At 40.6% G+C, this 115,343-nt stretch carries 110 protein-coding genes, 1 tRNA gene, 1 other RNA gene, 6 pseudogenes and 1 other annotated feature (1 of these 119 running past the window's edge); of the genes and pseudogenes, 37 read left to right on the plus strand and 81 right to left on the minus strand.

Going from position 1 to position 115,343, the window contains the following annotated elements; translation table 11 throughout:
- The first annotated feature begins 575 nt into the window (after positions 1-575).
- The 33 genes and pseudogenes from yqfD (at position 576) to DXA07_RS06885 (ending at position 34,047) form a co-directional block, all read left to right on the plus strand.
- Positions 576-1,793, plus strand: coding sequence for a sporulation protein YqfD (yqfD, locus tag DXA07_RS06720; RefSeq protein ID WP_182427474.1), 1,218 nt, complete (start codon positions 576-578; stop codon positions 1,791-1,793).
- 22 nt (positions 1,794-1,815) lie between these two features.
- Complete coding sequence (locus DXA07_RS06725) at positions 1,816-2,847, plus strand: PhoH family protein (protein WP_118484126.1); 1,032 nt, start codon at positions 1,816-1,818, stop codon at positions 2,845-2,847.
- Positions 2,848-2,855: 8 nt separating this feature from the next.
- On the plus strand, positions 2,856-3,368 hold the full coding sequence (gene ybeY, locus DXA07_RS06730; protein ID WP_021943846.1) for an rRNA maturation RNase YbeY: 513 nt from the start codon (positions 2,856-2,858) through the stop codon (positions 3,366-3,368).
- Positions 3,355-4,440: a DUF3048 domain-containing protein gene (locus tag DXA07_RS06735; RefSeq protein WP_117784858.1), complete on the plus strand. Its 1,086-nt coding sequence runs from the start codon at positions 3,355-3,357 to the stop codon at positions 4,438-4,440. The genes ybeY and DXA07_RS06735 overlap by 14 nt, the downstream gene beginning before the upstream one ends.
- Before the next feature lie 160 nt (positions 4,441-4,600).
- Entirely contained in the window at positions 4,601-5,020 is a 420-nt protein-coding gene (locus tag DXA07_RS06740) for a hypothetical protein (RefSeq protein ID WP_147352413.1), read from the plus strand.
- 37 nt (positions 5,021-5,057) lie between these two features.
- Positions 5,058-6,326, plus strand: a complete 1,269-nt coding sequence (locus tag DXA07_RS06745) for an aminoacetone oxidase family FAD-binding enzyme (RefSeq protein WP_118483976.1) — start codon at positions 5,058-5,060, stop codon at positions 6,324-6,326.
- Positions 6,313-7,950 (plus strand): FAD-dependent protein, encoded by a 1,638-nt coding sequence (locus DXA07_RS06750; protein WP_118483978.1) that lies wholly within the window; start codon positions 6,313-6,315, stop codon positions 7,948-7,950. The genes DXA07_RS06745 and DXA07_RS06750 overlap by 14 nt, the downstream gene beginning before the upstream one ends.
- A 15-nt stretch (positions 7,951-7,965) precedes the next feature.
- Positions 7,966-8,823 carry a glutamate 5-kinase gene (gene proB, locus DXA07_RS06755; protein WP_008400827.1) on the plus strand — a complete coding sequence of 286 codons (858 nt, stop codon included), beginning with the start codon at positions 7,966-7,968 and terminating at the stop codon, positions 8,821-8,823.
- A gap of 102 nt (positions 8,824-8,925) precedes the next feature.
- The gene (locus DXA07_RS06760; protein ID WP_021943851.1) at positions 8,926-9,147 is read left to right on the plus strand and encodes a DUF896 domain-containing protein; all 222 of its coding nucleotides are present in this window, start codon (positions 8,926-8,928) and stop codon (positions 9,145-9,147) included.
- On the plus strand, positions 9,144-9,722 hold the full coding sequence (locus DXA07_RS06765) for a 5-formyltetrahydrofolate cyclo-ligase (protein WP_118483980.1): 579 nt from the start codon (positions 9,144-9,146) through the stop codon (positions 9,720-9,722). Before DXA07_RS06760 ends, DXA07_RS06765 begins: the two co-directional genes overlap by 4 nt.
- Entirely contained in the window at positions 9,715-11,166 is a 1,452-nt protein-coding gene (gene miaB / locus DXA07_RS06770) for a tRNA (N6-isopentenyl adenosine(37)-C2)-methylthiotransferase MiaB (protein WP_182427475.1), read from the plus strand. The genes DXA07_RS06765 and miaB overlap by 8 nt, the downstream gene beginning before the upstream one ends.
- 48 nt (positions 11,167-11,214) lie before the next feature.
- The gene (mutS, locus tag DXA07_RS06775; RefSeq protein ID WP_182429576.1) at positions 11,215-13,812 is read left to right on the plus strand and encodes a DNA mismatch repair protein MutS; all 2,598 of its coding nucleotides are present in this window, start codon (positions 11,215-11,217) and stop codon (positions 13,810-13,812) included.
- Positions 13,813-13,821: 9 nt separating this feature from the next.
- Positions 13,822-15,866 (plus strand): annotated as a pseudogene (gene mutL / locus DXA07_RS06780) (DNA mismatch repair endonuclease MutL).
- A gap of 31 nt (positions 15,867-15,897) precedes the next feature.
- Positions 15,898-16,839: a tRNA (adenosine(37)-N6)-dimethylallyltransferase MiaA gene (gene miaA / locus DXA07_RS06785; RefSeq protein ID WP_118483984.1), complete on the plus strand. Its 942-nt coding sequence runs from the start codon at positions 15,898-15,900 to the stop codon at positions 16,837-16,839.
- Positions 16,840-16,859: 20 nt separating this feature from the next.
- On the plus strand, positions 16,860-18,146 hold the full coding sequence (locus DXA07_RS06790; protein WP_118483986.1) for a methionine gamma-lyase family protein: 1,287 nt from the start codon (positions 16,860-16,862) through the stop codon (positions 18,144-18,146).
- Between the two features lie 61 nt (positions 18,147-18,207).
- Positions 18,208-18,915: a DNA repair protein RadC gene (gene radC, locus DXA07_RS06795; RefSeq protein ID WP_021943858.1), complete on the plus strand. Its 708-nt coding sequence runs from the start codon at positions 18,208-18,210 to the stop codon at positions 18,913-18,915.
- The gene (gene mreC, locus DXA07_RS06800; RefSeq protein ID WP_117807561.1) at positions 18,902-19,759 is read left to right on the plus strand and encodes a rod shape-determining protein MreC; all 858 of its coding nucleotides are present in this window, start codon (positions 18,902-18,904) and stop codon (positions 19,757-19,759) included. Before radC ends, mreC begins: the two co-directional genes overlap by 14 nt.
- 44 nt (positions 19,760-19,803) lie before the next feature.
- Positions 19,804-20,310, plus strand: coding sequence for a rod shape-determining protein MreD (gene mreD / locus DXA07_RS06805; RefSeq protein WP_117807560.1), 507 nt, complete (start codon positions 19,804-19,806; stop codon positions 20,308-20,310).
- Between the two features lie 19 nt (positions 20,311-20,329).
- Positions 20,330-23,167: a penicillin-binding transpeptidase domain-containing protein gene (locus DXA07_RS06810; protein WP_118483988.1), complete on the plus strand. Its 2,838-nt coding sequence runs from the start codon at positions 20,330-20,332 to the stop codon at positions 23,165-23,167.
- A 65-nt stretch (positions 23,168-23,232) separates the two neighbouring features.
- The gene (locus DXA07_RS06815) at positions 23,233-23,952 is read left to right on the plus strand and encodes a septum site-determining protein MinC (protein WP_118483990.1); all 720 of its coding nucleotides are present in this window, start codon (positions 23,233-23,235) and stop codon (positions 23,950-23,952) included.
- Between the two features lie 127 nt (positions 23,953-24,079).
- Complete coding sequence (minD, locus tag DXA07_RS06820) at positions 24,080-24,874, plus strand: septum site-determining protein MinD (RefSeq protein WP_117784848.1); 795 nt, start codon at positions 24,080-24,082, stop codon at positions 24,872-24,874.
- An 18-nt stretch (positions 24,875-24,892) separates the two neighbouring features.
- Positions 24,893-25,216, plus strand: a complete 324-nt coding sequence (locus tag DXA07_RS06825; protein WP_021943864.1) for a cell division topological specificity factor MinE — start codon at positions 24,893-24,895, stop codon at positions 25,214-25,216.
- Positions 25,155-26,300, plus strand: coding sequence for an FtsW/RodA/SpoVE family cell cycle protein (locus DXA07_RS06830; protein ID WP_182427476.1), 1,146 nt, complete (start codon positions 25,155-25,157; stop codon positions 26,298-26,300). Before DXA07_RS06825 ends, DXA07_RS06830 begins: the two co-directional genes overlap by 62 nt.
- A 10-nt stretch (positions 26,301-26,310) precedes the next feature.
- On the plus strand, positions 26,311-26,706 hold the full coding sequence (locus DXA07_RS06835; protein ID WP_021943866.1) for a methylglyoxal synthase: 396 nt from the start codon (positions 26,311-26,313) through the stop codon (positions 26,704-26,706).
- A gap of 17 nt (positions 26,707-26,723) precedes the next feature.
- Positions 26,724-27,695, plus strand: coding sequence for a serine hydrolase (locus DXA07_RS06840; protein WP_117784847.1), 972 nt, complete (start codon positions 26,724-26,726; stop codon positions 27,693-27,695).
- A gap of 54 nt (positions 27,696-27,749) precedes the next feature.
- Positions 27,750-28,169 (plus strand): twitching motility protein PilT, encoded by a 420-nt coding sequence (locus DXA07_RS06845; RefSeq protein WP_117807557.1) that lies wholly within the window; start codon positions 27,750-27,752, stop codon positions 28,167-28,169.
- 54 nt (positions 28,170-28,223) lie between these two features.
- Positions 28,224-29,615 carry an HlyD family efflux transporter periplasmic adaptor subunit gene (locus tag DXA07_RS13045; protein WP_173783615.1) on the plus strand — a complete coding sequence of 464 codons (1,392 nt, stop codon included), beginning with the start codon at positions 28,224-28,226 and terminating at the stop codon, positions 29,613-29,615.
- A 12-nt stretch (positions 29,616-29,627) separates the two neighbouring features.
- Positions 29,628-30,323 (plus strand): YggS family pyridoxal phosphate-dependent enzyme, encoded by a 696-nt coding sequence (locus DXA07_RS06860; protein ID WP_117784845.1) that lies wholly within the window; start codon positions 29,628-29,630, stop codon positions 30,321-30,323.
- Positions 30,324-30,335: 12 nt separating this feature from the next.
- Entirely contained in the window at positions 30,336-30,929 is a 594-nt protein-coding gene (locus DXA07_RS06865; RefSeq protein ID WP_021943871.1) for a cell division protein SepF, read from the plus strand.
- Between the two features lie 60 nt (positions 30,930-30,989).
- A complete protein-coding gene (locus DXA07_RS06870; protein WP_117822630.1) occupies positions 30,990-31,736 on the plus strand; it encodes a DivIVA domain-containing protein in 747 nt (248 codons plus the stop codon).
- 89 nt (positions 31,737-31,825) lie between these two features.
- On the plus strand, positions 31,826-32,341 hold the full coding sequence (gene lspA / locus DXA07_RS06875) for a signal peptidase II (protein WP_118483992.1): 516 nt from the start codon (positions 31,826-31,828) through the stop codon (positions 32,339-32,341).
- Positions 32,342-32,344: 3 nt separating this feature from the next.
- A pseudogene (locus tag DXA07_RS06880) lies at positions 32,345-33,260 on the plus strand (RluA family pseudouridine synthase).
- Between the two features lie 172 nt (positions 33,261-33,432).
- Complete coding sequence (locus DXA07_RS06885) at positions 33,433-34,047, plus strand: cytidylate kinase-like family protein (RefSeq protein WP_021943875.1); 615 nt, start codon at positions 33,433-33,435, stop codon at positions 34,045-34,047.
- A gap of 127 nt (positions 34,048-34,174) precedes the next feature.
- Here DXA07_RS06885 and DXA07_RS06890 read toward each other — a convergent pair whose 3' ends face one another.
- Positions 34,175-35,230 carry a tyrosine-type recombinase/integrase gene (locus tag DXA07_RS06890; RefSeq protein WP_021943876.1) on the minus strand — a complete coding sequence of 352 codons (1,056 nt, stop codon included), beginning with the start codon at positions 35,228-35,230 and terminating at the stop codon, positions 34,175-34,177.
- Between the two features lie 278 nt (positions 35,231-35,508).
- Between DXA07_RS06890 and DXA07_RS06895 the strand changes: the two genes are divergently transcribed.
- Entirely contained in the window at positions 35,509-36,264 is a 756-nt protein-coding gene (locus DXA07_RS06895) for an ATP-binding protein (RefSeq protein WP_118483994.1), read from the plus strand.
- 163 nt (positions 36,265-36,427) lie between these two features.
- Here the strand turns inward: DXA07_RS06895 and DXA07_RS06900 are convergent, their stop codons facing one another.
- Positions 36,428-36,754 carry a LysM peptidoglycan-binding domain-containing protein gene (locus DXA07_RS06900; RefSeq protein WP_117822627.1) on the minus strand — a complete coding sequence of 109 codons (327 nt, stop codon included), beginning with the start codon at positions 36,752-36,754 and terminating at the stop codon, positions 36,428-36,430.
- Between the two features lie 281 nt (positions 36,755-37,035).
- Here DXA07_RS06900 and lexA point away from each other — a divergent pair, with 281 nt between their 5' ends.
- Positions 37,036-37,659 carry a transcriptional repressor LexA gene (gene lexA, locus DXA07_RS06905; RefSeq protein WP_008400862.1) on the plus strand — a complete coding sequence of 208 codons (624 nt, stop codon included), beginning with the start codon at positions 37,036-37,038 and terminating at the stop codon, positions 37,657-37,659.
- Positions 37,660-37,804: 145 nt separating this feature from the next.
- On the opposite strand, the gene DXA07_RS06910 is transcribed toward lexA, so the two are convergent.
- The 41 genes from DXA07_RS06910 to DXA07_RS13450 form a co-directional block, all read right to left on the minus strand.
- Positions 37,805-38,869 (minus strand): HD-GYP domain-containing protein, encoded by a 1,065-nt coding sequence (locus DXA07_RS06910; RefSeq protein WP_243013797.1) that lies wholly within the window; start codon positions 38,867-38,869, stop codon positions 37,805-37,807.
- A 142-nt stretch (positions 38,870-39,011) separates the two neighbouring features.
- The gene (gene rsfS / locus DXA07_RS06915; protein WP_348980791.1) at positions 39,012-39,299 is read right to left on the minus strand and encodes a ribosome silencing factor; all 288 of its coding nucleotides are present in this window, start codon (positions 39,297-39,299) and stop codon (positions 39,012-39,014) included.
- A gap of 136 nt (positions 39,300-39,435) precedes the next feature.
- The gene (yqeK, locus tag DXA07_RS06920; RefSeq protein ID WP_021943890.1) at positions 39,436-40,035 is read right to left on the minus strand and encodes a bis(5'-nucleosyl)-tetraphosphatase (symmetrical) YqeK; all 600 of its coding nucleotides are present in this window, start codon (positions 40,033-40,035) and stop codon (positions 39,436-39,438) included.
- A 62-nt stretch (positions 40,036-40,097) separates the two neighbouring features.
- A complete protein-coding gene (gene nadD / locus DXA07_RS06925) occupies positions 40,098-40,745 on the minus strand; it encodes a nicotinate-nucleotide adenylyltransferase (RefSeq protein ID WP_182427477.1) in 648 nt (215 codons plus the stop codon).
- A 16-nt stretch (positions 40,746-40,761) separates the two neighbouring features.
- The gene (gene yhbY, locus DXA07_RS06930; protein WP_008400872.1) at positions 40,762-41,052 is read right to left on the minus strand and encodes a ribosome assembly RNA-binding protein YhbY; all 291 of its coding nucleotides are present in this window, start codon (positions 41,050-41,052) and stop codon (positions 40,762-40,764) included.
- A gap of 66 nt (positions 41,053-41,118) precedes the next feature.
- Complete coding sequence (gene obgE / locus DXA07_RS06935; protein ID WP_117784837.1) at positions 41,119-42,408, minus strand: GTPase ObgE; 1,290 nt, start codon at positions 42,406-42,408, stop codon at positions 41,119-41,121.
- A 94-nt stretch (positions 42,409-42,502) separates the two neighbouring features.
- Entirely contained in the window at positions 42,503-42,790 is a 288-nt protein-coding gene (gene rpmA, locus DXA07_RS06940) for a 50S ribosomal protein L27 (protein WP_004850948.1), read from the minus strand.
- A 5-nt stretch (positions 42,791-42,795) separates the two neighbouring features.
- Positions 42,796-43,122 carry a ribosomal-processing cysteine protease Prp gene (locus DXA07_RS06945; protein ID WP_117807548.1) on the minus strand — a complete coding sequence of 109 codons (327 nt, stop codon included), beginning with the start codon at positions 43,120-43,122 and terminating at the stop codon, positions 42,796-42,798.
- A 6-nt stretch (positions 43,123-43,128) separates the two neighbouring features.
- Positions 43,129-43,437 carry a 50S ribosomal protein L21 gene (rplU, locus tag DXA07_RS06950; RefSeq protein WP_008400876.1) on the minus strand — a complete coding sequence of 103 codons (309 nt, stop codon included), beginning with the start codon at positions 43,435-43,437 and terminating at the stop codon, positions 43,129-43,131.
- A gap of 104 nt (positions 43,438-43,541) precedes the next feature.
- The gene (locus DXA07_RS13435) at positions 43,542-44,177 is read right to left on the minus strand and encodes a ribonuclease E/G (protein WP_348980792.1); all 636 of its coding nucleotides are present in this window, start codon (positions 44,175-44,177) and stop codon (positions 43,542-43,544) included.
- Positions 44,087-44,707, minus strand: coding sequence for a ribonuclease E/G (locus tag DXA07_RS13440; protein WP_243013799.1), 621 nt, complete (start codon positions 44,705-44,707; stop codon positions 44,087-44,089). Before DXA07_RS13440 ends, DXA07_RS13435 begins: the two co-directional genes overlap by 91 nt.
- Entirely contained in the window at positions 44,707-45,405 is a 699-nt protein-coding gene (locus DXA07_RS06960; protein WP_118484000.1) for a TIGR03936 family radical SAM-associated protein, read from the minus strand. Before DXA07_RS06960 ends, DXA07_RS13440 begins: the two co-directional genes overlap by 1 nt.
- The gene (locus DXA07_RS06965) at positions 45,380-47,248 is read right to left on the minus strand and encodes a TIGR03960 family B12-binding radical SAM protein (protein ID WP_118484002.1); all 1,869 of its coding nucleotides are present in this window, start codon (positions 47,246-47,248) and stop codon (positions 45,380-45,382) included. The genes DXA07_RS06960 and DXA07_RS06965 overlap by 26 nt, the downstream gene beginning before the upstream one ends.
- A gap of 20 nt (positions 47,249-47,268) precedes the next feature.
- The gene (locus DXA07_RS06970) at positions 47,269-48,633 is read right to left on the minus strand and encodes a PFL family protein (protein ID WP_008400880.1); all 1,365 of its coding nucleotides are present in this window, start codon (positions 48,631-48,633) and stop codon (positions 47,269-47,271) included.
- 36 nt (positions 48,634-48,669) lie between these two features.
- The gene (locus tag DXA07_RS06975) at positions 48,670-48,942 is read right to left on the minus strand and encodes an ACT domain-containing protein (protein ID WP_008400881.1); all 273 of its coding nucleotides are present in this window, start codon (positions 48,940-48,942) and stop codon (positions 48,670-48,672) included.
- Positions 48,943-49,058: 116 nt separating this feature from the next.
- Positions 49,059-49,862 (minus strand): MBL fold metallo-hydrolase, encoded by an 804-nt coding sequence (locus DXA07_RS06980; RefSeq protein ID WP_118484004.1) that lies wholly within the window; start codon positions 49,860-49,862, stop codon positions 49,059-49,061.
- A gap of 86 nt (positions 49,863-49,948) precedes the next feature.
- Positions 49,949-51,349: an ASKHA domain-containing protein gene (locus tag DXA07_RS06985; RefSeq protein WP_118484006.1), complete on the minus strand. Its 1,401-nt coding sequence runs from the start codon at positions 51,347-51,349 to the stop codon at positions 49,949-49,951.
- A complete protein-coding gene (gene ilvA, locus DXA07_RS06990) occupies positions 51,349-52,578 on the minus strand; it encodes a threonine ammonia-lyase (protein WP_021943901.1) in 1,230 nt (409 codons plus the stop codon). Before ilvA ends, DXA07_RS06985 begins: the two co-directional genes overlap by 1 nt.
- A 108-nt stretch (positions 52,579-52,686) precedes the next feature.
- A complete protein-coding gene (ftsY, locus tag DXA07_RS06995; RefSeq protein ID WP_021943902.1) occupies positions 52,687-53,661 on the minus strand; it encodes a signal recognition particle-docking protein FtsY in 975 nt (324 codons plus the stop codon).
- Between the two features lie 13 nt (positions 53,662-53,674).
- The gene (smc, locus tag DXA07_RS07000; RefSeq protein WP_117822622.1) at positions 53,675-57,232 is read right to left on the minus strand and encodes a chromosome segregation protein SMC; all 3,558 of its coding nucleotides are present in this window, start codon (positions 57,230-57,232) and stop codon (positions 53,675-53,677) included.
- Between the two features lie 3 nt (positions 57,233-57,235).
- Complete coding sequence (locus tag DXA07_RS14040; protein WP_348980784.1) at positions 57,236-57,667, minus strand: putative dsRNA-binding protein; 432 nt, start codon at positions 57,665-57,667, stop codon at positions 57,236-57,238.
- A 35-nt stretch (positions 57,668-57,702) separates the two neighbouring features.
- On the minus strand, positions 57,703-57,816 hold the full coding sequence (locus DXA07_RS14045; protein WP_348980793.1) for a ribonuclease III domain-containing protein: 114 nt from the start codon (positions 57,814-57,816) through the stop codon (positions 57,703-57,705).
- On the minus strand, positions 57,804-57,926 hold the full coding sequence (locus DXA07_RS14050; protein WP_347475326.1) for a hypothetical protein: 123 nt from the start codon (positions 57,924-57,926) through the stop codon (positions 57,804-57,806). Before DXA07_RS14050 ends, DXA07_RS14045 begins: the two co-directional genes overlap by 13 nt.
- 2 nt (positions 57,927-57,928) lie before the next feature.
- Entirely contained in the window at positions 57,929-58,945 is a 1,017-nt protein-coding gene (gene plsX, locus DXA07_RS07010; RefSeq protein ID WP_118484008.1) for a phosphate acyltransferase PlsX, read from the minus strand.
- 235 nt (positions 58,946-59,180) lie between these two features.
- On the minus strand, positions 59,181-59,363 hold the full coding sequence (gene rpmF / locus DXA07_RS07015) for a 50S ribosomal protein L32 (protein WP_008400890.1): 183 nt from the start codon (positions 59,361-59,363) through the stop codon (positions 59,181-59,183).
- A gap of 13 nt (positions 59,364-59,376) precedes the next feature.
- The gene (locus DXA07_RS07020; RefSeq protein ID WP_021943906.1) at positions 59,377-59,892 is read right to left on the minus strand and encodes a DUF177 domain-containing protein; all 516 of its coding nucleotides are present in this window, start codon (positions 59,890-59,892) and stop codon (positions 59,377-59,379) included.
- A 96-nt stretch (positions 59,893-59,988) separates the two neighbouring features.
- Entirely contained in the window at positions 59,989-61,176 is a 1,188-nt protein-coding gene (locus tag DXA07_RS07025) for an acetate kinase (protein WP_117807541.1), read from the minus strand.
- A 112-nt stretch (positions 61,177-61,288) separates the two neighbouring features.
- Positions 61,289-61,972, minus strand: coding sequence for a dephospho-CoA kinase (gene coaE, locus DXA07_RS07030; protein ID WP_118484010.1), 684 nt, complete (start codon positions 61,970-61,972; stop codon positions 61,289-61,291).
- Complete coding sequence (gene polA, locus DXA07_RS07035) at positions 61,959-64,595, minus strand: DNA polymerase I (RefSeq protein ID WP_118484012.1); 2,637 nt, start codon at positions 64,593-64,595, stop codon at positions 61,959-61,961. The genes coaE and polA overlap by 14 nt, the downstream gene beginning before the upstream one ends.
- Positions 64,573-65,181 carry a zf-HC2 domain-containing protein gene (locus DXA07_RS07040; RefSeq protein WP_117784828.1) on the minus strand — a complete coding sequence of 203 codons (609 nt, stop codon included), beginning with the start codon at positions 65,179-65,181 and terminating at the stop codon, positions 64,573-64,575. Before DXA07_RS07040 ends, polA begins: the two co-directional genes overlap by 23 nt.
- Before the next feature lie 42 nt (positions 65,182-65,223).
- The gene (gene greA, locus DXA07_RS07045) at positions 65,224-65,721 is read right to left on the minus strand and encodes a transcription elongation factor GreA (RefSeq protein WP_117807758.1); all 498 of its coding nucleotides are present in this window, start codon (positions 65,719-65,721) and stop codon (positions 65,224-65,226) included.
- Between the two features lie 137 nt (positions 65,722-65,858).
- Complete coding sequence (ilvC, locus tag DXA07_RS07050; RefSeq protein ID WP_008400897.1) at positions 65,859-66,881, minus strand: ketol-acid reductoisomerase; 1,023 nt, start codon at positions 66,879-66,881, stop codon at positions 65,859-65,861.
- 91 nt (positions 66,882-66,972) lie between these two features.
- Positions 66,973-67,461, minus strand: a complete 489-nt coding sequence (gene ilvN / locus DXA07_RS07055; RefSeq protein ID WP_008400899.1) for an acetolactate synthase small subunit — start codon at positions 67,459-67,461, stop codon at positions 66,973-66,975.
- Positions 67,462-67,563: 102 nt separating this feature from the next.
- Complete coding sequence (locus tag DXA07_RS07060) at positions 67,564-69,987, minus strand: homocysteine S-methyltransferase family protein (protein WP_118484014.1); 2,424 nt, start codon at positions 69,985-69,987, stop codon at positions 67,564-67,566.
- The gene (gene rnhA / locus DXA07_RS07065; protein ID WP_118484016.1) at positions 69,980-70,465 is read right to left on the minus strand and encodes a ribonuclease HI; all 486 of its coding nucleotides are present in this window, start codon (positions 70,463-70,465) and stop codon (positions 69,980-69,982) included. The genes DXA07_RS07060 and rnhA overlap by 8 nt, the downstream gene beginning before the upstream one ends.
- Before the next feature lie 87 nt (positions 70,466-70,552).
- Positions 70,553-71,473 (minus strand): purine-nucleoside phosphorylase, encoded by a 921-nt coding sequence (locus DXA07_RS07070; protein WP_243015423.1) that lies wholly within the window; start codon positions 71,471-71,473, stop codon positions 70,553-70,555.
- Between the two features lie 26 nt (positions 71,474-71,499).
- Positions 71,500-71,586, minus strand: a tRNA-Ser gene (locus DXA07_RS07075).
- Positions 71,587-71,723: 137 nt separating this feature from the next.
- Positions 71,724-73,361 carry a peptidoglycan binding domain-containing protein gene (locus DXA07_RS07080; RefSeq protein ID WP_118484018.1) on the minus strand — a complete coding sequence of 546 codons (1,638 nt, stop codon included), beginning with the start codon at positions 73,359-73,361 and terminating at the stop codon, positions 71,724-71,726.
- A 12-nt stretch (positions 73,362-73,373) separates the two neighbouring features.
- Positions 73,374-74,237, minus strand: coding sequence for a metallophosphoesterase (locus tag DXA07_RS07085; protein WP_118484020.1), 864 nt, complete (start codon positions 74,235-74,237; stop codon positions 73,374-73,376).
- Positions 74,238-74,248: 11 nt separating this feature from the next.
- A complete protein-coding gene (locus tag DXA07_RS13445) occupies positions 74,249-74,692 on the minus strand; it encodes a hypothetical protein (protein WP_243015424.1) in 444 nt (147 codons plus the stop codon).
- The gene (locus tag DXA07_RS13450; RefSeq protein WP_243015425.1) at positions 74,656-75,486 is read right to left on the minus strand and encodes a D-alanyl-D-alanine carboxypeptidase family protein; all 831 of its coding nucleotides are present in this window, start codon (positions 75,484-75,486) and stop codon (positions 74,656-74,658) included. Before DXA07_RS13450 ends, DXA07_RS13445 begins: the two co-directional genes overlap by 37 nt.
- Before the next feature lie 200 nt (positions 75,487-75,686).
- Between DXA07_RS13450 and DXA07_RS07095 the strand changes: the two genes are divergently transcribed.
- Complete coding sequence (locus tag DXA07_RS07095; RefSeq protein ID WP_021943918.1) at positions 75,687-76,715, plus strand: 3-deoxy-7-phosphoheptulonate synthase; 1,029 nt, start codon at positions 75,687-75,689, stop codon at positions 76,713-76,715.
- Positions 76,716-76,877: 162 nt separating this feature from the next.
- On the opposite strand, the gene DXA07_RS07100 is transcribed toward DXA07_RS07095, so the two are convergent.
- The 12 genes and pseudogenes from DXA07_RS07100 to DXA07_RS07160 all read right to left on the minus strand — a co-directional run bounded on the left by DXA07_RS07100 (position 76,878) and on the right by DXA07_RS07160 (position 92,943).
- Positions 76,878-77,204 (minus strand): SCP2 sterol-binding domain-containing protein, encoded by a 327-nt coding sequence (locus DXA07_RS07100; protein ID WP_118484022.1) that lies wholly within the window; start codon positions 77,202-77,204, stop codon positions 76,878-76,880.
- 15 nt (positions 77,205-77,219) lie between these two features.
- Positions 77,220-77,891, minus strand: a complete 672-nt coding sequence (locus tag DXA07_RS07105; protein WP_021943920.1) for a DivIVA domain-containing protein — start codon at positions 77,889-77,891, stop codon at positions 77,220-77,222.
- Positions 77,892-78,046: 155 nt separating this feature from the next.
- Positions 78,047-78,493, minus strand: a complete 447-nt coding sequence (gene dtd / locus DXA07_RS07110) for a D-aminoacyl-tRNA deacylase (protein WP_117807531.1) — start codon at positions 78,491-78,493, stop codon at positions 78,047-78,049.
- 14 nt (positions 78,494-78,507) lie between these two features.
- Positions 78,508-79,013 (minus strand): annotated as a pseudogene (gene ilvN, locus DXA07_RS07115) (acetolactate synthase small subunit).
- Positions 79,014-79,026: 13 nt separating this feature from the next.
- Positions 79,027-80,751: a biosynthetic-type acetolactate synthase large subunit gene (gene ilvB, locus DXA07_RS07120; RefSeq protein ID WP_021943923.1), complete on the minus strand. Its 1,725-nt coding sequence runs from the start codon at positions 80,749-80,751 to the stop codon at positions 79,027-79,029.
- Positions 80,752-80,838: 87 nt separating this feature from the next.
- Positions 80,839-81,102: a binding site (T-box leader), on the minus strand.
- A gap of 80 nt (positions 81,103-81,182) precedes the next feature.
- Complete coding sequence (locus DXA07_RS07130) at positions 81,183-82,232, minus strand: DUF58 domain-containing protein (protein WP_118484025.1); 1,050 nt, start codon at positions 82,230-82,232, stop codon at positions 81,183-81,185.
- Between the two features lie 16 nt (positions 82,233-82,248).
- Entirely contained in the window at positions 82,249-84,567 is a 2,319-nt protein-coding gene (locus DXA07_RS07135) for a transglutaminase domain-containing protein (RefSeq protein ID WP_118484027.1), read from the minus strand.
- Positions 84,568-84,569: 2 nt separating this feature from the next.
- The gene (locus DXA07_RS13050) at positions 84,570-85,217 is read right to left on the minus strand and encodes a hypothetical protein (RefSeq protein ID WP_118484029.1); all 648 of its coding nucleotides are present in this window, start codon (positions 85,215-85,217) and stop codon (positions 84,570-84,572) included.
- Between the two features lie 48 nt (positions 85,218-85,265).
- Positions 85,266-86,213: a MoxR family ATPase gene (locus DXA07_RS07145; protein ID WP_117784818.1), complete on the minus strand. Its 948-nt coding sequence runs from the start codon at positions 86,211-86,213 to the stop codon at positions 85,266-85,268.
- A gap of 18 nt (positions 86,214-86,231) precedes the next feature.
- Positions 86,232-87,209 (minus strand): InlB B-repeat-containing protein, encoded by a 978-nt coding sequence (locus DXA07_RS07150; RefSeq protein WP_243015428.1) that lies wholly within the window; start codon positions 87,207-87,209, stop codon positions 86,232-86,234.
- On the minus strand, positions 87,200-89,407 hold the full coding sequence (locus tag DXA07_RS07155) for an InlB B-repeat-containing protein (protein WP_118484033.1): 2,208 nt from the start codon (positions 89,405-89,407) through the stop codon (positions 87,200-87,202). The genes DXA07_RS07150 and DXA07_RS07155 overlap by 10 nt, the downstream gene beginning before the upstream one ends.
- Positions 89,408-89,421: 14 nt before the next feature.
- Positions 89,422-92,943 carry an InlB B-repeat-containing protein gene (locus tag DXA07_RS07160; protein ID WP_118484035.1) on the minus strand — a complete coding sequence of 1,174 codons (3,522 nt, stop codon included), beginning with the start codon at positions 92,941-92,943 and terminating at the stop codon, positions 89,422-89,424.
- Positions 92,944-93,387: 444 nt separating this feature from the next.
- On the opposite strand from DXA07_RS07160, the gene asnB reads away from it, so the two are divergent.
- Positions 93,388-95,244 carry an asparagine synthase (glutamine-hydrolyzing) gene (gene asnB, locus DXA07_RS07165; protein ID WP_118484037.1) on the plus strand — a complete coding sequence of 619 codons (1,857 nt, stop codon included), beginning with the start codon at positions 93,388-93,390 and terminating at the stop codon, positions 95,242-95,244.
- A 271-nt stretch (positions 95,245-95,515) separates the two neighbouring features.
- Here the strand turns inward: asnB and DXA07_RS07170 are convergent, their stop codons facing one another.
- The 26 genes and pseudogenes from DXA07_RS07170 to DXA07_RS14065 all read right to left on the minus strand — a co-directional run.
- Positions 95,516-96,100 (minus strand): dipicolinate synthase subunit B, encoded by a 585-nt coding sequence (locus tag DXA07_RS07170; RefSeq protein ID WP_117822617.1) that lies wholly within the window; start codon positions 96,098-96,100, stop codon positions 95,516-95,518.
- 181 nt (positions 96,101-96,281) lie between these two features.
- A complete protein-coding gene (locus DXA07_RS07175; RefSeq protein ID WP_173788682.1) occupies positions 96,282-97,139 on the minus strand; it encodes a dipicolinate synthase subunit DpsA in 858 nt (285 codons plus the stop codon).
- Positions 97,140-97,235: 96 nt separating this feature from the next.
- Positions 97,236-98,597 carry a D-alanyl-D-alanine carboxypeptidase family protein gene (locus tag DXA07_RS07180; RefSeq protein WP_118484039.1) on the minus strand — a complete coding sequence of 454 codons (1,362 nt, stop codon included), beginning with the start codon at positions 98,595-98,597 and terminating at the stop codon, positions 97,236-97,238.
- A 54-nt stretch (positions 98,598-98,651) separates the two neighbouring features.
- Positions 98,652-99,347 (minus strand): SMC-Scp complex subunit ScpB, encoded by a 696-nt coding sequence (scpB, locus tag DXA07_RS07185; RefSeq protein ID WP_243175740.1) that lies wholly within the window; start codon positions 99,345-99,347, stop codon positions 98,652-98,654.
- Positions 99,328-100,215, minus strand: a complete 888-nt coding sequence (locus tag DXA07_RS07190) for a segregation/condensation protein A (protein WP_243013806.1) — start codon at positions 100,213-100,215, stop codon at positions 99,328-99,330. The genes scpB and DXA07_RS07190 overlap by 20 nt, the downstream gene beginning before the upstream one ends.
- Positions 100,216-100,277: 62 nt before the next feature.
- Entirely contained in the window at positions 100,278-101,750 is a 1,473-nt protein-coding gene (gene spoIVA / locus DXA07_RS07195; RefSeq protein ID WP_117822614.1) for a stage IV sporulation protein A, read from the minus strand.
- 143 nt (positions 101,751-101,893) lie between these two features.
- Entirely contained in the window at positions 101,894-102,895 is a 1,002-nt protein-coding gene (locus tag DXA07_RS07200) for an NAD(P)H-dependent glycerol-3-phosphate dehydrogenase (protein WP_021943932.1), read from the minus strand.
- A gap of 51 nt (positions 102,896-102,946) precedes the next feature.
- Positions 102,947-103,624, minus strand: coding sequence for a glycerol-3-phosphate 1-O-acyltransferase PlsY (plsY, locus tag DXA07_RS07205; RefSeq protein ID WP_021943933.1), 678 nt, complete (start codon positions 103,622-103,624; stop codon positions 102,947-102,949).
- Positions 103,625-103,655: 31 nt separating this feature from the next.
- A pseudogene (gene der, locus DXA07_RS13705) lies at positions 103,656-104,408 on the minus strand (ribosome biogenesis GTPase Der).
- Positions 104,381-104,890 carry a GTPase gene (locus DXA07_RS13710; RefSeq protein WP_348980794.1) on the minus strand — a complete coding sequence of 170 codons (510 nt, stop codon included), beginning with the start codon at positions 104,888-104,890 and terminating at the stop codon, positions 104,381-104,383. The pseudogene der and the gene DXA07_RS13710 overlap by 28 nt, the downstream one beginning before the upstream one ends.
- Positions 104,851-104,943: a GTPase gene (locus tag DXA07_RS13715; protein ID WP_284467258.1), complete on the minus strand. Its 93-nt coding sequence runs from the start codon at positions 104,941-104,943 to the stop codon at positions 104,851-104,853. The genes DXA07_RS13710 and DXA07_RS13715 overlap by 40 nt, the downstream gene beginning before the upstream one ends.
- A complete protein-coding gene (pgeF, locus tag DXA07_RS07215) occupies positions 104,936-105,811 on the minus strand; it encodes a peptidoglycan editing factor PgeF (RefSeq protein ID WP_348980785.1) in 876 nt (291 codons plus the stop codon). Before pgeF ends, DXA07_RS13715 begins: the two co-directional genes overlap by 8 nt.
- A 17-nt stretch (positions 105,812-105,828) precedes the next feature.
- The gene (locus DXA07_RS07220) at positions 105,829-106,227 is read right to left on the minus strand and encodes a YraN family protein (protein WP_348980795.1); all 399 of its coding nucleotides are present in this window, start codon (positions 106,225-106,227) and stop codon (positions 105,829-105,831) included.
- A 3-nt stretch (positions 106,228-106,230) separates the two neighbouring features.
- A complete protein-coding gene (locus DXA07_RS07225; RefSeq protein ID WP_021943937.1) occupies positions 106,231-107,004 on the minus strand; it encodes a ribonuclease HII in 774 nt (257 codons plus the stop codon).
- A gap of 62 nt (positions 107,005-107,066) precedes the next feature.
- Positions 107,067-107,975 carry a signal peptidase I gene (lepB, locus tag DXA07_RS14055; protein ID WP_348980786.1) on the minus strand — a complete coding sequence of 303 codons (909 nt, stop codon included), beginning with the start codon at positions 107,973-107,975 and terminating at the stop codon, positions 107,067-107,069.
- Between the two features lie 5 nt (positions 107,976-107,980).
- Positions 107,981-108,838: a ribosome biogenesis GTPase YlqF gene (ylqF, locus tag DXA07_RS07235; RefSeq protein ID WP_021943939.1), complete on the minus strand. Its 858-nt coding sequence runs from the start codon at positions 108,836-108,838 to the stop codon at positions 107,981-107,983.
- Positions 108,835-109,407 carry a signal peptidase I gene (lepB, locus tag DXA07_RS07240; RefSeq protein WP_118484045.1) on the minus strand — a complete coding sequence of 191 codons (573 nt, stop codon included), beginning with the start codon at positions 109,405-109,407 and terminating at the stop codon, positions 108,835-108,837. The genes ylqF and lepB (DXA07_RS07240) overlap by 4 nt, the downstream gene beginning before the upstream one ends.
- Before the next feature lie 80 nt (positions 109,408-109,487).
- Positions 109,488-109,838, minus strand: coding sequence for a 50S ribosomal protein L19 (gene rplS, locus DXA07_RS07245; protein WP_021943941.1), 351 nt, complete (start codon positions 109,836-109,838; stop codon positions 109,488-109,490).
- A gap of 166 nt (positions 109,839-110,004) precedes the next feature.
- Positions 110,005-110,351, minus strand: a transfer-messenger RNA (tmRNA) gene (gene ssrA / locus DXA07_RS07250).
- A 44-nt stretch (positions 110,352-110,395) separates the two neighbouring features.
- Entirely contained in the window at positions 110,396-110,773 is a 378-nt protein-coding gene (locus DXA07_RS07255; protein WP_118484047.1) for a hypothetical protein, read from the minus strand.
- Between the two features lie 151 nt (positions 110,774-110,924).
- Positions 110,925-111,391 (minus strand): annotated as a pseudogene (smpB, locus tag DXA07_RS07260) (SsrA-binding protein SmpB).
- Entirely contained in the window at positions 111,354-113,540 is a 2,187-nt protein-coding gene (gene rnr, locus DXA07_RS07265; RefSeq protein WP_118484049.1) for a ribonuclease R, read from the minus strand. Before rnr ends, smpB begins: the two are co-directional and overlap by 38 nt.
- Before the next feature lie 74 nt (positions 113,541-113,614).
- Positions 113,615-113,857, minus strand: coding sequence for a preprotein translocase subunit SecG (secG, locus tag DXA07_RS07270; RefSeq protein WP_117807518.1), 243 nt, complete (start codon positions 113,855-113,857; stop codon positions 113,615-113,617).
- 97 nt (positions 113,858-113,954) lie between these two features.
- Positions 113,955-114,754: pseudogene (gene thiD / locus DXA07_RS07275) on the minus strand (bifunctional hydroxymethylpyrimidine kinase/phosphomethylpyrimidine kinase).
- Positions 114,755-114,848: 94 nt separating this feature from the next.
- Entirely contained in the window at positions 114,849-115,130 is a 282-nt protein-coding gene (locus tag DXA07_RS14060) for an HAD family hydrolase (RefSeq protein WP_118484051.1), read from the minus strand.
- Between the two features lie 11 nt (positions 115,131-115,141).
- A protein-coding gene (locus DXA07_RS14065; protein WP_118484053.1) for an HAD family phosphatase crosses the window boundary here: on the minus strand, positions 115,142-115,343 show its 3' portion. The gene runs 155 nt beyond the window's last position; only the last 202 of its 357 coding nucleotides appear in the window; the start codon falls outside the window, past its right edge — the gene reads right to left on this strand; its stop codon occupies positions 115,142-115,144.

The following is a 115,343-nucleotide window of genomic DNA, read 5'->3' on the forward strand; positions in this document are numbered from 1 at the left end:
TGGTTGCGGAAGTATCTATCTGTGCTTAGCTCACTTACGCAAAAAAAAGCGGAAGTATCTATCTGTGCTTAGCTCACTTACGCAAAAAAAGAATATATAAAACGTATGCGAAACAATTAGGTATGATGGTGCGGCGTAAGAACATGAAAAACGCAATAAACATTCTTGCAATGATCTTTGCCTGGGGAGCTTTAACTTTAAGCATTTTTGCATTTGGAGGTATATCTGATCTGATTCACACATAGTATAGATATAAAGTCAGTTGGGTATCAGATCATGCAGCTTCCATTTAATCATAACAGTCTATATGATGTGCCGGATGTCACACCGGACATAAAAAAAAAGTTCATCCAAAATCACAATTCATGATAATCACATTATCTATATTGAAAACTATAAATGTATTATATCCTGTTCGGATACCCGGATCCTTGTAAAAACAAAAAAGAATACCATATCGATAAATGGAATTTGCCTGAAAATTGAATATTATTGTCCGGAAGAACTGAAGATATCAGGCAACATTCTATATATCAATTATGAATAATATTGTGTACATAGAAGGGGGAAACCGGATGTTTGATATTATATTAAAGTATCTGTATGGATTTGCAAACATTCATCTTCGCGGCATTCATATCAACCGTTTTGTAAATCTGTGCAAAGCCAGAGATATTAAACTTTGGAATCTGGAGCAGAAAGAAGATGAAATATTCTTTTTTACTGCTTCAAAGGATATAGCACGATTGGAAGAACCTGCACGGAAAACAGGAAGTGATGTAGAGGTTCTAAGAGTATATGGTATTCGCGAGTTTATTCGAAAAAATAAAAAAAGAATTCCGTTTGTGGCTGGGTTTATCTTGTTTGCTGTTCTGATCTATATTCAATCGTTATTTATATGGGAAATTTCCGTTTCCGGTGAATCAGATTATACATCGGATGAGATACTACAACATATCAATGAATATTATGTGCAGACCGGAACTCCAAAGTCAAAAGTAGACTGCGCAGAGCTGGAGAAAAATCTCCGGAAAGACTTTGAAGATATCGCCTGGATATCATGTGCGCTTACGGGAACAAAGCTGTCGGTGGAGATCACGGAAACATTGAATGTATTTACGGATACCTCCATGAAAGAACCATGCAACATCATTGCTTCACAGGACTGTACGATCACGGAGATCGTAACAGCATCCGGAACACCGGTAGTAAAGGCTGGAGATGATGTGAAGAAAGGCGATATCCTGATCTCTGGTGCAGTTTATCTGTATGATGATAATAATGAAGTTCTGGATACAAATTATGTATCTGCAGAAGGAACTGTATATGGAATCTGTGTATATCATTACAAAAATACAGTTCCGTTATCCTGCTATTCCAAAGAATATACAGGAAATGAAAAGAGCTATTATTCCTTTGGTGCATTTCAGTACAGCCTTACCCCTTATGTACCAAAATGCTCTTTCGAAGCATATGATTTGTTCAGTGATACGAGCCGGCTTCATATAGGTAAGAATTTTTACCTGCCATTTCAGATAGAAGCATACACAATAAAGGAGTACCGGTTAAAAAAAGAAACAGTATCCATGGAAGCGGCGGCTGCGTCAGTAAAAGAAAAATTAAGTCGTTATATTGGCAATTTGCAAGAAAAAGGGGTGCAAATAATAGAAAATAATGTTAAAATAACGAATAGCGGAGATGAATGTCTTGCGGAAGGAGATATAACCGTAAGACAGTTGATCGGGATTCCGCATGAATTACAGATTATAAGTGAGGAACAGACGCTTGAGTGAATTCAGCAAATCAATTACAGTTATGTCCGAATACGTTCAGAATGTATTTGGACAATTTGATGTACATGCAAAAAAAATAGAAAAAGCATTTCATGTTTCTATGATTCTACGCGATGATAAGCTGAAGGTTTCAGGAGAAGAAAAAGACGTGGAGCAGGCGGTTCATGTACTGATCCAGTTATTTGCAGTTGCAGCCAGAGGTACTGCGATCGATGAACAGAAGGTTGATTATACGATCGCCATGTCTAAGGATCATCCTCAGGAAACACAGGAAAATATTGCTGATCTGGATCGGGATATCATATGTCACACGATCAATGGCAAACCGATCAAACCAAAAACACATGGACAGAAGGCATATGTAAATGCAATCGATAAATCCATGATCGTATTCGGTGTAGGTCCTGCTGGAACCGGTAAAACATATCTCGCAATGGCAAAAGCGATCACTGCTTTTAAGAATGGTGAAGTAAACCGGATCATTTTGACACGTCCGGCAATTGAAGCTGGCGAAAAGCTTGGATTTCTTCCGGGAGATTTGCAGAGCAAGGTCGATCCTTATTTAAGACCGCTTTATGATGCATTATATGAGATCATGGGACCGGAGTCCTTTGCCAAGAATATGGAAAAAGGTCTGATTGAAGTAGCACCACTTGCATATATGCGGGGACGTACACTGGACAATGCTTATATTGTACTGGACGAGGCACAGAATACAACACCGGCACAGATGAAGATGTTCTTAACCCGTATTGGTTTTGGATCGAAAGCAATCATTACCGGTGACCTTTCCCAGAAGGACCTTCCGTTTGAGACAAGATCGGGACTGGAAGTAGCTTTGACCGTTATCAAAAATATCGAAGAAATCAGTGTCTGCCATCTGACAAGTCTTGATGTTGTAAGACATCCGCTGGTACAGAAGATCGTAAATGCATATGAGGTTTACGAGGAGAAGCAGAACAGGCAGAAAAAACAGCGTTCGGAGCAGGAAAATCGTAACCAAAACGATGGCAGACGATACGGAGAGAACCGAAATAATAAAAGAAAAAGGTAAGAAATACAATGTCATTAAATGTAGAAAATGAATATGGAGAAATCCAGATCCCTGATTATGAACATGTGATCGAAACAGTGATCGGACAGGCTCTGGATTTTATAAAGTGTCCTTATGAATGTGAGATTTATGTATTGCTCACAGATAATTCAGGCATACAGACTATCAATAATTGTCAGAGAAATATCGATGCACCGACAGATGTATTGTCATTTCCTCTGATTGATTATAAAGAACCGGGAGATTTTAGTGTTGTAGACGGGGATACCTGTGATTATTTCAATCCGGAAAGCGGAGAACTGATGCTTGGAGATATCATTATTTCCATGGATCGCGTATATGAACAGGCAGAAAGCTACAATCACTCGAACACCAGAGAACTGGCATTTCTGGTAGCGCACAGTATGCTTCATTTGTTTGGTTATGATCATATAGATGAAGAAGAGCGCAAACAGATGGAAGATCTTCAGGAACAAATACTTAATGAGAAAGGATACACAAGGGATTATGAAGAAAACTAAATATGCAATTGCTTTAGCAGCATTAGGAGTTTTATCACTTGGTGTTATGGGATGTGGTAAGAAAGAGACATCAACAGAAGCAACCACAGAAACCACAACGACAGAAGCAACAACAGAAGCTACCACAGAGGCAACAACAGAAGTACAGCATGAGGGCGTATATAACGACCTGACTGGCGAATGGGTTACAGACCGGACGGAAGAGTACGGTCGTCCGATCGCAGTTATGTTAAATAATATTTCTGACGCTATGCCACAGTGCGATATAGGTAAAGCAGATATCGTTTATGAGATGAAGGTAGAAGGTGGAATCACCAGACTGCTTGGTATTTTTAACGATTATTCCAATCTTGAAAAACTTGGATCAATCAGAAGCTGCCGTCCATATTATGTAACCGTTGCTATGGAATATGATGCAATCTATATGCATTACGGTCAGTCCCCACAGGGTGAGGAAAAACTTTCAAGCTCAGGAATCAATAATCTGAGTGGTTTAAGTTCAGAAGGTGGAGTAACATACTACAGAGCATCTGACAGGGTATCACCACATAATGTATTTACAGATACAGAAAAGATCAAAGCCGGCATCGAACAAAAAGGATATGAAACAAAGCATAGCGATAGTTTCAAGAGTGTGTTCTCATTTAATGAGGAGATTACAGCTCCTGCTGGCGGTGAAAAGGCAGAAAAGATTACAACTCCGATCAGCAATTACACAACACCTTGGTTTGAATACCATGCAGATGATGGCCTCTACTACAGATTCCAGTATGGCGGAGAACAGACAGATGGAAATACAGGTGATCAGCTTAAGTATGAAAATGTCCTGATCCAGTTTGCTCATTATACAAGCATTGATGATCATGACAGACAGCAGCTTGATCTGGTTGGTGAAGGAACCGGACTTTATGCTTCCAATGGAGTGATCGTTCCTGTAACATGGAAAAAATCATCTGAAAATGCGATCACAAAGTATTATACAGAGGACGGCAATGAATTAAAGCTGAATCCTGGAAAAACATGGGTGACAGTATTTGAAAAAGACAAAGCTGACAGCGTAACATGGGAATAAGCAAATAAATATATAAGAAAAAAGGAAAACAGGCAGGTAAAAGCTAATAATTACCAGCCTGTTTTTTGCATAGATCTGATGGATGTGCAGATAATCATGATAAGAGGTGATTATCTGTGAAAAAATTTTATTGATTCTTGGTGGGATGCTCATTCTGTTTTTGCTTGCTTTTTGCTGTTCCTATACGATATACCAGAAAACTGACAGCTTTTCGGATGATTCATATGCCGTAGAAACAATAACAGGCAAAGGACGATCCGGCAAACGACAAGAGATTCAATACGATCCAATTTCAGAAGAAAAAACATCAGAAGAAAAAACACCAACATATGGAACGACAACCGGAGAACGATCGTTGTCCGAAGATGCTTCCACACAGGTGGCGGCGGAGTCGTATCGTTTTCTGGTAAATGAATTAAATGGATATGTAGCGGTCTTTACAGCAAATGGCAGTTTGTATGAATTTACCGATATCCGGATCAAGAATCTGGACAACATTCTAAAAAACAGGATCATAAATGGTATTAAATTTCAAAAAGAGAAAGAATTGTTTACTTTTCTTGAATCATGTTCCAGTTAATGCTAGAATATGGATGGTTTAAAAGGAGTAAATAAAAATGATATATGACTTGATCGTAGCAGGTGCAGGTGCTTCTGGTATGACTGCAGCTATCTGCGCAACGGATGCAGATATTTACAAACAGTTTCAGCATAAAGCAGATCAGACCCGGAAGCGTTCTGTACTGATCATTGAGAAAAATAAAAAGATCGGAAAAAAACTATATGCAACCGGAAATGGCAGATGTAATCTGTCAAACAGCAGTTTTCGTCTGGAATGTTATAACAGTAAAAATGAATTTTTCCCATATAAGGTGATCGGAGCAAAGGATTATCAGATTGTAAATCAATTTGCGGAACAGCTTGGTGTAGCTGTCAGCGATGAACACGGATATTATTATCCAATGTCCAGACAGGCATCTACGATCGTCTGGGCGTTCAACGACCGTCTGAAGAAAAATCAGATCCAGGTTCATACCGGAGAAATCGTTATAGGTCTGGAAGAACAATCCGATCATACATATTGTATTCAGACGGATCAGGGACAATATTATGCAAGAAATATAGTTCTTGCATGTGGTGGAGCTGCAGCACCTGCCCTTGGTGGTACAAATGCAGGCTGTAGTCTGTTAGATCAACTGGGTATTCCGTATTATCCATTTCAACCAGCACTCTGTAAGCTTCAGGTAAATGAAAAGATGTCTGGGTTGGCAGGTGTTCGTTCAAAGGCACTGGTAACAGTAATGGATGCATCTTCCGAAATCCACGCACAGGAATTTGGCGAGGTCCAGTTTACCGGTCAGTCATTATCAGGAATTGTTATATTTAATCTCAGCCATACAGCCGGGGAGATGCTGCAGAATGGTGAGAGCGTTAGCCTTTGTTTGGATCTTGTACCGGATATAAATGAAGCTGATCTGTATATGCATTTCAGGAAATTCCGGACAAATAATCCGGAAAGGTCGCTTCAGGCGTGTCTGAATGGCTTTGTACATGAAAAACTTGCGACTTATATACTAGAACAATGCAGATGGAAACAGGAAAGAATATCGGAACTAAATGATGTTGAACTGCAGAAGCTGGCAGATCAAATAAAGAAACTGACCTTTCATGTCACAGCAACAGCCGGAGCAGAAGATGCACAGGTATCAAGAGGCGGCGCAGACACTCGTTTTATAGATCCGGAAACTATGAAGCTTACTGTACAGGAGCATGTATATGTGATAGGGGAGCTTTTGGATACCGACGGAATCTGCGGCGGCTATAATCTGATGTGGGCGGTCATAACTGGGATGAAAGCGGGATTTAGTATTTATGATTCGAATTAATAATATTAAGTTAAAAATTGGATACAAAAACGAAGATATTGAACAGGCAATCCGGAAAAGTTTAAGGATAAATAGCTTTCTATCCTATAAAATGGCTAAATTATCGATTGACAGCCGGAAGAAGGATCAAATCCATTATGTTGCCTCTGTAGATGTGTCCTGTGATCAGGAAGAGAAAATCCTAAAAAAAGTTCACAATAACAATATTATGTTAATTAAAGGGACGGATTTTAAAATCCCGGAGCATGGATCGATGCCGATGCAGTATCGACCGGTTATTATCGGAAGCGGTCCGGCAGGTTTGTTTGCAGGTCTTTTTCTTGCAAGAGAGGGCTATCGACCGATCATTCTGGAACGTGGTATGGCAGTTGATGAACGAACAGCCTGTGTAAATGGATACTGGAAAAAGGAACATCCGTTAAATCCAAACTGTAATGTTCAGTTTGGTGAAGGAGGGGCCGGAACATTTTCTGACGGTAAATTGAATACCGTAATTAAGGATAAATCAGGAAGAAGGACTGCGGTTCTTAAGACATTTGTCGAATTTGGTGCAGATCCGTCAATCCTATATGTGAATAAGCCTCATATCGGTACAGATGTGTTATTGACTGTAGTCAAGAATATTAGAAATGAGATTATAAGGCTGGGTGGAGAGGTGCGATTTGAGCAGCTTGTAACAGATATAGAAGTGATAAATCCTGAGACAACGCTCTTACATATAAAGAAGCTTTTGAAACCGGAAGAAACATATGAATTAAAAAGCAATGCGGTGATACTTGCGATCGGTCACAGTGCAAGAGATACCTTTGAAATGCTCTATAAGCGTGGAATTCCGATGGAACAGAAGCCGTTTGCAATGGGACTACGAATCGAACATCCAAGAACCTTTATCAATGAAGCACAATATGGATATCATCCCGAGTATGAAGATTTACTGCCGACAGCAGATTATAAGCTGGTGCATCAGGCAGCAAACGGACGGGCGGTCTACTCCTTCTGTATGTGCCCCGGTGGTTACGTTGTAAATGCATCCTCAGAATCCGGAAGGATATGTGTCAATGGTATGAGCTACAGTGACCGGAAAGCGGATAATTCAAACAGTGCGATCGTTGTGAATGTTACGCCGGAAGATTATCCGGGAGATCATCCGCTTGCCGGTATGTATTTTCAGAGAGAGCTTGAAGAAAAGGCGTATCAGGCAGGAAAAGGAGCAGTTCCGGTACAACGTTTCGGTGATTTTAGAATGAACAGACTGTCTGAAATAGCCGGCAAGATCAAGCCTTGCATAAAAGGGGCTTATACGTTTTCCAACCTGAATTGTTGTTTGCCAGAGTATATCAGAGATGCTATAATAGATGGTGTTTTGTCATTTGACCGGGTGATATCCGGTTTTGCAGATGATGATGCAATATTAAGCGGCGTGGAAGCAAGAACATCTTCGCCGATAAAGATACTACGCGATGCAGATCTGACATCTGCACATACTTGTATTTATCCATGTGGCGAAGGTGCAGGTTACGCGGGAGGTATAACATCCGCAGCCGTTGACGGAATAAAAGTTTTTGAGGCAGTTATGTCGAAATTTATGATACCGGAAGCATCAACCGGAAATCAGAGAATGTGAGGTTTCAGATTTAAAATGGAAGATCGTTTATACTTAAAAAATAAAAAAAGAATCGTGATCAAGATCGGTTCATCTTCATTGATCCATGAGGAGACGGGTGGGCTTGATTACATAAAACTTGAAAAACTGGTACGGATCATCAGCGATCTGAAAAATCAGGATAAGGATGTTGTATTGGTATCCTCCGGTGCAATCGGTGTTGGTTCGAAGTCGTTAGGGCTTCAGAAAAAGCCAAAGACAACATCACTCAGACAGGCATGTGCAGCAGTTGGACAGGGACAGCTCATGATGGTATACCAGCGTCTGTTCTATGAATATCACCAGATCGCAGCTCAGGTTCTTCTGACGTTTGATGTAATCACATCTCAGGAAAGAAGACATAACGCTGTAAATACTTTTAATGAATTATTACAAATGGATGTTATTCCTGTAGTTAATGAGAATGATACAGTTGCAATTGAAGAAGTGGATATAAACTTTGGAGATAATGATACCCTTTCCGCTATCGTAGCCAACATGATCAATGCTGATCTTTTATTATTATTAACAGATATTGATGGCTTGTACACGGACGATCCAAGAAATAATCCGGATGCAACATTGATCCCTGTCGTAGAACGCATCGACGATAAGATCAAAGCAATGGCAAAGGGCGCCGGCTCCGGATATGGAACCGGTGGTATGACGACAAAGATTTCTGCGGCGAAGATTGCTGCAAATTCAGGAGCAGATATGCTTATTTTATCAGGAGATGATATAGGAAATCTCGGTCGGGCATTAAATGGTGAATCTGTCGGAACCTTATTTAAAGCATATAAAGAGCCGAATTTTGATGTCGTAAGATACATTACACATAAGGAATATCTGCAGTAGCAATGGATATAGTATGTACCATCGTATCATATATAAGATGGGTCTGATCAAACAGAAGCAGTATCCGATTCCGAAATAACAGAAATGAACAGGTGAATAAGAATGGACGAAAAAAAGATTGCAAGAATCAATGAATTATATAAGAAATCCAAGACTCCGGCAGGACTTACGTCGGCTGAAAAGGAAGAACAGAAAAATCTCAGACAGGAATACATTTTTGCCATGAAACAGAATCTGAGAAGTGTATTAAATAACATTGATATCAAAGAACCGGATGGTAGTATTACCAGGCTGGAAGATATCGATCCAACAAAAAAAGTATGATGGAACAGACAAAAGCAGAACTAAGAAAACAATATAAACAAAAGCGGCGTGCCTTAACACCGGAGCAGGTGACCGTTGCTTCAGCGCAGATCAGGAAGCAATTTCTGAATTCAGATGAATATAAAGATTGCAATCATCTGCTGATCTATGTCAGTCAGGATAATGAAGTGGATACGGTCGAGATTATAAAGCAGGCACTTACAGATGACAAAGTCGTTGCTGTGCCAAAGGTATACGGAGATCATATGCATTTTCATCGGATCCATGGAATGAGCGATCTAAAGGTAGGTACGTATGGCATCTTAGAGCCTGCCGGCTGTGAGATGCTTCATCCGACGGAAGGAATTCTGATCGTCCCGGGAATTGTATTTGATATAAACGGACATCGGATCGGATATGGCGGTGGATATTATGACCGTTATATGAAGCTTCATCCGGAACTTACTGCGGTTGCATTTGCCTATGATTATCAGGTGTTGCCGGAGATTTCATGCGAATCATTTGACGAAAGACCGGATCAGCTTCTGACTCCGTCAGAGATATACAGCTTTATGGAGAACAATAAATATGATTAATGAAATAAATAAAAAAATAGATAAAATCGATATAACAGAACCTTGTCCTGCCGAAGAACCATTTCGGCAATATTATTTTATAAAAAAAGCAAGGGGTTATTACCGGGAGCTTGCGAAAAAAGCAGGAAGAAACCTGACCTGTTCGATCCAGACCTATGGATGTCAGATGAATGTAAGAGACTCCGAGAAGCTGACCGGTATTCTGGAAGAAATCGGATATACAAGCAGTGATTCTGAGGATGCAGACCTTGTTATATATAATACCTGCACAGTCCGTGAGAATGCGAATCGAAAAGTCTACGGACATCTTGGAATCATGAAACATGACAAAGAGACACATCCAGATAAGATGATCGGGCTTTGCGGATGTATGATGCAGGAACCGGATGTTGTAGCTACAATTCAAAAGAAATATCGATTTGTAGATATGGTATTTGGCACGCATAATGTATTTAAACTGGCTGAAATCTACTGCAACCGTATCGAAGCCGGCGGACAGGTAGTGGATATCTGGAAGGATACCAATCTTGTTGTGGAAGATCTTCCGGTTAAGAAAGAATTCCCATTTAAGTCCGGTGTCAATATTATGTTCGGATGTAATAATTTCTGTACATATTGTATCGTGCCATATGTTAGAGGCAGAGAACGCAGCAGACAACCGGAGGACATCATAAGAGAGGTTAAGCGGCTTTCAGAGGAGGGTGTAAAAGAGATCATGCTCCTTGGTCAGAATGTGAATTCTTATGGAAAGACGTTAGAAGAACCGATGACATTTGCCGAATTATTGCAGAAGGTGACAGAAGTTGATGGAATTGAACGTGTTCGTTTTATGACCTCCCATCCAAAGGATCTGTCCGATGAATTGATCGATGTGATCGCGGCAAATGAAAAGATCTGCCGTCACATCCATCTTCCGATGCAATCCGGCTCATCCAGGATATTAAATCAGATGAATCGTCGCTATACAAAGGAATCCTATCTGGAATTAGTAGACAAGATCCGCAGACAGATTCCTGAAATATCACTTACAACCGATATTATTGTCGGTTTTCCCGGAGAAACAGAAGAAGATTTCTTAGAGACAATGGATGTAGTGAATCGGGTAAGGTTTGATACAGCATTTACATTTATATACTCCAAGCGTACCGGAACACCGGCAGCAACATTTGAGGATCATGCAACAAAGGAAGAGATCCAGAACCGGTTTGATCGCCTGATCAAGCGAGTATCAGAGATCAGCGGTGAGGAGATCTGCCGTTATAAAGGGCAGGTCATGCCTGTACTGATTGAAAGCGTCAGCGAACAGAATCAGGAACTCTTAACCGGTCGTCTGTCAAATAATATTCTGGTACATTTTAAAGGTGATCCATCTATGATCGGCGAGATCCGGGATGTTTCGCTGGATGAATGTAAAGGCTTTTATTATATGGGAAATCTTGTATAAACCGAATTTATAGAATAGGGGTAAAAAACAGTGGCAGCTTTAACACCAATGATGCAGCAGTATATGGAAGTGAAGAATCAGTACAAGGACTGTATATTATTTTACAGACTTGGTGATTTCTATGAAATGTTTTTTGATGATGCCCTGACCGCATCCAAGGTTCTTGAGATCACTTTGACCGGAAGGGACTGTGGACAGCCGGAACGTGCACCGATGTGCGGCGTTCCATATCATGCCTGTGATGTCTACCTGAATAAGCTGATCGAGAATGGTTTTAAGGTAGCGATCTGTGAACAGGTTGAAGATCCAAAGCTTGCAAAAGGCATAGTTAAACGTGAGGTTATCCGGGTGGTAACACCGGGTACCAATATGTCAAATGCAATTCTTGATGAAACAAGAAATAATTATCTGATGAGTATTGTTGAAAACGATGGTGCATTCGGAATTTCACTGGTAGATATCACGACCGGTGAGTTTAAGACAGCGAGAGTTCCATCCTTATCAAAGCTTACGGATGAGATCAACAAATATTCTCCTGCCGAGATCATCGGCAATCATTCTTTCATGAATTGTGATCTGGATTTCATTTATCTTAGGGAGAAAATGAAAATTTCCATTTCTGAAGCGCCGGAGCATTATTTCAATCAAATGCTCTGTGAAGATGCAATTATGAGGCAGTTCGGAGTTAATAATATGGACGGACTTGGACTGAAGGATTTCCCTGACTGTATTTTATCCTCCGGAGTTCTGCTTCAGTATCTGCATGAGACACAGAAGAATTCCCTTGCACATATCAATCATATCGTGCTGTATTCTATCGACGATTTCATGATTCTTGATTCCGCAACCAGAAGAAATCTGGAGCTTTGTGAGACACTTCGTGACAAACAGAAACGAGGTTCTTTGTTATGGGTATTGGATAAAACCAAGACAGCAATGGGTGCGAGAATGCTTCGAAGCATGATCGAGCAGCCTTTAATATATAAAAAGGATATCGAAGCAAGACTTGATGCAGTAGATCAGTTAAATAATGATATGATCAATCGTGATGAGATGCGGGAATATCTGAACCCGATCTATGATCTGGAACGACTGATGACAAGGATTTCCCTACGATCCGCAAATCCACGCGATATGATCGCATTTAAGACATCCCTTTCATATCTGCCGTATATCAGACAGCTTTTACAGATCTATCCGGATGGGCTTCTTGCAGATATTTATGAGAAAATGGATGAATTACAGGATATTTATGACCTGTTAGAGCGTTCAATCAACGACGATCCTCCGATACTGATTCGAGAAGGCGGTATTTTCAAGGATGGTTATCTGGAAGAAATCGATACTTTAAAATCGGCAAAGACAGATGGCAAGACATGGCTTGCAGAATTGGAGGAACGGGAAAAGCAGAAGACAGGAATAAAGAATCTTCGCATCAAGTTCAATAAAGTATTTGGCTATTATTTTGAGGTGACTAATTCCTATAAGGATCTGGTACCTGAATATTTTATAAGAAAACAGACACTTGCAAATTCAGAACGATACACAACAGAAGAATTGGACAATCTTGCAGGTTCGATTCTTGGTTCTGAAGATAAATTATATGCACTGGAATATGAAACCTATGTTGCGCTCAGAGATAAGATTGCGGGTGAGATCCTGCGTGTGCAGAATACAGCAAGACAGATCGCTTTATTAGACTGTCTCTGTTCGCTGTCATATGTGGCATCTGCCAATCAGTTTGTTCGTCCGGAGATTAACGAAGATGGTGTAATTGATATCAAAGAAGGTCGCCATCCTGTCGTTGAGAAGATGATGAACAACGGTATGTTCATATCAAATGACACCTATCTGAATAATTTTGAGAGCCGAATATCGATCATAACCGGACCGAATATGGCTGGTAAATCCACCTATATGCGTCAGACGGCACTGATCGTTTTAATGGCGCAGATCGGAAGCTTTGTTCCTGCTGCTTCAGCAAATATCGGTATCTGTGACCGTATCTTCACCAGAGTAGGGGCATCCGATGATCTTGCAAGCGGTCAAAGCACTTTCATGGTAGAGATGAGTGAGGTCGCAAATATTCTTCGAAATGCCACGAAGAACAGTCTGCTGATCTTAGATGAGATCGGACGAGGAACCAGTACATATGACGGACTTAGTATTGCATGGGCAGTTGTGGAATATATTAGTAACAGTGAACTGCTTGGAGCAAAAACGTTATTTGCCACCCACTATCATGAACTGACAGAATTAGAGGGTAAGTTATCCTCTGTAAACAACTACTGTATAGCAGTAAAAGAAGACGGTGATGATATCGTATTCTTACGAAAGATCGTAAAAGGCGGAGCGGATCGAAGCTATGGTATTCAGGTAGCCAAGCTTGCCGGAGTACCGGATATCGTGATCAATCGTGCAAATGAGATCTGCAACCAGCTTATCGATACGGATATAACGACGAAATTAAAAGATATCAAGATAACAAATGATTTTCATAAAAGTGCTTCCGATACCCAGATGTCATTTCTGGCAAATCCGGAAGAGAGTGCCATTCTGGAGGAGATCAAGAATGCAGATCTGTCCAACATGACACCGATGAAAGCATTGTTATATCTGAATGAATTACAGGAGCGAATCCGTTAAGGAGAACCTATGATAAAATTACTGGATCAATATACAATTGATAAGATCGCAGCCGGTGAAGTGATCGAACGTCCCGGCTCGGTTATAAAAGAATTAGTGGAGAATTCCATCGATGCGGGTGCAACTGCGATCACCATCGAGATCAAAGAAGGTGGTATGAGCTTTATCCGTATCACAGACAATGGATGTGGTATCTCAAAGGAGGAAGTTCCGGTTGCCTTCCTTCGTCATGCAACCAGTAAGCTTCAGACGGCGGATGATCTGTTAAAGATCGCATCCTTAGGCTTCCGTGGCGAGGCGTTATCTAGTATAGCCGCAGTTGCCAGGTAGAGCTGATCACCAAGCAGGAAGATGCGCTTACCGGAACCAGATACCAGATCCACGGCGGAAAAGAGATCTCAAATGAGGAAATCGGCGCACCGCTTGGTACAACGATTGTTGTAAGAAATCTGTTTTATAATACACCTGCCAGAAAGAAATTCATGAAGACGCCTGCAACAGAGGGCTCGTATATCTACGATCTTGTCTGTCGTATGGCAATGTCACATCCGGATGTTTCATTTAAGTTTATTATGAATGGAACAGATAAGCTATTTACATCCGGCAACGGCAGACTAAAAGAGATCATCTATCATATATATGGTAGAGATATTACGAATAACCTTCTGGAAATCCATGCAGCAAATGATCAGGTAAAGATCACAGGATATCTTGCAAAACCGAGTATATCCAGAGGTAACCGTTCATTTGAAGATTATTATGTAAACCAAAGGTATATAAAGAGCAATATATTAACAAAGGCAATCGAAGATGCATATCGTACCTTTGTTATGGTTCATAAATTTCCATTTACAGTTATCAATTTTGAGATTGATCCATCTCTGATCGATGTAAATATCCATCCTGCAAAACGGGAATTGAAGTTCATAAATGAACCGGATATGTATGATTTTACTTATATCAGTGTCAGAAAGGCGCTGTTATTTAAAGAACTTATCCCGACTGTTACACCGGGAAAGGATAAGCGGCCGGAGACACTGGCAGAACGCAAGGTGGAGAAGCGCCCGGAGCCATTCGAAGCTAACAGGAGAGCCGCAGAGCTTCCTCCGCAGCCGGCAAGGCCAGCGCAGCAGGAAAAGCCAGGCATGCCAATGCAACCGGCAAATTCAGGTATATCTGCTCAACCAACACCGACACCATCTGTTACGATGGAAAACAGAAGCAGCTCGCCGGTTGAAATCCAATATTTGAAAGAAGATAATCAGTCTGGTAAAAATATCACAAATAATATGGTTGCTGAAAATATTGTTCCGTATTTGACACAACCGGCAAAGACAGCATTAAATTCTGCTGAAGCGAGTGTACAGACTAACGAAACATCAGAACAGAAGAAACAGGAACCGATCACATCGGAAGCTAAGATTAAATACGAGCAGATGGATATGTTTGAAGATAAATTTCTGACACCGGAAGCTAAGAAAAAGCACCGGATCATCGGGCAGTTATTTAAGACATACTGGCTGATCGAGTACGAAGATAAGTTCTTTATCATGGATCAGCATGCCGCACATGAAAAGGTAAAATTTGAGGAATTAATGGCAAACTATAAGAATAAGACTGCCATTCCTCAGTATCTGATGCCACCTGCGATCGTATCCTTGAGCGGAACAGAATCAGAGTTCTTACGGGAAAATCTGGAATTTTTCCAGAATCTGGGATTTCAGATTGAAGGCTTCGGTGGAAAAGAATACAAGCTGTCAGCCGTTCCGGCAAATCTGTTCGGATTAGACGGCAGAGAATTATTTCTGGAATTTATCGGAGAGTTATCCGAAAACGGACAGAAGCAGACGATTGATACATTTATCAGTAAACTTTCCACAATGGCATGTAAAGCTGCGATAAAGGGGAATACTTCCATTAGCTTTAAGGAAGCAGACATCCTGATCGATCAGTTGATGAAGCTTGAAAATCCATATACCTGTCCGCATGGCAGACCAACCCTGATCTCCATGACAGAGACAGAACTGGAAAAGAAATTCAAACGAATTGTTTAGTAATTAAACTTATATAGAAATGGAGCAGCAAATGAAGCCTCTTGTTATATTAACCGGACCGACAGCCGTAGGTAAAACAAATCTGTCGATCGGTCTTGCAAAAAGAATAAATGGTGAGATCATTTCTGCAGATTCCATGCAGGTCTATCGAAAGATGGATATCGGAACTGCCAAGATCATGCCGGAGGAAATGGATGGCATTCCCCATCATCTGATCGATGTATTAGATCCGAAGGAGCCGTTTAATGTTGTATTATTTAAAGAACTTGCAACAAAGGCGATGGATGATATCTATGCCAGAGGACGGATACCTGTCATTGTCGGCGGAACCGGCTTTTATATTCAGGCAGTTTTATACGATATTCATTTCGATGAAAATGACGATGATAAAAGCTATCGTACTTATCTGGAACAGCTTGCGGAAAAACATGGAAATCTCTACCTTCATCAGATGCTTGAAAAAGTGGATCCGGCGTCAGCCGCAGCCATTCATTATAACAATCGCAAACGTGTGATCCGGGCGTTGGAATTCTATAAAGAGACAGGAAACCCGATCTCCGAACATAACGAGAAAGAATCCAAACGGATTTCTCCATATAATTTTGAATATTTTGTGTTAAATGATGCAAGATCAAAATTATATGATAGAATAGACAGGCGAATTGACATCATGGTAGAACAGGGATTGATCGAAGAGGTAAAGGCATTAAAGGATCAGGGATATACAAAAGATCTGATATCCATGCAGGGGCTTGGATATAAAGAGATCCTCGATTATCTGGATGGTGTAACATCTCTGGATGAAGCCCTATATATCTTAAAACGTGATACCAGACATTTCGCCAAGCGTCAGATCACATGGTTTAAGAGGGAAAAAGAAGTCACCTGGGTGGATAAGAGTGAATTCACATCAGAAGATACCATTATGGATTTCATGCTTGAACAGTTGCGGTCAAAGGGAATTATTTCATAAAATAAAATGGAGCAGATAAAATGAACACATTATTAAAAGATTATTATACATCCTTACACATTGATGAACGGGTATTTGATTACTGTCAGAAGATTGAAGACAGCTTAAAGGACCGTTTTGCAGCGATCGATGCCATCTGTGAGATCAACCAGATGAAGGTCATCAAAGCCATGCAGGATAATCGTCTGGCGGAAGCACATTTTGCAGGTTCCTCCGGATATGGTTATACCGATGACGGACGAGATGCACTCGAACGGATCTATGCAGATGTATTCCATACGGAAGATGCGCTGGTCCGTTCTCAGATCACCTGTGGAACACATGCGATCTGTACGGCGTTATTTGGTAACTTAAGACCGGGAGATGAACTGCTTGCAATCTCAGGAAAACCATATGATACGATGGATGAGATCATCGGACTTCGCCCTTCACCGGGTTCTTTGGCAGAATATGGTGTTACATACGCCCAGGTAGATCTGACACCGGAAGGAGAGTTTGATTTTGAAGGGATCCGAAATGCGATCAATGAACACACAAAGCTTGTGGAGATCCAGCGTTCCAAGGGTTATGCCGTACGTCCGACTTTATCCTGTGAGAAGATCGGAGAAGTGATCACATTTGTAAAGAGTATCCGTCCGGACATCATCTGTATGGTAGATAACTGTTATGGTGAATTTGTTCAGGATCAAGAACCAACAGACTATGGCGCAGATCTGATCGCAGGTTCCCTGATCAAGAATCCGGGTGGCGGACTGGCTCCGATCGGTGGTTATATCTGTGGTAAGAAGGAATATGTGGAAAATGCCGCATACCGTCTTACAACTCCGGGACTTGGCAAAGAGGTTGGTGCATCTTTAAATAATACAAAGGCTTTTGCGCAGGGCTTATTCATGGCTCCATCGGTTACGGCAAGTGCTTTAAAGGGTGCGATTTTTGCTGCAAATGTATATGAAAATCTTGGTTTTAAGACAGTCCCGAATAAGACAGAGGATCGTTTTGATATCATACAGGCAGTTGAACTTCAGACACCGGAACGTGTGGTTGCTTTCTGTGAAGGGATTCAGGCGGCTGCACCTGTTGACAGTTATGTAAAGCCTGTACCATGGGATATGCCTGGATATGATTCTCCTGTCATCATGGCGGCCGGTGCATTTGTATCCGGTTCTTCAATTGAACTTAGTGCGGATGCCCCTATGAGAGAACCGTATGCTGTATATTTTCAGGGAGGACTTACCTATCAGCATGCAAAATTTGGAATTGTAATGACATTGCAAAAAATGGTAGAAAATAACCTTATAGTGTGGTAGATTTAGTTCGAATGTCACCTTTCTTTCAGACATTGGAGAGGCGGAGAGAAAAGGAGGACATATGAATTCTAATTTTACAATGCGGGATATGGCTGTTACAGAGCGGCCATATGAAAAATGTCAGCAGAGTGGTCCATCCGCTTTGAATGATGCTGAACTGCTTGCAGTTATACTTCGAAGCGGAAGCCGAAAAGAAAATGCACTGGTTACAGCCCAGCGTATTCTGAACCGTCATTCGGTTCATAAAGGCTTAGTCGGGCTGAAGCATCTGACATTGGAAGAACTGATGTCGATTGATGGGATCGGATATGTAAAAGCGATCCAGATGCAATGTATCGGTGAATTATCAAGACGGATAGCGGAAGCGGAATATAAGCCATTTCTGACATTTGGCAATCCGCAGAGTATAGCAGATTATTTTATGGAACGTACCAAATATCTGGATAAAGAGCGGGTTTACAGCCTGTTGTTTGATTCCAGACATTGTTTGTTGGGAGAAAACTGTATATCAGAGGGAACGATCGATCATGCAGTTATATCTCCAAGGGATATCTTTATAGATGCCTTAAGCTATCACGCAGCATATGTTGTTTTGCTGCATAATCATCCATCCGGGAATCCGGAACCAAGCAGACAGGATATCTGCTTGACAAAGAGAGTAGCAGAAGCAGGCAGAATGCTTGGAATCCTGTTATCTGATCATATTATTATAGGGAATAATTGTTTTGTCAGTCTGGCAGAAAGAGGAATGTTGAATGAGACGTCGTAACAGAAAAAGAATAGAAATAACTCCAAAATATTTTTTGCTTGCATTAACGATAGTATGTGTAGTTTTAATGATCGCATCACTGTTTTTTGACAGTATAATGCCGTCAGTCCGTAATGCAACAAACACGTTTATTCTTCCAATGCAAAAAGGAGTAAATACAGTAGGAAGCTGGGTAGAATCCAAGGCAGAAGCACTGAAAAATTACGAAGATATCGTGGCGGAAAACGATCAGTTAAAGGAACAACTGGATACCTATAGATCCACACTTGCCCAATATGAACAGAACTCTTATGAGCTGGACCGGCTGCAGAAGCTGTATGAGCTGGATGCACAGTATACTGATTATGATAAGACAGGAGCAAGAGTTATATCTAAGGATACCGGAAACTGGTTTGATGTCTTTTATATTGACAAAGGAACCGATGATGGACTGTCTATTGGTTGTAATGTATTATATGGAAATGGTCTGTGCGGAATTATCACAGAGATTGGAGCGGATTATGCAAAGGTCCGTTCGATCATCGATGATACAACAAATGTAAATGCAACAATCCTGCCGGCTCAGGCAATCTGTAATGTATCCGGAAGCCTAACGAATTATGCAGACGGCTACCTGCTTGCGGAAAATATAGATAAAGATGCAGATATATCAGAAGGAGATCAGGTTGTGACCTCACATGTTTCGAGCAAATATCTTTCTGGAATCAATATAGGCTATATTGCAAAGATAGAAAATGATTCCAACAATCTGACCAAGACAGCGTATATTACGCCGGCTGCTGATTTTTCTAATATTGAAGAGGTTCTGGTGATCCGCCAGACAAAGAAAAATGTTACAGATTAAAAACAATTGACAGAACTAAATGGTAGAAGAAGGTTGAAACAGAATTGAAACGAGTATTTACATTAGGAATTTTGATCATTATATGTTTTGTATTACAGACTGCATTATTTCCCTATATAGAAATTGCCGGAACAGCACCGGATCTGATGCTGATACTGACAGTTTCTTTTGGTCTTATGCGCGGTAGAAAAGAAGGAATGCTGGTTGGTTTTTTCTGCGGTTTTCTGTATGATCTGTATTTTGGATATGCGATTGGACCGTTTATGATACTTTATATGATTCTTGGATATTGCAATGGATTTTTCCACCGTTTATATCTGGTGGAAGATGTTCTTTTACCAATGCTGATCATTCTGATCGACGATCTGTTTTTTAATTTTGCAACATATATTATCTTTTTCTTGTTGCGGAACAGGCTGGAATTTTCAACCTATCTGAAGGATATCATTCTTCCGGAAATGATCTATACAGCATTGATCACACTCTTTATATTCAAGTTTTTTGTATTTGTGAACAAGACACTGAAGCGTCTGGAAAAAGCAAACGAATAAGAACTGGAAGGAAAATACAATGATAAAAGAATTTTTGAATCTGATAAAAGAAAATATTGTAGAACATGTAAAACACCGGTTGTTTGTTGTGACATTGATCGTTCTGGTTCTCTTTGGTGTACTGGTTTACCGTCTGTTTGATCTACAGATCGTAAACGGAGAAAAGTATCAGGAAAGCTTTACCTATAAATCAGTGAAAACAGTCTCGGTGAAAGCAACCCGTGGAAATATATACGATTGTAACGGAAAACTGATTGCTTATAATGAAGCTTCCTATACATTGTCATATAACAGTGCTACCGATCTGTCAGAGATTGCTGCTGCACAGGGAACAACATCCAACGAACTGCGAAATGATATAGTATATAAAACAATCCTGATTCTGGAGCAGAATGGAGATAAAATATCAGTCAGTCTGCCGATCAAGCTGACAGGAAAAGGATTTGAGTTTACAGTATCAGGAACATCATTGAATACTTTTCTTATGAATGTATACAGTGCCAGCTCTGTCGATAAACTGACAGATCAGCAGGCATCCTCAACAGCAGAAGATGTATTCCGTTATATGAGAGGAAAGGATCTCTTCAATATTTCAGATACTTATTCGGATGAAGCAGCATTAAAGATTCTTGCCGTCCGGTATGAGATCTGGCTGAACCGTTACCAGCAATACATGTCTGTCCAGCTTGCGGATGGTATCAGCGAGGAAAGCTATGCAACGATCAAAGAAAATTCAAATGAACTACCAGGCATGGAAGTAAACGTAGAATCCCACCGTGTCTATAATGATGCTATTTATTACGCACATATTATCGGATATATCGGAAATATCTCAAATGAAGAGATGGACAAATATAACGAGAATCTGGATGATTCCGAAAAATATACGGCTGATGACATGATCGGAAAGGCCGGGTTGGAAAGTGAATTTGAATCTTATCTGCGTGGTAAAGACGGATATCAGAAAATGTATGTAGATAATCTGGGGAAGGTGATCGAGGTTATTGATTCGCAGGATTCTGTAGCAGGAAATGACATTTATCTGACGATTGACTCGGATCTTCAAAAATACTGTTATAATGCTCTGGAAAAGGAAATTACTTCCATCCTGCTTGCACATATTAAAAATGTAACAACATCAAATGACAAAGATGATATCCCGATCACTGACGTTTATTTTGCATTATTTGATAATAACATTATCAGCATTGACGATCTGGCAGCAAAGGATGCCACAGATCTTGAGCGTTCAGTAAATGATACATTTCAGAGTTCCAAAAGCTATACACTTGGAAGACTGGATGATATCCTGAATTCAAGTCATATACCATTATATAATCTGACAGAACAGTATCAGGATTATATGGAATTTATCTGCGAACAATTAAGTGATGCAGGCATTTACAGTTCAAGCAAGATATCAAAAACAGATGATACCTATGTATCTTATATCAATAATAATATTTCGCTGTGTGAGTATCTGAAATATGCGATCAGCCAGGGCGCAATCGACATTTCCTGTATTTCAACGAAAAGTGACTATTATGATACAGATGAAATCTACAATGTGCTGACGGAATATATTTTAAAAGAATTTGAAAATAATACCAGTTTCGACAAACTTGTTTTCAAATATATGATAATATCAGGAGAACTTACAGGAAGTCAGGTTATTAATCTGTTATATGACCAGGGTATCTTAAATATGGCAACAGATGAGGACTATTCCGATTATAAGGCAGGATCCATCAGCAGCTTTGACTTTATGTGTAAAAAAATAGAACAATATGAGATAACTCCTGCCATGCTGGCACTGGATCCATGTTCCGGCTCGATCGTTGTGACTGATCCAAATTCCGGAGCTGTAAAAGCAATGACAAGTTATCCAAGTTATGATAATAATCAGCTCACAAATTCCATTGATGCAGATTATTATGCAAAAATTACGTCGGACAAGACAACACCAATGTACAGCAGAGCAACGATGCAGCAGACAGCTCCCGGATCCACCTTCAAGATGATAACTGCATTTGCAGCAATGAATGAAGGCGCAATCGGTATTAATGACGTGATCCAGACCAAAGGATATTTTGATAAAACAGAAACACCTGCGAAATGCTGGATTTATCCATCAGCACATGGGACAATCGGTATATCCAAGGCAATCGAAGAATCCTGTAACTATTTCTTCTATGAACTGGGTTACCGTATGGCAACACAAGATACCGGAACCTATAGCGATATCACTGGTGTAGAACGGCTTCAGAAATATGCAGGTATGTTTGGATTTGACAGCACCTCCGGCATTGAACTGCCGGAAAGTAAACCGCAGATATCAGATGCGGATGCGATCCGTACTGCGATTGGACAAGGTACAAATAACTTTACAGCAACACAGCTTGCCCGATATGTTACAACACTAGCAAACAGTGGTACATGCTATGACCTGAGTCTTGTTTCAGATATCAAGGATATTAACGGTAATGTTGTATATAAAAATGAGCACAAGGTTCACAACCAGCTCGATTTTCCTGCCGAGCAATGGAATGTTGTCAGACAGGGCATGCGTCAGGTTGTTTCCGTCCATACGAGCAGCAGTGCTTTGATTAATCAGATCAATGTTGCAGTAGCCGGCAAAACAGGTACGGCCCAGCAGAGTGATGCCAGACCGAACCATGCGTTATTTGTATCATTTGCACCATATAAAAATCCTGAAGTTACGGTTACAAGTGTAATCCCGTTTGGATATTCTTCCGGTAATGCAGTCGAATTGACCGGACTTGTATATGCCTATTTATACGATCCGGATGTACTTGAAAATACAACGATCACCGGTAACAATGCACTTTCAGATTAAAAGATAAGATACGTCGGATAAATTCATTTTTGAACAGTTATATTTATGAAAACGAGGTAAGAAACATGAATACCGACGTTATTATTAAGGCGAACAGCCACGGGATCAGAATTATATTTCATAATGATGATCCATTGGAGCAGCTCCTGATGGATATAAAAGAAAAATTACAGCATCAAAATGCATTTTTAAAAAAAGAAGGAAAAATTTCTGTTTCTTTTGAAGGACGGGAGTTGAGCCGAGAGGAGATTGCGCAGATTCTGTTTGCATTAAATCATCTGCCGGAGACTGAGGTGGAATTTATTTGCGATATTCCTGATAAAGGGAGAACAGAGGATCTCTGCAATCAGATTGATATTCCTCCGCACAGGTCAAAACACCGGCAGCCCGCCGCTGTCGGACATACAGCACATGTGGATCATGTTATTAGACATGAAGCTCCTGCTACAGATACGGCCGCTTCAAATAAAAAAGTATCACCAGATGATACCGCAGGTCAGAATGTTTCATCTTCAGAAGATAACAACCTGTTTTTTTACGGAAACATTCGGAGTGGTCAAACACTTGAAGTAAAAAAAAGTATTATAATAATTGGTAATGTTGAAAAAAGAGCAAAAGTTATTTCCGGTGGAAATATCATTATCCTCGGCAACTTGCATGGAAGTGCAGTCGCCGGAAAAGATTTGCAGAAAAAACGCTTTGTACTGGCTCTTACCATGGAACCGGTTCATATAAAGATCGGAACTGTCAGCTATGCAGCAAAACGACAGTTCATGATAAATTAAATACAAAGGATGCAGTGATAGCATACTGTGAAAATGACCAACTGATCTTTCAGCCGCTGTCGCAAGCTTCACTATAAGATAAAAATTCTAAAAATCAGTATGAAAAGATAATTTACGGAGGTGTTTTATGAGTGAAGTAATTGTTGTTACATCAGGAAAGGGAGGCGTTGGTAAAACCACAACTTCAGCCAATATCGGCACAGGTCTTGCAGGTCTGAAAAAAAGAGTGGTCATGATCGATACGGATATCGGACTGCGAAATCTGGATATCGTCCTCGGACTGGAAAACCGTATTGTTTATAATCTGGTTGATGTAGTAGAAGGAAACTGCCGCTATAAGCAGGCATTGATAAAAGACAGGAACAATCCGGAGCTTTTTCTAATGCCATGTGCACAGACCAGGGACAAAACCGCTGTTTCTCCGGAACAGATCATAAAATTGATCGATGAAATGCGTTCGGATTTTGATTATATAATCATTGATTGTCCTGCCGGAATCGAACAGGGATTTAAAAATGCTATTGCAGCCGCAGACAGAGCAATTGTTGTTACAACACCAGAGGTATCTGCGATCCGGGATGCAGACCGTGTTATCGGGCTGTTAGAAGCAAATGAGATTACGTCGATTGACCTTATCATCAACCGGGTACGATATGATATGGTAAAAAAAGGTGACATGATGTCTGTCGATGATGTTGTTGATATTCTAGCCGTCAACCTTCTGGGTGTAATACCGGATGATGAACAGATCGTTATATCAACAAATAAAGGAGAACCACTTGCTGGAAGCAATACAACATCCGGCAATGCCTATATCGATATCTGTAAACGGATTCTTGGCGACAGTATTCCCTTGACTGATTACAATACATCGATCCGGCGAAACCCTTTCAAACGGTTATTTCGAAAAAAACATGCATAAAAGGGGTGAGTGGTAGGAATGAAAGATATCAAGGTAATCAACAATGTTGTAAGTTATAATTCTGGTCATTATGCCAGAGAACGTTTAAAATATATCCTGATGGCCGACCGGATCGGATGTACGCCAGATGTCATCACAAGGATCCGGGATGATCTGTGTAAATGCGTTTCTAATTATGTTAATATTGATTCGCCAAATACAACCGTACAGCTTTCAGAATCCTTCCTGATCGCCAAGATCCCGGTTAAAGGAATACATATGAAAAAGGAAAAAGAAAAAGATGAAACACTTCAAACAGATGGACATATCAACGGAGAAAAAGTACAGACTGATCAATTATAATTTTAAGCTGATCCTGTTCGTGATCGCAGCCATGATCATGGGAAGCATTACGATCTGCAGCGTTCGTCCGGACTTCCTGACGAAACAATTGATCGGTGTCAGTGCATGTATCATCGGTATGATCGTTGTATCACTGATCGATTATAATTTTATTTGCAAATATTATATGGTACTCTATGTCATCAATATCGGTCTGTTGTTTCTGGTTCTTGTCGCAGGTTCCGGTGGCGGAGATACAGGAGTTCATCGATGGTTTTATATATCAGATTCGTTCACCATTCAGCCATCAGAATTTGCAAAAATCATTCTGATCCTGTGTACGGCTGCATTTCTGGAAAAAAATTATGAAAATCTTAACACGCCAAAAGTACTTGCAAAGCTTGCAGTATTTTTGGCTGTTCCTGTTGGACTGATTGTGGCCGAACCAGACCTTTCAACCTCAATCTGTGTTATGGCAACGCTTTTTATCATTATATTTGTCGGAGGGCTGAGTCTGAAGCTGATCGGTATCATGATTCTGGTCCTGGTTCCCGCATTTGGAGGATTTATCTGGTATATTCAGCAGGATAATCTGCCTCAGTTTTTGAAAACTTATCAGATTAATCGTATTCTGGGACATATATACGGAAGTGAATATGGTGCTTCGTCTGACCAGCAGGATAATTCAGTTATGGCAATCGGTTCCGGTCAGCTATCCGGAAAAGGGATCAACAATTCAACGGTAGCTACCGTAAAAGATACCAATCTGATTTCTGAGCAGCAGACAGATTTCATTTTTTCGGCGGTCGGAGAAGAATTAGGATTCATTGGAAGTGTTATTATTATTGCAATTTTATGCCTGATAGTGTTACAATGTATTCGGGTTGCCAGGCATGCAAAAGATAAAAAAGGAATGTATATTGCGACAGGTATTGGGGCGCTTGTTGCATTCCAGACATTTATCAACATCGGAGTTGCAACAGCACTTTTGCCGAATACAGGACTGCCGCTCCCGTTCATCAGTTACGGACTAAGTTCGCTTGTCAGTATGAGTGCCGGAATCGGACTCGTTTTGAACATAAACCTGCAAAAGAAAAAGTATTAGGAGGAGAGCTATGAATATAGGGTTAATAGCACATGACGCAAAGAAAAAACTGATGCAGAATTTTTGCATTGCATACAGAGGAATCTTAAGCAAAAATGAATTATATGCAACAGGAACGACAGGACGTTTGATCGAAGAGGTCACAAACCTTAATGTTCATAAATATATCGCTGGACATCTCGGAGGGGAACAGCAGTTAGGTTCCCAGATTGAAAATAATGATATTGATATGGTTATTTTTCTGAGAGATCCATTACATCCAAAGGCTCATGAGCCGGATATCAATAATATATTTTTACTTTGTGATATGCACAATATTCCATTAGCAACCAATCTTGCGACTGCAGAGCTTCTGATCAAGGCGCTTGATCGGGGCGATTTGGACTGGAGAGAATTTTACAAATAAACAATGGAGAGTTTGATATGAAATATCAGATAAAACTGCTGATTTCCATCCTGACAATCGGCATCCTGTTTACCGGATGTGCCAGACGAAGCTATGATACCAGTGATCAGCTTGTGCTTGGAATATCAGAAAATCTGCCGCTGTACAGTACAGACAGTTTCGGAGAAAAACATACGGTCATTCCGGATGGTGAAAGCCTGGCGGATGATAATTATAAAGATACAAAAGCTGCGGTACTGTTGAACGATACAACACAGGAAGCGTTGGTCGTCCATAATGCACATGATAAAATATATCCTGCCAGTATGACAAAATTAATGACAGGACTTCTTGTGATTGAAGCGATTGAAGATGGTTCCTTATCGCTTGATGAAACCATTACTTTAAGTCATACCGTTACCTTTCAGGAAAATAACGTCGGAGCTAGTGACCTGACAAAAGGATGTAAAGTTACAGTTAAGAACCTGTTATACGGATTGCTGATCCGTTCCTATAATGATTGTGGTGTTCTTCTGGCAGAACGGATTGCCGGCAGCGAAGATGCATTTGTTGAAAAAATGAATGAACGGGCATATGAGCTTGGAGCTACGAATACGCATTTTGTGAACTGCCACGGCCTGCATTCGGATGACCATTATACAACTGCATATGATCTTTATCTGATCTTTTCAGAATTTATCAAACATGATCTGGCATATCTGATTGATTCCCTGACATCTTATGATTTTACATATACAGATGCAAATGGTGAAACAAGAAGCGTTACATTAGAAGCGACGAATGGATATATTTCAGGTGAATTTCAGTTCCCGGAAGGATATTCTTTGGGATCCTGGAAATCGGGAACGACGACGGCTGCGGGTAATTGTCTGATCCTTGAATTTGTAAAGGATGATACCGGCGACAAATATATCGCTGTTATCGCAGGTGCAGAAGACCGTAGTACGTTATATAATGATATGACAATGTTGATCAATACTGCAAAATAAACAGTTAATCAAATAACTGTTTTAATATATTTTAAATCATTCAGGAGGTTTATTATGATTCAGATTATTACAGGTGATAAAGGAAAAGGAAAAACAAAGGTTTTAATTGACAAGGTCAATAATGAAGTAAAGGTTGTAGCAGGTTCTGTTGTATTTATCGACAATAATAACAAGCACTTATATGAGCTGAGTAATCGTGTCCGTATGATCAACTGCACTAATTATGAAGTTAATAATCTGGAGATGTTTGCAGGGTTTGTTCTCGGAATAATTTCCCAGACAAAAGATATAGAGAAGATTTACATTGATAATTTTACATCTGTTGCTTATGTCAATAAAGAGCAGGTAAAAGTAGCACTGGATATCATTAATAATATCAGTGAGAAATTTAATATCAGTATTATAATATGTTTTGCAACGGACAGTTCCGATGTTCCGGACGAATATAAAGATAATATCATTGCTGCTTTATAGTTCCATATCAACTGTCTTATACGCACATATTATATGGAGTAAAAGGAGATATATATGGCTTCCATAAGAAGAAAGAAGAGAAAATGGCAGCCGGTGAAGATCAGTTTTGGATTTATCATATTTGCAATTATGTTTGTATACATGTTGATTCGTATCATTATGTCGCTTGGTGACCATGATCTGAGTGTATTTCAGGTGGAAGAGAGCAATTATGATACGAATTTTACTGCCACCGGACTTGCTGTGAGAAAAGAAACTTTGAATTACAGCTCTACCTCCGGATATGTCTGCTATTATATCCGGGATGGCGAAAAAGTTGCAAAGGGTGCCAGTGTATATTCTGTTGATGAAACCGGTTCCATGCAGGATGCATTGTTTGATGTTCAAAATAGCGGAAGCAGTGTGTTATCCGATAATGATTATAAAGATCTAAGCAAACAGATTCAGATTTTTAAAGCAGGATTTTCACCGTCAGATTTTTCAGAAGTATATGAATTTAAAAATTCCATGGACAATAAGGTTCTGGAAATGTATGAAGATATGGCGCTTGAGCAGTTATCTTCAAACCAGTCATTTGATTCAACTTTTTCAGCTTCGAAATCAAATGTCAGCGGTATTGTAACCTATTACATGGATGGCTTTGAAGGTTATGATATCAACAATCTTTCAGCAGATGATTTTGATAAAACAAAATATACCAAAGAAATGCTGAAAAAAAGCGATGTGGTTGAGTCCGGGAAACCTATATATAAGATCATAGATGATGAAAACTGGAAGATTGCAGTCATGCTTACGAAAGAAGAATATGAAAAAATCAAAAAGAACGAAACAATCCGGTTTACAATCAATGATTCATCCAGACGGTTATCTGCAAAGTATGAAACAGTTGAACAGGATGGAAATTATTTCATTATTATAAATATGCACCGTTATCTGGCAGAATATGTCGCTGATCGTTATTTGAATATCACATTTGTATTCTCAGAAACAAAAGGACTAAAGATTCCGAATTCAGCGATTACCGAAAAGGATGTTCTGATGATCCCAGTCAGCTATCTGACTGGAGGAAGCGGAACAACCGAGAAAAAATATTTTAATAAGATCGTATTAACAGCGGATGGAACAACTTCGGTTGAACAGATATCCCCTACTATATATTTTACAGATGATCATTTCTGTTATGTGGACCCGGCAGATATAGATGATAATACCGTTCTTGCAGCAAACGAATCAGATATTACATTTAACACATCTACCGCCGGCACATACAAATTAAAAGGTGTTTTCTGCGTTACACAAGGTACTGCAGTATTTAAGCAGATTGATGTTATTGTAGATGGTGATGATTATTCGATCATTGATCCAAATACCGCATATGGTATCTCTGCTTACGACAGGATCGCATTGGATGCCACCTCCGTAAAGGAAAACCAGATCATATATTAGGAGTGATGAATGATGTTACAGGAAAATTACGAAAGCATAGATAAAAAGATCACAGAAGCATGCAAACGGGCTGGTCGGAACAGGGATGCGGTTACTCTGATCGCTGTCAGCAAGACCAAACCGTTAAGTGATATTGAAGAATTATTACAGAATACAGATGCTGAAAATTTTGGAGAGAACAAGGTTCAGGAACTGGTCGATAAATATGAACATATATCCAGACCGGTCAAATGGCATATGATCGGGCATCTGCAGACGAACAAAGTCAAATATATCGTTGATAAGGTCTGCCTGATACATTCTGTTGATTCCGTGAATCTTGCAAAAACGATTGAAAAAGAAGCAGCAAAGCATAATGTTGTTGTTCCTGTTTTAATAGAAGTAAATGTTGCAGGGGAAGAAAGCAAGTTTGGTGTATCCGTTGAGGAAACGGAAGACCTGATCCGGCAGATCAAAGACTTTCCTCATATACATATTGATGGACTGATGACGATTGCACCATTTGTAGCCAATCCGGAAGAGAATCGCGTGCACTTCCGTCGCCTTAAGGAATTATTACTTGACATCAATTCTAAAAACATTGATAATGTTCATATGAATGTCTTATCAATGGGTATGACAAATGACTATGAAGTAGCTGTCGAGGAGGGTGCTACCATGGTCCGAGTTGGAACCGGTATCTTCGGTGAAAGAAATTATAATATTTAAAGGAGAACCATTATGGCAAAGAATGGAAAAAAAAGCTTTCTGGATTTTTTCAAAGTAGATGAGTCCAGTGATGAATATGAAGATGATTTATTTGAAGATGATGAATATGATGACGATGACGAAGAGGATTTCGAAGAGGATTATGTTCCAAAGACCAAAGCTGTAAACGGACGTGCATCTTCCTTTACCGCTGCATCACAGACAGCAGCCCAGCCTGCAAAAAAGCAGAAATTTACAAAAGCTGCCAGAACATCAGCTCCAGCATCATCAGGCAATTCAAAACTTGTATCTTTTAACAACAGAAGCCAGGGAGGTTCCCAGCAGGTATTTGTTATTAAACCAGATGAATTTGATGATGCCCAGATGATCATTGACCATTTAAAGGGTGGTCAGGCGATTGTGATCAATATGGAAGGTATGGAGTTATCAACAGCCCAGCGTATCATTGATTTCATTGCCGGCGCATGTTATTCCTTAGATGGTTCATTACAGGCGATATCCGGTAATATATTTATTGCAGCACCTGCTGACATCTATGTATCAGGCGATCTCAGAGAAGAGTTATTAAATGATGCTTTTCTTTCTCCTGAATTAGGAAAATATTAAGTCAATTTTGATATCAGTCTGTATCAACATATTCTGAAGGTATGATAGGGAGGATTACAAATGCTTACACCTGTTGATTTACAACAAAAGAAATTTCAGCATGGCATGGGGTATACAAAAAAAGATGTTGACTCATTTTTTGACATTGTTGTCATGAGTTATACGGAATTATATAAGTCTAATGCTGAATTAACAAATCAGGTAAAAACACTTACCGATAGTCTGGTTCATTACAGAACAACAGAATCGAAGCTTCAGAAATCACTTATGCTTGCAGAGAAGAATGCAGAAGAAGCTACGAAGAATGCAAATGACAAGGCTAAGATCATTGAAAATGATGCCAAAATCAAGGCAAATAACATAGTTCATCAGGCACGGGAAGAGCTGGATCGGATTGAAGACAGCATTGAAGGAATCAAACAGCAGTATCGTGATTATACAATGGCATTTAAAAATCTGATGGATTCTCATCTTCAGTTTCTTGCTACCAATCCAATTAATGAAGAATTGGGAGTAGACTTTGATGAGATCATGAAGGATGCCAAGTATTTCAACGGAAATGCTGCCGTCTATACACCAGGTTCATCTGGCAGTGAAAACGCCGGATCAGGTTCCTTTGCATCCTTTGGAGGAGATCCTCAGGGCAGAGAAGAATCTACACTCGGCGGTGGCGGAGGCTCAGGAATGGGCGATTCCACACTTGGTGGAAGTGCAGACAGCAGCAATGTTGCCAGTGATTCTTCTGTTTACACAAAAAATTTAGGTGGTGGATCATTTGTTGATCCATTCAAATTCAGAAACGAATAATATAATAGAATTTTTCTTTAATTCCCTGTCTGAATGAATGTCGGACAGGGAATTGCTAATAAAAGATATACTCCAGAAAGGTAACGATAATGAAAAAAAACAGTATTCTTGCATGTATAAGTATACTTCTTTTGATCGGACTGGATCAGATTGTGAAATTTCTGATCACAAGTCATATGGCTTTATATGACACAATACCTGTTATCAAACAGGTTTTTCATATTACATATATTCAAAATAAAGGAGCTGCATGGGGCAGCTTGCAGGGAAAGCGTTATTTTCTACTGGCAATAACCATTCTTGTTCTGGCATTTCTTGTATATTTTTATGTTCGGATGTTAAAGATGAATAGGTACAAAGATCTTCGGATTTTATTTATTTTTGTTTTTTCCGGAGCTGTCGGAAATATGATCGATCGTATCCGTCTTGGTTATGTAATAGATATGTTTGATTTCCGTCTGATCAATTTTCCGGTCTTTAATGTTGCAGATATCTATGTAACCTGTAGTATGATCATCCTGTTGGTTTTTATCCTGTTCAAATACAAGGATAATGAACTGGACGATCTATTTGGAAAGTCAAAGAAAGATTCAGAGCAGGAATAATATATGGAAACTTATAATATTGAAGCAGATGAAAACTGGAAAGGCAAACGGTTGATAAAAGTTTAGCCGATTACTTTGACGATTATTCGCGCTCATTTCTGAAAAAACTGTTAGATGATGGAAATGTACTGGTAAATGATAAAAAGGCAAAACCAAGCTTGAAAATCGCGTCTGGTGACAAAATAGATATTACGATCCCGGATATTTTACCTGTAGAAATTGAACCGGAAGATATTCCGCTTGATATCGTATATGAAGATGATGATATCATCATTGTAAACAAACCAAAGGGCATGGTCGTTCACCCGGCTCCCGGACATTATTCCGGAACACTGGTAAATGGTCTGATGTATCATTTCAAGGATTCTTTATCTGGCATTAACGGAGAACTTCGTCCCGGTATCGTGCATCGGATTGATATGGACACAACCGGGCTTCTTGTTGTCTGCAAAAATGATGCTGCACATAATTTTCTGTCGGAGCAGCTTGCCGTTCATTCGATTACAAGAAAATACTATGCGATCTGCTATAATTATTTTACAGAAGATGAAGGTATGGTAGATCTTCCGATTGGAAGACATCCAACCGACCGTAAAAAAATGGCGGTTAATTATAAGAATGGCAGACATGCAGTCACCCATTATAAAGTTCTGAAAAAACTGAAAAACAATTTCTGTCTGATCGAATGTCAGTTGGAAACCGGACGGACACATCAGATCCGTGTCCATATGGCACATATCAAGCATCCGCTTTTAGGAGATGCCGTATATGGACCTAAAATCAGCCATATCACCTGCAGGGGCAGACACTTCATGCCGGTGTACTTGGTTTTATTCATCCGTCTACAAAAGAATATGTGGAATTTTCAAGTGAACTCCCTGAGTATTTCCAGAAACTGTTAAAACAACTGGAGCTTTAAAATTCGTTTTATATTAAAATTAATATAAAACGAATTTTTTGATTTACATTTTTTTGTGGAAATGTTATAATTTTTACTATAAAAAGTAAACAAATTTATAGTTTTTATACAGAAAACAGTTGTTTATTCTTTATAGCAAATTAAAATCATACTTGCAAAGGGGGCTTTTATTATGGCTTGCAACAAAATCATTACAATAGGACGACAGTTCGGAAGTGGCGGAAGAGAAGTCGGACAGAAACTTGCTGAAAAGCTTGGTATTCCATTTTATGATAAGGAACTTTTAAAGATCGCGGCAAGAGATAGTGGCATCTGCGAAGAATTATTTGAGAATTTTGACGAGAAACCAACAAACAGTTTTCTCTATACATTGGTAATGGATCCGTATTCATTGGGATTCGGAACATCCGGCGAGCTACCACTGAATCATAAGGTATTCCTGGCTGCATTTGACACGATCAAATCTATTGCGGAAAAAGATGGTTCCTGCGTATTTGTAGGTCGTTGTGCCGATTATGCTTTAAGAGATTATTCCAATATTGTAAATGCATTTATATATGCAGATATCGATGATCGTATAAAACGTATTGCGCAGAAATATGAACTGACTGATGCGAAAGCTAAGGATCTGATCCGTAAAGAAGATAAGTCGCGTGCATCTTACTACAACTATTACACATCCAAGCGTTGGGGCGAGATGAAAGGCTACGATATCTGCCTGAATTCCAGCCAGTTTGGAATTGATAATTGTGTAGATATGTTATACGATGCCGTTACCAAATATTAATGCAATATATAATACATATAATTAATAACCATTCATACAGGTATTCTTGATAATACTTTATGACTCGGATAAATGACAAATGATTTTACATAATGAAAAATGTGCTGAGAAAAACTCAGCGCATTTTTTAATTGTCGCGTTTTTCCCGCAACTGAACACGATTTCTTGCACTTCGTCGTCTGTCCTCATCCATATCTGCATAATGTTTTCTTGTCGTATTTACATCACTGTGTCCAAGGACATCAGCAACCAGATAGATATCACCGGTTTCCCTGTATAATTCTGTACCATAGGTACTTCTTAATTTATGTGGAGTGATATGCTTCATAGGGATAACACCTTCAGAATATTTCTTCACCAACATTTCAACAGAACGAACAGACATTCGTTTTCTCTGACTGGATAAGAATAGAGCATTTTCATGTCCGGATACAGGCTCTATATGTTTGCGTTCCTCAAAATAATCCGTTAAAGCATCTGTAACTTCATCACCGAAATAGACATAAGATTCATAACCGCCTTTTCTGGTTACCTTCACTCGACCATTATTAAAATCCACATCATTCAGATCGATGCCGACGCATTCCGATACCCTTATGCCGGTTCCCAGCATAAGGGTTAGAATTGCAAGATCACGAACCTTTGTTTTTGCATGATATGCCTGTTGGTGCTCGGTTAAATGATCACCATATTCAACAGCATCTAAAAAATCCGCAATCTCATTTATGTCTAATCTGGTTATTGTTTTTCCATGAATCTTTGGCATATCTACTTTTTCAGCCGGATTTGAACTTATACGGTTATTTTTATAGAGATATGCATAGAATACACGTAAAGCCGATAATTTACGTTTAATTGCCTGTTCACCGTTCGTATAGATCTTTCCGTTTTTTTCATAATATTTCAAATATTCCAGATATTCCTCGATGTCTTCAGCCTCAAGCCTTGAAATATCATCCAAGGTGATATCGATCGGCTTACGTCCACGAAACTGTGGACATTCGCTGCATAAAAAGTTATAAAATGTCTTTATGTCGATGGCATAACCAAGTCGCGTTCTGGATGAAGCCTTATTTTCAATTCCTCGAAAGACAACCTTGACATATGAAGGAAGCTCTGCAAGAATATCTCTTAGTGAAATTGTATTTTTTATATTGATGTCATTTGTATATTCATTTGCCATAATAGATTTACCTTCCTATTATTCCGACACAACTTTTCGTAAAACCTGAGTTTAGCGAATAGTTATGCCTGTTAAATTAGTTATATCACACTCTGACTCCAAATGCAATTCTTTATTTCATGTCAAACAAAAATCCGTTTTATTCTTGTAGAATTTCCTTCATATGTTGTTAAGATTGTCTTTCGAAGAATTGTATAGATATCTCCTTGAAACAAATTTCATTTATAAGTATAATATACACGGTTATGAAACAAATCTTATCATTTTGAGGTAATTATATGAATTTACAAAAGTTATTAAGTTATACTAGACGTGCCATCGATTCATATGAAATGATCGATAATGGTGATAAAATTGCAGTTGGAATTTCTGGTGGTAAGGACAGCCTGACTTTACTCTATGCTCTGGCTGAATTACGACGATTCTATCCAAAAAAATTTGATCTGATCGCTATTACAGTTAATCTCGGTTTTGATAATTTTGATACTACAAAGATCGAACAATTATGCAAAGAACTTTATGTTCCTTATTATATTGTAGATACAGAAATATATGATATAGTATTTAATATCCGTAAAGAGAAAAATCCATGTTCTCTATGCGCGAAAATGCGAAAAGGTGCATTAAATCAGAAACTAAATGATCTCAGATGTAATAAGATCGCTTATGCGCATCATAAGGATGATTTTATTGAAACCTTTTTAATGTCCTTATTATTCGAAGGCAGAATCCATACTTTCTCACCAAAAACATATCTGGATAAAAGCAAATTGATGGTTATTCGCCCTCTTATGTATATAAACGAAGGTGAAATTATCTCTTTTAAAAATGATATGCAGCTTCCTGTGATTAAAAGTCCATGTCCTGCCGATGGATATACGAAACGTGAATATGCAAAACAGGCACTGGCGGAGCTGGAAAAGGAAACTCCCGGTTGCAAACAACGGATTTTTTCCGCTATTGAACGAGGAACTCTGGATGGCTGGCCTGTAAAGATTGACAATCCAAGACTTTACAATAAAGATGCCAGATAATCGGATTTAAGTATAGAATTTATTCTGTATTCTATACTTGTTTTATGATTATATATATACTCCTGTTTTTAAAAATAAAAAGTATCTGTTTTTATGTTATATGGTAAATCTTAATTCAAACAGACAGTCAATATAACATTGCATAACAGATACTTTTTATTATTTATTCGTAATCATTTACTTTATAATATGGAATCAGTAAATTAGTTCCATCTACGATGACATCTGTATTCAGATTATTCATCGCAAGCACTTCATCGATATAATCCTGTGTGGAAGCATACTCTTCCGTCTTGTATTCATTTGCGATGTCCCAAAGGGTATCTCCTTCTTCTATGGTGATACATTTATAATATTTCTTACTTGCGTTCGATGCGCTGGTTGCCGGTGAATCCTTATGTGATATAAGGATATACAATACTGTAACCAGAATAATACCTGCTATAATGAAAATCTTCTTTGTACTGATAAATCTTACTACGTTCTTCATGTTCTTTTCCTCCTTAAAACTCAATTCTATATATAATATAATCTTCTGAACAAATGTTTGAATAAATTATATCGAACAGTTGTTCATTTGTCAATATATTTTCGAACATTTGTATGGATTACTCGAAAATACATTCGTCATATCCCGATCACTCCTTTATAATACCAATATGGATGGGGAAAAAAACACACACAAGAAAAAGAACATTTGTTTGCAAAACAAACAATTGTGTGCTACTATTATTTATATAAGTTTTTAAATACATTTAGGAGGATTTACATATGGGTAAAGAAAAGCTCACGGATAAGCAAACGCAGATCCTTGAATATATACGTCATGAGATTCTTGCAAAGGGGTATCCGCCATCAATCAGAGAAATCTGTCAGGCTGTTGATCTGAAGTCTACTTCTTCTGTACATGCTCAGTTATCATCATTAGAGGCAAAGGGCTATATCAGAAGGGATCTGACAAAGTCCCGCTCAATTGAGATCATAGACGATGATTTTTCACTTACCAAACGGGAACTGGTAAACATCCCTATCGTTGGAACGGTTTCTTGTGGTCAGCCTATCCTTGCTGAACAGAACATCGAAGACTATTTCCCTGTTCCACCGGAATATATTCATAATACGAATAACCAGACCTTTATGCTTCGTGTAAAGGGTGACAGTATGATCAATGTAGGTATTTATGAAAAGGATCTTGTAATTGTTGAGCAGTGCTCTTCTGCCAGAAATGGCGAAATCGTCGTTGCATTGATCGAGGATTCTGCAACAGTTAAGACATTTTATAAAGAAAATGGTTATATCCGGTTACAGCCGGAAAATGATTATATGGATCCGATCCTTGTCGAACATTGCGAGATCCTAGGCCGTGTGATAGGTCTGTTCCGCAATTTTATCTAATCATACTTAATTTGTTCAAATTTTTTATAAAAATGCACCTCAAACGATATCAGGCATAACAAATACCTGACAAACTGATATTCCACCTGTCTACTCGACAAGAGGAATATCAATTAAGAGGTGCATTTTATTATATCATCTTTAATTAATATACCTGTTTATCCGGCTGTCTCTCTGCGATCTCCTTGAATGCGTCAAAGTTCTGCTTGAACAGCTCTACAACCTGTGGATCAAAATGCTTTCCGGACAGGCTTACGATCTCATTATACGTCTCTTCTACGGACCATCCGCGCTTGTAGTACCGTTCAGAGGTAAGTGCATCGAAAACGTCACATACCGCCATTAAACGGCTGATATAGGCAATCTCCTCACCCTTCATACCTAGATATCCTGTTCCGTCCCAGCGTTCATGATGCTCCTTTGCAATCGTTCTTGCAATCTGCATGATCTCACCCGGACAATGCTCCAGAAGTGCATCACCATAGAGAACATGACTTTTCATGATCGCAAATTCTTCATCTGTCAGTTTACCGGGCTTATCCAGGATCTCCTCACTGATCATAAGCTTTCCGATGTCATGCATCATGGCAGCCGTTGACAGCTTATCAACGTAATCATCATCAAAACCGGATGCCTTTCCGAGCACCCGCATGTAATCTGCTACACGTTTGATGTGTTCTCCTGTATATTTGGATTTACTCTCGGATAATTCAGCAAATGCAAATATCAGCTCTTTCTGATTGCTCTTTACTTCTTCTGCGTTATCAATTACGGAATTCAGCATCGTAGAGTTCCTGGATACAATGAAATATGCAACGAGTGACAGGATCAGAATCGTGATCACACATGGAAATACCGATAAGACCATGCTGTCTGTATAGTCCAGATAAATCGGCGCAACCATGAAATCACAGTATGTAAGATTGATAAAATCTGCAAGGATAACACCGACAGTAGACATCAGCGCAGTAAATACGACCAGCGTCTTATTATAATATAACGATGTCAGCAGGATCGGGAAGATCCAGACAACCAGTGCCATATGGGAAAATACAGAGCTCAATATCATACAGTTAAAAACTGCGATACATATGACTACATATTTGATTGCCTCATTCCTGTCATGCTTGAAAAAGTCAATAACAAGTGTTGGAATAAGCGAAAAAATACAGCAGAGAACCATACATATCGTAACCACTACAAGGTACATTCTCTGCTGAAAAATGCAAATGCCCATAACGCAACTATCAGTGCAACAAAAAAAACGCATACACTTCGCTGCTATATGATTGATCTTTATATAATTGTCTTTTAATAATCTGTTATCGTTCATACCTACCCCAAAAACATATCTATGAAAGTAAATCCTTTGTTACATCGGCTGCATCATTCCAGATGCGTTCGATATCATAGAATCTGCGTGCCTCATCCGAAAAGATATGAACAATTATATCATAATAATCTAACAAAATCCATCCTCCCTGTGAATATCCTTCCACACTTTTTAAAGAATATCCGGCTTTGTGCATTTCTTCTTCCACACTGTCGCACATCGCCTGTACCTGATTCTTGTTTGTTCCGTCTGCAATAACAAAATAATCAGCTACAGCAGAGATCTTTTTAATATCAAGTATCTTAATATCAAAGGCTTTTTTATCATCCAGGCTTTATAAACAATTGCTGCCATTTCCTGTGCTGTATTCATATATGACGCTCCTCCTGCTCTGTATATTGATTTTAATATTGTACCCCATCCGTTTATTTATTGTTGCCTGTTTAAATATCGTCTTCTTTCAGCTTATCCGCTACCGATTGATGAGCAACATAATAATTATAAGTATCGATTGACATCGGATCAGTATCATCCGTTGTGGTCTCAAGATACGATAAAGTATTTTTCAGTATATGAACGATGCATTTGTCAATATCGGTAAATGCTTCCTTCCGGATCTCCTCGATCTCCTTTAATGGTTTCCGGTTCGGCTCGATATAGTCTGCAACAAACAGGATCTTCTCAAGCATATTCATTGCCGGTTTTCCGGTGGTATGACATGCGATTGCAGACAGGATATCCGGATCCTTTACATCGTACTTTTCTCTTGCGTAGAATGCCCCAAGCTTGGCATGTAAGAGTTCCGGATTATTATATTCACATTCGCTGATCGGAAGATTATTCTTCGTACAACGCTCGATCTTTTCTTCCGGTGAAAGGCACTTTGCACAATCATGTAATAGTCCTGCAGTCAGTGCTTTTTCTACATTTACACCATGTACCATAGCCAGACAGCCTGATACATATTCTACCCCTAACGAATGCTCAAATCTTCGATCTGTCAGTTTCTTCTGAAGTTTCTCTCTCATTTCCTGTCTGTTCATTGTTCTGCCCCTTCTCCTGTAAATTGTTTCTGAGCTATATTATACTGTTTTACCAATCTGCGTCAATTATTTGTCTGTTGATCAAGGTTTTGATCAAGGTTTTCATCCGTCTGATATAGCCCATATTCCTTAATATAGCGGTATACTGCCATTGGTACGGCTCCTGATATATCCTGTCCGTTTTTAATGGCTTCCCGGATGCCGGACGATGACACATCAACCGGATGGATCTGCATCTGTCTGATATCCGCATCTGCATATAGTTTCTTTAAATGCCGGATCTTAGCCTCGATATCTTCCGCCTGGATCTGATCTCTCGTTGTAACGATCAATTTAGAGAGAGAAAGAATCCTGTCCGGTTCTCTCCAGCTGTCAAATGCAAGGATCGAATCCCCACCCATGATGAAATACCATTCCGTATCCGGATACTGTTCATGTAGCTGTGCCAGTGTATCAACGGTATAGGTAACTCCGCCACGCTGTAATTCCAGATCCGAACAACGAAGTCTGTCATGATCCTTTACTGCAAGCTCTACCATATGGAGTCTGTCTTCATTTGTAACCGATCTGTCCCACTTCTTGTATGCCGGGATATGATTCGGCATCAGCCAGATCTGATCCAGTGCAAACTGCGCCAGAGCCTGTTTTGCAAGCTCCAGATGGCCGTTATGAACCGGATTAAAGCTGCCGCCTAAAATACCAATCTTCATGTTCTGATCTTTCATATTATTTTGGAAGCTCGATTTTCTTATGCTCTTTGGATGGACGATAGAATACGATCTTACGGCCGATGACCTGAACGACTTCTGATTTGGTACGTTCTGCGATCATGGCAGCCATTTCTCTCGGATCATCCAGACAATTCTTTAATACTGAGATCTTAACCAGCTCTCTGGCCTCTAACGCTTCATTTACAGACTGTGTAAATTCCGGTGTCAGGGAACTCTTGCCGATGTTTAAGATCGGATCGATATTCATTGCCAGTCCTTTTAAATATGCTCTCTGCTTACTTGTCATAGTATACTCCTAACTTATATCCTGTAACCGGCAGAATCACCTGCCGGTTTGTTATCACATTTATCTTTATTTATAATAATCAAATTCCAGTCCATACATACGAACGGTATCGCCTTCGCCGATTCCAAGCGCTTCCAGCTGGTCTAAGATACCGTTTGTCTTTAAGAATTTCTGGAAGAACTCAAATCCTTTTTCTGATTCCAGATTCGTATATCCAAGCATACGTTCAATACGAGGTCCCTCGATCACATATACGTCATCTTCTTCATTGTAGCTGACCTCAAAAGGAAGATCCGGATTATCATGGAAATCGAGATCAACCTCCGGTTCGAATTCGACTACATCATCCGGTGCATTCTTTACAAGGTCGTTGACATACCATAAAAGCTCGGAAATACCCTTACCGGATACTGCTGAGATTGGGAATATCTTCACACCGTCTTTTTCGAATTCTTCCTTTAACATCTCGATCACAGTCTCGTAACCGATCTCATCTAAGGCATCGATCTTATTTGCCGCTATAACCGTTGGACGGCTTTCGATATCCTTGTTGTATTTTTTCAATTCTTCATTAATGATCTTTACATCATTGACCGGATCTCTGCCATCGATCGAAGCTGCGTCAACAATGTGGATGATCACCTTTGTACGTTCGATATGACGCAGGAATTCCAGACCAAGTCCGACACCCTCTGCTGCGCCTTCGATGATTCCCGGAATATCCGCGATAACAAATCCATTATGCTCTCCGAGATCTACAACACCAAGATTTGGTGTCAGTGTCGTAAAATGATATTCTGCAATCTTTGGTCTTGCATTTGTAACTCTTGCAAGGAAGGTTGATTTACCTACGCTTGGGAAACCAACAAGACCGACATCTGCGATACACTTAAGTTCCAGATCGACGATCAATTCTTTTGCCGGCTGTCCCGGCTGTGCGTACTTTGGAGCCTGCATGGTTGACGTAACATAATTACGGTTACCTCGTCCACCTCGTCCACCCTTTAACAGTACGACCGGTTCTTTCTTATCTGCCATATCAAGGATCACTTTTCCTGTCTCAGAATCCTTAATGACAGTTCCTGGCGGAACTTTTAATACAACATCTGCACCATTTGCGCCATGACAGTTTCTCTTACCGCCCGGTTCGCCATCCTGTGCTCTGTACTTTGTTATATGTCTGAAATCAGTCAGGGTGTTCAAACCTTCATCTACTACAAAGATCACGTCTCCACCTTTGCCGCCATCTCCGCCATCCGGACCTCCGTCCGGCACGTATTTCTCACGACGGAAGGATACATGTCCGTCTCCGCCTTTTCCTGCTCTGATAAATATTCTGGCTCTGTCTGCAAACATTGCTTTCCTCCTTTATACATACATCCGTATGTAAAGAAAAAGCCGGAATAAACTATATTTACTCCGGCTAATAACATGCATAAACTAAGTAATATTACTCATTTACTACAGGGTAAATAGAAACCTGCTTCTTATCTCTACCCTTTCTCTCAAATCTAACGATACCATCAGCAGTAGCGAATAATGTATCATCTCCGCCGATACCAACGTTAAGACCTGGATGAATCTTTGTTCCACGCTGTCTGTAAAGGATGTTTCCAGCCTTAACGAACTGACCGTCAGCGCGCTTAGCTCCTAATCTCTTAGACTCGGAATCTCTGCCGTTCTTAGTAGAACCCACACCTTTTTTATGAGCAAAAAACTGAAGTTCCATCTTCATCATTTCAATTACACCTCCTTAAAGGTTATACAAACAAAATCACTATAGGATTCACTGATATCCGTAATACCTGTCTCAAACACTCCCATGATCAGTAAGGCATCATGTCCCGGCTGTTCATCAAACAGAAACTTCATATCTCCGTTTTTCTGATCGCTGTCTACATGAAATGCTTCCTCACAAAAGCGTTCAACAGAATTCACAACCGTGATCGCAAGTGCCGATACAGCACTGCATACGATATCAGATCCTGAATCTGCATATCCTGCATGACCGGATACATAAAATCCCATTGTGTCTGAATTAGCGTTTTTATAAATGGTTACCTTTATCATAACAGATTATGCGTTGATTGACTTGATCTCAACCTGTGTATAAGCCTGTCTGTGACCATTCTTCTTATGATAGCCAGTCTTTCTCTTGTACTTGTAAACAACTACCTTCTTAGCCTTGCCATCACCAATTACAGATGCTGTAACGGTTGCGTTTGCAACTGCATCACCACATTTAACGTCTGAATCAGTACTTACTAAAATAACGTCGTCAAATGTTACTTCGCTGCCAGCTTCTGCTCCAAGCTTCTCAACTCTGATTACGTCTCCTTCAGCTACCTTGTACTGCTTACCGCCTGTTGCTATAATTGCGTACATAGGGTTTACCTCCTTAATCAAACTCGCCAGTTGTGGTGTCGCATAAAAATATGCGAACTTATACCTCACTGTGCGGCACACTAGTACACTCTACCATTTTGGTTTTATTTTGTCAACTGTTCTTTCAACGATTTGCGAATTTTTTTTCGGGTCAATTCTACCAGAGAAAGCTTAGTAACATCCACAAATGCTGCCGGAACAGAATCCTTTGCCAGCTCCTGTTCAAGGATATCTTTTATAATATCCATTGAGCCCGATTGCTTCATATTTATAAAATCAACTACGATGATCCCCGACAGATTCCGCAGTCTTAACTGTCTGCATACCTCGACTGCCGCTTCAGAATTGATACGGAGCAGATGTTCCTCAAAAGAATGTTTATCGACCGATTTACCGGTATTTACATCGATCACGACCATCGCTTCTGTCTGTTCAATCACCAGATATGCGCCCGACTTCATCCAGACCCGTTCCTTTTTCAGATTTTCCAGATCTCTTGGCAGATTATATAAAGTCAGCAGATTACAGTTCTTATCATTATACATGGTAAGCTTCACATCCGTAATCTGTTTCTCTGACAGATAGGTCTCGAATTCATCAAATACCGCCTTCTGATCCGTTACGATCTCTTGAAGCCCTGCATTATGCTTTAATATAAAATAATCGAGATATTCCGCATCATTCTTATACAGACAGGATAACAGGTTCTGGTCTTTGCTGTCTGTATGATCTGTTCTAATTTTTCAGATAGTTCGTTTAAATTCGACAATATAACTTTATCCGGCAGCTCCTGACAGACAGTTCGTAAGATACAGCCAAATCCATCCGGCAATACTCTCTTCGCCAGTTGGTGCAGATGATCTCTTGTCTCTTTCTTTCGGATCTTCCCGGATATACCAATCCTGCCTGATGTATTCACAAGAAGATTTTCTGTCTTCAATTCAATTTCCGACGTAGCGACCGGATTCTTTGTCTTGATTGCATCCTTGCTTACCTGTATGAGAATCTCGTCTCCGGCTTTTAACACAGAATCTTTTTTTGCATTTAAAAATATATGTTTATTATCAGTGATACTATAATAGCACGGAAGCCCTGTACCGATATCGACAAAGGCTGCGTCTATATTGGACACGATATTTTCCACCTTGCCGACATAGATATTCGATAAGATGGATTGTCGATCAAATAACATCAGATCTGACAGCTTTCCATCCGAATAAAGAGCTTCCAGTATATGATCTTCATAATTTGTTATTACAAGCTTATTCATCAGAATTCTTCACCTGCCATATAAAGCGGCTGTAACGAGCCGTCTTTGTCATAATACGTTTCCAGTCGGTGAATATAGATCCGGAAGAAATCATAGGTCTCACCGCAAAGGTCATATAATGCCTTTACCACTAATTCCGGTTTCAGATTATAGACACTTCCGGTCTGTAACAGCATGTAGATACTGTCACCTCTCCGTTCCAGCTTTAAAATACCCGGACGGATATTTTCTTCTTTTTCACTCTTTTTTGTTTTCTTTAATACAATGATCTCGTCCTGTTTATTCAACTCTTCAACGGAAGCAAGCAGTTTTTCACTGAGATCATTCTGCTCCCGGAATGTGATCTCATAATCCGATGCAGCAACGATCGACATAGCATTCTTTGCATTCTCCGGGATCTGCACACATTTCGTAACATGTATCTCATCAACGGATACCGCATTTAAAGCTTCGATCATCTCAGCCGAAGTTGTCACAGAATTAAATTCTGCATCAAAATATTCACCATCCGATGTAATCCCAAGTGCAAGCGGTGCTGCAAATGAAATGATCTGGTGTGGAGAATAACCTTTGGAATAACTGATATCCAGCTTTGCCCGGCGGATCTCCTTCTGGAAATAACGCATGACATCCAGATGACCGATAAATTTCAGATTTCCAAGTTTGGAGTATTTAATTCTTATTTTCAAAACAAACACCTCCTCCAAACTTCGCTGCGCCGCAGCCGGAACACTTCATCCGGCAGTTTGGTGTAACGACCTCTGCCTGTGCGCGCTCCCATTCCTTTTCCATAAACTTTCTTGTCACTCCGATATCTATGAAATCCCACGGGAGGATCTCATCTACACATCTGTCACGATAGGTATAGAAGCCGATATCAATATGATTCTTTTCAAGCGCATTGTCCCAGTTTGATTTATCAAAATATTCCGTCCACGCATCAAAAATCTGTCCGGACTGATAGACATCATAGATTACCTGACAGAGCTTACGGTCACCTCTGGCAAGCAAACCTTCTAAGATGGTGATATCCGCTTCATGGTATGCGAATTTCAGACTCTTGTGGTTCTTTGCTTCACGGAATTTATCTTTAACAAAATACGCACGCTTCTGGAATTCCTCCGGTGTTATCATCGGCGCCCACTGGAATGGTGTAAATGGCTTTGGTACGAAATAAGATGCGGAAGCCGATACCATGACACGACCATCCCGTTTCTCTTTTGGTATATTTGCAAAATACAGTTCACTGATCTCCTCTGAGAGGTCTGCAATACCTGTAATATCATCATAAGTCTCTGTCGGAAGTCCCATCATAAAGTACAGCTTGACCTTATTCCAGCCGCCAAGGAACGCCTGTAACGAACCGTTTAATATATTCTCTTTTGTCAGACCTTTATTTATAACATTTCTTAATCGCTGTGTTCCGGCTTCCGGTGCAAATGTCAGGGAATTCTTCTTGATATCTTGAATCTTCTGCATAACATCAAGGGAAAATGCATCGATTCTGAGGGATGGAAGGGAGATATTGACATGATTGTTGTCCATCTTCTCGATCAAGCAGTCCGTAAGCTCAGGAAGTGACTGATAATCACTGGAACTAAGCGAACTGAAGGTAATCTCCTCCTGACCGGTATTGTCTAACATAGCCTCCGCATAATGCTTCAGTACGTTTACATCCTTCGGTCTGGTCGGACGATAGATCATACCCGCCTGACAGAATCGGCATCCACGGATACAGCCACGCATGATCTCCAATACAACACGGTCCTGTGTAACCTTCATATAAGAGACAACCGGCTTCTCCGGATAGACAGCGGATGACATATCCGTAACCACCTGTTTCAGAATCGTCTTTGGAACACCTTCATATTTCGGTCCAAAGGATGCGATCGTTCCATCCTCATGATAAGTGACATCATAAAGAGCCGGCACATAAAGCCCCGGAATCTGTGACACCTTGATCAGGAATTCTTCTCTTGTCATATCGGAATGTTTATAGATCTTATATAATTCGATCAGATCACCATACACTGTTTCGCCCTCTCCGATATAGAAAATATCAAAGAAATCAGCGATCGGTTCCGGATTGTAAGAACAGGGACCACCTGCGATCACAATCGGATCCCCTTTTTTCCGGTCTTTCGACCAGATCGGAATCTCAGCCAGATCAAGCACCTGCAAGATATTCGTATAACACATTTCGTACTGAAGAGTGATGCCAAGAAAATCAAACTCTTTTAAAGGATCTTGAGACTCTAGGGCAAATAACGGAATGTGCTGTTCTTTCATAACCTTATGCAGATCCGGCCACGGAGAATAAACACGTTCACACCAGGTATCTTCTCTCCGGTTGAACATGTCATATAAAATCTGGATGCCGAGATGGGACATTCCGATCTCATACACATCCGGGAAACACATGCAAAATCTGACATCGACCTGTTCCTTGTCCTTCATGACACTGTTATATTCCCCTCCGATATATCTGGCAGGTTTTTCGATACTCATTAAAATCTCATCTGATAATGCAAGCTTTCTCATTTTATTCTCCGTTATTTATATTAGTTCTTGAAACTGTGGATAGGTGCAGGGATTCTGCCTCCACGGTTGATAAATTTTTCACATGAAAACCGGTTGACCGGCATGATCGGTGCATAGCCAAGCAGTCCACCAAATTCAGCCTGATCACCAACGCCCTTGCCGATAACAGGGATCAGACGTACAGCCGTTGTCTTCTGATTGATCATACCGAGTGCCATCTCATCTGCAATGATACCGGAAATGGTAGCTGCTGATGTATCACCGGGAATTGCGATCATATCAAGTCCAACAGAACATACACAGGTCATTGCCTCTAATTTTTCAAGAGAAAGTGCACCTGCTGATACCGCATCGATCATACGCTGATCTTCACTGACAGGGATAAATGCACCACTTAAACCACCAACATAAGAAGAAGCCATAACACCGCCCTTCTTTACCTGATCATTTAATAAAGCAAGTGCTGCTGTAGTTCCCGGAGCACCGGCATATTCCAGACCAATCTCCTCAAGAATCTCACCAACACTGTCTCCGATTGCGGGTGTAGGTGCAAGTGACAAATCTACGATACCAAACGGAACACCGAGACGTTCGGATGCTTCCTTTGCAACAAGCTGTCCAACTCTTGTAACCTTAAATGCTGTCTTCTTGATCGTTTCACAGAGAACCTCAAAATTCTCACCACGAACTTCTTCCAATGCACTCTTAACAACACCGGGACCGCTGACGCCGACATTGATAACGCAATCGCCCTCTGTAACGCCATGGAATGCACCAGCCATAAACGGGTTATCATCCGGTGCATTACAGAATACTACGAACTTGCAGCATCCAAGGGAATCTTCCTCTTTTGTAAGCTCTGCTGTCTCTTTTACCATTTCACCGATCAGTTTTACAGCATCCATATCGATACCTGTCTTTGTAGAACCGACATTTACAGAGCTGCATACCTTACCGGTACATGCAAGTGCTTCCGGAATGGAACGGATCAGAAGTTCATCGGATGGAGTCATGCCCTTACATACAAGAGCGGAATAACCACCGATAAAGTTTACGCCTACGGCATCTGCAGCCTTATCCAATGTCTTTGCGATCGTTACATAATCATCTGTTGACTTACAAACAGAACTTCCGATCAATGCGATTGGTGTGATTGAGATTCTTTTATTTACGATCGGAATACCATATTTTCTTCCGATATCATTTCCGATAAATACAAGATCCTTTGCCTTTGTTGTGATCTTGGTGTAGATCTTCTCACAGGTTTCTCCTACATCCGCACCAACGCAGTCTAACAGGCTGATACCCATTGTGATCGTTCTGACATCCAGATTCATCTTGCTGATCATGGCATTGGTTTCAATTACTTCATTTATACTAATCATAGTGTGACCTCTTTTCGCCTTTTTCTATTCTAAATCTTAGATTCTGTGCATGGTTTCAAAGATTTTCTCATGCTGTACCTTAATCTGTACACCAATCTCATCGCCGATCTCTTTCAGTTCATTTGCGATAATTTCTGTTGACTTTGAAGATTCCTGTATATCAACGACCATCATCATATTGAAGTACCCGCCTACAATTGTCTGTGCAATATCAAGGATATTGACACTGTTCTCTGCAAGGTATACACAGACCTTTGCTGTGATTCCGATGCTGTCTTTACCAACTACTGTAATAATTCTTTTTTTCATGATGTATGTATCCTCCTATATATCACCATTTATTTGGTTTTATAATAAATTCTTTTGATATGCAAAAGAATCTTCTTCAAATAGTATTTTTATAATTGATGAACAATTCATTATCATTAATTTCCGGCTGTGAGCAAAGCACCGGGCCGATCGCGTCTCGCTACCTCAAGACCGAATTCCCTGACATCCGATGCATATTCATTATCTGAAAGCTCAAGCTTTACCGTCTCATATGCCAGTTCTTCAAAATTATTTTCCTTACTCAGGTGACCAAGCAGGATTGCTTTGATATGACTGTTTAACAATGCTTTTATTAACTGTCCGGAACGCTCGTTGGACAGATGTCCGCGGTTTCCCAGAATACGCTGCTTCAGATAATATGGATATGGTCCCGCCTGAAGCATCCGTATATCATGATTTGCTTCGATCACCATGATATCGGAATTCTTTAATTTATTTACAACATAGTCATCAAAATTCCCCATATCCGTTGCAATGGAAAATTTACTTTTTCCGTCACTGATACTGTAACATACCGGATCAGCGGCATCGTGCCAGATCGCTGATGCATCGATCGACAGATTGTTAATAATGAATGGTTCATCCGGTTCGATCTCATGAAACAAGCTGTCATCAATCGTTCCAACGGACGACATTTTCTTAATCTCAGAGATCGTTCCCCCTGTTGTATAGATCGGTATGCCATGCTTTCTCGCCATAACACCAAGTCCTTTTACATGATCAATATGCTCATGTGTTACAAGAATTCCATCCAAATCTGACGGTTTCCGGTCGATCTCATTTAATGCTGTTTCAATTTTCTTACCACTTACGCCTGCATCTACAAGCAGATGTGTCTCTTCGTTGCCTACATAATAGCAATTTCCACTGCTACCACTGGCAATACTCAGTAATTCCATATTCTACGCCTCAACTCTGCATCTCCAAAATGTATGAAAAAGCTTCCAGAATATCAGCTTACTCTATCTTTCATACTTATTCCGGTCTAATATATCCGAAACGGCAGATGCTCGATATATATTGTATTAAAATCCGAACGATTACTCAGATCCACATACCGGATCTTCTCTTTAAACCTGTTTATTGTATCAATAAAACCCGGTTCAATCAAGGACAAATATGCGCCCTCAAGTGAAGTATTGCCAAGAACCTTCATTTTCCCCTGAAAGCTCTGCGGGAATAGTCCCAGTGTTACTGCATTTGTCAAATTTAGATGGAATCCAAAGCCTCCTGCAATACAGACTTCAGCAATATCGGAAAGCTCAATACCGATCTCTCTTACAAGCATCATGATTCCTGAAAGAATTGCTGATTTTCCAAGCTGAAATGCCCGAATCGTCTCCATGTCAATCTTCATGTTGCTTCCCATCGAGATACCGGATTCAAAATACGGTTCCGCAAGCACTCCTTCCGCATCCATCTGTCCCCGTTTTAACAATAATGCCAGCATGTCAAATATATTCGAACCGAATACATTTGCTGTACGAAAACATCCTTCAAACGCTGAACCACAGGCAGCAGAGGTCGCCACTCCGTATTCCTTATTACAGAGAATGATCTCCCCGTTTGTTCCAAGATCAATCAGCATACGATATGAGAAATCCCGATCAATCTCTGCGGCAACTGCGCCTGCTGCAATATCTGCGCCGGAAAATGCAGCAATATTCGGCAGACAGATAACATCCGAAGCCGCATTCTCAAAAGATGGAGAAACGATAAAGTCATTCTGTTCTATCACCCGGATATCCGAATTCTTAAGTGTAAACGGATATCCAAACAGATTCTCTGTCGTAAGCCCTTCTGCGATCGAAAGCATCGTTGCATTTCCTGCCAGAACATATCTGCGGATATGATCTACAGCTTCCGGCGTATTTATAAGCATATGGTCAACACCCTTTTGAATATCCGAAAACAAAAGTGACCGCAGATGCTTAAGACCTTCCTTTGTATCTGCCGCTTGAATCCTCGCTACGACATCAGCACCTGTCGCGATCTGTGAGTTAAGCGTACTGAATGAGCATTTAACTGCTTTCTCATTCAGATCCACAAGCTCCATACCGATCGTAGTCGTACCGATGTCAATGGCAATGCCATATGCGGAAGTAACAGACTTCTTTCTCTGTTCGGTTGGCAGATTCATCTTATGCCCTGTAATACCGGTAAGCTGTTCTTCCTCCAGCCGTATCGAGATATCCCTATCTACAATGTACTGGCAGCTTTTTACAAAACTGCCAGTATCCTGATTCCATACCAGACACCGGTTACAGCGTCCTTTCATGCCGCAGTTTCCTGCGAAGACATATCCTGCCGCAGTCAGTACCTGATACAGATTATCTCCTTTATTACATTTGATCTGTTCTGTTCCGTTTACAGTTACATTTATCATTAATTATAAATTCCTGTTGTCATTTTTTCCTTTGGTCTGTAACCATGTTCTGCGAGCGTATTAATGATCAGCTGCTTATGTTCCGGACCAAATGCTTCCAGTGTGATCACAAGTTCAACTGCCGAATTACGGTTGATCGATACAAACTGGTTATGCTCCAGTTTGATGATATTTCCCTGTAAATCTGCAATAATCTTGGAAATATTCATCAATGCGCCCGGCTTATCCGGAAGCAAGGTTGAAACTGTGAAGATACGGCTTCTGGCAATCAGTCCGTGCTGTACTAAGGATGCAAATGTGATCATATCCATATTACCGCCACTTAAGATGCTGACAACCTTCTGTCCCTTCACATTCAGATGCTTTAAGGCTGCAACAGTAAGCAGACCGGAATTTTCAACCAGCATCTTATGATTTTCCAACATATCAAGGAAGCAGACGATCAGTTCATTGTCTTCTACTGTGATGATACCGTCCAGATTCTTCTGAATGTATGGGAAGATCTTTGATCCCGGAGTCTTAACTGCTGTACCATCTGCGATCGTGTCTACCATTGGAAGTGTCGTTACTTTCTTATTCTTCAAAGAAACCTGCATACAATTTGCGCCTGCGGGTTCTACACCGATCACTTTGATATTCGGATTCATCATCTTGGCCAGTGTAGATACACCGGTAGCCAGTCCGCCACCACCGATCGGAACAAGAATATAATCTACAAACGGAAGCTCCTTGATGATTTCCATTGCGACAGAGCCCTGTCCGGTTGCAACATCCAGATCATCGAATGGATGAATAAAGGTATAACCCTTATCTTCTGCAAGCTCTAATGCATATGCGCAGGATTCGTCGTATACATCTCCATATAAGATAACCTCTGCACCATATGATTTGGTGCGGTTTACTTTGATCAGAGGAGTTGACGATGGCATAACGATCGTTGCTTTTACCCCATATGCTTTTGCTGCATATGCAACACCCTGTGCATGATTTCCGGCCGATGCAGTGATCAGACCTTTCTGTCTTTCTTCGTCTGTCAGTGTACTGATCTTATAATATGCTCCACGGATCTTATACGCTCCGGTAAGCTGCATATTTTCCGGTTTAAAAAATACTTTATTTCCTGTCAGGTTGCTGTAATATTCGCTCTCTACCAGCTTTGTTGGTAAAACAACTTTTTTAATTATATTATATGCCTCTTCAAATTTTTCTAATGTAAGTTCTTCTGCCATTGTCAGTCTCCTTTTTCTGTATTTCATATTCAGACAGTTATTATCCACCATTGTCATTACTTTTTTATTTTCTAACAGTTACTAGAATAAACTGCACGATTTTCATAATTATAGATCAGCTTCATCCATAAGAATGTCAAGCTCGCTTCGGTCTTCGTCAAAGCCTGAGAACAGTGCTTCCACATATGCGGACGGATCAAAACGCTGTAAGTCGTCAATCTTCTCACCGATTCCGATAAATTTAACCGGAACATTCAATTCTGCCTGAATTGCAATCGCGATACCACCCTTGGCTGTACCGTCTAGCTTTGTGATCACGATACCATCAATCTCCGTTACATTGCTGAACTGTCTTGCCTGCTCTAATGCATTCTGTCCGGTCGTTCCATCTAACACGATCAAGGATTCTACATTTGCATCCGGATAATCTCTGGAAATGATGCGGCGCATCTTAGCCAGCTCATCCATCAGGTTCTTTTTATTATGAAGTCTTCCGGCTGTATCGATCAATAAAATATCGGTATTTCTTGCCTTTGCAGCAGATACCGCATCGTATACAACTGCCGCAGGATCTGCGCCCTCATTATGAGAGATCATCTCTACACCTGCACGATCCGCCCAGGTCTTTAACTGATCGATCGCGGCTGCACGGAATGTATCAGCGGCTGCGATCAGAACCTTTTTACCGCTCTTCTTATACTGGGCTGCCAGCTTACCGATCGTAGTTGTCTTACCGACACCATTTACACCGATCACAAGTATAACTGATTTTTTCTTTTCAAAATCATATGCACTTTCATCCACCATCATCTGATCTCTTATGATATTGATGATCAGTTCCTTGCATGCCGCAGGTTCTTTGATCCTGGCCTCCTTGACACGTTCTTTCAGGTTTTCGATCACCTTTTCCGTTGTCTCATATCCCATATCAGCCATGATGAATGTCTCTTCCAGTTCTTCATAAAAATCATCATCAATATGGGATGCTCCGAACACGGAAGAAAAACTGTCTACGATACTATTTCTTGTCTTACTGAGTCCTTCTTTTAATCGTTTGAAAAATCCCTTTTTTTCCTCAGCCATAGCTTGTACCTCCTTATTTGTCCAGATCGTTCTCGATCAGATTTACGGATACCAGAGTGGATACACCCTTTTCCTGCATCGTAATACCATACAGGATATCGGCTGCTTCCATGGTTCCCTTTCTATGTGAAATGACAATAAACTGTGTGTCCTTTGTCAATCGGTTCAGATACTGTGCAAATCGTCTTACATTTGAATCATCCAGTGCTGCTTCGATCTCGTCCAGCAAACAGAATGGTGATGGTTTCAGACTCTGGATCGCAAATAACAGTGCAATCGCTGTCAGTGACTTTTCACCACCGGAAAGCTGCATCATGTTCTGTAATTTCTTTCCCGGCGGCTGTGCAATGATACGGATACCGGTCTCTAAAAGATTGGTATCATCGACCAGTTCCAGTGCACCTCGTCCACCACCGAACAGCTCTTTAAAGACCTTGTCGAACATAACCTGGATCTCTTTGAACTTCGTATTGAACTGTTCCTGCATGGATACATTCAATTTCTCGATCACATCTAACAGATTCTTCTCTGCAAGAACGATATCATCATGCTGTCCCTTTAAAAACTCATATCGTTCTGATACTTCTTTATAGTCCTCGATCGCATTGACATTGACATCACCAAGTGATTTGATCTTTGCTTTTACTGCGGTGATCTCTTTCTTTAAGGATGAAAGATCGTTTAATTCCTCATCCCGGAACTCTGCCGCCATATTTAATGTCAATTCATATTCTGCCCACATATAATTTGACAGCTCATCCGACTTCTCCGTATTCTTCTCAATCGCTGAATCAAGCTTGAATACTGCCTTTTCCAGACCTGCGATCTTCTCGGATAATTCTTCCCGGATCGCAAAGAATTCTTTATGACTGGCTGTCATATCATCCCGTTCTTTATGATATGCTGCAAGCTGTTCTTCCTGATCAGATACTTCATCGGAATCTTTCTCGATCGTCTTACGGATCGCCTCTGCCTGTTCTTCTAACTTCGTGATATCTGTGCCTGTCGCCTGTACCTGTGTTATATAGGATGCCAGTTCTTCCTGTAATTTCTCATCATCCAGACGGATACGTCTTATATTCTCCTGAATAAAGTCATCCTTCTGTTTTACTGAGTTATATTCGATCAGTAATTCAGATACCTTCGTATTTGCCGCTGCAAGCTTGCTCTGTGCTTCGATAGCCTTGGCTTCCAGTTCCTTGATCATTTCTTCACACTGAACCTTGGCAGCTTCATGCTTCTTATTATTATCAGCAAGCTGATCTTTATTTGTATTAATCTCCGCTATCTGACTGTTCAACTCATTGATTTCTTTCTGGATCGATGCAAATGCTTTCTCAGACTCTGCAAGCTTGGATGCTACCTGCTCCATATTTAAAGACAACGTATTCTTCTCAAGATATGCCTGCTGAAGCCTTGTGTTTAAGCTCTCAATCTGCGCGCGGAGTGCATCTCTTGACGTTTTTAATTCTTCATCCAGTCCGGCTGCATCCTTTGCGATCAGATTTAACTCATCGATCTTTTCCCTGATCTCATCCAATTCTCTCTTTCGTCCAAGAAGATTACTGGAATTACGGAAAGCACCACCTGTCATTGATCCGCCCGGATTGATCAGTTCACCTTCGATCGTAACCAGTCTCAGAGACTGATTGTATTTTCTCGCAACTGCAAGTGCATGGTCGATGTTATCTACAACCACGATCCTGCCAAGCAGATTCTTAACGAGTCGATCAAATTTTGCATCTGCCTTTACCAGAGAAGAAGCGATACCGATCACCCCCTGTTCTGACAGAACTTCATTTCGAACCTGTCCACGGTCTGTGATCGTATTTAACGGAAGAAAAGTTGCACGACCATATTTGTTCTGTTTTAAGAACTGAATGATCTTCTTTGCCGTGCTGTCATCCTCCGTAACAATATTCTGAATGCTTCCGCCAAGTGCCGTCTCGACAGCAACCTCATACTTCTTATCTACATCGATTATATCAGCAACAACTCCAATAATGCCCGGATTGTTCTTTTTCTGCTCCATAACACGACGGATGCTGTTGCCATAGCCATCATAGCGTTCTGTAATATTCCGGAGTGCTTCCATCTTGGATCTGGTCGCTGATAATTCTTCGTTTGTATTATGTATCCGCTCACGATTGACTTTATTTCTGCTCTGATTTTCTTCCAGATCCTTTTCTGCAGTTTCGAGTTCCTTGATAATGCCGGATACATTCTGATCCAATACAGATAGCTTTGCCTGTAACTCATCATGTTCCTTCCGGTCGTTATTATCATCACTTTTAAATTGCAGATATCTCTGATTTAACTGGGTCTTACGGAAGTTGATGTTCTCAAGCATCGCATCATATCTTCCGACCTTCGCCTGAAGATTTCCACTCTCATGGATATATTCGATGATGTCGGATTTACATTCTTCGATCTTATCCTGACATTCATGGATATAGGCATCCAAGCGGCTGCTTTCTCCTTTTGCAGTATCCAGAGAACCGGAAATGGTTGAAACCTGATCTCCAAGGGCATCCTTTTGTCCTTGATAATTCTCCATCTCTTTCCGATCAGTTTCCCGCTGACGGCTGATCCTGTCGATCTGTTCCTGTATATTCTTATCATTCTGTCGGGAGTTCAAGATCTGCTGGTTGATAACGTTGATCTCACCTTCCAAACGTTCATTTTTTAACCGGAGCTCATGCACCTGATTCTTGGATGCATCGATTGCCTGATTGATCTCCTCTAACGCCTGCTCGATACGCTCATATTCTTCCTTTGTATGCTCCAGTTCTTCTTTATTCTGCGTGAGATCATTATTTAAGATTTCCCGATTCTCTGTATCTTTATCAAGAATCTCTTTTAAATGCTCCATTTCAAGGAAAAAAGCATTGATATCCAGTTTCTTCAGTTCGTCCTTAAACAACAGATATTTTCTCGCTGTTTCTGACTGCTTCTGTAATGGACCGACCTGCTTTTCCAACTCATATAAAATATCATTGACACGACTTAGATTGTCACGCTCTGCTTCTAATGATTTCTCGGCTGCCGCTTTGTTCTTTTTAAATTTTACGATTCCTGCCGCTTCATCGAACAGTTCCCGTCGTTCCTCCGGTTTACCATTTAAGATCTTCTCAATCTGACCCTGTCCGATAATGGAATATCCCTCTTTACCGATACCGGTATCAAAGAACAGCGAATTTACATCCTTTAAACGACTGACTGTGCCATTAATAAGATATTCACTTTCTCCCGAACGATACACACGTCTGGCAACCGTTACTTCATTATAATCAATCGGCAGATGATGATCACTGTTATCTAACGTGATCGCTACATAAGCAGAACCCTGTGGCTTACGAAGCTGTGTACCGGAGAAGATTACATCCTCCATCTTAGAGCCTCGGAGACTCTTTGCACTCTGTTCACCAAGTACCCAGCGGACAGCATCCGCTACGTTACTCTTTCCCGAACCATTCGGTCCAACGATACAGGTTATTCCATGATTGAATTTGAATACGATTTTATTTGCAAATGATTTGAAGCCGTTTACTTCAATACTTTTTAAATACATATATTAACCCTGCTTTTTCTTTATTTGTAACAGTGCATTATATGCTGCCGTCTGCTCCGAAGCCTTTCTGGATGCTCCTTCACCTGTTGCAACATGCTCCCCGTTAATGCACACCTCGGATACATAAGATTTATTATGATCCGGCCCCTTCTCCTCTAACAAGGCATAAGTAAGGGTTTTTTCTTCTTTCTGCGCAAGCTCCTGCAAGGTTGACTTGGCATCATAAAACAGTGAATGTGTCTCAACATCATCAAGTAAAAAACGGTGGACAAATTTCTTTGCCTCATCTAAGCCGCCATCCAGATAGATTGCACCGAGAACTGCCTCAAACAGATCACACATGATCGAGTTCCGATTTCTCCCTCCGGTCAGATCTTCTCCCCTGCTTAACAGAACATAATGTCCAAACTTTAGTTCCTTGGATATCTGAGACAAGGTAAATTCACATACCAGACTTGCTCGGAGCTTTGTTAATTTTCCTTCCGGGTATCCGGATAATTTTTATAAAGATATTCACTTACAACGAATTCCAGGATTGCATCCCCAAGGAATTCCGATCGTTCATAGGATTCTACTTTATTGATCTTCCGCTCATTTGCATAGGCTTATGTGTTAACGCTGTTACAAGCAGTTCCAGATCATGAAAGGTATACCCAATGATATCTTCTATATTATGAAATCGTTCTGTGTTCATAATTACTTCGCCACTTCTTTTCCAATATTCTCGGCAATTTTTTCATTTACACCATTTTCCTTGAAATTAATACACTGGAAAATAGCGCTCTTAACCTCTTCGTTATGAGAATTACCGTGGATCTTTACAACAAGGCCCTTTAAGCCAAGCAACGGTGCACCACCTTTGTTCTTCGCATTAAAACGTTCCTTCAAGCCATTCAATGAACTCTTGATCAGAAGTCCTCCGATCTTGGTTTTAAATGAAGACATAATCGTATTCTTGATCTCACCTAAAAGCATCTTTGCAAGACCTTCATACAACTTTAAGATAACATTTCCGACAAATGCTTCACAGACAATGACATCTGCTGCACCATTTGGAATCTCTCTTGCCTCGATACTTCCAACAAAATTAATGTCCTTACATTCTTTTAATAATGGATATGTCTCTTTTACAAGAGCATTTCCCTTTTCTTCTTCATCGCCGATATTTACGATTGCAACTCTTGGATTCTTTACATGCTCGATATTCTCCATATAGATAGAACCCATCTTGGCAAACTGTAGCAGATGCTCCGGTCTCGCATCGACATTCGCTCCACAATCGATCAGAAGGGAATAACCCTTTGATGTAGGAAGTAATGGCGCAAGTGGTGAACGCTTTACACCTTTGGAACGTCCGACTACCAACTGTCCACCTGCAAGGATCGCACCTGAGCTTCCGGCTGAAATAATCGCATCAGCTTCTCCGTTCTTTACCATATTCAGGCCAACCACCAGTGAAGAATCCTTCTTGCTTCTGACAGCCTGTACCGGGGCTTCATGACAGGTGATCTCCTCTGTTGCATTTACAGCCTCGATCTTTGACTGATCGTAAGTATATTTTGCAAGTTCCTTCTTTATTACATCTTCTTTACCGGTCAGTATTATCTGTGCCTTTGCGCCTTCATTGATCGCTTCTACTGCACCTCTTATGATCCACTCCGGTGCATAATCTCCACCCATGGCATCTACGACTACTCTTGTTACTTCGCTCATCTTATTCCTGCTTCCTTTCTATACCGGAACTATTCCGGCATTTCCATATTTCTTATTATACGAATCGGAGTCCAGACTCCTACGCAGACCAACCCCAGGGTTTGTCAGAATAGGACTCTGCTCTGACCGTATAAATGCACAAAGCTATTATATATTTTGCCTTTCTTAAAGTCAACAGGGGATATCGGTGCAAAAAAATAAAGCCTTCCGATCGCTCGGAAAGCTCTATTTATAATTACTCACCTACTGAGATAATCTCTTTCTTGTTGTATGAACCACAATTCTTACATACTCTATGTGGAACCATTAATTCGCCACACTTACTGCACTTTACTAATGCAGGAGCAGTCATCTTCCAGTTAGCTCTACGCTTATCTCTTCTGGCCTTTGAACTCTTATTCTTTGGACAAATTGACATTAATCACACCTCCTCAACCTTTCAAGATGTTTGCAAAAACTGATAATCTTGGATCCGGAACAAAATCATCACAATCACATGTTTCATGATTCAGATTTGCTCCACACACTTTGCACAGACCTTTGCAATCATCTTTGCATAATATCTGCATCGGGACTAAAGTCATTAGTTCCTTCTGTAAAAGCATGTCCATATTAATAATGTGATCTTCCAGATAATCTAATTCCTCGATCTCATCAACTTTATCTGTTTCAAAGATAGCCATATCGATCATCTCGTCTATGTCCACTTCAAAATCCTCTGTAATTTCATCCAGACAACGGTCACATAGCATCTTAAGTGTGACAACACAGCCGCCCTTAAGACTTGCTTTTCTCTTACCTTCATTTCTGGCGGTAAGATGAAAATCCTTTACATTATCGACTACATATACATTTCCGTTGAAAGAAAATTCCTTCAATTCAGATATAACATCGTAGTCTTTTACCTGTCCTTCTGTCGATAAAATCTCTGATAAATCAATTAACATAATATCTCCTAAAAATCGCACATTGGTTATTATACATATTTGAATACTCTTTGTCAACGATAAAATCACATATTTTTTGCCATATTTTCTTTTTCGTTACACTAAAGCAACAGTCTCTCTGGCAATCGCAAGCTCCTCATTTGTAGGAACTACAAATACCTTTACCTTGGAATCCGGTGTGGAGATCAGCTTTTCATCTCCCATAACCTTGTTTGCTTCCTGATCGATCGTGATACCCATGTATTCCATATCTGACATTGCAAGGTTTCTGACATATGGATTATTCTCACCGATACCGGCTGTAAATGCAATCGCATCTACTCCACCCATTGCTGCGGCATATGCACCGATATACTTCTTGACACCATATGCAAATACATCAAGTGCAAGACGACATCTGTCATTTCCTTCTTCCATACCCTTGCCGAGATCTCTGAAATCACTGAATCCACCGGAGAGACCATAAACACCGGACTTTTTATTTAAGATCGTATTGATCTCTTCGATATTCTTTCCTGTCTTGTTTGCAAGGAATTCGATAATGGCAGGATCGATATCACCGGATCTTGTTCCCATGATCACACCTGCAAGCGGTGTCAGACCCATGGTTGTATCTACTGATTTTCCACCCTTAACCGCTGTAATACTGGAACCATTGCCAAGATGACATACGATGATCTTTGTATCTTCGATATTTTTTCCAAGAAGCTCTGCTGTTCTCTTTGATACAAAGCTGTGGCTTGTGCCGTGGAAACCATATCTTCTAATCTTATAGTCTGTATAATATTCATAAGGAATACCATAGATATATGCTTTATCCGGCATTGTCTGATGAAACGCTGTATCAAATACACCGACATTCGGAACACCCGGCATCAGCTTCTGGCATGCACGAATCCCGATCAGGTTTGCCGGATTATGTAATGGCGCAAGATCGTTACATTCTTCAATCGCAGCAATTACTTCATCTGTAATCACAACAGACTTGGCAAATTTCTCACCACCATGTACGATTCTGTGACCTACCGCATCGATCTCGGACAGATCAGTGATCGCACCTGTCTCTTTATCTGTTAATGCTTCTAATACATAACTGACTGCTGCATTATGATCCGGCATAGGAAGATCCTTTGTATATTTCTCTTTTCCTGTCGTTGTATGGGTAAGTCTTCCATCTACAGCGATACGTTCACATAAGCCCTTTGCAAGAAGTTCTTCTGTATCAGAATCGATCAACTGATACTTCAATGATGAACTGCCACAGTTAATAACTAAAACCTTCATATTAAATATCCTCACTTTATATATTTTGTTCTGACCGGCACAACGCCTGTCGTATATAACATAATTTATTTATACAGTTATCTGCTTGAATCTTTATGTGTCAGACAACACATTATATTCTACATTCATCTAATATGTGCTTCAAGTCTTTTTTCGTATTTTCAATCGACCCGGAATTATCAATCTTATAATCGCAGGCTTCCAGATAAAAAGCTTCCGACTCCTGTGAATCGATAACCGCCTGCGCTCGTTCTTTGGTAAAGCCACGATATTCGCAGAGTCTGGATATCCGGACATCCAAGTCTGCATAGACATAGCACATCTTATCACAGATACTCTTATATCCATCCTGAATCAGCAAAGCAGCTTCAATCACGAACAGCTTTTTTCCGGCATCCTTCTGTTCCTCAATCCGGCGCAGGATTTCTTCTTTCACTAACGGATGTGAGATACTGTTCAGCAAAGCCAGCTTATCTTTATCGTGGAATACGATATCTCCAAGCTTCTTTCTATCAATCGAGCGGTTAACCGTTGATTGACCGTTGTCTGTCACTGCGTCCCCTTCAGCAGGTGCAGATATATCTATATCAGTATCCATCAAAACCTCCATACCAAATGCATCCACAATTCCCTGATAAACCGTTTTTCCGGGCTCCATCAACTCATGTGCCAGACGGTCTGCTTCTATTATATATGCATCATATTCTTCCTTTAATATCGTAAGAACTGCTGTCTTTCCGCAACCAATGCCTCCTGTTAGTCCAAGGATCAGCATCTCATCTTTATTTCGCATCATACCAGTTATCTCCTTCACTGATACCGATCTCAAGCGGTACTGCCATGTCGGCTGCACCCATCATTTCCTTTTCCATGATCTCTTTTACAATGTCAATCTCATCCTTTGCAGTCTCTACCAGAAGTTCATCATGGATCTGTAAGATCAGGCGGGATTTCAGTCCTCGTTTTTTCAGTTCCATATTCACACGGAACATAGCAATCTTAATAATATCTGCCGCTGTTCCCTGAATCGGCGAATTCATTGCAACACGTTCACCAAAGCTTCTGGTCATGAAGTTTGAAGACCGAAGCTCCGGTACAGGACGGATACGACCGAACATCGTCCGCACAACACCATCTGCTTTTGCTTCTTCCACCTGACGGTCAAGGAATGACTTTATATTCTTATAGGTTGCAAAATATTTCTCAATATAATCAGCCGCTTCTTTTCTGGATATTCCAAGATCCTCCGACAAACCAAATGCACTGATCCCATAAACAATACCGAAGTTAACTGCCTTTGCATTTCTTCTCTGCAAGGATGTTACCTGATCGATCGGAACATCGAACACCTCAGAAGCTGTCGTTGCATGGATATCTACATGATTCAGAAAGGCATTCTGCATAACCTGATCTCCGGACAAATGAGCAAGTACACGAAGTTCAATCTGAGAATAATCAGCATCTACAAATACATATCCATCCTCCGGAATAAATGCCTTTCGAATCAGTCTGCCAAGTTCCAGTTTCATAGGAATATTCTGGAGGTTCGGATCAGTCGAACTGATACGACCGGTCGCTGTGATCGTCTGGTTAAAGGTTCCGTGAATCCTGCCATCTTCTGATATATATGCCGTCAATCCCTGCGCATAAGTGGAATTCAGCTTTGTAAGCTGACGATATTCCAGTATCGCAGGTATGATTGGATGGTCATTCTTTATCTTTTCCAGCACATCAACGCTGGTGCTGTATCCGGTCTTGGTCTTCTTGCCACCGGAAAGTCCCATATCTTCAAATAAAATAACACCTAACTGTTTTGGCGAATTGATATTAAACTCTTTTCCTGCATAACCGATGATATCAGTATGCAGGTCGTCGATCCTGCTCTGCAGCTTTACGCTGTAATCATCCAAAGCTTTTCGGTCAACCCTGATTCCCCGGTGCTCCATATCATAAAGTGTATATACCGTTGGCATCTCGATCTCATTATAGAGGGTAAACATCTCCTGTTTTTCCAGATGTTCCATCAGAAGATCACCTACAAGATATGGGATCAACGCCTTATATGCAAATAATTTCTGAAAGGTTTCATTTGCAAAAGAGAACAGATTCAGTTCATCTTTTCCAACCAGTTCTTTTTCAGACGGCAGTGTTGCACCAAGATAATCCCTTGCGACCGCATCATAGGAATATACATCCTCCATCGGATTTAAGAGATATGCCGCTACACCGATATCATGCACCTTTGTATCACTCTCATCAAACGGAAAGACTGACAATGCATCCTTTAAATCCAGAATATCGATCTGCATACCGTTCCTGGTGGCTGATACTATATTCTCTGTCAGTCTGTCATGCTCCATTCCATTCAGATTCGACAAAATATAGACCTCTTTATCAGATATGGCAGCAGACAGCCCGAATAAGGTTCCATCCTTCCAGATTGGATATAAACCGATCTTATCTATATTTTTCATCTTATCGGCAAGAAAACCATCTATCTGCTCCGTTGTTTCAAGCAAGGTGATAACCGGATTGATCTCCGCCGTCTCTGTCACTGTGCCAAACTTTTTTAACAGACTGTTAAAGCCTAATCTTTTAAAAATCTTATATGAATCATCATTGAATAATGATTCGATCGTCATTTCATCCAGAGAAACATCCAGCTCGCAGTCCAATTTGATCGTTGCAAGATCCTTTGACATAACTGCAAGATCCATGTTCTCGGTCAGATTCTTCTGAACACGCGGAGGCTTTACCGTATCCAGATGATCCAGAATATTCTCCATGCTTCCGTATTCAATCATCAGCTTTGCCGCTGTCTTTTCTCCGATTCCCGGAACTCCGGGAATATTATCAGAGGTATCGCCCATAAGCCCCTTCATATCTATAAACTGAACCGGTGTAACACCATATGCCTCAACAACATCCTTTGCATAATAATTTTCTATCGTTGTGCCGCTTGCTTTTGTTTTTGGGATCCGCACAAGGATCGTATCTGTTGCAAGCTGCAGAAGATCTCTGTCACCCGATACAATCACAGTTGCATAGCCATTTCGTTCTGCCATCCTTGATATCGTACCAATGATATCATCTGCCTCATAACCGCCTTTTTCCACAATCGTGACATGCATAGCTGTAAGCACTTCTTTCATAAGTGGAACTTGTTCACGAAGTTCCTCCGGCATCGGCTTTCTGGTTCCTTTATATGCGCTGTATTTCAGATGACGGAATGTCGGTTCATGCACGTCAAATGCTACACACATATGATCCGGCTTTTCCTCGTCCATGATCTTAAATATAATATTAAGAAAACCAAGAACTGCATTTGTATGCAGTCCTTCATAGTTTGTGAGATCCGGCAGACCATAGAATGCACGGTTTAATATACTGTGTCCATCAATTAATAATATTTTCTTCATTTTCCAAATCGTCCTTCTCTGCCGTTTCTTCGGCGACTTCCAGATAGTTTTTGTGTGTCTGGTTATATCTCTTTATTTTATCCATAAACTGTACGTTTTTATCACTGGTTCCGGGAAGATCATCCTTTTTATATAAAATTTTCTCCAGATATTCGATCATATATTTATTGTCAAAAAACAGCTTTTCTCCAAAAGTATCACTATAATAATATTCTGTCTGCGATTTCTGTTTGGCATTCTGCTCATAATGATATACTTTTTCCAGAACTCCACTATATACCCATACAAGTCCGATCACAATTGCAGCCAGAACCAGAACGATTGTAGAGGTTGCAATTCGTTTAACGGCTGTCATACGTGTCATTTCTTCATCCAGCTTATCATCCAGTTCCTTTTTGAAGTTCGTAGAAAGATTTTCTTCATTGTCCAATTCTTTCATACCAACGATCAAGGTATAGTAGATTTCCAATTCTTCCGAACAGTTTTCACAATTTTTGACATGCTTAATAAACTCCTTCAATTCATCGTCCGGGAGTTTGTTCTCTATGAATGCCATGATCTTTGATTGTGCTTCCAAACATGTCATCTGACTGTCACCTTCTTCATCCTGTCCGTATATTTTTATCTTCTATCGAATATGATCCTGGGATTCATCGGTTGTCTTAACAATCTCCCGTATCACAATATGGAAAGGATCGCCCTTTCCCGGAACAACCTCTACACGGTCACCGACTTTATGACCAAGCAATGCTTTCCCCATCGGAGATATATTGCTGATAATACCATTTAATACATCTTCGCGGACTGTCGTTACGATACGATAAGTATCTTCTTCATCATCTTCTTCAAAATAAACACGAACAGTATTATTCAAACCTACTTCATCATCCGCTGACTCATCTTTTATGATCTCAGCAGTTCTTACCATACGATCCAGATAACGGATTCTTTTTTCATTCGCATTCTTATCCTTCTTCGCTGCATAATACTCGAAATTCTCACTCAGGTCACCCTGTGCTCTTGCTTCCTTTACAGCTTCCAGCTTTTCTTTTCGAACTACTACTTTTCTATATTCGATTTCTTCTTCCATTTTCTTGATGTCAGATTCTGTTAACTGATTAAACATAAAACCAACCACCCTGTTCACATTTTTGCTAACAGTATAGCACAAAACATTTTTGGATACAACAAAAGCAGATCTTACGTCCGAAAACATAAAATCTGCTCCTGTTATTATATAAAATAAAATATATCTACTTCAGATTAGTTGTTGATGAGCTTGTCTTCACCATTCCAGCTGTACAGCTTTCTGATGCTCTCGCCAACGATCTCTGATGGATGCTCAGCAGCTTTCTTTCTCATAGCCTTAAAGTGAACCTGACGTCCTGCAGGTGACATATCAAGTAAGAATTCCTTAGCAAATGTACCATCCTGAATATCAGAAAGAACTTTCTTCATAGCCTTCTTTGTATCTTCTGTAATGATCTTAGGACCTGTTACATAATCACCATACTCAGCAGTATTTGAGATAGAATATCTCATTCCCTTGAAGCCTGACTGGTAGATCAGATCTACGATCAGCTTCATCTCATGAATACACTCAAAGTATGCATTTCTTGGATCGTAACCGGCTTCGCAAAGTGTCTCGAAACCAGCCTGCATAAGTGCACATACACCACCGCAAAGAACTGCCTGCTCACCAAAGAGGTCTGTCTCTGTCTCTGTTCTGAATGTTGTCTCAAGAACGCCAGCACGAGCTCCGCCGATACCAAGTGCATAAGCTAATGCTCTGTCAAGAGCCTTTCCTGTGTAATCCTGCTCTACAGCTACAAGACAAGGTGTACCCTTTCCTGCCTGATACTCAGAACGTACTGTGTGACCAGGTGCCTTAGGAGCGATCATGGTTACATCAACATTCTTAGGTGGAACAATTGTTCCGAAGTGGATATTGAAACCATGAGCAAACATTAACATATTGCCTTCTTCAAGGTTTGGCTCGATATCGTTCTTGTACATATCAGCCTGTAACTCATCATTAATAAGAATCATGATAATGTCTGCTTTCTTAGCAGCTTCTGCAGCTGTATATACTTCAAATCCCTGTGCTTCAGCCTTTGCCCAAGACTTGCTTCCTTCATAAAGACCGATAATTACGTTACAGCCTGATTCCTTTAAGTTAAGGGCATGTGCATGTCCCTGTGAACCATAACCGATAATAGCGATTGTCTGTCCGTCCAGTAATGATAAATTACAGTCTTCCTGATAATAAATTTTTGCTTCTGCCATTATTTTGTCCTCCTGATATAAATGACTTCTTTATAATAATTAACTGCATAATTGCAATCAATCTATCAATAGTTAACTAAGGTGCGCATGATTAATCCTGACGCTGACCTCTCACCAGTCCTGTCAGACCAGTACGAACCAGTTCAATGATCTCAAATCCATCTAACAGTCCGAGAAATGCTTCACACTTCGAGGTTGCACCTGTTAGCTCAATGATCATGGAACCTTTTGAAACATCAACGATGTTTGCTCGGAATATATTTGCAATGGACATGATATCCTGACGGGTATCCTTATCACTTCTCACCTTTACGAGTACAAGCTCTCTGCATACTGATTTGCCCGGCTCCAGTTCAACGATCTCTACGACATCCTCGAGCTTATTCAACTGTTTCTTGATCTGGCTCAGACTTGCATTATCTCCGCTTACTGCTACAGTCATTCTGGAATATGCAGGATTCTCCGTAACACCTACCGTAACGCTGTCGATATTATAACCTCTGCGGCTGAATAAACCTGAAACTCTGCTCAGTACACCTGATGTATTATCTACAAGAAGTGACAAAACTATATTATCCATCAATAAGTACCACCTTTCAAACCTATGAAACGGCTGTATAATCAATACAGCACAAATCCTTGTTTTATTATAGTTATCTTGTCAATTATTGTCAACGAAGAATTACTCAATACCAAGCAATCTTTTTACAACCTGAACACATTCTGCCGCATCCTCTGAATAACCATCTGCATGAATCTCCTCAGCAAAGCTCTCTGTGATAACAGCTCCACCGATAACGACCTTAATATCCAGATTTTTTGCTTTTACCAGTTCCACGACATCCACCATTTTCATCATAGTTGTTGTCATCAGTGCCGAAAGTCCGATGACCTTGGCATCATTTTCTATGGCTGCATCAACGATCACATCCGCAGGTACATCCTTTCCAAGATCGATAACCGGGAATCCGTAGTTTCGAAGCATCAAGACAACCAGATTCTTTCCGATATCATGGATATCTCCCTCTACGGTAGCAACCACGATCGCAGGCATTGACTTTCCATCATCCTCCCGTACGATAAGTGGTGTGATATGATTGATCGCAAGCTCCATCGTCTCTGCGCTGGCGATTAACTGTGGCAGAAAGTATTTTTTCTGTTCAAATAATTTTCCAACACGGTTAATTGCCGGAATCAGCTCATCATCAATAATCTTCTGCGGATCTATCCCCTGTTCCAGTTCTTTTTTGACATCTTCTGTAATATTTCTTTTATTTCCTTTTACAACATCTGTGTAGATAACACTTTTTTCTTTTTCATCCTCCTGACTGCCTCCATTCTGTACAGGTGCAGCCGTTGTGATCCCGAGAGGTTTTACATTCTGGATATACCGGATATCTCCTTCGTCTTTGTTAAGAAGCATATCCGATGCATATGCCATATTCATAAGCATGGTCTGTGACGGATTTGCAATTGCCATCGTAAGACCATTCTGGATCGCCATCGTAAGAAAAGCTGCATTTACAAACATACGCTCCGGCAATCCAAATGAGATATTCGAAAGTCCGCATATCGTAGCAAGCCCCATATCATGACAATAACGGATTGTTTTCAGGCAGTTGACAGCAGCAGCTTTCTCTGCTCCGACTGTTGCAACCAGACCATCGACCACAACATCCTCTTTCTGAAAGCCCATCTTATAAGCAGCATCCAGAACTGTATGTATAATACTTTCTTTTTCATCACTGTCCTTTGGAAGTCCCTCATCAGAAAGCGGAAGCAGAATGAACATCGCACCATATTTTCTGACCAACGGAAGGATCTCCTGCATTTTTACCTTTTCCAGAGATACAGAATTCACAAGTGCACGTCCCGGATAGATACGAAGTGCCGCTTCGATAACAGCAGGGTTACTGGAATCAATACATAACGGAAGATTCACTGCCTGTGACACCTCATATACAACCCTTACCATCATTTCTTTCTCATCAATACCATTCATGCCGACATTGATATCAAGAATTGATGCCCCCTTTTCCATCTGTTCTTCTGCCATCGTCATAACAGTATCGAGAACTCCTTCCCGAAGCTCCGCCTGCAGTTTCTTCTTACCGGTTGGATTGATTCGTTCTCCAACTACCATAAAAGAACCATCTAAGTTGATCTGTCTTGTCATGCGTTCTGATGATAGCAAACGTTCTTTCTTGTCTGATATCTCAGGAATATCCATTGTCTTTGCCATATCGGAAAGTGCTTTGATATGGGCAGGAGTTGTTCCGCAGCAGCCGCCGACCATACCGGCTCCTGCTTCTATGATCATCTTCATATCTTCTGCAAAGGTTTCCGGTGTCATGGCATATACACTTTTACCATCCACAAGTTCAGGCATACCGGCATTCGGCTTCGCAAATACGGGGACAAATGCTACCTCTTTCATGGCAGCCACAAGCTCTGTCATCTTGTCCGGTCCTGTGGAACAGTTTACACCTATTGCATCCACGCCAAGATTCTGTAATACATTGACCGCGGTTACCGGATCCGTTCCATACAAGGTTCTTCCGTCCTCGTTAAATGTAAGGCTCGCCATGATAGGGAGATCACAGATCTCATTTGCAGCGATCACAGCAGCTCTGGTTTCGGCAAGGCTCATCATTGTTTCTACAACAAGAAGATCACAGCCTGCCTCAACAAGAACTTTGATCTGTTCTTTATAGATATCAACCAGCTCTTCAAACTGAAGTTTTCCCATCGGATACAGCATCTCACCTGTCATGGTAAGATCACCTGCGACATAACCATGCCCGCACTCGGCAACGGCCTGCTTTGACAGAGCTACCAGATCCATATTCATCTGATAGAGATCAGTTTCCAATCCATATTCACGAAGTTTTAAACGATTACAGGTAAATGTCGGAGCATATAAGATATCTGTGCCTGCATTCAGATACGACGTCTGAAGTTCCAGCATAACTTCTTTGTGCTCCAGTATGTATTTTTCCGGACATACACCAAGTGGCATGCCTGCATTCATCAGATTTGTTCCGGTTGCTCCATCTAAGATCAGTATTTTCTCATTGAACAGTTGTCTAAATTCGTGTTTATTCATTCGTTATCACACCTTCGTCGTCTATTTTGTTATCTCCGTCTGCCGCTGTCGTTGCAAGCTGATCACATCGTTCATTCATCGGATGTCCTGCATGTCCCTTTACCCAGTGAAAGGTTACTGTATGCGGCTCTTTTGCTTTTAACAACCGTTCCCACAGATCCCGGTTCTTTACCGGTTCATTCTTGCCACGTTTCCAGCCCTTCTTGATCCAGCCCCATATCCAGCCTTCATTAAATGCCTTTACAAGATACTGGGAATCTGAATATAATTCCACATTACAGGGTTTTATCAATGCTTCTAAACCAACAATAGCTGCCATAAGCTCCATGCGGTTATTTGTAGTCTTATTATAGCCCTGTGAAAATTCCCGTTCATGGAGCGTTCCTTTTCCATCAATAAACCGGATAACCGTACCATATCCGCCCGGTCCGTCCGGATTTCCTCTCGCTGCACCATCTGTATATATCTTTACATCCATTCTTTTCGCACCTCATATCTATTCTAATTAATCCATATCCGCTTATAAATGACTGATTATCACTTTTCATCAAATGATCGGAATATTTTATTCTATGCCATCACTATAACTTTCGATCAATTCTGTAAGGAGTCTGCTCATTTTATCAGACATCTCCTTACTGCGATCCAGAATATCCTCATGCTTTAATTCAGCACCAAGTCCTGCCGCTTTATTTGAAATTGCCGAAAAACCGGATACCCGGATTCCCATATGGCAGGCCGCGATTGCCTCACATGCTGTACTCATACCAACCGCATCTGCGCCAAGCATATGAAACATCCGTATCTCGGCCGGCGTCTCATATTGAGGTCCTGATGTCTGAAGATAAGTACCTTCCACAGTATGAAGTCCCATTCTCTCAAATATTTTCCTGCTTATCTGTATTTTTTCTTCGTCATATATATGGCTCATATCCGGAAATCTGACACCAAACTTGTCTATATTCCTTCCAATCAATGGAGATGGAACAAAGCTTGATATCTGATCCGAAATGATCATGATATCTCCCGGTACCAGCTCTTCACTGATTCCTCCTGCCGCATTGGTAAGAATCAGCCACCGTATTCCAAGAAGCCCCATCAGCCGGATCGGTTTCACGACATCCTGCATGGAATATCCCTCATAGTAATGAACTCTGCCCTGCATGACAACAATCGCTTTTCCACAGGAATAACCAAATATAAATCGTCCCTTATGGCCGGCAACTGTCGAAACAGGGAAGCCCGGAACCTCTTTATAATTAATATACACCGGATCATCCATGGTAAATGCATCACCCAGTCCGCTTCCAAGTACGATCCCTATCTCCGGCTTCATCTTTATTTTACCAGTGATATAACGAACAGCCTCATCATACATAAATAACATCTCCTTATCCCAGTGCCGCAGCTCACCTGTACCCAGTCTCTGAAATACATAATTCTGATTTTCCACATATATCCATATGGTAAAAAAGCTGACACCCATCTGAATGTCAGCTTATTTTCATAAAACGGAGATAGAGAGATTTGAACTCTCGCGCCGGTTGCCCGACCTACCGCTTTTCGAGAGCGGACCCTTCAGCCACTTGGTATATCTCCTTTTCCTATGACTTTGCTATAATACCATTAATACACAAAATATACAACTATTTTTTATTTGTAAAATACGATTTCGCCTGTATTAAATGAGTTGTGCTCACAATATCAACCTGCTTTTTTCTGATAAAATAAACATCTTAATAATAACAGATCACAGGCATACCTGCGTATATATTTTCATAAATAACCGCTGCTTTCTGATATGGCAGATTAACGCAGCCATGCGAACCGCCGGAATAATAAATGTCTCCGCCGAACTCATCACGCCATGTTGCATCATGAAGCCCGATTCCACGATTAAAAGGCATCCAGAAATTCACCTTTGTCTCGTAATCTTCACCTCTGAGGACCGATGGTGATTCCTTATATGTAACCGAATATAATCCATCCGGTGTACCATGACCGTTCTTCACGCATCCGGTAACACAAGGGGAATCTGTGACCAGTTTTCCACTTACAATCAGATAAACATGCTGGTTCGACAGATCGACCTCTACATAAGAATAACCGATATCCCCGTATTTGTTATATGCCGCTCCTACCTGGGAAAACTCCGGTGTACGCTCCTGTGATTTCCCACTTGCAAGTGCTTCCCGCAAGCCCTTTGTCTCCGCTTCCACATCAATTGCCCATCCATAACGATTGCCTGTTTCTTCTACATATCTTCCTGTATAGGTCTGAAAGGTTCTCGTTGTTCCGACAGTATCATATGTCTCTGCAAGCTGTCTCACATATGCCTGAACCGATTTCTTTTTGAACTTCCATTTTCTGTTATCATAATAGAGCCAGCTGCCAAATGTTGATGCATCAAGCGTCCATGTTACACGATCAATGCTGTAGTTGATCTGAACCGCAAGATATGTTTCCAGTGCTTTTTTCCGGTCTGCGATCTCCTTACTGTCTGCCGTGATCTCTGCATTCTCATAACACGCTTCTTTATCAAGGTCTGTAGTAGCTTTCACCTGTTCAAGTGCCGTTTCTATCACTTCCTGCACCTTATCTGTATCCAGATAACTGCCTTCTGTCTCTGGTATGATAACCGCCTCGCTCTTTTCAACTACTACATAGGCATCCTTTGGCTTATCCATATTCTTTTCCTGCATACAGTCCTGATTTTTTAAGAACTGATACAACTTTTCTTTATCATATGTTACTTCGTAACTGGTTTTATAATCTTTCCGATTATCATTCAGATACAAAAACCACAGAAAGCCATTTTGTTTCTTCTTGATGCTTTTCTCATTGGAAACTGCCTGTATCGTCATATCGATATCTTCCGGACGGATCACAAATGATGCATGTTCTCTGCCGTTTACGCTTAAAGAATATTCACTCATATATGTATCGATCGTGTTTTTTACGGATTTTACTGTATGATAGGATACATTCTGTCCGTCAATATATGTATTCTTGTTAAAATGAAAACTAAACCAGATCGACAATGTAAGATAACAAAGTAAAATAACTCCGCCCACAGAAATTGATATAATAGCAGCGATCTTTTTTCCTTTTTTCCGTTTATCGATCTGTTCATAGACACTCTTATCGACAAAGACATCCGATGGTATGGCAGCAGCCGTGGCAGCAACCTCCGGCTGGTCTTTTGTTTCTATTTCTTGAGTCTCTGTCTGGTCTGTCTCTTTGACTGCTTCCATCTCAGCCCCAGTCTGCTCAGCCTCTTTGTCCGCCACGTTTTCGGTTTCTTTGTCTGCGCCGCTTTCTGTTGGCTCTGCTTCACTCTCTGTCTGCTCTACTTCTTTGTATTCCTCACTCATAATCTTCCCCTGTTATTCTCCTTCCAGATGGATCACGCATATCTCCGGTTTATTATTGACCCGGAACTTTAAAGTATGACCACCAAGTCCACCTGTTAAAATCATTTTTTTATTACGATATTCATACATACCCCGATAATATTTCGGAAACAGCCGTACCATCGGTGATATCACTCCCCCAAAAAACGGAAGTATGATCATGCCCCCGTGTACATGACCGGATAACACCAAATCTGCTCCCCATTCCGCATAAACCGAAAAATAATCCGGGTTATGCGCCAGTAGAATCGTATATGCATCCTGATGCCTTGTTGGAAGAAGCTTCACCAGATAGTCCGTCTCCATCTTCTGAAGCCGGAATCTTCTGTAATAAGCTGCATCCATGTCAAGCCCCACGATCTGAATGTTGTCAGATGCCAGAGTAGCTTCCTCATTTATAAGCCAATGAACGTAATTCTTTGTCTGTTCATACAGGCATTCCCATATCTCTCCATACTGCTCTGTATATAAAACGGTTCGCATCTCATGATTTCCCTTTGAAATATAAACAGGGAATTCACTTCCAAGCTTTTGCAGAAGGTCTATCGCAACACCCGGTCTGACATCTTTCTTTCCGACTATAACATCTCCTGCAATCAAAACTGCATCAGGAGCAATCTTTTTTATCTCTTTTATGAGATCCTCATTTTTATCTCCGAATTCTGCATTATGAAGATCTGCGATCATCGCAAATGTAGCAGACTTTTTTATCCTTTTATCCGTGATTGTATAATGAGATACCGAAAGCATATGATTCTCCCGTCTGCTTTCGATCAGAACTGCGCACAGACAGATAATCGCAAATATACAGATGATACTGATAATATCGAATAACATTTTCTCTTCCTCTAGGAACGAAAGGCAAGATATAATACTTTTTTAAAGCTGTAGCCAAACGTCATTTTCTTTATATTTTCTGCTGCAACGACCTCGACTGAACCAAGGATACGACCATTGATTGAATATTCTATATGACCGACAACATATCCTTTTTTTATCGGTGCTGTAAGCGGTTCATCCTGAACCAGTATCTTCTTTACATCATCTGCCTTTTCCCCGCGAAGCAGAACGGATGAGAAGTCCGATACACTGTCAATCGCCAGCTCGTCACTGATACCATTTTCTATAGAAACGCTACGGGTGTCAAGTACATTTTCATCTTTATACAGATTGCAATTTGCATATCCATAATCTAATAGCTTGCAGGCCTCTTTATTTCTGATATCCTTTGTTTCAGCTCCCATGATGACTGCGATCAATGTAATGCCGTTTCTGTTCGCCGTCGCCGACATACAGTATTTAGCTGTCGCCGTATATCCGGTTTTAGCCCGGTTGCCCCGGTATACATATTCAGGAATTTATTTGTATTAGCAAGGTCAAATCTTGACTCTCCCCTTGCGGTTTTATGTACGATTGAATCCATCCAGATACCGGAATAATTCAGGATCTCAGGATGTTCGTCAATCAACTGTCTGGACATGATCGCAATGTCTTTTGCCGATGTCTCATGTCCATCTGCATCCAGTCCACATGCATTGACGAAATGTGTATGCTCCATTCCAAGTTCCTTTGCCCGGTCATTCATTCTCTGAACAAAGGCTTCCTCGCTTCCTGCCGTGAATTCTGCCATAGCAACTGCCGCATCGTTTCCTGATGCAATAATGATACATTTTATCATATCTTCAACCGTCTGCTGTTCCCCGGTCTCAAAGAAGCATTGTGAACCACCCATAGAAGCTGCATGTTCACTCACAGTTACAATATCAGACATCTGATAATCACCTGCCTTCATTGCCTCAAAAATCAGAAGCAGCGTCATTACCTTTGTGACGGATGCAGGTTTCCTTGCTTCATCTGCATTTTTCTCATATAATACCGTTCCTGTCGTTGCTTCCATAAGGATACATGATTGTGATTCCAATTGAAGTCCGGACTGATCTGTCGCTATTTCATCTGTTGCTGTTCCATCTGTTACAGCAACACTATATATTACCGATTGGCCGATATGTCCGACTACAAGTGCTATTCCAAGAACCGTACCTGCAAATGCTCTGCCTATCCTCTTTCCCATTTTTACCCGTTTCAATAACATCCCTCTAATCTGTTCATTTATACAATTTATGCTTAAAAAAATGAATAAAGAATGTTTGTGTTGATATTTTTCTTTCATAATTAATTATATTCTGCTATAATACTACAGAATTATGCGCAATATGCGGTAATTTAAGAAATAATGACACTTTCGTCATTTATTAACTGGACAAATTATAACAGGAGGAAAAATCAATGAGTATGAAATTGGTCAAACGAGTACCAACCGGTGAAGAGATCAAAGAGTTATATCCTCTCTCACAGGAACTCAAAGACATTAAAGCAAAACGAGATGAAGAGATCAGAAAAATTTTTACCGGAGAAGACAAGCGATTTATATTTATAATTGGTCCATGTTCCGCTGATAACGAAGATGCTGTATGCGACTATCAGAACAGACTGGCAAAGGTTGCAGAACAGGTCAAAGATAAAATTCTTGTAATTCCACGTATATATACGAACAAACCAAGAACAACGGGTGATGGATACAAAGGGATGTTGCATCAGCCGGATCCGAATAAGGCTTCTGATATGTTAGAAGGTTTATATGCAATCCGTAAAATGCATATCCGCGCGATCAAAGAAACCGGACTCACAGCAGCAGACGAAATGCTCTATTCCGAGAACTGGCAATATGTTGACGACATCTTATCCTATGTAGCGATCGGTGCACGTTCCGTTGAGGATCAGCAGCACAGATTAACGGCAAGTGGAATGGACATTCCGGTTGGCATGAAGAACCCAACCAGTGGGGATTATACTGTTATGATGAATTCTTGTCTTGCTGGACAGCATCCGCATACTTTCTTATATTCCGGATGGGAAGCCCACACAGACGGAAACCCACTGACCCATTGTATATTAAGAGGTGCATTAAACAAACATGGTCGTTCCATCTCAAACTACCACTACGAAGATCTTCGTCTTTTATATGAATCATACCAGAAGTTCAATCTGGTAAATCATTCATGTATCGTTGATGCAAATCATAACAATTCAGGTAAAAAATTTGATGAGCAGCCACGAATCGTAAAAGAAGTTATCCACAGCCGCAATTACGATCCTGATATCAAAGAACTTGTAAAAGGTGTTATGGTTGAAAGTTATATCGAAGACGGTAATCAGCCGGTTGGTGGAGGATGCTATGGCAAATCCATCACAGACCCTTGTCTCGGATGGGATAAGACAGAACGTCTCTTAAAGGAAGTTGCTGATCTGTTATAAAAATCTGATACCATGTAATGCAATGATATCAAACATCTTTTAAGTTGAGATGTAATGCAACGATATCCAAGCTTCTTTTATAAATAAAGATGTAACACATCGTTTATAGCTATAAAGGCAAAAAGAAACCTGCCAGTTAATATCTGACAGGTTTCTTCTTTTTTACTCTTTGATGATGCGTGACAGGAAATTTCTTCCCAATGACACATCACCAGCAATATTTAATTTTCCTGTAGCATATGCATAAATCGGATCCATTACTCCATTTATCACCCGTTCCAGACTGGATATTGTAACGATAAACTGAACATTTCGTTGTTTATATTCCCCCGAAATGACCTCAAATGTACCATCTTTCAAATGAATATAAAAATGTCCACTGTCACGTCCAATAACATCAAACTGGAAATAGGTATCATCCTGTAATCCATCTATGTTCCTATGTACTGATAATTCATGAAAATAATCGAGACATTCCCTATATGTCATACAAATCAGCCTGCTTTATAAGAATTCGAAATCGTCATCCTCATCGCCATCACCGATCAGAACCTGATTGCGTTTAACGCCTTCTTCGATTTCTCCTACGATTACTTCGTCTTCTTCATCCTCTGTTACAGCACTCTTCCCTGCAAATGCCTGTGGCTTGCTTTCCTCTTTTGGCTCTTCCTTTGGCTTCATCTTCAGCTTCTGAGGTTCTGCTGTTGTCTGAGACTTCATCTTCAGCTTTGTAATCGGATCAGCTTCTAACGCATCTTCATTGATTGATGAAGCTGTCGTGCTGGCTGTTGCTGTTACAGTACCGCCATTTGCCTTAAGCTCTTCCATCTCCGCTTTTAACTTTGCAAGTTCTGCCTTTGCATTGGAAAGAACTTCATTTGCACGTTTCTTTGCATCGTTAATGATTTTGTTTGCTTCACTGTTTGCCGCATTCTGTTCCTTTTTGGAACCCGGAGCAGCCTGCTCTAACTGTTTCTCTAATTCATAGATCTTTACACTATTATCTCTGAGAGAATTCTGAGCCAGTTCATTTTCTGCTACAGCGGCATCATATTTTGCCTGTAATGAAGCAAACTCATCCGATACTTCTCTCATAAATGAATTTACTTCATCTTTATTATAACCAAAAAGTCCCTTTTTAAAGGTCTTTTCTTCAATGCTTTCCTTTGTTAACATTATAGCGCTTCTCCTTTACGTGTTTATTTAACATAACCTAAACTCAATTATATTAATTCTTTGTATGTTTTTCAAGAAATAATCGTATGTTTTTGAAAAAAATTTACAATTTTTCATGCAAGATATTCAATTTGGATCCATTCCCATGTATTTTTTTACATTTCACGGCTATCAAACAGGATCGTAAACGGTCCATCATTGGACAGATCCACTCTCATATCCGCACCAAAAATACCGCTTTCTGTAACTGCGATTTTTTCCCTGCAAGCAGACAGGACATATTCATATAACGCATTTGCTTTTTCAGGGTTGCCTGCCTTTGTAAAAGATGGGCGGTTTCCTTTCTTACAGTCTGCACATAAGGTAAACTGTGATACGATCAGAAGCTCACCGTTTACATCTGTAAGAGAAAGATTTGTCTTGCCATTTTCATCCGCAAATATACGAAGTCCCAGCAGTTTACGGATTAATTTGTCTGCAGCTTCTTCTGTATCTTCTTCGAATACACCTACAAATACCAACAGACCTTTTCCGATCTTTCCTACCTCTTTATCATCTACTGTTACACTTGCATGATTCACTCTCTGAATCAGAAATCTCATAATTTTTATCCCCTTTAGCGCTCCGACATGCTGATTGCTTCTACTGCAACGCTTCCTCCACGGACAACCTCGATCCGATTTGGAAAACTCTGCTTGAATAACTTGATCGCATCATTGTCTGATTTTCTGTCTGTAAACATTCCACCAGAATATTCTTTCTGTCATAGTCCGTGATCTTGAAGTTAAATGCATTTGCAATACGGAATACTTCATCCTTATCATCGGTATTACATTCTTTTACCTTGATGAATAAGATCTCTTTATTATGGATCGGAATATCCGTATAATCAACCACCTTGATCACTTCCACGCTGCGGTTCAACTGCTTCTTTACCTGTTCAAAAGTACGGTCATCACTGGTAAAACTGATCGTCATTCTGGATACCGTCGTATCCTCTGTTTCTCCTACAGTCAGACTGTTCAGGTTATAGGATTTACCGGAAAACAGACCGGAGATTCTTGCAAGTACACCTATTTCATTTTCAACATATAAACATATCCATCTTTTCTTTTCACTCATCTGTCTATCCTCCTTAACAATCCATGATCATATCATTTAATGACTTGCCACCCGGAACCATAGGGAATACATTTGCAGTCGGATCAATATAGAACTCTATAACTGTAGGTCCCTTTGTATTTGCCTTTGCCTGCTCAAATGCTGCTTTGATCTCTTCTTCCTTTGTAACACGGATTCCAAGCGCCTCATAGCTTTCCGCCAGTTTTACAAAATCCGGTGTATATTTCGGACAGCATTTGTCAGGATTCTGGCAGTCATGATTACAGCTCTTTCTGTATCTCAGACAGGTACTGCTGTAACGCTTGTTGAAGAACAGCTCCTGCCACTGACGTACATTTCCAAGATAACCATTGTTTAAGATACAGATCGTGATCGGAAGCTCCTGTGCAACCGCAGTCGCCATCTCCTGAATATTCATCTGTACACCACCATCACCGGAAATGCAGATAACATTCTTATCCGGGTTACCGATCTTTGCCCCGATGGCAGCAGGAAGTCCATATCCCATCGTACCAAGACCGCCGGAGGTTAAGAGCTGGTTCTCACCGCCAAGTGCAATATACTGTGTTGTCCATAACTGGTTCTGTCCTACATCTGTAGTAATAATGAGATCGTCATACATCTCATTGATCGTCTTAATGATCTTCTCAGGTGTAACACCTTTATAAGAATTCATGTTGATAGGATACTGTTTCTTCACTTCCATGATCTCAGCAACCCAATCGGATATATCTAATTTCTTTGCATATTTTAACATCTTCGTGATCGCAAGCTTTGCATCTGCTACGATTGGGATGTCTACCTCGATATTTCTGGAGATTGATGCTGCATCGATATCGATATGTATGATCTTTGCATTCTTTGCAAATGTGTCAATCGTACCGGTGATACGGTCGTTAAATCTGGTTCCGATCGAGAATAAGACATCACATTCCATGATTGCTTTATTGGATGCGAGATTTCCATGCATTCCGATATTACCAACATATAAAGGATGGTCCGTCGGAATTGCTCCCTTACCCATGATCGTAGTAACAACAGGGATTCCTGTTAATTCACATAATTCCTGCATTTCTTTTCTTGCATGTGCGATATTCACACCGCCACCGATCAGAAATACCGGTTTCTTTGCATGGTTTAATTCTGCCAGAGCCTTCTTAAGCTGACCAGAATGTACACCCTCTGATGGCTTATATCCTCTGATATTTACTTCATCCGGATATTCATCCGAACCCATTGCAAGCTGGATATCTTTTGGTATATCAACCAGTACAGGACCCGGCTTACCGGTTCTTGCGATATAGAATGCATTCTTGATAATTCTTGCCAGATCTTCTCTCTTTCTGACTGTTACTGCATATTTGCAGATGTTTCTGGTGATACCTACGATATCGACCTCCTGAAAGGCATCGTTACCGATCAGATTCATCGGTACCTGTCCGGTAAAACATACCAGAGGAACACTGTCATAATTTGCTGTTGCAATTCCTGTAACCAGATTCGTTGCACCAGGCCCGCTTGTAACCAGACATACACCAACCTTTCCGGTTGATCTTGCATATCCATCTGCTGCATGAACAAGTGCCTGCTCATGTCTTGGAAGAATCATATCGATTCCCTCTGCATCGTATAATGCGTCAAATAAGTCGATCGCTGTTCCACCCGGATAGGCAAACAGTGTATCAACATGTTCTTCCTGTAATGCTTTTACAAACATCTGTGCTCCATTAATCTCCATAACCTATATCCTCCTTTAATTGTCATCCATATAAATTCCCAAAAAGAGCGTTTCTCATCCACTAAAAAAGCCCTAAGCCGTATATCAGCTTAGGGCGAATAATCATATCCGTGGTACCACCTAAATTCAGGTTCTTCCTGCTCTCATCCAATACTTACAAATCTTATCTGCGTTATATTGTATTCCTGTAACGGGGAAATCCGTTGAATCCTACTCAGCACTTCTTACGAAGTCATGCTTTTCAGTCCACTGCTCGAAGGCTACTTCCATACATCCTAGCTGAAGATTCTCACCACCATCTTCTCTCTGGGAGCCGGTCCTGTATGTACTCCTCCTTGTCATTGCATTTGACATATAAACTGTTGTTACTTTAGCATAAATGAGAAAAAAAGTCAATGCGTTTTCTGGGAAAATTCACCAAAATACCTGCATCAAACATACAGGACAATCCCCTTTTCTAAACGTTCGATCTCAAAGGCTGCATCCCGGTTGGCATCATATGTAATAAAGATCACCTTTGCAAACCGATGAATAATTTCACGCTCCAAAATATAATCCAGAACACGGTACTCACTCTTATCCGCTACCGTTTCCAGAACCTCCTGAAGCATAACATCATATTCCGTAAGTTCAAATACCCCACGGTGAACAACACGATTTTCTTTTGTATCCATATGATAGATCGTATGACCTGTTGACAGACGGATCAGCTCATGACTGACAGATGCAAGTGCTTCGATCAGCTTCTGATTCGTCTTCCTGTCTTCCTTAGGAGCATAATCAAAAAATATCATGACGGAATTATCATTTGGTGTATCCAGTTCTTTTACCATGGTCTTTCCCATCTTAGCTGACATTTTCCAATGAATATTTTTGATACTGTCACCTTTCATATATTCCTTGATCTGAAGGATCTCTGAAATATCATTTCCTTTTACATGCTTGTAATTCACATCATTCTCGCTCACAAGACTGCCTTCTACATCATACAGATCCATGGAACGCTCTTTCGGATATTGATAAAACATACAATCCTTATGTGAACGGATCTCCGCTTTCGTCAAACCGAAATAGTCATAAATATAGATTTTATATATTTCAACATTAATCTGTCCGCAGTACTTACTCTCTATCGGAAACTGGTATTTCTCTCTGCTTTTTCTTGCCGCCGAACATTCAATATAAGTAGGGAATTCTGTTCCAAATACAACATTTTCACAGTTAAACTCTATCCTGATCTTTGGAACCGGAAAAAAAGATGAATTCTCTATTTCAAGAAGTAAGGCAGGATCTTCCTTTAACTCATTGATAATATCAAACTTCACTGCAATCTTCCCCGCATTATACCGATTGATAAAAAACATCGGAAGCCAGATAATCCCAAACATTCCAAACAGCCATAAGGTCTGCAGTTTGTTTGTCCAGATAAATAAAAGCAACAGGATAACGATAAAAATAATATATGCAATTTTTTTCTTCATATCGTTTTCTCTCCTCCTATATCAGACATTTGACAAACCGCATCCTGCATCTGCTCCAGAGATTACTGGAATGATAAACCTCTTGTTTTACCGTTTGCGCATAGTCTCTTACAACCGCAACATCCGTATAGTCAAGTTCTTCTCTACTGAATCTGTTTTTTTGTAAAACAGTAATAACTTCTGACGGAAGGGATTCTTCCATCTTCTTACCGGCATATTTGTACAAGGCTTCTATATACAGACTGGCTGCTGCAACTGCTTTTTCCCGGTTTTCACTCTTCATTGCTTTTTTTCGTTTGCTGCAGATCACTGCACGTCTGACAATAACAACGATCAGGAATAATACGAGCAGTGAAACAATTGCGATCAGAATATATAACAGATTGATCTCCGTTGAATCATCATTATCATTATTGTTCTGATCACTGCTGGAATCTTCTGATTCTGAATCCTGATTATCGGAACCACTGACCGCACCGTTACCAATGGTACTGTTATCATCCTCAGAATAGAAGCCCGGTGTAACTTCAACCGGAATAAATCCAAGCCCATTTACATAAATCTCTACCCATGCATGTGCATCCTGATCCAGAACATCAATCGATGTCTCTCCCTCTTCCGGAGCAACCAGATATCCTTCTACATATCTTGCCGGAATATTATAATATCGGAACATCATAGCAGCGGCTGTTGCAAAATGAACGGAATATCCTTCTTTTTTATTCTCGATCAGATCCTCTACAAAATCTGTTCCGGGATCATTAGCTGTTACATCTTCACTGTAAGTTATAGTGTCCCGCAGATAATGTCTGACTACATCAATCGCATCAAACGGATTTAGTTTTTTCCCGGCTTCCGGCAGAGTCCGGTCAAAATACTGCTTCATTTCATCCGAAACCTCTGTATAATTCTTGCTTGCAAAATAAGCATATGTCTGTTCACAGTCAATAAAATCCGTATCACCGGTGCCTTCCGTATACCAGCTTTCATTATAGATACTCTCATAGTCATTCTTCGAAAGTGTATCCATATAAAATCTATACGGCTTTCTGTTTCCAAATCCCTGTGCTACAAAATTTACATCCTTCTTTGGTGCATAAAGATCTGGAAGAGAATCGTAGGTCATATTTTCAGGCAGATATTGATATTTACTGCTTGCAGCCAGGTTTTCAACCTCAACCGATATAATATCTGACAACGGCATATCTGCATCATTGATCTTTGTAATATCCATATAACTTGCAAGTGTTGCTAAAGGATAATAATTAAATTTTGCAAAGTATTCAAATACACCTTCATAATCTCCGCCGTAAATATCCTTATCGTTTTCTGTCCAGCCGTCTTCCGTGTATTTGGAACCGACATAGCCCCGAAGATACATCACAGCAGGCTCTGACATCTCGATATGGAGTTTTTTGCTTCCATTTGTTTCAACTGTATGAAACCGTTTGAACGATCCCTCCGGATAATCATTTTTGCCATAGATCAGATTGCCGCCGTTATATACAATTGAATCTTTTATATCATCAACCACCGGGATCGGTATGTATGTGAGCAGTATAAAGATCAGACATGCAGCTCCTGCCAGAACTCCTGCAAATACAAGCATTCCTGCATACATGTCCTTCGTGATCCGTCCTTTGATATTGCCAGCAAGCAAAATTCCCACCATCGTAACTCCGGCAAGTACGAGCGTCCATACTGACGGAATACATTTATACATGAATCCGGATGCACAAAGCAGGAATTGGAGCAGCACTACCCAGGCATTCAGATGAAACCGAATGAAAATTGCAAATACAAATGTTACGAGCAGAGAAAGAATTATGGATGCAATATATTCATCTGCAACCAGACTGTCCTCATTCACAACAAACATCAGATTTGCCATCGCCATATTCTTATTGACCGATCTGAGTACATCATTTGCGATTGCTGAAAAACCATTTGAAACACTGTTCAACAGGATCACAGACAGGACAACGATCACAATAGCCATCCCTGTACCGCCGATCCAGCCTGACTTTTTCCTGAGAAAAAGGATCTGGGAAATAACTGCCATAACAAGTGCCGGAACCGCTGTCACAATCAGTGAAACTTTAACCTGAAATGCACTGAAGCAGCAAAATAATACACTCACCGATGTCAAAAAGGTAAGCACTATACGAATTGCAAGATAATTGGATTCTTTTACGGAAAGTGCCTGCAGATCGAGCCGGATCTCCTGTCTGTTATTTTGCAGCTTTAATCCATTTTGCAGCTTACGTTTTGGAATCATTCGTTTTTTTCTGCCTTTTTTATGTTCTTTCTCTATCTGTGTCTTTTTGTTTTTCATAATTATTCAACCAAATCTACATCTATATCCGGAGCATCCAGATCTTCATCATCGTCGTCTGATCCCTTTTTATTGCCGGATCCACTTCCGTCGCCATCGCCGTTACCGTCACCGTCGCCAAAATCATCTCCGTCACCAAAATCATCACCACCATCACCGCCATTGCCATCATTATTATGTTTATTACCGTCTTTTTTTGATGAATCACTGTCGTCTGATGTTTTTTTACTATCCTTTTTCGGGTCATTCTTTGGCTTTTCAGTATTAGCTTCCGTATTCTGTGCCGGTGCATCGGTTTTAGGCTCAGATGTCTTTTCTTCTGTTGTCTGTTCCTGCTCTGTAGATTCTGTCGTCATTTCAGTCGTCGTTTCTGTACTTGATTCCGTTGTAGACTCTGTTGTGATCTCAATCATAGCATTGCCACCCTGCATTTCCGTCGTTGCATCACTCTCTGTCGTAGTATCTTCCGTATTCTCTGTATCGTCTTCTGAACGGTCCTGTCCGGATAACTTAGCCGCCTGCTCCTTATCTGCCTCCTGATTTTTCATATAATCCTCACGTTCGAATTCCGAACGGTCACGCTTACATGCAGTCATGGAACATCCAAGAGTCAGACACAATGCAAATAACAAGATTTTTCTTTTTTTCATTTCATCAGGTCCTTTCTCGCATCTTCTTACCTTAATTCAGCTTCTGTTTTAATTGGATCTTTCTCCCGCCATAGAAGGAGCTTCTGTCGTCTGACAGATATCGTAAATAATATTTTCTGCTCCATTCTTCTCTCTGCGTGCAGAAGGTGTCAGGATCAGACGATGTTTGAATATATCATAAATAACATACATAACATCTTCCGGAATCACATAGTTACGATCATACATATAGGCGCATGCTTTTGCCATATTAGCGAATGCCTTTGTGCCTCGTGGACTGATACCACACTCAATCTTATCATGATGTCTGGTTGCATCAACCAGTCTGGAAATGTAATCTGCAATCTCATAAGAAATATATACATTTGCGACTTCTGTACGCATCTGTATCAGATCCTCTACGCTCATGACAGGCTGTACAGCATCAATCGGATTCTGTCCATGATCCTCCATCAGCATCTCCACCTGACTCTGTACATCCGGATACCCCATACTTAAACGCACCATAAAACGGTCAAGCTGGGAGTCCGGAAGTGCCTGTGTGCCACCACTGGTGATCGGATTCTGTGTTGCGATCGTTATAAATGGTTTTGGAAGCTGATACGTAACATTGTCAACCGTTGCTGTCGCTTCTGCCATAGCCTCAAGCAATGCCGCCTGTGTCTTACTGGAAGTACGGTTGATCTCATCAGCTAACAGCAGATTCGTAAATACCGGTCCTTTCACAAACTCCATCTTTCCTTCCCGCTGATTATACATGGAATATCCAAGAATATCACTTGGCATTGTGTCCGGTGTAAACTGGATACGATTATCCTGCATAGAAGTTGCTTTTGAAAATGTCTTTGCAAGTGTTGTCTTGCCAAGTCCCGGATTATCCTCCAAGAGGATATGTCCGGATGCTAGAACGGTCATAATGATCTTAACAATGATATCATCCTTGCCTTTAATGACTTTGTTCATTTCCATTCTAAGATCTGCAATTTTTTTATTCATCTTTTTCTACCCCGTATGTTATTTCTTCTTCCATTTTGCATAAATCACAATGTTTTTATCTTTAATCTTTGTACTGTTCTTTACCTTAACTTTTTTGTTGTCCTTATTGATGTAATACCAGCCGACCAGTTTATAACCTGCCCTCTTTGGCTTTAATGCAGCAAGTTTTCCCTTTAAGAATCCGGTCGCTACACTCTGATTTCTTACTACTTTTACTTTCTTTGTACTCTTACTGCCAAATTTTCCTTTATTCGCATCGAAGGTTACACTGACTTTATCTGCTCCGACATCATAGATCTTTGTCCATTTGCTGTAAATCTTTGCCCCGGTCGAATCATAACGATAACTTCTGACTTCAAAAATTGCATAGGTCTGCAGGCTGATCGCAGGAAGGATCTTTTCTTTCTTATTTCTGATATCAAAGGTCGTTGCATTGCTTAACTTTTTAGCAGTTGGTGCATACCGATATTCATATCCATCGGCTTTTTCACATTTCCAGGTTAATGTAACTTTATATTTTCCTTTATTTCTGCCTCTTGTTATCTTGTTAAAGGTAGTCTTTTTCGCTGTAACCTTTTTCGCTTTGACCTTTGTCCATTCTGCAGTCGCTGTGACATTCTGTTTGATCGCCGTTCCCTGCATCAGAGTATAAGTCTTTGTTCCTGATTTATAAGTCCACCGGGAGAACAGGTATCCGGCACGTTTTGGTACAGGAAGTGTTCCATTTTTAAATCCGGTATTGGCAGAATCTTCAAATTGATAAGTTTTCACATAAGATGACTTGTTGTTTATTTTTCCACCGTTTGCATTATAGGTTACTTTATATGTATTCTTTTTCCAGAATGCATACAATGTAACATTATCCAGTATCGTTACACGATCTGTGCTCTTTCGCACCTTTAACTGCTTTTCATCTGTTGACCAGCCCTGAAAAGTATATCCGGTTCTGGTTGGATTTTTAAGATTATTATATGTAGAACCATAGGTTACATAAATCGTTCCTGAAGTATTCGCCTCTCCATCGTTATAGACAGAGTGACCTTATACCGGTTTGCCGTCCATTTTGGATACAATGTGATCGTCACATGGTTATCTTCCGTTTTTGTATCCTTTAATATCTGATTCAGATTTTTCTTTCGGATGATATCCCCGGCAAAAAAGTCCGTTCCGGTTCCATCTTCCCTTGTATTCCATCTGTCAAAGGTATATCCGGCTTTGTAATATTGTTCATCCACATCTGATATGGTTACATTCTCACCATACAGGAAATCCTTTGGTGCGATCACCTGATTACCAAGCTTATATTCCAGACGATAATTAAATGCCACCCATTTAGGAACCAGTACAACATCCTTTCCTGCTTTTGTTGTCAGGTTTTTCTTATATGTTTCGCCCGGCTCAAAAACAGTATTCCTTATATCCTCGGTCACATTCTTTGTATCATCCAGAACCCAGCCCGCAAATACATATCCCTCTTTACTGAACTGGGAAATATCATATGCAGGGATCGTATATTCCGCATCATATGTACATGCTATGGATTCCGGTGCTGTTCCGATTACATCATCATCCGAATTCTCCAGACTGAATGTGATCGTATAATTAATCGGCTCCCATAACGCATATAATGGTATGGTATCCGTTGTGTCTACAAAATTTGTAACATCTGCCCCATCTGCCAGTACCTGTTTCGCAGGAATCTCTGTATACCAGCCGGCAAATGTATAACCAGCTCTCTTGTATACACATTTATCTAATTTTGCCGCTGTATCATAATAACATTTTTTATCCGGCTGTACGCCACTTACGGTATAGCCCGGATCATCGTTTGTGCCATATTCTTTATACGGATAAAATGTAAATGTATATGACTTTTTCTCCCAGACCGCATACAGTGTCACATTTGCTTTATTTGTAGTTGTAAGATTGATCATATTGGCTCTTGGTGCATAATCAACTGTTGATCTGTCCGCCTTTCTGGACCATCCCATAAATGTATAGCCGGTACGCCCCGGAATATTCTTTGGCAGGCTCTGATCATAAGTTGCATTTACAACCTCCGGAGTCTTGTCATCTCTTTCCACAAAAGTAACTGTATATGTGATCGGTGTCCAGACAGGGAATAAACATATGATCTCTGTTTTCGTTGTCAGGTTCTTTACACTTGCCTGATCTGCATATACAACTTTATCCGGATTGCCATTGACCGCCCATCCTTTAAATATATAACCAACTCTGGTAAACTTACACGGATCTAATTTTGCTGCTTTATCATAGGTTAATGTCATATCCGACATAGCACCCTTTTCTGTTGAATATCGATGCTGAAAACGAATATTATACTGGATCGGTGTCCACTTAGCATATAATGTGATCACGCCAGTCTTTGTAATTCCCTTAACAGACTGTCCTGCCTTGTAGTTGGTGCCGGTTCCATCTGCTTTTGTATTCCAGCCGCCGAATGTATATCCGGTTCGTGTCAACGCATTGGAAGACAATGTAATGTTTGTTGTATATACAGCACTTGCCGCAGCAGGTACTGTTCCGCCGGTTTTTCCATTTCCATTATAAGTAATCGTATAGTTATATGCTACAGGTGAAGAAACTAACGTACCACTTGCCTTAACTTTATTATATGATCCGCTGTTCTTTACCCAGATATTTGTAGTACTCTTTCCTGCCTTTGAAAATGCATTTGCTGCAACTCCGGTCAGGTTTGAATTTTTAAAATTGAATTTCGTAACTGCAGTACAGTTTGCAAATGCAGTACCGTAAATCTTTGTCAGAGAATTTGACATACTGAAATCCACATTTGTAAGTGCTGTACAATTCTGGAATGCATTTACATTGATCTGAACCAGGGAGCTTCCGGATACCGTTTTTACAGATGTGATCGTTTTATTATTTGCATATGCAGATCCTGCGATCATGGTTACCTTATACGTTTTACTATTCACTACAACTGTATTAGGAATTGTGATTGCACCCTTGCTGACACCTGCTACTCCTGTTTTTGCAGGTTTGATCGATACTGTCTTTGCCGTCTCATCTACGATTGTACAGGTCCATTTGCCCGACTTATCGGTATATGTTGCTGCAGATGCATTCCCTGATATACTGAAAATACAGATTCCGCAGCAAAGAACTGCTGCAACTGCCAGGATCAGCTTTTTAAATCTTATACTATTACTCATCTTACTTGCCCTCCTTATGGTATTTTTTTACTGATCGTACTTCCAAATTTTCCATATTTCTTCTTGCCATTCTTTACTTTGTACTGTCTGGCTCTGAAATAATATTTTGTTCCATTTTCAAGTCCGCTGATCATCGTTGATAATGATGTCTTTGAACTCTGTATCTTAACAGATTTTGCATTTGAGAAATCACTGTATTTTGAATAATAAATAATACAGCCTTCCGCACCTGCATATTTCCGGATCGTCAACCGGACATTTACCTTGCCGGTTGATTTGGATTTCCAATGTGCATAAATCTGTGTATCTTTTGCAAATGTCGTTCCTGCCGTTACCTTGGAGCCTCCGGTATAATCCGTCCACCATCCATCAAAGGTATAATTCTCTTTTTTTGCTCCAGGAAGTCCCGTAATTCCTGTTCCGGTATCAATTGAAAATTTGCTCTTATTTCCATTGATCTTGCCACCTGCAGCATTCAATGTAACCGTTATCTTCTTTGCCTGCCATCTTGCATATAACGTCAGACTGCCTTCCAGATCCACAACTGTTGAACTGGTATACTGAATTTTTCCGAACTTGCTTGTAAACCAGCCTTTAAATTCATATCCATCCCTTACCGGTGTTGGAAGCGTGCCACAGGTATCCCCATAGCCTACAACCTTGCTGGTCCGTCCAACGGTTCCGCCATTTGGATTAAATGTGATCGTAACATCATTTTCTGTCCATCTTGCATATAACGTCACGGTTCCTTCATAAGGAAGCAGATTCTTTACAGTTGCCTGATCTTTATAGACCTTTCCACCTGTCTTATCGGTACTCCAGCCATGGAAGGTATATCCCGGTCTCCGATATGCTGATGCTTCAAGTTTAATGGATTCTCCATATGTAACAGTCTCACCCTTCATGCTTCCATATCCTCCGTTCGCATTATAAACGATACGATAGGTTACCGGGCTCCATACTGCATATAACGCAATACCATCTTCCGTATTATGCAGGATCTCTGCTTCATCTTCATATACAACAACATTCTTATCTGATTCCTCTGCCCATCCGATGAACTGATATCCATCCTTTTCATATGTACACTTTGGAAGCTTTGCTGTTTCTCCACATTTAAAGACAACTGCTTCCATATATCCTTCACCATCTGTTTCGTCGAAAACAATACTGTATGTTTTCTGTTCCCAGACAGCATTTATCCGAACTTCTGTATTAGCCCCATATAATTCCCTGAGGTAGGAATACAGTTTGCTCAATCTCCAGGATTGTATGGTTTTGACCGGATAGATTGTTTCATCCTTATCAAACTGGAAACCGATCAAAGAGCTTCCCTCTTTCTGAAAATCCGTTGAGAAAATTTCATATGCTGTTTTAGAATCATCCAGATTATCTGCTGAGAGCACAATTTTCTTTTCCGTACCAGTTCCGCCATTCGGAACAAGTGTCAGATTATATCCGGAGGCATCACTCCACACCGCCAGAAATTCATAATATCCGGATGCCGTTGCATAAATATTCTGTGTATCACTGAATTCTGCCTCATCCTCGTAGGTTCCGACAATAAAGCTATGGGAATCATCCGAATTCGTATATATCCATTGCCATCTGTAAAATTTCTTTCCAGGACAGGTAAATGTACACTTTGGAAGCTTCAAGGTTTCGCCCTGCTTTACGGTAGCCTCCTGCATGGTTCCCTGACCTTCACCGGCAGAGAAACGGATCTTAATGCTTCTCTTTTCCCAGATCGCATAAAGTGTAATAGAGCTTTCGGCTGTCAGTTTTGTGACCTTCTGACCTTCTTTATAAGATGTTCCTGTTCCATCCGGCTTTGTATTCCAGCATTTGAAGACAGAATCGCTCTTCATAAAATTATTCTGTCGCAATTCTATATACTGGTTATACACAACCCCATCCTGAATGTTCATAGAACCAATACCACCGTTTGCATTGTAGCGGATCTGATATGTATTTGGAACAGCCGATACATATAATACGACATCTCCCTGTCCGGAAGGATCCACCTTCTGACCATACTTATAAGTTACTGTATATCGTTCTCCATCACTGTCTGTCAAAGTACCGGTAAACTTTAAACTGTATCCTTTATATACATTTTTATCATATGATGGATTCAGTGTTACCTGCGTATTATATCGAAGGTTCGTCTGTTCTACTTTATTATAAGTCTTAGAGCCTACTGTCTTTGGTATCATATATGTAATCTTATATGGTCCGGTGTAGACCGCCTTATAATCAACATTTCCATAATTTTCTTCATTCTGCAGCTCTTTTATCATTCTTTGATATGTCGCTTTATTGGCAGTATAAATTGTTTTATTACCCGTGCCAAACGCACTTCCCATTTCCAGATCAGCGGTATCAAAGGTAATATTGTTATTTGGCAGATATACATTTCCAAGATCACATTCATCGAATGCCAGTCCACCAATAAACTTTAGTTTAGAACCACTTTCAAATGTAATCTTTCTCAAACCAGAATAAGCGAACGCTGCTACACCTATCCTTTCTACAAGCTTTGGTATAACAATTTCTTTTAAATTCACACAGCTATAAAATGCAGCCTCATCTATCTCTTTCAAACATGAACCTTTTTCAAATATAACCTTTTTTAATTCACAACTCATAAATGCATTTTCACCAATGATGACACAGTTCTTTGGAATCGTGATATTGGAAATCGATTCATCACATGCGAAGCAATCCTCACCAATCGAATATACACTATACTTCTTATTCGCAGGGTTTGTAATTACATTAGGGATTGTATATGATGCTATTTTCTTTGTTGATTTTGGATCATACATTATCAGTTCTGCTTTACCGGGATTATTACCGTTCGGTTCTGAAATTATACGATAATTATAGATTTCATCGGCGGTCCACCATTCATTCACCCACCAATAACTGCCCTTTTTCATTTTTGATATATCTTTGAATTTCGATCCTTTTTCAAAATTAACTTTTAATACTCCGGCATTAAATGCTCCGGCACCAATTGAAACTACAGACTTGGGAATGGTAATTGTAGATATCGTTTTTTTGGTAGAAAATGCTTCTTCTCCTATTTTTTTTAATTTCGAGCCTGATTCAAAAGTTACTTTTTTTATATTCATATCTTCAAATGCATAATCACTTATTGTTTCGCAATTTTTTGGAATTGTGATCTCAGTGATTTTTTCTTCTACATTTGAATAATCGTTCTCGTCAACTGACATACCATCAATCTCTACAACAGTATATTTCTTTTTATTTTTACCTATGATCGTATTTGGGTAAACTATCTTATTGCCAAAATGCCCACCTGATACTTCAGCAGAAATTGAAACCTTTCCAGGTGTCTTTCCCTTTGGATCGGTAATCACTTCATACCAGAACTTTCCATCTGAAGTATTACCACAATCCCCTTCCTTTGCATTTGCTGTACCAGAACAGAATAAACTTCCTGTCAGGATCAGGATGCCCGTTATCATCATGATCATAAAATGTCTGAATGCCTTTGAATGATTCCTCATATTCTTCTCTCCCTTTACAATATTTAATCGTTATACCTCTGTATTCAAAATAATTTTTTATGTAAAAAAAGTGATGTAAAAAACATATGCCTTCTCCATATGCTTTTTACAACACTATTCGGTTCAGATATAGAATTGTCTGTTGTCCATCTATGTTCCCCCTGCCGGATCTTTCCGGCTTTCATGAATCTATTTCCAATCTCTTCCTTATATTTTGTTAATTTCTATGTCGCACCTCGTATATTATAGCAATCTGACCAATTTTTGTAAATAGTTTTGTATATATATTATATTTTACTTTTATCAATTCCGCAAACATCCAATCGAAACAACTTTATTTTGTATTTTTCGGCACTTTTGTTTTGTATTTTTCGGATTTCTTTTTCTGCATATTTTACTGCCCTGTTTCATACAATTATACGACGAAACCGAAACGAGTTATCTATGTGTTCTATTTCTGGATTTTATAATGTACATGGCAGATACCTGGAAACGCCCGGACATTTTCGTGATATTCTGTCTGCCATGAATGCAAAGCAAAAGCATCGCGGGCCGGATGATGATGGTATTCTTCTGATGGATACATGCGGACTGTCTCATACAAGATTATCCATCCGGGATATCAAAGCCGGACTTCAACCCATGTCCCGCACTGTACAGGGAAGAATGTTCACGATCGTATTCAATGGAGAAATCTATAATACAGATGAACTGAAAAGGGAACTGATCTTACGCGGTTATTCCTTTTCCACAACATCCGATACCGAGGTACTGCTGTTTTCATACATATACTATGGGCCTGACTTTGTAAAACATATCAATGGTATATTTTCTTTTGCGATCTACGATCATACAGAAGAAGCCATCTTCCTCTACCGGGATCCATTCGGTGTAAAGCCTTTATATTATACCTTTTTATCTGACCGGACACTTGTCTTTGCATCAGAGCGAAAGGCACTGTTCTGTTATCCCGGCACATTTCCAAGACTGGATAAAAAAGGCTTATGTGAGATTTTCGCCATCGGGCCGTCCAAAACACCCGGTTGCGGTGTCTTCAAAGGAATCGACGAACTAAAACCCGGTCATTATATCCGGTATGACCGATTTGGCTGTTCCACCACCTGCTATTTCCGGATCCAAAGCATACCTCATACCGATGACTATCAGACAACCGTGGAAAAGACCTCTGATCTGTTAAACGCTGCAGTAAAACGACAGATCGTATCCGATGTTCCGATCTGTACCTTTCTGTCCGGCGGTATCGATTCCTCGATCGTCAGTGCCATCTGTGCGGAAGAACTGAAGAAACAGGGGCAGATATTAGATACCTATTCCTTTGATTTTACCGATAATTCACGCTATTTTAAATCAAATGCTTTTCAGCCGGAACAGGATCGGCCATATGTAGATCAGATGGTCTCTTTCCTCGGAACGAAACATCACTACCTGACCTGCAATATGGAAGAGCTTGCCGACCTGCTTTATGATTCCGTTCTTTCCAGAGATCAGCCGACCATGGCAGACGTTGATTCATCCCTGCTGTATTTCTGTAAGCTGGTATCTGAAAACAATAAGGTTGTGCTGACCGGGGAATGTGCCGATGAAATATTTGGCGGATATCCATGGTTCTACCGGGAAGATCTGCTTGCATCCGATACTTTTCCATGGATGACCGATCTTACACCGAGAAAGCAACTGTTGGATCCGGAATTTGCAGATGCCCTGCAGATGGATGACTATGTGAAAAATCTTTACCATCAGATCATCTCCGAGATTCCGGTGCTGCCGGAAGAATCCAATATCGAAAAATCCCGTCGCCGAATCGGTTACATGAATATCCGGATGTTCATGCAGACCCTGCTTGACCGTATGGATCGTACCAGTATGTATCATGGTCTGGAGGCAAGAGTACCATTTGCTGACATCCATCTTCTGCAGTATGTCTTTAATGTGCCATGGAAATACAAATACCGAAACCAGACAGAGAAAAGCCTGCTCCGTCATGCCGCTGTAAATCTGGTTCCAAATGAAATCCTGTTCCGGAAGAAAAGCCCGTATCCTAAGACCTATAACCCACTTTATGAAACGATCCTTGCCGACCGGTTAAGAGAAGTGATCCACGATCCTGCAAGCCCTGTCAACCGGTTTCTGGATAAAAAAGCAGTTCTACAGTTTCTGGAATCTCCGAAGGATTATGGAAAACCATGGTATGGCCAGTTAATGGCAGGCCCGCAGATGATGGCATACTTGCTGCAAGTCAACTACTGGTTAAAGGAATACCAGATTGCTGTTGAACTCTGATTTCTGTTTTATACCATAAATAAAATGCAGGCAGAAACTTGTGTCTGGTGAAATCCACAATGGTGTCCATATAAATAACATCGACATTCGCGTTATTTCGTTGCGAGACCCGTGCTAACTGTCAGCATCAAGCCCATGTCTGAACCCGTCAGGGTGAGTTTGGGCGACTGCTGACAAAATAAGTGCGCGTGTCGAGCAGAAATGAAGCGAGTCGTGTATTTATATGGACACCATCGTGGTTTTTTCCGGGCACAAGTTCCTGCCTGCGTTATCACTTGTCACATAACACCGGCTGAAGCTGCTTCCCCTTTAAAGCCTCCTCTATCGTCTCCGGTATCATGGACAGTTTTCCGATCAGGGAATTCGGCTTCTTTACCGGATCATCCTGATAAAATGGAACAAAATAAATATTCTTCATATTCATCAACATTCCGATATTCTTAAAATTCATCCCCATCGCATCATTTGTTGAAATGCTGATGATCAGCGGTTTATTATTTCTGATATGCGCCTTCGCTGCCATCAGCACCGGAGAATCCGTGATACCGTTACATAACTTTGCAAGTGTGTTGCCTGTACATGGAGCGATCACCAGTACATCCAGATATGCTTTTGGTCCGATCGGTTCTGCCTCCTGGATGGTAAAGATCCCTTTCTTCCCTGTTATCCTCTGAATGTCTTTTACAAAATCATCCCCTCTGCCAAATCTGGTATCGTACGTTGCAGACCGTTCGGAAAAGATCGGATATACCGATATTCCAAGCTTTGTCATTTCCTCTATCTCTATCTTTACTTTATCAAAAGTACAAAACGAACCGGTTATTGCAACGCCGCAATTGCACCCTGATAAACTCATATCTATAATCCTTTCCATTCAATACAATCCATAAAATCATTCTGATCCATACTGTTTTATCAATTCCAAGCTGTTGTGTCTGGTTCCAACTATTTAACAGAACCAGACAAATACTACTGCCTGACAATGATTTTATGTTTATTATAGTGTATGCAGGATCATAAATTATGTGACTGTTTTATCAAAGATACGACAAAACTGCCTCGCCCAGAATCTCACCGGAAGTTTTTGGTGAATACCGTCCCGGAATCCCCAGACTGTGTTTATAACAGATCCCCTGCTCATCCAGATATGCAAAATCCGTTCCGCCCGGTTTGGATGCTATATCCAAGATAACAACATCCGGACGAAGCTTTGACAAGACTGCCCGATCAAGCACAGGCGCCGGTATCGTATTGTAACAGAAATCAAATGTATCCAGCTTTTCACAGGAAGCCAACTGATTCAACAATATCGTATGGCAGTCCCCCATGGCTGCCTTAATACAGGCTTCCACACTTCTGGCTGTAACCGTCACCTCCGCTCCCATACGAAGCAGCTTCTGTGCAAGGACACGCCCGCATCTTCCATAACCGGTAACCAGACATTTGCTGTTTTCTATATTGATATCACTCATCATAAAGCTTTCCGTGATCGCACCTTCTGCCGTTGCAACCGCATTTTTTAGTGCAACACAGTCATCTTTCATATAATCATGACATGGTATACCTGATTCTGCACAGGCTTTTGTCAGTTCCTGTGAGATCACGCCCCCACATACCAGACCAAAATCCCCCACCATGAAAGCAAGTGCTTCTGCCGTAAGCCCTGAGCAGCCATTGATATGGATACCGTCCTTTGTAACCGGAACCGGAAGCAACAGCCCGGTTTCTTTTAAAGTATCATCGGTCTTGAGATTTCCAATTATATCCTGTAATTTTTCTCCGGTATCTGCAAGTTCCGGCACCTTCCATGTAAAAACCGGATAGCCCTGTTCTTTTAAATATAAGACCAGATAGTGGCAACGCAGGTCACCACCCACTACAACAAACTGTTTCAAATAATAACCTCCCTGTTTCTTTTCATCAATCTTATGCTCCATATTATATAGTAACCTGTCATCTGTTGTCCGTATAATACAACTATAATTCAACGATCAGGAATAATTTCTAACAATATAATACTTTATGTACCCACTTATAAAATCCTTCCATGTCATTCCGGATATTGTTTCTGTAATAAATACCGGATAAATAGCATAGACCTTACCGTTAATTGACAGAACAACGGAACCAATCTGCATCCCGGTTTGCAACGGAAGTTCAAGTTTCTCCGGCAGAATATACCGGACAGTGATCTGCTCATCTTCCCGCAGTAACAATGTTTCTGAAAAGCTGCATTCCCATGCGATCGTGGTCTTTTCTGCATCCTGCTGTCTTCTGTAATTGGGATCATACTGAATAGGAATGTCCGTTTTTTGCAGGATATCATCTTTTATGGTATGTTCCTGATAATGATCCAGTCCATAGTTCATAAGCTTTTTCGTATCTGCCCATTTATAAGTTTTATTCCCCGGCCAGCCGCATCCAAGCAAAGCTACGATGAACAGTTTTCCATCCCTTTCTAACGCTCCAACATAACAGTATCCAGCCGTACCTGTAAATCCGGTCTTTCCTGTCAGTGCTCCATCCATCATATTCAGAAATGCATTATGATTATTGCAGGTAAAACTTCTGGTTCCGGCAAGATTGGTAAAAGAATAGACAGACGTTCTTGTGATCGTAAGAAATGTATCCTTTTCAGGCGACTCTTTGATACAATACCGCAGGATCCGAGCCAGGTCAGTAGCCGTTGTTCCATGTATTCCATGTTTATCCTTTGCATCTAAGCCATTTGGCGTAATAAAATGTGTCTTCATGCAGCCAATATCCTCTGCCTTCTGATTCATCAGCTCCGCAAATTGTTCCACACTTCCGCCAATATGCTCTGCGATCGCAACCGCACTGTCATTATGGCTTTCCAGCATCAGCGAATACAGAAGATCTTTTAACTTATATTCCTCTCCCTCTCTGATATTAAGCTGTACATCCGGCATCTTTGCTGCATAGGAAGATATGACCACCGTATCGTCCAGATCACCATATTCAAGTGCCAGGATACAGGTAAGGATCTTCGTCGTACTGGCATTTGCACGAACTTCTTCACCTGCTTTATCATACAGGATCCTGCCGTTTTCTCCATCCATCAGAACAGCCGACAGTGCATGAAGATCATTGTCTGTGATCTTTTGCTCTTTATCTACCTGAAGGGTATTACTGTTCTGTTTGCTGCGGTTATTCCAATGAACTATCCTTTGCTGCTGCGGCTGCATCACAAATGCTTTCGCAGGAATCACAGAACAGAGCAATACTGCAGCGACAAGGATCCATACAAACAGAAAACCTGCGGGAATCTTCTGTCGCCTTCTTCCTGCAGGTTTCTGTTTTCTTTTATGATATTTGAAATATAACCCTAACATACGATCACCGGATATATTCTTTCTTCATAAAAATATATTCCGGATCTGTCGGTTTTATGACTCATTATCCAGCCCGAGTGTGATCTCATTTGCCTCTTCCTGTGCTTCCTTCTTAAAGTCCTCGATCTTATCCGGACTGATCATCGGAAGCTCCTCTGTCGATGCAACGCCGAAGCTTCGCAGAAATTCCTCTGTCGTTCCAAACAGGATCGGTCGTCCCGGAGCATCCAGTCGTCCAACCTCATCTACCAGTCCGTATTCCATCAGCTTATTGATCGCATGTGCACAGGAAACTCCACGGATGGCTTCAATCTCCGGTCTGGTGATCGGCTGCTTATAGGCAACGATCGACAGGGTTTCAAGCAGTACATCCGTAAGATTTGGTTTCTTCGGTGTACAGACAACCTTTGTCAGCACATCGTAGTACTCATTTCTGGTACACAACTGATATGCATTTTCAAGCTCGACCATCTTAATGCCCCGGTCAGACTGATTATAAATTTCCAGCACCTCTTCCATCTGCTTGGACAGCTTCTTTGTCTCCATCTCCAGTGCCTTAGCCAGTCGATCTACTGACACAGACTCCCCAATGGAAAACAGTATTGCTTCAACTGCAGAAACCAGATATTCTGTACTGTATTCTTTATAAACAACCGGCTGTTCTTCTACATTTTCCAGTGTTATCTCATTTACTGTTGCTTCGTTCTCTTTTATCTCACCCATACCCATCTTATCCTCGTTCTGTCTCATTGGCTTCACCATCTGCCTGATGAATGGTTTCTGCATTTGTCTCTATTGAATCCGGCACATCTGCATCTGTTTTATCTGTATCAGTATTCTGGCTGTTCAACTCATATGCAGCAATGTCATCTCTGGAATCAATGATGATCTCTCCAAATATCTCTTCCTGCCGGATCTGAATGGCTCCAATCTTCATAAGCTCTAATATTGCAAGAAATGTTACGATAATATTCGATCTCGATGCCTGCATTTCAAGCAGTGTCCGGAAATTGATGCCTGCAAGTCCGCGGACCTGTTCCCGTACCTCCGCCATCTTTGCTTCCAGTGAGATCTCCTCTCTCTCGATATTTTTGAACTTACTACGGATCGGATCTACCTTTTCAACCTGTTTCCGCATCACGGATTTGAAGATCTCATTCAGTTTTTCCAGATTCATATCATATTCCGAGATCAAAGCAACCGGATCCACTGTCGGCTTGAAATTTTTCACCTCTGCAGGAATGCTTTCTTTTTTATAAAATGCCTTTGCACCGTCAAGCTCCAGATCTTTCAGCTCACTTGCCGCATATTTGTACATCTTATACTCCAGCAATCTGCGGACAAGCTCTTCTCTCGGATCCTCTTCCTCCTCATCCTCTTCTGTTACCTTCGGAAGAAGCATCTTGGATTTGATACGAATCAGAGTCGCCGCCATGACCAGAAATTCACTCATAACATCCAGATCTTCCTCTTCCATATGATTCACATAATCCAGATATTGCTCTGTGATCGTTACAATCGGTATATCATAAATATTTACTTTATTCTTTTCGATCAGATGAAGGAGCAGATCAAGTGGTCCTTCAAATACATTCAGTTTTACATCGATTGCCGACATATTGTCTCCCTTTATCCCATACAGACGCCATCAAGGTTTTTTCGCATCTGTTCTCTGTATGCCTATATAATAATGCAGACCAGTCCACCATTTCCATCATTTACGATCTTCTCCATGGTATCCTGAAGCTTCTGCTTGCTTTCTACATTCATCTTATTTGTCTTTGTATTTAATCCATCCTCTACAAGCTGCTCGATCGACTTGCCAAAGATATTCACATCCCAGATATCTTCTCCGTTCTCTCCGGTGCTTGTTTTTATATATTCGACCAGATCCTCCGCCTGCTCCTTCGTACCAACGATCGGTGCGATCTCTGTTGTAATATTCGCTTTGATCATATGAACCGATGGTGCCTCTGCCTTGATCTTTACTCCATATTTGTTGCCTGCCTTGATCAGCTCCGGTGTTTCCAGTGTAATATCCTTCTTTTCCGGCATTACCAGACCATAACCGCCATTTTTCACACTGTCAAGTGCATTTATAACCCCATTGCAGAACTTTTTCTTTTCTGCCATATCTTTGATCTCTGTAATAAAATCATACTCATTATGGATTTCTGTCCCAAGCATATCGGAAAGCATCTCATAATAATATCTTCCATAGATCGTAACCTGAACACTCAGCGAACCGTCTGCAAGATTTACATTGTTATATGTATACTTTTCCACATATTCATTTTCCGGAAAAGCAAAATGAACCATATCATATATGTGCTGATTGCTGTTCATGATGTCCATGGCATTCTCGATCACACTCTTTTTGATCTTATTGTCATTCTCGGATACCTCCAGCCACTTTGGTATCACAAAATTAATACAGGTGATAGGAAAACTATACAGCATCGAAGTAAAGATCGCATTGATATCATTTCTGCTCAACTGATCACAGTTTACGGGAAGAACCGCAACACCATATTTATCTACCATCGTTGCTGCAAGCTCTTTTGTTTCATTTGCTCCCGGTCGATTTGAATTCAACAGGATCACAAACGGCTTTCCAATAGCTTTTAATTCCGCTATCGTTTTCTCTTCTGCTGCAAGATAGTTTTCTCTTGCCAGATCGCCAAAGCTGCCATCACAGGTCACCACGATCCCGATTGTTGAATGACTGTTGATCACCTTCCTGGTTCCGATCTCTGCCGCTTTTGCAAATGGAATATCATAATCAAACCATGGAGTCTTGACCATCCGTTCTTTTCCATCCTCCATCTGACCTTCCGCTCCATCTACAACATAGCCAACGCAGTCGATCAGCCGGACACGCATATCGATCTCATCATCTACCCGGATCTCAACGCCTTCTTTGGGTATGAATTTGGGTTCTGTCGTCATGATCGTCTTACCGGACGCAGACTGTGGCATTTCATCCAGCGCAATCTCACGGTCATTCTCATCTTTTATATTTGGAATGACCATCATTTCCATAAACCGTTTGATAAATGTTGATTTTCCGGTTCGTACCGGACCTACAACACCTATGTAAATTTCACCATTTGTTCTGGCATTGATGTCGTTGTACACATTAAAGCCTCCCATATATACCTCCTGCATTTCTTACACATTTTCCGTTTCTGCTCCTGTATTTGTATCATAAAAAATGGAAATACAAAATCTGTTTCCTATGTAAAGATTATCATATAAGTAATATATGAAAGAGCTTTTACAAGTATGTCAAAAACTTACTCCTCTACAGATATCTCTGCCTTTCTGTCTCTGGTAAGCAGATCCACAACTGCTTCACGGGCAGGCTTGCCCTCGAATAATACCTTATTTACCTCTTCAACGATCGGCATATCGACTCCGTACTTCTTTGCAAGCTTCAGTGTCGCCTTTGCAGAATATACCCCTTCTACTACCATCTTGACCTCAGCCATTGCTTCTTTGTAGCTCTTGCCCTGTCCGATCAGATAACCGGCATTCCGGTTACGGCTGTGCTTGGACGTACAGGTAACGATCAGATCACCCATACCGGATAAACCGGCAAGTGTCTCTACATGTGCTCCCATCGCAGTTCCGAGTCGTAAGATCTCTGCCATTCCTCTGGTCATTAACGCTGCCTTCGTATTATCTCCAAAACCAAGACCATCCGTAATTCCTGCAGCCAGCGCAATAACATTCTTAACAGATCCGCCAAGTTCGATTCCGGTTACATCTGTACTGGTATACACACGGAATACATCATTCATAAACGTATTCTGGATCAATTTAGCTGTATCCATATCGCGTGCTCCGGCTACTACTGTTGTCGGAATACCAATACCAACCTCCTCTGCATGGCTTGGTCCGGAAAGAACTGCAACCTTTGCTCCAGGGATCTCACTCTCGATGATCTCTACGATCGGAGTCAGGGTTGCCTCCTCAATGCCCTTGCTGACATTGACGATCAACTGATCGTTTGTAATGTAAGGCGCGATCTTCTTTGCTGTGCTCCGGATAAATGGGGACGGAACTGCACAGACGATCATTTTTTTCCCTTTTATCGTCTGTTCCAAATCTGTTGTAAATGTGATTGTTTCATTCAGATGAACACCTGGAAGACGATCCCTCTGCTCCCTGTATGTGTTCAACATTTCAATCTCTTTTTCATCAATGGACCAGACGGTAACATCATGTCCATTCCCCGCCAGCAGGTTTGCAAGTGCAGATCCCCAGCTTCCTGCTCCTAAAATACCTATTATCATACTAAATACCTCTCCATCTTTATAACTTTGTGGTCGATATAATTTAACATACTATGCCTGTTCTTCTGTTGTCTTATTTCTTCCCTTTAAAGAGAATTTATTCTCTGTTCCTTTGATCAGTCTGACAATATTCTGTTTATGACGATAGATTGCAAGCAAGGTAATAAGTCCTAAAACAATGCAGCTTTCAAGTTTCATCGAATCGGATGTAAAACCATAAGAACCTGTATATGCAAATATTGTATAGGAAACTAAAAGTCCCAGGACAAGGCAGATAGAACCTACGGATACATATTTGGTTACAACCACACAGAATACGAATAATCCTAGTTCAATAAGCGCAACTCTCCAATCCAGTAAACCGATTGCGATTCCGGATGTCGCTGCAATTCCTTTACCACCTTTAAACTGCATGTAAAACGGAAAATTATGTCCAAGTACAACGCCTGCCGCTGTATAGATTACAAACAAATATACGTTTTCAATGCCAAGAGCATTCATGATAATATGTGTGATGCTGCATGCGATCACTGATTTAAACAGATCACCAAGGAATACAACTGCTCCAGCCTTCTTTCCAAGTACACGGAGTGCATTTGTCGTTCCTGCATTACCACTTCCATATTCCCTTATATCAATACCATGTAATTTACCGTAAATATAGCTTGTCTGGATGATACCAAAGAAATATCCTCCAACCAGACATATGATTCTCGCCAGTACTAACATTATTTTTCTTTTCTCTCCCTGATAATAAATTTTAAAGGTGTTCCCCGGAAACCAAATGCTTCTCTAATCTTGTTTTCAATATAACGTGTATAAGAGAAATGCATCAGTCTTTATCATTTACGAATATAACAAATGTAGGCGGCTTAACAGCTACCTGCGTAATATAAAACAGCTTCAGACGTTTACCTTTATCTGTAGGCGGCTGCTGCATCGCAACTGCTTCTGTCATGATCTCGTTCAATACACCAGTCGCAACACGAAGCGAGTGATTCTCGATGACAGCATCGATTGTTTCAAATAATTTCGGAAGTCTCTGTCCGGTCGCTGCCGATACGAATAACAGCTCTGCATAAGGCATATAAGACAGCTTTTCCCGGATCTCCTTTGTAAACTTATAAATGGTCTTGTCGTCTTTTTCCACAGCATCCCATTTGTTTACAACGATGATCATACCTTTTCCACGTTCATGTGCAATACCTGCGATCTTCGCATCCTGATCTGTGATACCCTCTGTTGCATCAATGACCAGAACCGCTACATTACATCGTTCAACAGCCGATACAGTACGGATGATACTGTAACGCTCAATATCTTCTTTGATCTTGCTCTTTCTTCGAAGTCCTGCAGTATCAATAAACACATACTCCGTTCCATTTCTGACGATTTCGGTATCGATCGCATCTCTTGTCGTTCCGGCAATATCAGATACGATCACACGGTTCTCACCCAGGAGCTTATTGATGATCGATGACTTACCTACATTCGGCTTACCGATAATGGCAATTCTAGGTCTGTCATCTTCCTCTTCATTTTTTGATTCTTCATCAAATGAGACACAACCTCATCTAACATATCTCCGATTCCAAGTCTGGATGCACCGGATATTGGAACAGGATCGCCCAGTCCGAGATTATAGAACTCATATACATCATTCATATATTTCTCAAAGCTGTCCACCTTGTTTACAACAAGGATCACCGGCTTCTTCGATTTACGGAGCATCTGGACTACCTTATGGTCATCGTCCACAAGTCCCTGTCTGACATCTGTCATAAATATGATAACATCAGCAGTCTCAATGGCGATTTCTGCCTGCTCCCGCATACTTTTTAAAATAATATTGTCGCTTTCCGGCTCAATTCCACCGGTATCTATGATCGTAAAATTATAATCGAGCCAGCTCACATCTGCATAGATTCTGTCTCTGGTTACGCCAGGCGTATCTTTTACAATTGAAATTTTCTCTCCTGCCAGTGCATTGAACAGGTAGATTTACCTACATTTGGACGTCCAACGATGGCTACTATCGGTTTACTCATTTACGTTTCCTCCGTCTGCTGTCGATTTCAGCATGATAACAGCTCCCAGATTGCCACGTTTCCCATGGCTCGCCCTGTGTGAAAACAGGAAATCCGGATTGCAGCATGTACATATGTCGGTTACATTTATATGGTTAGGCAATATACCTGCACCAGTCAGATTATAATAATTTGCCCGATGTAAATCAAGCAAATACTTACCATTTCCAATTTTTTTTGTCATTTTATCATACTGTTCCGGTAAATAAGCATCCTGAAATGCCTCAGCTACATCCTCGCTTACCTCATAACAGTTCTGACAAATAGACGGTCCGACCGCACAGATCAGATCCGAAGCCTCACATCCATACTCCTTATTCAAGGCTTCGACCATATGGAGGCTGATGTTCTTAACGGTTCCGCGCCAGCCGGAATGATTCATGGCTACAACCTCTTTTACAGGATCATAGAAGAAGACCGGTACACAATCCGCATAAAACGTGATCAATGGCAAATCCTTTACATTCGTCATCAGACCATCTGTTTCCGTTATATCCGATTCTCTTGTGATACCTTTTCCGGCATCTTCCTCTGTTATTTTACGGATCACAGTTTCATGTACCTGATCAGAAAATACCAGTCTTCTGTAATCATATCCGACTGCCTGTGCCAGCCTCCTGTGATTCTCCATAACTGCATCCATATCATCTCCACGATGAAAGCTCAGGTTCATCGTAGAATATATTCCTTCACTGACCCCACCAAGTCTCGTTGAAAATCCATGAACGATCCCCGGCAGTTCCAGATTCTTAAATACAATATACGGAACTCCGTTTTCCTCTTTTATCTCTGTTGTCTTATCCTGATTGATATATGTTATGTTATACATTTTCATACCTCATAACCTTAATAATATCCCTGATAAGGGAAGGCATCTTTCATATGATGGATCTCATTCTCCGCCACCGCAACCACATCGAATCGTACCGGTGTATTGTAAGGATCATATCCATATCGTTTCATATAATATAGGGCTACCCTGCTGATCTGACGCTGTTTGACAGGTGTTACCGCCGCCTCCGGCGATCCGTATCTGCTGTTGCTCCGATATTTTACTTCTACAAATATCAGATACCCATCTTTTGATACGATCAGGTCGATCTCTCCGGATGCGACCCGGTAATTTCTCGCAAGTATCCGGTAACCTGCCTCTTTCAGATATGATGCAGCCATCTCTTCATATTCTGTTCCCTTTTTTCTTGTATTATAATGGTCGATACAGTTGTTCTCCTTTTTTCTGTCTATCTTCTATTCTTTCCAGAAATGTGTGATAAAAGATCTTCTGTGGATCTCACATGGTCCAAGTAATTTTAATGCTTCTATATGCTCCTTAGATCCATACCCCTTATTCTTTGCAAATCCGTATCCCGGATAGATCTCATCATAAGAAACCATCAGACGGTCTCTTGTTACCTTCGCTATAATACTAGCGGCAGCGATCGAAGCAGATTTTGCATCTCCTTTTATGATCGAAACCTGTGGGATCTCTACCTCCGGTATCTTAACCGCATCGTTTAATAACAGATCTGGCTGAACCGTAAGCTTACGGATTGCGATCCGCATGGCTTCATAATCTGCATTTAAAATATTGATCTGGTCGATCAGCTTCTCATCTGCCATACCGATTCCGTAAGCAACCGCTTTTTCTATAATCTCATCATATAATTCTTCACGCTTCTTTTCAGAGAGCTGCTTGGAATCATTCAGGTATAGAATATCGCAATTCTCCGGCAGAATGACAGCCGCAGCTACTACCGGACCTGCAAGCGGGCCACGGCCTACCTCATCAATTCCACAGATATACTGACAGTCCGCATGCTGTCTCTCATATTCAAACATATGCTCCATCCGGTCAAGCTCTTTTTGATGTGCTGTAAGCTTCTTTTCAGCAGAAAGGATCAGTTTTTTTACACCTTCCCTGTCATCCTCTGCATATCTTTCCATCACATGTCTGACTGAATGTATATCTGCATTTGCAAATTCGGATTTAATCTCTGTTATACTTTTTCTTTTATTTTCCATCTCATCCTCATATAAGCATAAATGGCTGTTGTTTCTTACACACAGCCATTTATCTGCACTTATTATTCTTCTTTATTCAGAAAACCGAAGCCTCCGGTAAACCGGAATACTGCTTTCCCCACAAATTTATTCTTATGGATATTACCGACATCCGACAACCGACTGTCCCGGCTGTTATTCCGGTTATCACCCATAACGAAATACTCATCATCACCAAGTGTGACCGGTTCTGCCGCAAGCCCCCTGTGATTTTCTTCTATGACTTCTTTTCCATAATCTTCCTCCAATGGTTCATCATTGATATAGATCACACCATCTTCATCAATATATACGGTTTCACCCGGAAGTCCAATGATACGTTTGATATAATAGGTATCATCTTCTTCCTCGTATGGAAATACAACAATATCAAAACGTTCCGGATCTTTAAAATGATAGGACAGTTTATCGATCCAAAGGCTGTCACCATTATGAAGGGTATCATTCATGGAATCTCCGCTCACCTCTGTACGCTGTCCAACATATGTAAGGATCAACCAACATACTGCAACGATCGCCAGAATATATAAAGCGAGACTGATTAAATCTTTTACGATATTGATCTCTTCTTTCTCCTGTTTCTTCTTTTTCTTGTCTTTTTTCTTCTTTTTTCTCGGCTGTTCTTCTTCCTCCAGTACATGAGTATTGGAGGATGCATCTGAATCAGCAAAATAATTCGTTACTGTTTCTCCGGCTTCATTTGCAACATCAGACGCTGCTTCATTCTTTTCTTCCGTCTCTGCCTGCTCCGAAGGAATTGTTTCTATTTCTTCCTTCTTCTGCTCCGGATCTATTCCCTTTTTCTTTAACTTTGCAAGCTGCTTTTCACGCTTCTCTTCAAGCTTTTTAATCTCTTTTTCCCGTGCTTTTTTTGCGGGATCATCGTCAAATATAGCATTCAGTGCTTCCACACGTTCGTTATCATCTTTCATATCAACTACTTATCCTTTACAACAGCCGGTCGTTCCAGTGATATCCTGCCAAGCTTTCCTGCCCGGAAATCATCCAGTAGCTGCGCTGCAGCTTTATCGATATCCAGTTCGCCGCCTTTTTTTATACATGCCCTTTTTTCTGCGATCTGTTCCAGAATATGAACAGAATCGGCATCCTCATTAATATTATACCTATCAACAAGGCTCTGACAATAGTTTAATTGTAAAAATTTGATCAATTCATACGCAAGGTCGGTAATACTTAAAATCTCATCATTGATCGAACCGATAAAAGCAAGTCGTAATCCAACCTCTTTATCATCAAATTTGGGCCACAATATTCCTGGGGTATCCAATAATTCAATATCTTTTCCAAGACGTATCCATTGCTTTCCCTTTGTAACACCCGGCTTATTTCCAACCTTTGTACATGCTTTTCTGGCATAAGAATTGATAAATGTAGATTTACCGACATTTGGAATACCAACAATCATCGCACGAAGCGGACGGTTAATGATACCACGCTTTCTGTCCCGCTCGATCTTTTCTTTACAAGCTTCCTTTACCACATTACTGATATTCTTCATGCCATCACCGGATCTTGCATTGATCTTTGCTACAAAAAATCCTTTTTCTTTATAATAATTTTCCCATTCTGCTGTTGCAGATGCATCTGCCAGATCTGTCTTATTCAACAGGATCAGGCGGTATTTGTTCGCTGCAAGTGCATCAATATCCGGATTCTTGCTGCTATATGGCACTCTGGCATCGATCAGCTCGATCACAACATCGATCAGCTTGATATCTTCCTGCATCATACGTTTTGCTTTTGTCATATGTCCGGGATACCATTGTATATTCATCGTGTCTTTATCCTTCCTAATATCTCTGCTTTTTTCACATTTCCCACTTTCAGGAATCTGGAATCTTCACTGTTATTGACATTATCACCAAGCAGGAAATACTCATCATCCCCCAGCTTTACTTCATTCTCTGCCAGTCCTGCTGTAAATATATAATCATCAAATGGCAGATCCGTCCGTTCACTGCCATCAATATATAATTTTCCATCTCTGATCTGAACGGTCTCTCCCGGCAATCCGATCACACGTTTAATATCATAATAAGCATCCGGCGTATCAACACTTCGGTATGCAACAATGTCATATCGATCCGGAGAGCCAAGAAGGTAACATAACTTATTTACTGTAACCTTCTCCTGATTAGTACACACCGGATTCATGGAATCACCAACGACATACACAGACTGAAAACAATAAGAAACCATTCCATATCCCAGCACAACTGCGATCAGAACGGACAACAGCCAGCCAAATATCGTTCTGACCGTACGCCTAAAGCTTCTTTCTTTTCTTCTCTGCCGACGTTTCTCCCGCCGTATTCTTTTTCTGCGTTCACTTTTATCGCTCATATCTCTACTCCGATAGATTCATATTACAAAAATGGCTGGAGCTATCAACCCCAGCCACTTTTTCATGCAACCTGTAAAAATTATTTAACAAGCTCTTTAACCTTTGCAGCTTTACCAACTCTTGAACGTAAGTAGTAAATCTTAGCTCGTCTTACTTTACCATGTCTAACTACTTCAATCTTCTCAACAAATGGTGAATGTACTGGCCATGTCTTTTCTACGCCAACACCGTTTGAGAACTTTCTAACTGTGAAAGTCTCTCTGTTGCTTCCACCCTGTCTCTTAATAACAGTTCCTTCGAAAATCTGGATTCTCTCTCTGTTACCTTCTTTGATCTTGTTGTGTACTTTAACAGTATCACCTACTGCAAAGTCAGCAACTTCTGTCTTCATCTGAGAAGCTTCAAGATTCTTAATGTAATCGCTATTCATTTGTGTGACCTCCTTGATATTTAGATGTTCTTACTACCACACCGGTACAGAGGACCATCGATTTTTTTCACAACTCGTTCAGTTTACCATACAAATAAAAAGAATGCAAGAAAAATCTACACCTTTTTGGGTGTACGACCTTGCATCCTTTTTGCCATAGTTCATGCTATGGAGCTGGTGGGATTCGAACCCACGTCCAAAAGCTCATTCATCACGGCATCTCCCATCACATTCCGTATTTTAACATTTCCTCAGTACCACGCCTACGGACAGGCTGGATACATCAGTAGCTTCATGAATTTTCCGATACCGCAAAGCTTAAGCACCGGAGTTTCCCGTTGGATGATACCAGATCTGAAAGGTACGGGGAACCTTAAAGCTGGCAGTTGCCTTTAATTAGGCAGCGTAAGCTAAATTATCGTTAGCGTTTATATTTAATCTAAGTTTTAACGTGGTCCTAGTCCACGGATGGCTTCCGTGACTGCAAAACCCCTGTCGAAACCAGTCAACCCCTGGTTTATAAAGGAAAGCTCTGTTGTCAGGTGCTTTCTTATATATTACTCAGCAGTTTCTGTTGTGTCAGTCTCTGCTGTAGTTGTCGTTTCGGATGAAGTATCTGCTTCAGAAGCTGTATCTTCAGAAGTAACACTGTCAGTATCCTCTGCATCGGATGCTGTAGCTGTACTGCTGTTCTCAAAATAGCTTCCATATCCCTGTTCTGCCCATGTCTGGCTGACATATGCGCCAAGCTTCTCAGCTTCTACATACTTTGGAATCGCTTTGTATATCTTTACACCCAGTGTAGCTGCAAGAATACAGCCAACTAACACGCCAAATATGCACCATCCAAGGATTTTCTTTCTCTTTTCACGCTTCATGATCGCTGCGCGGTTCTTCTTCTCATATTTTCTTTTATCTACTTTACTCTGGCTCACTTACCTGACCTCCCAGTAAAAATCTTATTGGAGTATATCACATCTGTATGAAATATTCCAGTGTTTCACAAAATCTTTAAAACTTCATATGAAATATCGGGAATTATCCAGTCCATCAGCCTCGGATATTCTGGAAATCCTGTATCAAATCTTACAAATTACGGATCTTGAACTCACGCTCATTCTCACGCTTGACATCCTTCTTCGCAATGTCCTGACGTTTGTCGTATAATTTCTTACCTTTTGCCAGTCCGATCTCCATCTTAACCAGACCGTCACGGATATAAACCTTTAAAGGAACGATCGTGTATCCCTTCACCTGCTGGGCTCCCATCAGCTTATTGATCTCGTATTTGTGAAGTAGCAGCTTTCTGGTACGAAGCGGGTCTTTATTAAATATATTACCCTTTTCATATGGCTGATATTCATACGGTAAATGTAGATTTCTCCTTTATCGATACTGATAAAGGATTCTTTGATGCTACAATGTCCTTGTCTGACTGATTTTACTTCTGTTCCGGCCAGCGCGATCCCTGCCTCGTACTTTTCTTCTATGAAATAATCAAAATATGCCTTTTTGTTATTTGCGATGAGTTTGTTTCCTCTTTCCTTTGCCATGTCCTGCTTCATCTCCTTCTTTGGCATCTGACCGGATCACGAATTCGATCCGTCTGCTCTGTTTGTCTGCCAGCTTTACTTTTACCTTAACGGTATCACCGATCGAATATTTCTTTCCGGTTGATTCTCCGATCATAGCATATTCATCCTGCGAATACACATAAAAATCGTCATAAAGTGTCGACACATCTACAAATCCCTCAATAGTATTTGGAAGCTCTACAAAAATACCACGGTTGATGACTCCTGATATGATACCTTCAAATTCTTCTCCGATATGATGCTCCATGTATTCCACTTTCTTTAAACGCTCGACCTGACGTTCTGCTTCTTCTGCGCGGCGTTCTTTTCTGGAATTATCATCGCTAACCTTTGGAAGGATCGTATCATAATGCGAAAGTCTCCTGTCATCCAATCTTCCATGAATATTATCCTTGATGATCCTGTGGATCTGAAGATCCGGATATCTTCGGATCGGCGATGTAAAATGGCAGTAATATTTACAAGACAATCCAAAATGTCCTTCACATTCCGTCGAATATCTCGCCTGCCGCATCGTACGAAGTGTCATACGGCTGATCAGATTCTCACATGGCTCACCCTCGATCTTTGATAACAGCTTCTGGAACTCCTTTGGATGAATATTCTCTTTGGATGCCTTAAAGTAATATCCAAACTTGCTGATCAGAATGGATAACTGCTTTACACGCTCCGTATCCGGTGCTTCATGGATACGATATTCAAATGGAATCTGTTGCCAGAAATAGTCCTCAGCGATTGTCTCATTTGCAGCCAGCATAAAGTCTTCAATGATCTGATTCGAACGTCTTCTCTCATACACTCCGATATAAGATACCTGACCGTCTTCATCAACTGTGATCTTAGACTCATCAAAATCAAAATCAATCGAACCTCGCTCATGTCGGATCGTTCTTAACAACTCTGACACATGAAGCATTAATTCAAACATCGGAACCAGTTCTTTATATTTTTCTGTTTCTGTCGGATCATGATCCTCTACGATCGCAGATACACTTGTATATGACATTCTGCGGTTAACATTGATCACCGATTCACAGATCTTATGATTGATGATCTTGCCGTTTGCATCTATATCCATCAGGCAGCTAAGCGTCAGACGGTCTTTTCCCTCATTCAGTGAACAGATACCGTTTGACAGCTTATGCGGCAGCATCGGTATGACCTTATCGATCAGATAACAGCTTGTTCCACGCTTCAACGCTTCTTTATCAAGTGGAGAATTCTCCCTTACATAATGTGTAACATCTGCAATATGAACGCCAAGCTTATATAACCCGTTTTCCTCATAGAGTGTGATCGCATCATCCAGATCCTTTGCATCCTCTCCATCGATCGTAACGGTCTGCAACTGTCTAAGATCGGTTCTTCCTGCCATCTCTTTCGTTGTTACCTCATCCGGTATATTCTTCACCTCTGCCATAACAACATCCGGAAAATCAACCGGAATATCAAGATCTCTTACAACCGATAATACATCCGTCTCCGGATCATTAATATGTCCAAGTATCTCAACGACACGTCCCTCTGCAGATTTAGACTTTTCTCCATAATTTGTGATCTCCACAACAACCTTATGTCCGGTTACTGCTCCCATGGATTTCTTCTCCGGTATAAAGATGTCACTGTCTAATTTACCGTTATCCGGAATCACAAAACCAAAGTTCCGGTTCTTCTGATAGGTTCCGACCAACTGTTTTAAACCTCGTTCCAGAATCCGTTCTACATGCGCTTCTGTTGATCTGCCCCGGTTGCCGGATGCAACACGGATCAGCACTTTATCATTATGGAATGCTCCCATCGTATACTTCTGTGGGACAAAGAAATCTTCCTTATATCCTTCCACACGGACAAATCCAAATCCTCTCTGATTGCTGATGAATGTACCGACAAGGACACCCTTTCCAAGCTTCTGATACTTACCTTTGGAGGTTTTCTCGATTCTGCCCTCATCGACAAGCTCATTTAAGATTTCTAACAGATCATCCTTATCACGTCCTCCGATCTGAAGCAGATAACAAAGCTCTTTAAATTTCAACGGTCTGTAATCATCGTCATTGATCAGGGTATATATATTCTCTTTTCTTTCATTCTTTAATTCTTCTGTCATAAATACCTCTCCGTATATCTAAAAAGTGCTTACATATAGGATATATGTAAGCACTGATAAATTCTGTATATGAACTAGAACAGCTTAGAATCAAGAAGCAATGCAATTACTATAAAAAGAATACCAAGCACTGTTGTGATCTTTCTGAGAACCGCATCTTTTGAACTTCCTTTATTCTTGCCCCAGTATGAATTATCATAATTACCGCCGGTAATTGAACTTGTCAGACTGGCTGATTTACCTTCCTGTGACAGGACAATAATTGTTAATGCTATACATATAATTACATATACGACCATGATAATTGTCTTTACCATATTGCCACCTCCATTCCAAGTGTTCTGGTGTCAAATGCGCTTATACACCAACTTTGTCCATAATAACATAGTCATTTGAGATTCGCAACCACTTTTTTCATGATTCTGCAAATCTGCTTTTCAGATCAAAGCCATGATTCATCGGTCCGCTTCCATGTCCCAGATCCATGCCATCTGCAAGTGCACCGGATATATAATCTTTTGCGTTTCTTATCGCCTCATCAATCTTATATCCTTTTGCAAGATTGATGCGATTGCACTTGATAGTGTACATCCGGTTCCATGGGTATTCGGATTATCGATCCGTTTTCCATAATACCAGTTGACTTTTCCGTCCGAATATAAGACATCATTTGCATCGTTGATACTGTGTCCTCCCTTGCAGAGAACCGCACAGCCATAGACTTTTGATATTTTTTCAGTTGCACGAACCATATCCTGTCCATCACGGATCGTCATTTCGGCCAATACCTCTGCTTCTGGAATATTCGGAGTAATGACCTCTGCGATTGGAAGCAGACATTCTTTTAAAGCACCGATCGCATCTTCGTCGATCAGCCGGTGTCCACTGGTTGATATCATAACAGTATCCACTACCACATGTTCTGCCTGATATTCCTTTATTTTATCTGCGATCACACGGATCAACTTCTCGGAAGCGACCATACCGATCTTAATCGCATCCGGCCGAATATCCGTAAATACGGCATCAAGCTGTAAGGCGAGCATCTCCGGTGTCGTTTCCTGGATTCCTGTTACCCCCAGCGTATTCTGGGCGGTTAATGCAGTGATCGCACTCATGGCATAACAACCATTTGCCATAATGGTCTTTATATCTGCCTGGATTCCCGCACCGCCGCTGGAATCACTTCCGGCTATTGTAAGAACTGTCTTCAACCCTTTTGTCTCCTTTACTTTTACAAATACTTTCGTTACCGGTCTGTTCCTGTCTGCTGTACATTTTTATCAATTCTATATCATACCGGTTTCTTTAAAGGAAGAAAATATTATATAATTCCTTTGTATTGTCAACATACAGCGTACTATATTTTTTCAACTCATTTATATGCTCCGCACTTGCAGCATCATAGATGCCACATACTTTGAAACCTGCATCAAATGCTGTTCTTGCGCCATGATAAGCATCTTCAAACACCCATGTCTCAGCAATGTTCGTCTGCATACACTTTGCTGCCTGAATATAAATATCCGGATGTTCTTTCCCAATTCCTACCTCCGAGCAGGTAAGGATCTTTTTGAAAAACTGATCCATATGATTATGCTTCAGTACGGCTCGATATGAACCCTGTCTGTCGCAGTCGCTACTGTCATTGGGATCTTCCGCTCCTGTAAGGCAGATAAGAACTCTATGATCCCCGGCTTTGGTTCTGCTTCATTTCTGTAAAATGCACCAATCGTTTCATTGATCCCATCTATGATCTCAAGAATCGTTTTTGATAAACTGTAATTCTTCTTAAGGTATTCT

Source organism: Clostridium sp. AM54-37XD, assembly GCF_003478225.1.
Classification (GTDB): domain Bacteria; phylum Bacillota; class Clostridia; order Lachnospirales; family Lachnospiraceae; genus Coprococcus; species Coprococcus ammoniilyticus.

What these genes read in the sequence shown, in the direction of transcription:
- yqfD (WP_182427474.1), top strand. Translation starts at nt 576, where the DNA reads ATGTTTGATATTATATTAAAGTATCTGTATGGATTTGCAAACATTCAT.
- DXA07_RS06725 (WP_118484126.1), top strand. Translation starts at nt 1,816, where the DNA reads ATGTCCGAATACGTTCAGAATGTATTTGGACAATTTGATGTACATGCA.
- ybeY (WP_021943846.1), top strand. Translation starts at nt 2,856, where the DNA reads ATGTCATTAAATGTAGAAAATGAATATGGAGAAATCCAGATCCCTGAT.
- DXA07_RS06735 (WP_117784858.1), top strand. Translation starts at nt 3,355, where the DNA reads ATGAAGAAAACTAAATATGCAATTGCTTTAGCAGCATTAGGAGTTTTA.
- DXA07_RS06745 (WP_118483976.1), top strand. Translation starts at nt 5,058, where the DNA reads ATGATATATGACTTGATCGTAGCAGGTGCAGGTGCTTCTGGTATGACT.
- DXA07_RS06750 (WP_118483978.1), top strand. Translation starts at nt 6,313, where the DNA reads ATGATTCGAATTAATAATATTAAGTTAAAAATTGGATACAAAAACGAA.
- proB (WP_008400827.1), top strand. Translation starts at nt 7,966, where the DNA reads ATGGAAGATCGTTTATACTTAAAAAATAAAAAAAGAATCGTGATCAAG.
- DXA07_RS06760 (WP_021943851.1), top strand. Translation starts at nt 8,926, where the DNA reads ATGGACGAAAAAAAGATTGCAAGAATCAATGAATTATATAAGAAATCC.
- DXA07_RS06765 (WP_118483980.1), top strand. Translation starts at nt 9,144, where the DNA reads ATGATGGAACAGACAAAAGCAGAACTAAGAAAACAATATAAACAAAAG.
- miaB (WP_182427475.1), top strand. Translation starts at nt 9,715, where the DNA reads ATGATTAATGAAATAAATAAAAAAATAGATAAAATCGATATAACAGAA.
- mutS (WP_182429576.1), top strand. Translation starts at nt 11,215, where the DNA reads ATGATGCAGCAGTATATGGAAGTGAAGAATCAGTACAAGGACTGTATA.
- miaA (WP_118483984.1), top strand. Translation starts at nt 15,898, where the DNA reads ATGAAGCCTCTTGTTATATTAACCGGACCGACAGCCGTAGGTAAAACA.
- DXA07_RS06790 (WP_118483986.1), top strand. Translation starts at nt 16,860, where the DNA reads ATGAACACATTATTAAAAGATTATTATACATCCTTACACATTGATGAA.
- radC (WP_021943858.1), top strand. Translation starts at nt 18,208, where the DNA reads ATGAATTCTAATTTTACAATGCGGGATATGGCTGTTACAGAGCGGCCA.
- mreC (WP_117807561.1), top strand. Translation starts at nt 18,902, where the DNA reads ATGAGACGTCGTAACAGAAAAAGAATAGAAATAACTCCAAAATATTTT.
- DXA07_RS06810 (WP_118483988.1), top strand. Translation starts at nt 20,330, where the DNA reads ATGATAAAAGAATTTTTGAATCTGATAAAAGAAAATATTGTAGAACAT.
- DXA07_RS06815 (WP_118483990.1), top strand. Translation starts at nt 23,233, where the DNA reads ATGAATACCGACGTTATTATTAAGGCGAACAGCCACGGGATCAGAATT.
- minD (WP_117784848.1), top strand. Translation starts at nt 24,080, where the DNA reads ATGAGTGAAGTAATTGTTGTTACATCAGGAAAGGGAGGCGTTGGTAAA.
- DXA07_RS06825 (WP_021943864.1), top strand. Translation starts at nt 24,893, where the DNA reads ATGAAAGATATCAAGGTAATCAACAATGTTGTAAGTTATAATTCTGGT.
- DXA07_RS06830 (WP_182427476.1), top strand. Translation starts at nt 25,155, where the DNA reads ATGAAACACTTCAAACAGATGGACATATCAACGGAGAAAAAGTACAGA.
- DXA07_RS06835 (WP_021943866.1), top strand. Translation starts at nt 26,311, where the DNA reads ATGAATATAGGGTTAATAGCACATGACGCAAAGAAAAAACTGATGCAG.
- DXA07_RS06840 (WP_117784847.1), top strand. Translation starts at nt 26,724, where the DNA reads ATGAAATATCAGATAAAACTGCTGATTTCCATCCTGACAATCGGCATC.
- DXA07_RS06845 (WP_117807557.1), top strand. Translation starts at nt 27,750, where the DNA reads ATGATTCAGATTATTACAGGTGATAAAGGAAAAGGAAAAACAAAGGTT.
- DXA07_RS13045 (WP_173783615.1), top strand. Translation starts at nt 28,224, where the DNA reads ATGGCTTCCATAAGAAGAAAGAAGAGAAAATGGCAGCCGGTGAAGATC.
- DXA07_RS06860 (WP_117784845.1), top strand. Translation starts at nt 29,628, where the DNA reads ATGTTACAGGAAAATTACGAAAGCATAGATAAAAAGATCACAGAAGCA.
- DXA07_RS06865 (WP_021943871.1), top strand. Translation starts at nt 30,336, where the DNA reads ATGGCAAAGAATGGAAAAAAAAGCTTTCTGGATTTTTTCAAAGTAGAT.
- DXA07_RS06870 (WP_117822630.1), top strand. Translation starts at nt 30,990, where the DNA reads ATGCTTACACCTGTTGATTTACAACAAAAGAAATTTCAGCATGGCATG.
- lspA (WP_118483992.1), top strand. Translation starts at nt 31,826, where the DNA reads ATGAAAAAAAACAGTATTCTTGCATGTATAAGTATACTTCTTTTGATC.
- DXA07_RS06885 (WP_021943875.1), top strand. Translation starts at nt 33,433, where the DNA reads ATGGCTTGCAACAAAATCATTACAATAGGACGACAGTTCGGAAGTGGC.
- DXA07_RS06890 (WP_021943876.1), bottom strand. Translation starts at nt 35,230, where the DNA reads ATGGCAAATGAATATACAAATGACATCAATATAAAAAATACAATTTCA.
- DXA07_RS06895 (WP_118483994.1), top strand. Translation starts at nt 35,509, where the DNA reads ATGAATTTACAAAAGTTATTAAGTTATACTAGACGTGCCATCGATTCA.
- DXA07_RS06900 (WP_117822627.1), bottom strand. Translation starts at nt 36,754, where the DNA reads ATGAAGAACGTAGTAAGATTTATCAGTACAAAGAAGATTTTCATTATA.
- lexA (WP_008400862.1), top strand. Translation starts at nt 37,036, where the DNA reads ATGGGTAAAGAAAAGCTCACGGATAAGCAAACGCAGATCCTTGAATAT.
- DXA07_RS06910 (WP_243013797.1), bottom strand. Translation starts at nt 38,869, where the DNA reads ATGTACCTTGTAGTGGTTACGATATGTATGGTTCTCTGCTGTATTTTT.
- yqeK (WP_021943890.1), bottom strand. Translation starts at nt 40,035, where the DNA reads ATGAACAGACAGGAAATGAGAGAGAAACTTCAGAAGAAACTGACAGAT.
- nadD (WP_182427477.1), bottom strand. Translation starts at nt 40,745, where the DNA reads ATGAAGATTGGTATTTTAGGCGGCAGCTTTAATCCGGTTCATAACGGC.
- yhbY (WP_008400872.1), bottom strand. Translation starts at nt 41,052, where the DNA reads ATGACAAGTAAGCAGAGAGCATATTTAAAAGGACTGGCAATGAATATC.
- obgE (WP_117784837.1), bottom strand. Translation starts at nt 42,408, where the DNA reads ATGTTTGCAGACAGAGCCAGAATATTTATCAGAGCAGGAAAAGGCGGA.
- rpmA (WP_004850948.1), bottom strand. Translation starts at nt 42,790, where the DNA reads ATGATGAAGATGGAACTTCAGTTTTTTGCTCATAAAAAAGGTGTGGGT.
- DXA07_RS06945 (WP_117807548.1), bottom strand. Translation starts at nt 43,122, where the DNA reads ATGATAAAGGTAACCATTTATAAAAACGCTAATTCAGACACAATGGGA.
- rplU (WP_008400876.1), bottom strand. Translation starts at nt 43,437, where the DNA reads ATGTACGCAATTATAGCAACAGGCGGTAAGCAGTACAAGGTAGCTGAA.
- DXA07_RS13440 (WP_243013799.1), bottom strand. Translation starts at nt 44,707, where the DNA reads ATGAATAAGCTTGTAATAACAAATTATGAAGATCATATACTGGAAGCT.
- DXA07_RS06965 (WP_118484002.1), bottom strand. Translation starts at nt 47,248, where the DNA reads ATGAGAAAGCTTGCATTATCAGATGAGATTTTAATGAGTATCGAAAAA.
- DXA07_RS06970 (WP_008400880.1), bottom strand. Translation starts at nt 48,633, where the DNA reads ATGATTAGTATAAATGAAGTAATTGAAACCAATGCCATGATCAGCAAG.
- DXA07_RS06975 (WP_008400881.1), bottom strand. Translation starts at nt 48,942, where the DNA reads ATGAAAAAAAGAATTATTACAGTAGTTGGTAAAGACAGCATCGGAATC.
- DXA07_RS06980 (WP_118484004.1), bottom strand. Translation starts at nt 49,862, where the DNA reads ATGGAATTACTGAGTATTGCCAGTGGTAGCAGTGGAAATTGCTATTAT.
- DXA07_RS06985 (WP_118484006.1), bottom strand. Translation starts at nt 51,349, where the DNA reads ATGATAAATGTAACTGTAAACGGAACAGAACAGATCAAATGTAATAAA.
- ilvA (WP_021943901.1), bottom strand. Translation starts at nt 52,578, where the DNA reads ATGGCAGAAGAACTTACATTAGAAAAATTTGAAGAGGCATATAATATA.
- ftsY (WP_021943902.1), bottom strand. Translation starts at nt 53,661, where the DNA reads ATGGCTGAGGAAAAAAAGGGATTTTTCAAACGATTAAAAGAAGGACTC.
- smc (WP_117822622.1), bottom strand. Translation starts at nt 57,232, where the DNA reads ATGTATTTAAAAAGTATTGAAGTAAACGGCTTCAAATCATTTGCAAAT.
- DXA07_RS14050 (WP_347475326.1), bottom strand. Translation starts at nt 57,926, where the DNA reads ATGAACACAGAACGATTTCATAATATAGAAGATATCATTGGGTATACC.
- plsX (WP_118484008.1), bottom strand. Translation starts at nt 58,945, where the DNA reads ATGAGCGAAGTAACAAGAGTAGTCGTAGATGCCATGGGTGGAGATTAT.
- rpmF (WP_008400890.1), bottom strand. Translation starts at nt 59,363, where the DNA reads ATGTCAATTTGTCCAAAGAATAAGAGTTCAAAGGCCAGAAGAGATAAG.
- DXA07_RS07020 (WP_021943906.1), bottom strand. Translation starts at nt 59,892, where the DNA reads ATGTTAATTGATTTATCAGAGATTTTATCGACAGAAGGACAGGTAAAA.
- DXA07_RS07025 (WP_117807541.1), bottom strand. Translation starts at nt 61,176, where the DNA reads ATGAAGGTTTTAGTTATTAACTGTGGCAGTTCATCATTGAAGTATCAG.
- coaE (WP_118484010.1), bottom strand. Translation starts at nt 61,972, where the DNA reads ATGATGCGAAATAAAGATGAGATGCTGATCCTTGGACTAACAGGAGGC.
- polA (WP_118484012.1), bottom strand. Translation starts at nt 64,595, where the DNA reads ATGAAGAAAATATTATTAATTGATGGACACAGTATATTAAACCGTGCA.
- DXA07_RS07040 (WP_117784828.1), bottom strand. Translation starts at nt 65,181, where the DNA reads ATGACATGTTTGGAAGCACAATCAAAGATCATGGCATTCATAGAGAAC.
- greA (WP_117807758.1), bottom strand. Translation starts at nt 65,721, where the DNA reads ATGTTTAATCAGTTAACAGAATCTGACATCAAGAAAATGGAAGAAGAA.
- ilvC (WP_008400897.1), bottom strand. Translation starts at nt 66,881, where the DNA reads ATGGCAGAAGCAAAAATTTATTATCAGGAAGACTGTAATTTATCATTA.
- ilvN (WP_008400899.1), bottom strand. Translation starts at nt 67,461, where the DNA reads ATGGATAATATAGTTTTGTCACTTCTTGTAGATAATACATCAGGTGTA.
- DXA07_RS07060 (WP_118484014.1), bottom strand. Translation starts at nt 69,987, where the DNA reads ATGAATAAACACGAATTTAGACAACTGTTCAATGAGAAAATACTGATC.
- rnhA (WP_118484016.1), bottom strand. Translation starts at nt 70,465, where the DNA reads ATGGATGTAAAGATATATACAGATGGTGCAGCGAGAGGAAATCCGGAC.
- DXA07_RS07070 (WP_243015423.1), bottom strand. Translation starts at nt 71,473, where the DNA reads ATGGGTGTCAGCTTTTTTACCATATGGATATATGTGGAAAATCAGAAT.
- DXA07_RS07080 (WP_118484018.1), bottom strand. Translation starts at nt 73,361, where the DNA reads ATGAGTGAGGAATACAAAGAAGTAGAGCAGACAGAGAGTGAAGCAGAG.
- DXA07_RS07085 (WP_118484020.1), bottom strand. Translation starts at nt 74,237, where the DNA reads ATGTTATTCGATATTATCAGTATCATCTGTATATTTGCGATTATCTGT.
- DXA07_RS13445 (WP_243015424.1), bottom strand. Translation starts at nt 74,692, where the DNA reads ATGTCGGCGACGGCGAACAGAAACGGCATTACATTGATCGCAGTCATC.
- DXA07_RS07095 (WP_021943918.1), top strand. Translation starts at nt 75,687, where the DNA reads ATGAGTATGAAATTGGTCAAACGAGTACCAACCGGTGAAGAGATCAAA.
- DXA07_RS07100 (WP_118484022.1), bottom strand. Translation starts at nt 77,204, where the DNA reads ATGACATATAGGGAATGTCTCGATTATTTTCATGAATTATCAGTACAT.
- DXA07_RS07105 (WP_021943920.1), bottom strand. Translation starts at nt 77,891, where the DNA reads ATGTTAACAAAGGAAAGCATTGAAGAAAAGACCTTTAAAAAGGGACTT.
- dtd (WP_117807531.1), bottom strand. Translation starts at nt 78,493, where the DNA reads ATGAGATTTCTGATTCAGAGAGTGAATCATGCAAGTGTAACAGTAGAT.
- ilvB (WP_021943923.1), bottom strand. Translation starts at nt 80,751, where the DNA reads ATGGAGATTAATGGAGCACAGATGTTTGTAAAAGCATTACAGGAAGAA.
- DXA07_RS07130 (WP_118484025.1), bottom strand. Translation starts at nt 82,232, where the DNA reads ATGAAGAAAAAAATTGCATATATTATTTTTATCGTTATCCTGTTGCTT.
- DXA07_RS07135 (WP_118484027.1), bottom strand. Translation starts at nt 84,567, where the DNA reads ATGAAAAACAAAAAGACACAGATAGAGAAAGAACATAAAAAAGGCAGA.
- DXA07_RS13050 (WP_118484029.1), bottom strand. Translation starts at nt 85,217, where the DNA reads ATGAAAAAAAGAAAAATCTTGTTATTTGCATTGTGTCTGACTCTTGGA.
- DXA07_RS07145 (WP_117784818.1), bottom strand. Translation starts at nt 86,213, where the DNA reads ATGAATAAAAAAATTGCAGATCTTAGAATGGAAATGAACAAAGTCATT.
- DXA07_RS07155 (WP_118484033.1), bottom strand. Translation starts at nt 89,407, where the DNA reads ATGAGTAATAGTATAAGATTTAAAAAGCTGATCCTGGCAGTTGCAGCA.
- DXA07_RS07160 (WP_118484035.1), bottom strand. Translation starts at nt 92,943, where the DNA reads ATGAGGAATCATTCAAAGGCATTCAGACATTTTATGATCATGATGATA.
- asnB (WP_118484037.1), top strand. Translation starts at nt 93,388, where the DNA reads ATGTGTTCTATTTCTGGATTTTATAATGTACATGGCAGATACCTGGAA.
- DXA07_RS07170 (WP_117822617.1), bottom strand. Translation starts at nt 96,100, where the DNA reads ATGAGTTTATCAGGGTGCAATTGCGGCGTTGCAATAACCGGTTCGTTT.
- DXA07_RS07180 (WP_118484039.1), bottom strand. Translation starts at nt 98,597, where the DNA reads ATGTTAGGGTTATATTTCAAATATCATAAAAGAAAACAGAAACCTGCA.
- scpB (WP_243175740.1), bottom strand. Translation starts at nt 99,347, where the DNA reads ATGAGACAGAACGAGGATAAGATGGGTATGGGTGAGATAAAAGAGAAC.
- DXA07_RS07190 (WP_243013806.1), bottom strand. Translation starts at nt 100,215, where the DNA reads ATGTCGGCAATCGATGTAAAACTGAATGTATTTGAAGGACCACTTGAT.
- spoIVA (WP_117822614.1), bottom strand. Translation starts at nt 101,750, where the DNA reads ATGGGAGGCTTTAATGTGTACAACGACATCAATGCCAGAACAAATGGT.
- DXA07_RS07200 (WP_021943932.1), bottom strand. Translation starts at nt 102,895, where the DNA reads ATGATAATAGGTATTTTAGGAGCAGGAAGCTGGGGATCTGCACTTGCA.
- plsY (WP_021943933.1), bottom strand. Translation starts at nt 103,624, where the DNA reads ATGTTAGTACTGGCGAGAATCATATGTCTGGTTGGAGGATATTTCTTT.
- DXA07_RS13715 (WP_284467258.1), bottom strand. Translation starts at nt 104,943, where the DNA reads ATGAGTAAACCGATAGTAGCCATCGTTGGACGTCCAAATGTAGGTAAA.
- pgeF (WP_348980785.1), bottom strand. Translation starts at nt 105,811, where the DNA reads ATGTATAACATAACATATATCAATCAGGATAAGACAACAGAGATAAAA.
- DXA07_RS07225 (WP_021943937.1), bottom strand. Translation starts at nt 107,004, where the DNA reads ATGGAAAATAAAAGAAAAAGTATAACAGAGATTAAATCCGAATTTGCA.
- lepB (WP_348980786.1), bottom strand. Translation starts at nt 107,975, where the DNA reads ATGAAAGATGATAACGAACGTGTGGAAGCACTGAATGCTATATTTGAC.
- ylqF (WP_021943939.1), bottom strand. Translation starts at nt 108,838, where the DNA reads ATGAATATACAATGGTATCCCGGACATATGACAAAAGCAAAACGTATG.
- lepB (WP_118484045.1), bottom strand. Translation starts at nt 109,407, where the DNA reads ATGAGCGATAAAAGTGAACGCAGAAAAAGAATACGGCGGGAGAAACGT.
- rplS (WP_021943941.1), bottom strand. Translation starts at nt 109,838, where the DNA reads ATGAATAGCGATTACATTAAGAATCTTGAAGCTTCTCAGATGAAGACA.
- rnr (WP_118484049.1), bottom strand. Translation starts at nt 113,540, where the DNA reads ATGACAGAAGAATTAAAGAATGAAAGAAAAGAGAATATATATACCCTG.
- secG (WP_117807518.1), bottom strand. Translation starts at nt 113,857, where the DNA reads ATGGTAAAGACAATTATCATGGTCGTATATGTAATTATATGTATAGCA.
- DXA07_RS14060 (WP_118484051.1), bottom strand. Translation starts at nt 115,130, where the DNA reads ATGGATCAGTTTTTCAAAAAGATCCTTACCTGCTCGGAGGTAGGAATT.